The organism is Verrucosispora sp. TAA-831 (genome assembly GCF_050780145.1).
Classification (GTDB): domain Bacteria; phylum Actinomycetota; class Actinomycetes; order Mycobacteriales; family Micromonosporaceae; genus Micromonospora.
This window is the reverse complement of sequence record NZ_CP192240.1, coordinates 564,325-679,667: the sequence shown is the minus strand read 5'-3', so window position 1 is coordinate 679,667 and position 115,343 is coordinate 564,325. Positions and strand designations below refer to the sequence as shown.

The following is a 115,343-nucleotide window of genomic DNA, read 5'->3' as shown; positions in this document are numbered from 1 at the left end:
GCGCGGCATGGAACGTCTCCCGGGTGGACCACAGCAGCAGGTTCTTCGACATTTTCGTGACCTGATAGAACCTCGATGCGACGGCACCGACCCGCGTGTACTCGTGGGCCAGGTAACCCGCGAGGGTCGTGGCCAGGGAGGGCAGGTCCAGATCGGGGCGCAGGCCGCCGTTGAACTCCGTGGCGATCAGCCCGCCGAAATCCAGACCTTCGTCGATCAGGGCCAGCATGCTGACGGGCGTTTCGGGATGGTGCCGTCGTTGATAGTCGACGAGGTCCTGCAGGAAGCGGAACATGTCCTCGACCGGCAGACCGTAATTGTGCTGCGCATCCACGGCGTAGTGCCGGCCGGGAACGATCGACAGTTGCCGGAAGTAGGAGTCGACCGACCAGTCCGAGAATGCCTCGCCGAGCGTGGCGCGCCGCGATGCTCGCCGAATCGCGTCGGCAGTCGTCCGGGCCACGGAGTGCGGGTCTGCACCCACCTCCTCGTCGTCCAGCACGAGTGTCGCCGGTTCGACGATCTCCAGCAGCGTGCCCCACCGTCCGTCCGCGTCGAGACGGAAACCGTCCCTCGACGTCGCGATCCGTCGGGCGTTGCCAGGCGACGTGTCACCGGGCCACCTGAGCTCGGCCACCTCAAGTTCCTTGCCGCCCCGCCCGCCACGCAGCCGACCGAGGGCCTCCCACCGGCCGTTGCCCGACCACCGGTAGTCCCGGTCCGGCAGCCCGGTCTCAGGATCGAGGCCGTGCAGATCGCTCCCGTCGACCACCACCGGCACCGGCCGGAAGGTCGTGCCGCCCGGTCCCGTGTCGGCGACGAAGATGACGGCGGAGGTGTCCGGCGACTCCTCCGCTTGCGCCGCCATCCTGCGCCGGAGCCGGTCGGCCTCTCGGCGAGCTGCGGCGGCCAGCACGTTCGCGCCCGACGCGAGACGCGTCAGCTCGACCAGTGCGCGGTGCCGCGCGAGGGCCGGTGTCGCTGCCGTACCGGTCGCCGACGCCGCCGGGTCGTTCTTCTCGCTGCTGCCGACGGCACTCACCGCCCGGGGCGGCTGTACCTCGAAACCCAGGCGGAGTCGGTGGTCGAGTTCGTGGGCCCCGGCCCGCAGCACCGGGAACCAGATGGTGCCGAGGCCGACCGGCCGGAACACCACCGGCCCGTCGAACGCGTCCGGGTCGGCGGCCCGGAGTCGGTCGAGCAACACGGTCAACCAGGCCGCCCCACCGGGCACGCCCACCGCCGGCTCCTGCGGCCGGGGCCTGCCGTCCTCGTCCGCCGGGTAGCCGACCACCACCCCGTCCGGCGACGGCTCCTCGGCACCGACACCGCCGAGCGCCCACACCCGTCCCTCGGAAAAGGATCGCGCCGAGCCGATCCAGTCGTCGACGGTGCGGTAGATGTGCGCCACCCGCCGCGCCACCTCGTCTGCGTCGGCCGCGCCGGGGACCAGCTCCAGAGCCGTCACCAGCCAGTCCAGCGCCAACGGCTCGTCCGGTGCCGGTGCGGGCAGGCCCCACAGCCGGTGCACGAGGGCGGTGAGGCGGGCCGGCTCCACACCGCCGGTCGGCCCGTCCAACGCGAGTAGCCGCCCCGCTGCGGCCAACCGGGGCCAGCTCAACCCACCGATGCCGTACGCGAGCGCGGCGACGAACCCGGCGTCGAGCAGCGCCGAGGGACGGTCCGGGTCGACACCGACCGCTTCGGCCAGGTGCGACCAGGCCAGGCGGACCGCAGGTGGCTCGCTCGACGTGGTGCCCGCCTGGTCACCGATGGCGCGTACCAGGTCGGGCAGACCGAAGGCGATGCCACCGTCGTCACCGGGCCACTGGTAACGGCCCGGGTCGACCGCTCCGAACAGGGCCTCGACCAGGTCCGAGGTGTCCGCCGTCGGTGCGAGTCGATCGGGGAAGGCCGGTCGACCGGCCACTGCGTTCGCCACGCGCAGCGGGTGCGGGTGGACACTGTCGCCCCCGGTCAGGGCACGGCTGACCCGGCGGGCGAGCACCACCGCAGCCCAGGGTGCGGGCTCGTCCGTCGGTCCCGTCTCCAGGGTCAGCTCGTCGTCGAGCGTCAGCCACCAGTCGTTGTGGTCGGTGAGCAGGTGGTCGCCACTCCGGCTGGACGACAGGGTCAGGCCCGGACCGGGCCGCAACTCCGAGTACGCCGCCGCGCGGGACGGCCGGAACTCGAACTCGGTGGCCGTCGCACCGAGGCTGTCCCACCCGCCGGCACGCAGCGGACGGATCCACCCCGATCGCACCGGCACCTCGGCCAACGCATCGCGGCCCAACAGCAACGACCGGCTCCCGCCGAGTTGGTCGGCCAGTTCCACGGCCTGATCGGTCGCCAGCGGTGCCGCCGGCAGCACCTCCACCATCGCGTGTGCCCTGAAGTGATCGGGCAGCACGTCCAGCGCCGCGTGCACCGCCGATGCGGTGGCAGCCGCCCGGGCGTCCACCACCACCCGCAGGCGGCTCGGGTGCGCCGGGCGTTCCGGCAGGTCACCGAGGGCCTGGCGGTCGGGGCCGACGTAGAGGCCGTCGGGGCGGGCCAGCAGGCGCTGTCCGGGCGGTGCGGTGAGGTCCACGTCGGCCAGGTCCACCCGCCAGTCCCGGGCCGAGCCGAAGGCCGACGAGGTCAGCTCCAGCTCGTCCGCCTGCGTCTGGGCCAGTGACGCGAGGTGCAGGGCGGAGGCGGTCGTCGCGCGCTCCCAGATCTCCTCGCGGGCAGCACCGAGCCAGGCCAGCGTCCGGGGGCTGAAGCCGGGCGTCTCCGTCGCGTCGGCGAGCCGCCGGTCGGCGTCGCGGCCGTCGTGGAGGAGCTGCTCCCGGGCCGGCCGACGAACCGCGTCGCCCTGGTCGGGGTCGTACAGGTCCTGCCGGAGCGCCGTGGCCAGCCCGTGCCGAACGTCGTCGACGGGCAGCGGGTCGGTGCGGGCCGCGTCCAGCACCGCATCGTCGGTCACCCCCCGCGTGACCTGCTGCCAGTGGTCGTCGCCGGTGCCCGCGACCAGTCGGTACACGAGGAAGTGCTGCGCGGCGGCCAGCATCTCCCGCCGCAGCCCGACGAGCATCCGGTCCGGCTCGTCCAGGACCACCCGCACGGTCCAGGTGGGGCGGTCGAAGACCGCGCCGGGGACGCCGTCGGTGTCCGGTGGCAGCAGTTCGACCGAGGGCGGCGGCATCTGCTCGGTGGTCGCGAGGTGGTCGGCCAGTTCCCGCAGGACGTCCTCGGCGGCGGCGACCGTGATGTCGGTCGGATAGCCGTTGACCTGCGGGCCAGCCGCCAACCCGGCGCGGAGCAGCGTGTCGAAGTGGGTCCGGGCCAGGTCGTGGGAGGCCCGCTGCACCTCGGGAGCGGCCATCGGGAACCCGCTCGCCGGGTGCGGGTCGACCGAGGTTGGCGGTGCCGACGGCTGCCCGGCGGTCGGCACCTCGGTCAGCTCGGGGCCGATCCGCGTCGGATCGCCGCCGTCGGCCGGGTACCGCCAGAACGCCGCCAGATCATGCCGCAGCGTGTACTCGCCGGTCGGGTCGAACCCGACGTGCAGCGCCCGCAGCCGCCCCGGCTCGCTCTGCACCCAGCCGTCGCTGGCGTACACGTCCACGCCCAGGATGCGGCGGAGCGTGTCGGCGAGGCGGGTCGACCAGGAGTCCGTCGCGCAGTCGCAGATCGCCAGCGCCAGCGGCTGTCCCCGCCACCCCGGCGTCATCCGGACGATCTCGGCGAACCGGGCCACCGAGACGTGCCGGCCGTTGACGCGTACGCCTCGGGCGTCGCCGTGCACCGCGGCCACGAAGGCGCCGGGGATGGCCGACAGCGACTGCGGCACGGCCGCTTCCGGGCCGCTCGCCTCGGGTGACCAGTACCGCCCGCCGGGGAAGCCGACGCCCGCATCGGCGAACTCTGCACCGACGCCGTCGTGCCGCGCGGGCGTGGACGGGGCCGGCAGGTCGCCGTCGTCCGAGGCGCGCGACGTCTCGTCGACCGCCCACACGTCGCCGGACACCTGGTCACCGACCCGGTCCTTGCGGCTGCCGCGCGATGTCGCCGCGGAGTCCCCGGCCGTGCCCGGCGTGCTGCCCACCGCCGCCCAGGCCGCCGGGAGATCCGCCGCCCGCACCGGCCGGTCGCCTCGCGTGGTCTTGGCGTGCTCCACGGCTGCCAGCAGCCGCCTCAGCTCGTCGGGGGTGACCGTTGCCGAGTCGCCGGCGCGCAGCGCCCACACCGCAAGGTCGAAGCGGTTGCCCCACCGGACCGGAGACCGGTCCTCCTCCGACAGCGCGGCCGACAGCCGGCGCACCGACGCGACATGGGTGACGGTGGTCCGCGCGCCGAACAGTGCCCGCGCCCACACGCCCATCATGAGCAACGACTCCTGCTCGTCGCCGTCCGCCGGCAGGCCCTCGTTGAGTAGCCGGCCGAACCGCTTCCGCAGGCTGGTCCCGTGTCGCAGACCGGTCTGTTGCGCCAGCCAGCCCGGTTCGGCGTCCAACGGGGCGAGACCCGTCAGCCAGTCACGCAGTGTCTGCCGCCAGTTCTGCGCCAGTTCCAAGGCCGCCGGGTTGCCGGCCGGGTCGAACGCCCACACCTGGCGCCGGAGCCACCGCGCGTCCGCGTCGGTCCCGCCATGCGCGAGGATGGCCCGCGCCACCGCCCTGATCTCGGCGACGCTGCCCGTCCAGAGCGGGTCGTCGGCGAAGATCTCCCGCCGTACGGCGACGACGAGTTCATCCCGGTCAACCGGCGGTCGACCGATCTCCAGTGCCTGGACCAGGTGCACCAGTCCGGCCAGGTCCCCCTCCATCGGCTGCGGATCGTCCGACGAGCCGAACACGGACCAGACGGACCGGAGGGTGTCGCGCACGGCGACGACGCCGTCGTCGGCAGCCTGCGGGACCAACCGGGTCAACGCCTGAAGGTCGACGTCGGCCAGTCGGAGCGGCCCGTGGCCGGCCGGTGCCTCCAGGTAACGCACCAGATCGACGACGTCGTCCAGCCTGAGGTTCCATCGGCGGGGGCCGGCCAGGAGGCCGATCAGGCGTCCCAGTCCGACCATGTCGTCGGCGGTGGCCGTCCGGCCGAACAGGACGCTGGTGTCCCGGGCCAGCATGTGGAGCATCTCCACCGCTTCGTCGCGGAAGTGATGCAGGGTCCGGGCCAGCCAGCGCAGGTGTCGCGGCTGCACCTCGGAGATCCGCAGATGCTCGAAGACCAGCCGTCGCAACGGTGGGATCAGGGCGGCCGGATCGTCGAGTCTCGGCCGGTCCGGCAGCACGGAGACCAGCCGGGCCGTACCGACGAGGTCCGCCGCCTTGGCCTCGTCGTCGAAGAGCCGCGCGGAAAGTGCCCGCACCTCGCGCAGCAGGTCGACCGTCACCGGTTCGCGCTTGTCCAGGTCGGTGATGAGCGTGGCCGTCAGGGCGACGTCGGTTCCGCGAAGCTTTGCCGGGTCACCGCCGGTGACGGCGGCGACGGCCTGCCGCAGGTCGGTCTCCCCGACGAAGGTCCGCCCGGTGAAGACCTCGATGGTCCGCCCCAACCGGGCCAGGATGCCCTCGCGCGGCTCGGCGCCGTACACCCAGCGGGCCAGCGCCACCGCCGTACGGAGAAGTGCGTCCGCCGCCCGCCGGTCGCCGTCCGCTAGGACCTTCAGCAACCAGCGGACGTCCGGCACCGACAGGGTCACGGTCCATGGCTGGTCGGCGGAGAGCCGGCCGACCGCCGCTTCGAGGTCATCCCAGGTCACCACGCGACGCTCCGGGCGCAGCGCCGTCAGCAGCTCGGCGAGGCGCTCCAGGTCGGCCCGGTCGAACGTGGACCCGGACACCGCCGCGGTCAGGTACGCCAGATCGTGCAGCGCCTCCCGGGCGTCGGCGCCGGTGGTCGGGTCGTCGGTCAGTCCCAGACCGCGCGCGAACCCGGCCACCCGGTGTCGGTCCCCGGCCAGCTCGTCCAGGCGCCGGGCAACCTCGCGCACCGGCACCCGGACCGGCGCGCTGTTGGCACCAGCGAACCGGTCGCTGACCTGCGTCCAGGTGGGTGGGAACTGGACCGGCTCGTCGACGACGCGCAGTTCCGCCTTCGGGAACCACTGGTGGATCTTGGGCCACGACCGCTCGGGCAGTTCCAACGCGAGCAGGTCGACGATCCGGATCCCGCGACGCAGTGCGGGGTCGAGCCGCAGGTGCACGCTCTCCAGCACTGCCGTCGCCAGGTCGACGCGCCGCTGCGGCGGCACCCGGTCCAGCACGTCGCCGGCCGCCGAGAGGTCGAGCCGGTCCGGGTGTTCCAGCAACCCGGTCAGCAACCAGAGCGCGCCCTGCCAGACAGGGCCGGGCCCGGTGGGGCCGCTCGGGGCCGGTTCACCGGACGCCACCTGGCGTCGCAGGTCCGCCACCAGGTCGGCCAGGTCGACGGTGGGCGGAGCGGCCGACGCCGTACGCGCGAAGGCGACCTTCTGATATCCCCGGCGTACCCGCCGCCACAGCCATCGGCCGTCACGTTCGAGGATCGAGGAGAACATCGAGTGCGCCAGCCCGAAGTTACGCCCCTCGCCGACGCGCAGCCCGACATGGCGCAGGTGGCCCTCGTTGGAGTCGATCTCGTCGGTGTAGGTCCGGATGTTCAGCGCCTCGGCCGGGGTGATCACGCGGTCGGGGTTGGGGCGCACCACGTTGTCGAGCACCTGGCGCAGGGTGAACGACTTGCCCGGCACCGCGACGTCCAGCAGGTCTGCGCCGCGTCCGGCCTTCGCCAACTGGTCGGCGTGGTGGATCCGGTATCGCGCGACGAACTGCTCCTGCACCCACTCGGCGTGGGTGTGCAGGTAGCGCCGCAACTCGGCCGGGAGCGCGGCGAGCGCGGCCCGCCAGGTCTCCCGGGTGGCCCAGAGCAGCAGGTTCTTCGGCCGGTGTTCCTCGGTGTGGTACGCCGACGCGACCGCGCCCACCCGGGTGTACTCCTGCGCCAGGTAACCGGCCAGGGTGGTGGCGGGCGACGGCCGGGTCAGGTCCGGCTTCACGCCGCCGTTGAACGCGGTGGCGACCTGCTCACCGAAGACGAGGCCCTGCGTGGTCAGCGCGGCTGCCTTCGCGAACGCCTCGTTCCTGGCCTGGTCGCGGTAGTCGACCAGGTCCCCGAGGAACTCGTGCATGTCCTCGACCGGGAAGCCGTAGTTGTGTTGCACGTACGGCCGCCCGTTCAGCGGGCTGAGCTCTGTCTCCCGCATGTCCGGTTCGACGGCGTAGTCGGCGAAGACGGAACCGAGCCGGCCCGGCCAGTTGACCCGCCGGATGGCCTCGGCCGTGGCGGGCAGCACCCGGGCGGGATCGGCGCCGACCACCTCGTCGTCGAGCACGAGCAGTGGCGGCTCGACGACCTCCAGGATGCCTCCGGCGTCACCGTCGGCGTCCAGCCGGAGTCCGTGTGGTGAGCGGGCGATGTCCCGGCGGCCTCGCCCTCGGCCCGGGTCGGTGCGTTTGAGGAGAACCGGCAGCTCCAGCTCCCGGCCCCCCCGTCCGCCCCGCAGTCGCAGGATCGGCTCGGTGTGCGCGCGGGGTGGCTGCACCAGGAGGCCCTGCGACAGCCGGTGGTCGAGTGCGGCGGCCTGCCGACGCAGTTCCGGAAGCCACCGGGCGTCGATGCCGACCGGCCGGACCACCACCGGGCCGCCGAACAGGTCGGGATCGGCGGCGCGTGCCCGGTCGAGCAGGACCGCCAGCCAGCCCGCCGCAGCAGGCACACCGATCGCCGGGTCCAGGGGTCGTGGCCGACCGTCGTCGTGGGACGGGTAGGCGATCACCACCGCGTCCGACCACGGGTCCTCGGGGCCGGCATCGCCGACCGACCACACCCGACCGCCGAACAGGGGACGGGCCGAGTCGATCCAGGCGTCGACCGTCGCGTAGAGCTGCCGCCGGCGGTGGCCCAGCTCGGCGAGATCGGCGGCGCCCGGAGCCAGTTCGACGGCGACCACCAGCCAGTCCCGGGCCAGGGGTGCGGCCGGGTCCGGGTCGGAGAGCCCCCACAGCTCGTGCAACAGGGCGTTGAGCTGAGCCGGGCTGCGATACCAGGCGTCCGCCGGACCGGCGGAGAGCCCTCGGTCGAGGGCGACGAGCTGCCGGGCAGCGGTCAGCCGGGCCGAGGTCAGGCCGCCGATGCCGTACGTGAGCGCGGCCACGAAACCGACGTCGAGCAGCGCCAGCGGGTCGCCGGAGCCGATGCCGACGGATTCGGCCAGCCGCGCCCACGCCTCGCGGGCGGTGTCCGGCGGCGCATCCGGCGCGACACCGGCCAGGTCACCGAGCGCGTACACCAGGTCCGGCAGCGCGAACCCGAGATCGCCGGCAGCGCCGGACCAGGCGTAGCGTGCCGGGTCGACCGGGCCGAGCAGGTCCGGGCCGACGGCGTCCGGCGCGGACGACGTGGGCATCGGCGGCGGTGCGGCCACCTCGTCCGGCGTGCGCAGCGGCACCGGGTGGAGGTCGTCTCCCCCGGCCAGTGCCCACGCGACGCGGCGGGCCTGCGCCAGCGCCGCCCACGGGACCGGGCCGGGCACGGCGCCGTCCAGCGACAGCTCCTCGTCCAGGATCAGCCAGCGGTCGCGCTCACCGGCGAGCCGGTAGGTCCCGTCCGACCGACGGGGCAGGTGCAGGGACGGGCTGAGGCGCAGCGTCGACGGCGGTGCGGCGTCCCTCGGGCGGAACTCGAACTCGGTGGCCGTCGCGACGAGGCTGTCCCAACCTCCGGCGCGTAGCGGCCGGACCCGCTCCGACCGGGCCGGTACGCCGGTCACCGCGTCCCGGCCGAGCAGCAGGGACCGGCCGGAGCCGCCGAGCCGGTTCGCCAGCTTGATCGTCCTGGCGGTGTCCAGCGGTGCGGGCGGTAGCAGTTCCACCATCACCCGGTCCGCGAGGTGACCGGGCAGTGCCTGCACCGCCGCCCACACCTGCCGCCGTGCCCTGCGGAGCGACCCGGCGTCCCGGGCGTCCACCACCAGGCGCAGCCGCGACGGATGTGCCGGGCGGTCCGGTAGCTCACCCAGCCGCTGCATGTCAGGGCCGACGTACAGACCGCCGGGCCGGGGCAGCAGTAACTGGCCGGGCGGTGCGTCGAGGTCGGCGCCGAGCAGGTCCGTGCGCCAGTCCCGGGCCGAGCCGAGCTGCGACGCGACGAGTTCGAGCGCGTCGGCCCGGGTCTGCGTCAGGGAGCTGCGGTACGTCTCCACGGCGGACGTGTACCGCTGCCACGCCTCGTCTCGTGCCGCCGCCAGCCGCTGGCGTACCTGCGGACTGAACCCGGGAATGCGCTGGGCACGGTGGAGTCGCCGGTCGGCGTCGCGGGCGGCCCGGTGCAGTCGCTCCCGGACCGGTCGACGGACGGCGTCGCCGTACTCGGGGTGGTACAGATCCCGCCGGAGTGCGACGGCCAGGTTCCACCGGGTGTCCTCGGTGGACAACGGGTGTCGGCGGGCCGCGTCCAGAGCCTGCCGACCGACAGCGTCCCAGCCGGTCTGCTCGTCACCGATGCCCGCCGCAAGGCGGTGCGCCAGGAAGTGTTGTGCTGCCGCCAGGACCGCCCGCCGCAACTCCGTCAGCATGCGGTCCGGCTCGTCCACCACCACCCGCGCCGCCCAGGCGACCGGGTCGAGGCCGCCGGCCGTGCCGGGGTGCGGCACCAGCTCGACCGAGGGCGGCGGCATCTGCTCGGCAGCCGCGAGGTGGTCGGCAATTTCCTGGAGCGCCTCCTCGGCGGCGGACCTGGCCGCATCGGTGCCGCCCGGGTCGGACCGGTCGGGGATCGACACCGACCCGGCAGGTGCATCGGCCGCCCCCGCGACGGCCGTGCTCTGCCAGGCGCGGGTCAGCGCCTCGAAGTGGGTGCGGGCCAACTCGTGCGAGGCCCGCTGCGTCTCCGGGCTCTCCACGGCGAGCACACCCACCGGGTCCGGGTCGAGCGACCACGACAGCGCTGGGGAGGACTCGCCCGCTCCAACGGCGACCAGGTCCGACCCGACCCGCACCGGATCACCACCGTCGGCCGGGTACCGCCAGAACACCGCCAGGTCACGCCGCACCACGATCTCGTCGTCGACGACCGGGGCCGCTGCACCGGAGGGCGGCCCGTCGGTCGGCGCGAAGCCCACCCGGAACGCCCGCAGCCGCTCGTCGTCGGTCTCCACCCAGCCGTCGCTGGAGTACACGTCCACCCGCAGAATCCGCCGCAACCTGTCGGCGAACCGGGTGGACCAGGTGTCGGTGGCGCAGTCGCAGATCGCCAGCACCAGCGGCTGCCCCGACCATCCCGGCGTCCGACGCACCAACTCGGCGAACCCGGCCACCGAGACGTGCCGACCGTTGATCCGGACACCCCTGCGGTCGCCGTGCAGCGCGGCCACGAACGCACCCGCGATGACCGGCAACGACTCCGGCACCGCCGACTCCGGCCCACCCGCCTCCGGCGGCCAGTACCGACCGCCGGGGAAACGGACACCCGCGTCCGCGAACTCTCCACCGGCCGGTGCGTCCAGATCGACGACGGTCGGCGCGGACGGCAGGCCGCTGTCGTCGATCGATCGAGGTCCCGACTCGGCCGGCCAGACGTTGCCCGGCACCAGGCGCTCGACCTGGTGCTTGAGCGACAGCCGCAGGTTCCGCAGTTGCTTCGCGGACTCGTCGGTCTTCTTACGCAATCTCGGGTACTCATCGAGACGGTCATCCGCCTCGCCGGCCGCCACGCGTACCCGATCGATCGCCGTGAGCCAGGCCGTGGCGAGCGGCCCCAGCCCGGCAGCGTCGTCCGCCAGCCGCCCTGGCAGCTCCGGGAGGTCGACCCGCTCGGACAGCGACGTCAAGGCGGTGCCGAGACTCTCCCGCCGGAACATCTCGTCGTCGTCGGCCGCCTCCACCGCCGCCTGCCCGGGCGGCAGCTCGCCCGCGGCAATCGGCTCGGCAGTGAAATGGTCGAACATGTTGGCGGCCTGCTCCTCGCGGAACCACCGGTTGGCCGCGGATGCCTCTCGGAGGGCTTCGACGTACTCCTGGCGGGCCTCCTGGAACTTCTCGATCTGCGGCCGGTACCCCTTGTCGCGATGCTTCTTCCATTGCTCGATCACGCTCTCGACACCGCTGGGCAGTGGAGACTCTTCGTTCGTGCGGGCTGCCTCGACCGCATCGGAAAGCCGTTGCCATGCCTGCTGCTCGGTCTCGATCCGCTGCGTCAGCTCCTGCCCGGCGACGACCATCCGGTGCCAGGCGTCCTCTGCCTCCTGGGAGGCCCTGCGGTAGGTGGTGGCGGCCGTGTCGACCATCTCGATGGGCGGCGTCAACTTCGCGGCTACGGGCACCGTGATCAGGTGGGTGGTGAACGCCTCCCGCTCGCGCAGCCGGAACCAGAAGCCGTCGGGGACGACCACCTCGACGCCTTCGGCTCGCCCGTCGAGCGTCGCGACGAACCGGTACACGACGTCGGCCCGGTACTCGTAGGTGCGCCCGATGTCGCGGATGCTGCGGTAGCCGCCCGGTTCACCCTCGTCACCGACGGCGTCGTCCTCGGTGTTGGACGTCTCGTTCACCCCGGTGAGCGCGAACAGGTCCGTTTCGTTGATCTCGCCGTCGCGCTGGTTCCGATGGTCGAACGAGGTCTGGAAGAGCAGGTCCTGGATCCCGCTGTCCGCGTGCTGGTGATCGACGCCCGAGGGGGTGAGCGTCACCTTGCGCCGCTCGATCCGGACGACCTCGCCGGTGGACCCGGAAACCGAGTGCAGGCGCACGTTGCGCAGGTTGGCGAGAAGCCGCGCGTCCACGTCCCGCCACGTACCCTCCGTCGCGCTCCGGACCGAGAGCACCGACACCGTCGGCAGGGCCAACCCGGCCTGTTCGCCGTCCACGTCCGGCAGGCGGCCGGCAGAGTCCCGGTCGCTCGCGTCGTTGATCTGGAAGAAGGTGCTGCTCAGGACGGTTCGCGTGAAGAGGGATTTCAGGGTGGCGCTCGCGTCCGATCCGGCCACCTGGTAGGACGAGCCGATCCGGTCCATCGCCGTGAGGTCGCTGCCCGGCAGACCGGTGCTGCCGTTGACCATCATGGCGAGCAGGCGCTGCGCCGCGAGCCGCAGTGACACGGTGCCCCGGACCTGGCCGGGCCCGAAGAACGCGGGCAGGCGGACCGCGAGCGGGTCGTTCTTCCACCGCACCAGCCGGGCCGGCTCCACCTCCCAGGACGCCAACAAGCGGATCGTCGTCGGCCCCGGCGAGACGTCCGGCACCTCGCTGCCGCCCGGATGCGCCGGAGTGCTCATCGTCTCGGGTACCCGGACCAGCGGCCGTGTCGGCACACCGGAGATGATCTCGACGGTGCCGTCCCCGTACTCGACAACGGCCTCCGGTAGGAGGTTCACCGCGAATCGCACCGTCGGCCCGGTGGACGTCACCGTGGTGTGCACGCGCAGCAGGCGCGCCTGGTGACGGTACGTGGATCGGCCCCGAGCACCGCCCACCGCCGCCCCCGGCATCAGCGCGAAGACCGGGCCGTGCGAGGTGCCGTCGCCGGCCAGTCCCTGCACCATGCCCAGGTGGCGGCGGGAGACCGTGTCGTTCTCCTCCTGCCGGATGTGGGCGATGTGATGGTGCTCGATGCTGACGTCGTGTCGCAGGTCCCGGAAGACGGGTTCGCCCTTCTGACGCAGCCGCACGGACACCTCGACGACCCGCCGCCCGAGATAGGTCCGTCGGCGCAGCGCCAACGGGATCCCGTCTTCGAGCAGGTCGTCGAGGAAGGCGTTGACCCCGTCGGCGCGGACCCCGGCCAGCAGGTGCCGCAGACCACCGAGTACGTCGTCGGCGAGATCGTCGGGCAGCGCTCCGCTGATCTGCTCGGCGAGCCGATCGTGGAGCAACGCCCTCAGCTCGTCCAGGTCGATCTTGTCCTCAAGGACGTTGACCGTCATACCCTGCCCGATCCGCATCGGCTCGGGCGCCCGCCAGGCCCGCTCCCGCCCGAGTGGCGGCGGCAACAGCCCCGCCAGCAGCCGTGCCGTCGCCGGATCCTGGGGATCGATCAGCAGAGCCAGATCCTGGAGGTCCGACTCGGCGATGTAGACGTAGAGCGAGTCGGGGACCGTCGCCTGCCAGGCCGACGACCGCAGCAGCGGACCTCGCCGGTTGGGCAGCAACGCCAGCAGGTCCCGGGTGCCGGGCAGTTCGGTGAGCAGGTTGCCCCACCGCGCGGTGGCCAGGGCGAGGTACTGCAGATCGGCCTTCAGCACCAGGTAGCGACCGGTGTGCGACCGGTTGCGCTCCTGGGCGCCGGTGACCTCCTGGCGCATGGCCCGGATCCGCTCCCGGTCGTAGTAGTAGCTCCCGAACAGACGGCCGGCGAAGCGTCCGGCGGGATGGTCGGGAGTCCAGCCGGGTCCGGTCACCACGCCGCCGGTCCACTTGGTTCCCCTGCCTCGTGAGACGAACGCGCCGCTGGTGCCCCGGTAGTAGTCCTCCACGGACAGCGCGTCGATGTACTGCTCCAGCCGCCAGTTGACCGGTACGACCCGCGTCGCCACCCCGGCGTGCCAGTCGGCGTAGCTGCCGTCCCCGAGCAGACCGCCCAGTTGGAATCCGCCCGGCGCGGTGAGTGTGCTGAAGTGCCCCTTCTGCACCGACTCCTCAAGCGCGTCGTTGAGCGCCTCGTTGACCGGGGTTCCCGAGGTGGTCATGATCGGCGAACCGTTGCTGACGTCGCGTATCGCCAGTTCGGCGAGGGTCGTCAACACCCCCGGCTGCACGTCCATCGCGTCGATGTGGGTGGCGCGGGTCAGCAGTTGCGGGCGGGCGGTGTCCAACACCTCTCGGGCGTCCGCAGGGGCGATCTCGACCGGTGGGGTGTGCGTCGCCGCCGCGATCGTGACCGGCGTGACGCCGGGCTCGACACGCCAGGACAGGTCCGACGGTGTCCACAGACTCACCGTCCCCTGCGGTGGCTCGCCCCCGGTCAGCAGCCGTTCCGGCGGGCTCACCTGCATCCGCCAGCCGCTGTTGGCCCACGCCACGAGCGCCGAACGCCGCCACCGTGCCGGCCGTCGGTGGTGCAGCCAGAGCGCGTCGAAGTCGAGGTCGAAGTCGAACACCTCCACCCCGGTCGCCCGATTGGCCCAGCGGTACGTCAGCACCGGTGCGCCGAAACCGCCGGATCTGACCCGTGGCCAGCTCACCTTGCCGACCACACCGAACCGGCCACCGATCTCGGTGGCCAACGACTTCACCGCCACCGCGAGTTCGGGCCCGGTGGAGTACGCCTGCTCACGGGCGTGGGTGGAGCTCACCAGGTCGGTCAGGACCGCGACGTCCACCGGCTTGATCAGGCCGGTGCTCCCGGCGTGCCGCCGGTTGCTCAACGTCCCCTTCACCACGAGTTCGTAGTAGTCGGAGTGCAGCACGCCGAACTGCCGGAAGTTCATCCGCGTACCGCTGCCGATCAGCGGGGACAGGCCGCCGCTGATCGACGCAGTCCGCGCCAGGCCGGCTGCCAGCGTGCGGTAGTTCTGCACGATGTCGTAGACGTCCCTCAGGCGCCGGTCGGACGGCTGCACCGTCCGCCAACCGGGGAACAGTTCCTGTTTGCTCGATTCGAGTTCGCCGAGCAACCGGTCGTGCAGGTCACGCAGGCCGGTGAGGTCGGCCACCACCGAACTGCCGATCGTGGTCGGATGCTCCCGCGACAGGTACCTCGGCGGCTGGATCCGATCGCCGTTGGTGGGCGTACGGCCCACTCCCCTTCGTGCGCTGGACTTGCCCGGATAGCGGAACGTCAGATCGGTCACCCGCTGTGGGTTGACCACCCGGTCGGCGTCGGCCAACCGCCGGACCTCTTCCACCTGCATCCGGACGAGCAGGGTCACCACGGCGTGCTGGGCCGGCTGGTCACCCATCGGTTCGATGTCGAAGGTGACGTCGACCGCGTACAGCGCGGTCTGGCCGACGGTCTCGGCGAACTTCTGGCTCACCGCACCACTGCCGGCGGCACCGCCGCGAGTCCGTCGGAACGACTTGCCGAACAGCCACCGCAGACCGCCGGACACGGTGATTCCGAACCCCCGGTAACGCGATCCGGGTCCGGCGCCCACCGTTCCGCTGAGGCCGTCGATGACGCCGGTCTCGGCGGCCACCTCGATCGACCTGGCGAAGATGTGCCGCATCGCCACGTCGTCGTCCATCTCGGTGACGGAGAGCAACTGGGCGGCACCGAACTCCGCGCGTACCCGCTCCGCCGCGATGGGCTTGGCGTTCCGGTCGTCGGTCAGGACCGGGGCGTACTGGTAGGTGTCCACCATCTCGTGGATCGTGTTACCGACCTCGCCCCGGTCGGAGAAGTCGTACAGGGTGGCTCGGGCCGACCCGCCCACCCCGAGGGGCCGGCCCGCCGCCGCGGCCATCGCGTCGACCAACGTCGTCGTGTCGCCGACATCGTCGACGACGAACGCCCGCGGCAGTTCGCCCTGGAAGTCGATCGTCGGCGGAAGATCGCCGGCGGTCACCGGTTCCCGGGCGACCGGACGCTCGCTCGGCTGCGGGACCAGCCGACCCGAGGGCGTACGCCGCAGTTGCTTCAGGTCGATGCCCGACTGCTCATGGCTCTTCTTCCGGAACCGCATCCACCGGACCAGGCGCCTCGGCCGCGACTCGATCCTGCTCGAGCTGCTGGGCTGGCGGATGACCGACGACGCGGACGAGTCGGTGGAGCTGCGCCGGGAGATGGTCGGTGGTGACCTGTCACCGCTCGGTTCGCTGCCCCAGATGTCCTGTCGGAACTGTGGCGACGGGTGGCTCGACTCGGAGATGACGGAGTCGGCGAGCACCGATTCGGCGTCGTTCGACGACCTGACCGAATCGGACGCCGAGAAGGTGGTGGCTCGGGCCTTGCCCTTCACGTTCGCCGACGGACGCGTCATGTAGACCGGCACGTCGAGCAGCACCGACCCCGACAGCAGCCGGCTGTGCGGTTCACCGCGTACCGCCTGTCCCGCTTCGGCACCGGGGGCGATGCTGGTCACCGTCCATCTGCTGTCGGCGCGGAAGGCGGTGGCGGTGGTGCCGCTGCGCAGCATCCGGGTGTGCAGGACCCCTGCGGACCTGCTCATGGTGCTCGCCGGCTCGTTACGCGTGATCGCGACGTGCACGGCGACGAAACCAGCCGTCAGAGCACCGAACAGCGCCGAGAACGGTAGGTGGACGGTACGCGGACGGAGGAACTTCTTGAGGTACTTCTGCTTGCGCGCGGACAGGGTGGCGCTGTCCAGCCGCCGGGAGCTCGGTATTCCCGGGAACTTCTCCTCGACCAGGGCGTTGACCAGTTTCGAGCCGACGTGCAACTCGATCGGGATGCCGTCGCGGCGCATGAAGTACCGGTTGCCGTTGACGAGGAAGCCGCGGTACCGGTGTTCGAGGTCGTACCGCAGCCGCACCATGCCGGGGTCGTGGTCGGGGACGCCGTGCCCGACCGCTTCCTGGACCAGCGCCAACACCTGGGCGGCCTCGGCCGGGAGCAGGGTCGCGTCGGCCGGGCCGAGGAGCTGGCCCTCGACCAGGTGCCTCGGCAACTCCCAGCGGTCCGCGGCCCGGTCGACGGGCAGGGCGAGCGCCTCGTCGGCGGAGGGTGGCACCGCTTGTGCCGGAGCGGACCGGTACCGCTCCTGCCAGGCGCTCAGCACACGGTGCAGCCGCACCTTGTGCCCCGGCTGTTTGATCTCGTCGACCAGGTCCACGAGCGCGCGGAGGTCGTCGTTGGTGATCGGCCGGTCGGCGGACGCGCCCCGCCATCCACGCAGCAGGTCGGTCAGCAGCTCCGGACGCATCCGATCCTGCGCACCCGGGGTACGCCGCCACAACGGGTCACGTCGGACCGCGTCCACCAGGCGCCGTACCCGCCGCAACAACGTGGCCCGCCGCGCCTCGTCGCTCTCGACGAGTTCTCCCGGGTACAACGCCTCGGTGAGACCGACGATGTGGAACAGCCGTCGTCGGGCCCAGATCGGGATGTCCGGACGCCGGGCCCAGGGGCGCAACCGGGACATCTCCTGTCCCCACTGCGCGGTGCTCGATTGGTGGTACAGCCCGACCGCCTGCGCGGTCTCCCGCAACCAGGACCCGAAACCTCCGTCGACACCGGCCAACCGACTGAGCAGCTCCCACATCTGCCGGTGCCAGTCGGACAGTTCCGTCCCGAACCCGAACCATGAGGTCAGCTCCGCGTCGGCCACCGCCCGGTCCAGGTCGACGTCGAACCGGCCCAGGTCCGCGCGGAGCAGGGCCATCGCCTGCCCGGCGAGGGGCGCCCATTCGTCCTGGCCACCGAAGGCCAAATCCTGGCGTGCGCCCAGGCTCCGCCGTGCCCGCTCGATCCGGTCGCTGAGCTGCGACCATCGGCGACCGAACCGGCCGCTGTCCGCGCCGCCCAGGCGGGCCAGCCGGGCCCGTACCTCGTCCGTCGCCACCGGACGGTTCCGGAGTATGAGAGCGTCGAGCGATACAGCGAGTTGCGCCGGTCGGTCGCTCCAAAGCGCGTGGTACCGGTTGTCGTCGGTGCGCAGCAGGTACAGCATCGGACCGGACTCGCCCCACGCCGGATAGGACCGGAAGTGTCCGGGCTCGACCTCGTCGAAGGCCTGGAACCGGAACGCCCCGGTGCCGCCGAGGCCACGGACGGCGCCGTGCAGCCACTCGAAGATCTCCTGGTCCCAGTCCAGTCCGGCCGGGACCGCTTCGGTGAACCGCAGCAGTTGCGCGGACGTCGGTACCCGCCGTATGCCGGTGGCCACCACCAGCTCCCGCACTGCCCGCAACACGGCCGGCACGGACGACCCGCCCATGCCCGGTGACAGCGCCTCCGGCAGTCGGGGTGCGGCCCCCTCCCGCTGGTACTCGCCGTCGGCGGTCACCTCCCAGCCGTCTTCCGAGGGTGGCCCTGCCGTCGCCGGCAGCAGATCCTCGGCCGGTCCGGTCCAGGCCGGGGCGTAGCTGCCGTCGCGGGAGTCGTGGACCAGGTGGAACAGTGGACCGAGGTCGCCCCGGACCGGCTCACCGACGACGGTCTCGCCGTCGGTCACGAAGACCTGCGCGCGGAAGCCGAGTTCCTGCCCCATCACGGTGAGCAGAGCCGCGTCGGCGGGGTGCTCCGGCACCGTCCCGGCGGGCAGGACCTCCGCCTCGCTCAGGTGCTGCCACAGTCCCTCGGCGGTCGCCGGGTGTCCGTGCACGGTCATCAGTCGGGCCACCGCGTCGGCCAGTCCGATCGCGTCGGCGCGGTCGGCGGGGCTGACGTTCAGCCCGTCGGGCAGGCGAACGGCCCGCACGCCGGGCACCGGAGCGAATCCGCCGTCTCCGGATCTCGCCCACTCCCGCCTGCGCAGCGGGGCGATGCCGTTGTACGCCGACTCGTAGACGAAGATCAGCGGCCCGGAGTCGCCCTCGATCGGGTACGCCCGGTATCTGCCCTGGCCGACGTCCTCGAACGCCTGCAACCGGAACGGGACCGGTTCCGCGGACTGTGCCGCGCCCGCAGATCGTTTCGCCGCCCAGTGCAGAAGCCGGAAGATCCGCCGGGGCCAGGCGAGGTCCGCATAGAACGTCGACTTCTCCTCCAGTGCCGAGCGCGGTGGCAACCGCCGGGTGCCCATCACCTCCGTCAGCAACATCTCCACCGTGAACACGATCTGGTCGGCCCGACCGCTCACCCGGGTATCGAATGTCGACAGGCCCGGCGGGAGTTCGGCGGTGGTCGTCTCCTGGTAGCCGCCGGTCGACGTCACCGGCCATCCGCGCAGCCGGTGCAGCGTCTGCCCCGCCAGGTACGCGAACACCACCTCGCCGGAGTCGCCCTGCACCGGGTACGCCCGAACGTCGCCCGAATCCAGCCGTTCGAAGCCCTGAAGTCGGAACGGGACGCCGCCCGCATCGGCCGCCGCCGCCCGGAGCCAGGTGTACAACTGCTCGTCCCACCGCTCCGCTTCGGTGGGCGCCGACGAGGTCGCCGGGGGCATGTCCCGCAACTGGCGCAACGTGGGCAGCCGTGCCGGTCGGGCCCCGGCAGCCAGCAGTTCCTGCACCACCCGGAGGAGGTCTTCGTCCTCCTGCTCGGCGACACCGGAGTCGTCGAACCACAACCCCGTGGGCAGCCCGGCGACCTCCCCTTCCTGGTATGCGCCGTCGGGGCGAAGGTCCCAGCCGCCGGTGCCGCGAACCGGTGTCACCAGAGCCGACGACATGTCGATCGACGGCTGCTGCGCCAACACGCTGATCACCGACTCACGACGATCACTCGGATGGCTCTGCGAGACCTCCTGCGCGGCCGCCTCGACCGCCTCGGCCAGCTCGGCCCGGAAGGTCGCCAGGTCCGCGTGCAGGCCGCCGGCCAACCGGCTGGCGCGCTCCCGCTGGCCCGAGCCGGGGTCCTGCCGCTCGACATCCGGGCGGGTAGCCCACTGCCACGCCTGGCCGATGCGCCGCCGCAGCACGGACCAACCGGCTTCCATGACGGTTCGCGATTCGCCGTGCAGTTCGTCGATCCGGTCGATGATCTCCCGCTCGACCAGGGGTGTCCCGTCCACGGCGAGCGACCGCAGCCAGAGCACGCTCCGACGCCACTGCCGGGCCGTCGCGACGACCGGGGTCTCGACGACGCCGGTGGCGGAGTCGGACGCGTACCGACCACCCGGCGTCACCGTGTCGGGGATACCGAGTCGCGTCTGCCGGATCCGGCGCACGAGTCCGGGCACCGATTCGGGACGCCCGGTGTCTCCGGCCAGTCGTGCAGCGTCCTGGCCCAGGAAATGGCGGTGCACGACCGCCTCGCTCCGCACGTCGACGAACGTGTCGATGAGCTCGTCGCCGTCGCCTGACACCGGCAGGACATGGACGAGATCGCTCTCCGGCGTTCGCATGAATGCCTGCATCCGGAACCCCGGCTCGCGGTCCATCAGGTTCCGCGACGCCTCGCCAACGCCGTCCATGAGGGAGACGAGAGGCCCCTCGCTGTTCCGGGATGTCCACCGCAGCAGGTAGTCGACCCACTCGTCCTGCGTCGGGACCCGCTCCGGCGCGGTCCGGGCGATCACCAGGCGCAACAGAGACGTGAAGAACTCCACGTTACTGAGCGGCCGTGACCGGGTCTCGCGCAGCGCTTCGGGGAGATCGTCGGCGGCGTCGTCGTCGGGATGCGTGTACGTGCCGTCGGCGGCACGCTGCCACCCGAGGTCGTCACCGACGGCGGCGACCGCCACCGGAGCCTCCGCCGGGTCAGGAGGACTGGCGTCCAGCTCCGTGGTCCCGTCGAGGTGCTCACGGTCGCCTGTGGTGGTGGTCGGCTCCGGCTCGTCGACCGTCACCGCGTCGCCGAGCCGCACCCCCCAGGCCAACCACTCGTGCATCGCGTGCAGCTCGGCTCGCAGCGCGGCCAGGTTCGGCCCGGCGGCCTGGTCGCCGACCAACGGGATCAACCAGACCGACAGTTCGTCCCTGGGCACCTGCGGCGCGACCCCCGCGCGGACCCGGTCGCCGAGCTGCGCCAGCAGCGCAGCGCCGCCGGTCACCCCCTGCTCGGCCGCCGACCGGCCGTCGACCATCGGCAGTCCGTCCGGCCCGGACAGATACCCGACCACGATCCCGCCCGCAGCGAAGGGCAGCGGATGCTCCGGCCGTACCCCGTCCCAGCCGAAGATCTGTTCCTGCCAATCCACCGTCGTGGTGGTGGCGAACACCTGGTCGAGCCAGTCGTTGGCGGTCAGGTAGCGGTCTGATGCCGCCGCTGTGTCCACCTCTGGGGACTGCAACGGCTCCAGCACGCGCCGCAGGCGTAGCGGGAAGTCGGGATCCCGTGCGTCGGCATCCTCGTAGAACGACCCGTAGCGGCTGAGCAGGCTCTCCGCGAAGTCGACCACGGATCCACCCCGATCGGGCCCGGCCGGCCACAGCCGGTACGCCGCGCTCAGTCTCGGCAGATTGAGACCGTGCACGCCGTAGGCGATCGCCGCCAGCTCGGCCACGTGCACCAGGTCCCGGCGGGAGCGGAGAGCGTCCTCGTCGGACGTCGGCATGCCGAGCCGTCCCGCCAGCGCGGTCAGGGCGCGTACCGCGACCGCCGGGTCGACCGGCACACCGGTGGGCTCGGTGAGCCCGGCCTCCTCGGCCTGCTCCAGCAGAGCATGGAGCAGGAGACGAAGGGAGTCGGCGTCCTGGCTCGGGTTGGCGTACGCACTCAACCTGGCTCGGAAGTCGCCCGACGAGTAGCCGGTCCCGAGCGCGCGGCGGACCAGATCCCAGTCGGCCGCCGCGACGTCGTCGGTCGTGGTGTAGCCGTCCTCGTCGATCACCGGCGGTGTGCGGGACGGCCGGTGCACGTGCACGAAACCGTCGTCGAAGCCGACGCCGATGTGACTGGCCAGGACTCGGGCCACCCAGATCCCGGCGCCCACGACCGTCCAGGGCGTCTCCCGCTCCGGGGTGCCGATGACCACGCGGGCGGCACCGGCATCCGTCAGGTCCGGCGATGCGTCGACCGGGCCGACCCACACCCGGTCGTCCACGGTCGTCACCTGCCAGCCCGGATAGAGCTCGAAGGCACCGTCTCCGAGGTTGCGCAGGAGGTAGGGCTTGGCGAGGGTCAGCGTCTGGCGCTGTGGATCCAGGTGGACCGTGTAGTAGCCGGCGAAGGGCGGCAGGGTGACGGCGTGGTTCCGAGCGTGGGGTACCAGATGGGCGGTGTGCGGTCCGGACACGTCCAGCAGGTCCGGAGCGAGTGCCAGCAGGTGCCAGCCGCCGAGTATCTCGGCCAGACCCAGCGCCTCCGGCACGGTGAGCCGTCGGGCCGGCGCGCCCACCAGCTCCACCAGCGACGGCCTCCGCAGACCGGCGGCCAGTGCCGCCAGCACCGGCCCGGCATCATCCAGATCATCGAGCCGCACCAGCACCAGCGGCCGGTCCGCGCTCGCCAGGCGGGCCGGTGGCACCGCTTCCACTGACGACGACGGAGACACGAAGCTGCCGGCCGGGATGGCCAGCGCGGTGTATCCCTCCGGCGGCACGACCTGGGCGTTCGGGTCCGTCAGCCAGTCCTGTACCGAGCCGCCGGCCTCGAAGTCGACCTGGATGAGGTGCGCCTGCGTCTCGAGCGGCAGAGCCATGTAGAGGATGGCCGCGTCGGCCATCTCCCGCATCGCCACGGCCTGCCGCTGGCCCAACCAGCGGCGGAGCCGAGGGCTGAATCCGTCGATGCGATCCACCACGTCGAGCAGGCCGGTCGCCTCACGGTAGGGCGCCCCGGCGGCGGTGATCGCATCGATGACCCGGCGGCTCTGCTCGCTGTCGACCGTGATCTCCGTCCACAACCGCTCACCCGAGCCGATGCGCAGGTCGCCGGCCACCTGACTGGCGGCCAGTTCGTTGCGCACCCGGGCATCGTTGGTCAGCGGCGTGATGGCGAAGGCACCGACCAGTCCGGCCACCGCCTGGCCGGCCACCACCGCCTGCTCGTAGTGCACCATCTCGTGCACCAGGGTGGAGACCATGCTGTCGAAGGCACTCGGGTCGACGTTGACCCGCCACGCCTGGCGGGAGAAGAGACCGGCGGCGCCGGCCCTCTGGTTTCCACCGACGGTGAGGTTCTGCGGCAGCAGCAGTGGGCCACCGATGTGGGCCGCGATCACATTCGCCAGGCTCCGCCACGCCTCCCTGTCCTCATTCGCAAGAAGGGCGCGATGCTCCTGTACATGCGCTCGCACGGCGTCGTGCAGTGCCGGATCCGAGGTCGCCAGCAGCCGGTGGTCCAGCAGCGGATCGGACGGCCCGACGACCGTGACGGGCAGCGGTCGGGCCTGCCGCAACGTACGCCAGGCCTCCTGCTCCTGGAAGGCGTCCACCTGGATCTGGCGCGTCGCCGGATCGGCGGTGTTGGTGTGGCCCGGCCGCACCGTCCACCCGTCGTCGACCAACTCGGTCAGGACCTGCTGGTCGTGATAGCGCTCCAGGAGCGCGTCGAGTGGAGTGGGACGGTGTGCATTCGTCACCGTGCCGGCCTCGTCCACCCGCGCGTAGACGAGGGCGCTACGTCGTCCGGTGACGAGCCGGTACAGACCGACCCCGGGCAGCGTCAGATGATCACGGATCCGCGTACCGGCGTCGACGACGTGCCGGACGTGGTCGATCGCCGAGTCCAGCCCGGCGGCCTCGGCGTACCGGGCGAAATACCTCTCGTCGGACGGGGACATGAGGGGTGCCCGCCACCGCCGGCCGCCGTCCGCGTCGGCCACCGCACGGAGGCGGTAGATGTCGCGTCCCGTCTCCGGACTGACGATCTGGAAGGTCTCCGGATCGATCCTGCGGCCCGACACCGGACGGGTTCCGCCGTCCGCCAGCGTCTCCGTGACCACGTCGAGCGGGGTGCCGTCCGGACCGGTCGGCTCCCATCCGCCCGCCTCACCCACCCACGACGTGCGGAGTACGCGGGCCGACGGGGCACCGCCCGTCGGCGGCAGCGTCCATCCCAACTGCTCCAGCCGGTCGCGGGCCACCCGGTTGGCGATCACCCTGGACACGCGGTAGTCCTCCGCGGCGAATCCGGGCGAGGCGACCGACAACCCGGCGAAGGACCCTACCCCCGGCGCGGGTCGCATGCCGTACTCGTCGACGAGTACCCGCCGGATCCGGTCGTTCGTGACGAACCTCGACTGGTAGTACTCCTTGCCGCTGTTCTCGGTGACCAGGTATGCGGCCAGGTGCACGAGGCCGGGCACGTCGGAGTTGTTGTACAGCGCCATCGTCGTCACGTGGTCGGCGTCGGCCCGCATGGTGTTGACGGTGTGACTGCCGCGAGCGTCTCCCCGCGGGCCGAAGACGTCGAGGATGATCCAGCCACCCTCCTCCACGGTGCCCGCCAGCGGCTCCCGCAGCCGCACGGACGAGCCGTCCGGGGCCAGCGCCACCGGCCGGACCAGCGCTGCGGTCTCCTGGAGGACCGGCCAGGCGGTACCGTCGAAGGCGTTCAGGTCGACGCGCCGCTCGGCCGGGTCGACGGCACTGGTGTGACCGGCGCTCAGGGTCCATCCGGCGTCGCGCAGCGTCGTCACGACATCGTGCGCGGCGAAGCGGTCCAGGACCCAATCCAGCGGCGATGGTCGATATGCCGACCACACCTCGTCGTTTACGACCCTGGCCCGGACCAGCACGGTCTGTCCGCCCACCCGATGCCGGTAGAGCTGGTGGCCGGCGGCTCCGACCTCCACGGCCCCGGTGACGGGCTCACCATGGGTCACGATGTGCGTGACGAAGTCGCGTGCCTTGTCCTCGGCCGTACGCGAGCCCAGCACCCGCTCCATCCGGTGCCGGACCCGCTCGGCGGTGCCCTGGGCAGCCGTCCAGCCGACGTCCCTGGCGAGTGCGTGGAAGTGGCGCGCGTCCTGCGCCGACAGCACGCCTGCCGTCCAGGCGCGAGCGCCGTCCGGACCGGTCCTGGCGGTCAGGCGATAGGCGGCACGTCCGGTCGTCGGGTCGACGATCTGGAAGTCACCGGCAGCGTCGTGCCGGCCCGCCACCCGACGGGATCCGCCGTCCGCCAGCGTCTCGGTGACCACCGCCAACGGGGTACCGTCCGGAGCCGTCGGTGCCCATGCCGCATCATCGCTGGTCCACGGGTGGGTGAACGTCGGCGTCGTCGCGGCCCCACCATCCGGGGCCAGTGTCCACCCGGCCTGCTCCAGCCGCTCCTGCGCGATCCGGTTGACCGTCTCACGCGAGCCCCGATAGTCGGGTGCCCCCTCGACGGAGGAGGGCAGCGTCTCCATCCGGTACTCGTCGCGAAGGCGTTGCTGCACCTTCTGGTTGATCACCTTGAGTAGCCGGAAGTCGGGTCGGGTGCTGTGCCGGGTCGCGTGCCAGGCGACCAGGTCCAGGGCTCCGGGAACGTCGGAGTGGTTCACCAGCGACGAGGTACCGACGAAGTCGTCACTCTCGACCGTGCGCGTGTCGAAGCTGCCCCGCGCGGTGCCGTCGGGCCGGTACACGTCGAAACCGGTGAAGCCGTACCGGCCGTCGGTGCCCTGCGACGGCGGACGCGCCAGCACGTACGAGCCGTCCGGGGCCACCGCGACCAGGTACGGCATCACCTCGGGGGCCGCCGCACCTCCGGCACCGGCGACCGACACCGGAGCCTCCGCCGGGTCAGGAGGACTGGCGTCCCACGAGCCGAGATCCGAGTCCGTCTCGGCGTCCGGCAGGCGGTCCTCTTCGACCGCGGCCCGGAGTCGGTCCTCCGTCACGCCCAGCAGGCCGTGACGATCGTATACATTGATGGAGGTAATCAGCAGCTCAGATCGGGCGCTCTCGTCGACGACGTCTCCCTGACCACCGGTGTGCAGGCCGACCCGACGCGCCAACCCGGTCAACAGATCGACGACGCGGTCCGGATCGGCCTCCGCGTCCCCACCGGCGAGACCGACCAGTTGGTCGAGCAGCATGAACGGCAGGTAGCCGTCCGTGTTAGCCATCCGCAAACCCGTGACGAGGAGATCACCCTCAGCACCGAAGGCGTGGCTCCACAACAACCCGTCCCGCGGATCGACGGCGATCACGTCGGTGATCTTTCGGAGCGCTGGTGGCGAACCGACGCCTCCGTACACCTTCCACAGATCGTCGCCCAGGGGCCTGCCGGCCTGCGACGCCAACCATTCGGTGAGCCAGATCCCGAGCCGGACCACCGACCACGGTGTCGCCACCCCCGGTGCACTGATGGCGACCGACTCGACCCCGAAGGAGGGCACGATGTTGACGGTTTCGTCGGGTCGGATCCAGATCCGGTGCGGCGTGACCTGCACCGCCCAGCCCGGCACGAGTGCGAATCGGCCGCCACCCAGGTTGGCCAACTGCGTCACGTGCGACACCGGCAACGGCTCGCTCTGCGGCTCGGCATGGACCGTGTAGTAGGAGACGAAGGGTCCGACCGCCCGAGTGTGTGCGCGGGAGTATCCGACGAGATGGTCGGCCCGTTCACCCCGGGTGATCAGATCCGCCCGCAGTGCCAGGTTCTGACGGTCCTGCAACAGAGCGGCAAGGGCCATCACCCGTGCCCCGGCGACCCGGGGCACGACCAGATCGACGAGGGCGTTCGCCGGTAGGTCGGTGGCCACCCGGCGGAGGATCTGTCCGGCCTCCTCCGCAGAGGCCGCGTGCACCACCACGATCGGGCGCTCGGGGTGCACGAGATGGCTCGGCGGTGGGACGGCGGCACCGTTCGTCGCTCGGAGTTGGACGCCAGGGGGCCCCGACCATGCCACCTCGACGCCCGAGTCCGGGTCGATCCGGATGTCGATCTCCGCACGCCAGTCGCGGACCGATCCGTCGGCGAGCAGACGATCGTGGATGCCCCGCACATGCGTCTCGACCGACGGGTTGTGCATCAGGGCAAGCATGTCGGCGCGGAACCGCAAGACCTTGCTCTTGTCACGCGTGAGGCGTCGGTCCAGTCGCGTCGAAAGCTCGCCGTCCTCGGCGGAGCGCACGTCCGTTTCGAGGCCGAGCCATGTGTCAGCAGCCTGTAGGGCGCGCTGCAACGGTTCCCGCATGCCTTCGGCTTCCGGATCCCGCAAACTCCTGGCCGAGGCGATCCGACGATCGCCGGCGGGAACGGACATCCGCGGGAGGTGACGTCGGGCGTGAGGGGCGGCGACGGGACGGTCGACCGACTCCCGGAGAGCCCTCCCGTCATGCCCCGCCTGTTCCACGAGCATCCGCTGCTCGGCGCGCAGAATCTCCGCGAACAGCGTGCCGAGGGTGCGGTCGACCGGCTCCGTGCTGATGCTCAACGACCACTCTGCGTAGCTCAGGGCGGTGGGCCTTCCCGGCACCACCTCGACGCGGAGTTGCGGCAGGCCGACCCAGTCGGTCAGCAGGTTCGTCAGCTCCGTCCATGCCTGATCCCGTGCGCCGCCGCCTGCGGTGAGCGTCGCGTGGTGCTCACGAGCCCAGGTACGCACGACTGCGGTCAACTCGGGGTCGAGAACGTCGAGAGGCGGCAGGACCGGGCTCTCGGGGTCGATGGTCGCGACCGGCGACAGCGGTCGGTACGCCATGTCGGTGGATCGGTCGAGATACAGGACCGGACGCTCGCCCGGATTGGTGTGCTCTGCGAGCACACCACTGCGGACCACGATGTCGACGTCGAGTGCCCGAGCCAGCACCACGGCCAGGTCACGGCTCACCGTCGGGTCGCGGGGTTGCTGCTGCCCCAGGTGCTCCACCAGAGCGTCCAACCGGCCCTCCGGGGCGCTGCCGAGCGCGGCGGCGGACTCCTGCGGCGGGAGCGTACGCGCCAGCTCCGCGCGCAGAAGACGCCGCCGACTCTCCCGTGCCCAGCCGTCGAGCGCTGCCTGGACCAGACGCGAGAACTCCTGATCGCTGGCCCCTGGATGCTCGCGCCGGATGTTGTCCTCGGCGATGGCCCGTCGGTGCTCGGTCGGTTCGGGCGCTGCGGCCAGCGCCGGGAGCCGCGACCCCAGTTCGAGCAGCGCACCGGGCGGCATCGATTCGACACGCCGTACCGGTTCCGCGCTGGCAAGGTCGCGATCGAGGTCACCGAGCTGCTCGATCTGCGCCACCACGTGGCGGCGCAGTCCTGCCGGGGCGCTGACCCCGGAGGGAAGGCGAACACCCTGCCACCCGGCGGCGTCGATGACGGCGCCCAGCAGACCGTGTTGCGCCCACCGTCCCGGCCGCGGATGCAACTCCGGCGTCGACACGGAGAACCGGCCCGGCTCCCGTTGCGCCAGCCACGTGCCGATCCGGTGCAACAGGCTCGTGGCGGGTGCGGACCGCACGCCGTCCAGCCATCCCGCTGCGGTCCGCAGGATCGCGACGTCCTCTTCGGTGGCGCTCTCCGGCCGGGCAGGGGTGGCCAACCAGACCGACTGGGCCGTCTCGTACGGGTCGGCGACGCTCGGGACGGAGGTGGGCAAGGTCCACTCGGGCAGGGGCATCTGCGCCTGGAATCGCTCGTGCCAGACGCTCACCGACTCGTCGCTGTCGTCCAGTAGGTTCCACAGGTTCGCGGCGGCTCGGCGCCGGTCGGCGCGTGCGGAGTCGAGGTCCGTGCCGGGTGGTAGTGCGCTGACGAAGGCGTGGAACCGGGCGTAGAGCCCATGCCAGTACCGCAACGAGAGGTGGCGCGTGTAGGTCCGCTGCACCGCCTCCCTGGCGGGGAGATCCGAGTCTCCCTCGACGATCTCGGCCAGGAACGCGGCGGGGTGCTCGTCGTCGGGAGCGAGCAACGGCATGTCCGGCCCCCACCGGACGCCTCGCGGCAGACTGGTCAGTCGCTCGCCCGACGGATGTGACGACGTCAACACGAAAAGTGAGGCGATCTGCGTGGCTCCTGGTGGGTCCAGGTCCAGCACGTCCAGCAACGCGTGAAAGTCCGTCCAGCCGGACAGATCGAGCAGCCAGTCGTCGAGCCAGCGCAGCTCGGGATCGAGCCGGTCGTACCCGCCACCACGCGACGGGACGGGCCTGGTGCTACCGACACCGCCTTCCACCGCCCGGATCAGCGCGAGGATGAGTCGCAGCCGCGCCTGTAGCCCCCCCAGCCCGAACGCGAGAGACAACGGCATCCACCCGGTACGCACGTACTGCAACATGCTCGTGATCTTGGCCCGACGACCGGACTGCCCGCTGACGGCGGCGCGGTCCGGACTGGACGACAAACGGAGCAGGAGGTCCGCGTACGTCTCCGCGACGTGTCTGAACGGACGGGACAAGGAGCCCGATTCCAGGCCGGGAGAGCGGGCAGTAATGAGGACAGATGCCTCACCGGCCCACGGTCGCAGTGTCTCCATCAGCAGACCGAGCGCCCGCCACACCGGCGGACTGTCCACCAGCCCGGTCAGAACGACGTCATATTCCTCAGAGCCGGAGTCCTGATCAACCGGTCTACGTCGGATCTCCTGGTTCCCGAGCCCCTCCCACACCGCGTACATGATCTCCGGAATCTGGCCGAGCCAGCGCTGGTCATCGCGCGAGTCGGACCAGAACCGGCGGTCGGAGCGTTCGGGAAAACCCTTGAGCCGGAGCGTGATGCGCATGCCGAAGGTGGTGCCCGTCTCCGGCCCAGCCAGGCCGCCCAACGCGTTCTCGACGAGGTAGGGCAGCGGTTCCATACCGGCCGAGACACGCTCCTCCAGCCACCGCACCAGATCCTGCGCGGGCGCGCCGGTAGCACCGAGGTCCGGCCACTCGCCCTGCCCATCCGCGGAGCCCCGGTCCACCCGGTTCGGCACCTTCAGGTTCCACGGCAGCAGTGGCATCGGAGCGGAGAGCAGATTCGCCAAGTCCGCGTCCGAGATCCCGGCGACGAAGCGGTACGCGGCCCGGATCACCTCGTCGGGCAGTGCCACCCGTCCGGTGATCATCTGGCGGGTGAGGGTCGGCCAGGGTTGCTCGGCCAGCATGCCGGAGAAGTCCACGCCTTGCTGGACCGCCGCCCGGAGCACCGCCTCCTGCCAGCTCACGCGCTCGCCCCGGACGTCGACGGAATTGCTCAGCCGGGCAGTGAGGGTTTCGGCGTCGAGGCCGGACGTCGACAGGTCGACGGCCAGGATCTCACGTACGCGGTCCGCACTCGGTGTCTGTGGCTCCTCGACCGCCGTGTGCGCGACGGTGGGATCGTCGAGCACCCGCCCCAGTCCCGGCACCTGCGGCCCGGCCCGGTGGTCGACCTGCTTCCCACCGAGCACGAGTCCGGCCGTCTGGGCCCGAAGGGCTGGATCGTCGAGCAGCCCGATCAGTCGGTGTGCCCGGTCTCCCAGCCGGTGTGGGCCGCCCGCCCGTGACGGGTCGCGGAAGGCCGGGCCGGTGAAGCGCCATTCCCACATCTCCTGCGGAAGCGGTTGCCGGGCGACACGCACGAGTTCCGCCGCGATCCGGACGCGGGCCTGTAGGGCGCCGGGCCAGACCTGGCCGGGAGTCACGGAGAACGAGACGTGGTCGCCCGAACGCCAGTTCGCGTGAAAGACGAGTGGACCGGTGCGGTGGTGCCGCAGAAATGCTTCGAAGGAGTCGAACTCCCGAATCAGGTCTGCGTGTATGTATTTATACCCCCCGTCGAAGGGAGTGAGCCCGGCGACCGTCAACACGTCGGCCTGCGTGTAGTAGAGGTGAGCCAATCGAAGGTAGGCGGCCGCGTCCATGCCGAACCCGGTCCGGACGGAGATCGCCACATGCAGGGCGGCGGCACTGCGCGGGATGCTCTCCGTCAGGTGGGCCAGTCCAGCCCAGTCACCACGTTCGGGCCCGAACTCGTAGCGCAGATCGCCGTCCACCAGGCTGGCCCCGCGCAGTTCCGCGACCGTCTCCGGCAGAAGACCGGGCTCGGTCAGGGTCAACTGGATCGTCACACCGGTCAGCTCGGGGGCCTCCGGCAGGAACGGCACCAGCCATGCGCCGGGCTGACGTGCCCGTGCCAGTGCCTCGACCACTGCGAGCGGGTCAGCGCCACCGATGAACCGATGGAACAGCTCGGCGGCCTCGCTGGACTCTGCGGAGGCCAGCGCGGCGGCCTGGACGGCGCGATCGCTGTAGCGGCTGAGCGCGGCCGAGCCCTCACGGTTCCACACCCGCCAGAGCTGCTTCGGGCCGAGGGCGTACCTCTGGTACATGGACTCGGCCCATGCCTGGTAGTCCGTGACCACCTGCTCGATCGTGGGCCGCACACCGCCCGACACGGTCGGTTGCCGCCGGGTGTTCGCGTACACCGCCACCGTCTCCGGCGCACTGTGCAGTAGCTCCGCGATCTCCAACAACAGGTCGATACCGAGCCAACTACCGTCGTCGAGCAGCGTCGGAAGATTCGACGGGACGGTCCCCGACCGCTGTACGAGCCGGAACAGTCGATCGGTGATCGTGTCGCCCGACGATAGCCCCGCCCAGCCGGGCCGGGCCCGGATCGACTGGGCGACGTCGTACGCGACGCTGAAGCGGTCGCCGTCGGGCGTCTGGTTGAGCCGGTCGAGGTCGTCGTCGGGTCCGAGCACCGCCGGGTCGACACCGAGGACGGATGCGAGCGCGAACAACCGCGCCGGATCCTGCACCCCGAGGCGGCGGGCCTGATCGACGACCCGGTCGGGAACCTTCCCGATCCGGAGACTGAACGCGGTCACCCAGGCGCGGCTGACACCCAACTGGCTGGCCAGGGCCGCCTGTGCCGGCGTCGACAGGTTCATCCGCTTGGCCAGCGCGTACAGCAGTTCGAGGTAGCCGCGCTGCTCCGGGAAGTGGTCGTCGGTGAGGAGCCCGACGACCCGCGTCTGCGCGGTGGAGTCCAGTCCCCACTGCCAGGTGAGCCACCGGCCGATCAGTCGGCTCCGGTCGGTCGTCGACTGCCAGTCGCTCGCGCCGAGTCCCAGATCGGTCAGGAGCGTCAGCGGTAGCGTGGCCGCCTGATAGACATCGGCGGGAACATGGTCCGGATCGCCCCAGATCCGGGCCGCCAGACCGGTGGCGATCGAGTCCAGATCCTGTTCCCAGAATTCCGTTTCCAGCGGCAGGAGGTCGGCGACCGGAGCGAACTGGTGCAGGTGCACCTCCCACTGGATGGCCAACTCGATCAGCCCGACCTGCGGCGTCCCGGACGGCACCCGATAGGTTCGCGTCGCCGCCAGATCCCGGCCGCCCGACAATCGCGCGTAGTCGAGGACGTCCGCCGGAGGTGCCTCCATCCTGCGTGCCTCGTCGAGCACCGCGAGGTGGTCCACCCACGGGCGCGTCATGATGTCGCGCTGGATGTCCCACTCCTCGGACTCGAACCGCTCGCTGAACCACGTGGCGAACCACAGGTCAGCGGCGCGCTCGACCGGCAGCGGGCTGATCGACGCTGCGCCTCTGGGCGGCCGGTCCGGGTCCCTGACGCGGTCGAGGAGCCCAGCGGCGCTCAGCGCTCCCGGGTGGGCGAGGACATCCTGCATGTCGGCACCCATCAGGTCGAACAGCTCGACCGGCGTCAGGCCGTGGGGGCTCAAGTCCGACGGGGTGTGCGTGCCGACCCACAACGCCCACCACGGCGCGCCGGTCACGTCGTCGAGGCTGTTCCGAAGGTGCGTCACCAGCTCCGCGACGGAGAGCCGGTCCGGTTCCGGCACCGGCACCCGCGGAGATGCCGACAGCAGGCGCGCCGCCGACCGGAATGGCATGAGGTCCGCCGGGGCGGCGTTCATCCGCCAACCCCACTCGAGCAGGACCGGTGGCCGCACCTCCGCCCGATATGCCAGCCTCGGCAGGTAGCTGGGCACCTGACCGGTCTTTCGGGTCAGGTCGAACAGCCAGTGCGCCTCGCCGTCGTCCAGTTCCATCCGCTCGGCCAGACCGACCAGGCGGGGCAGGTCGGCCCAGGCGTTTGCGGCCAGTGCCCGCACCTCGTCGGCGGACACCCCGAACCGGGTCGCCCACCTGATCGCCTGCGCCTCGGTGACCGGAGGCACCTGCCGGTACAGGCCGGACGGCGTCAACGCGCCGAAGGAGCCTGCGACGTCGTACGGCGTCAACGCGCGGAGGAAGCCGGCGATGTCGTCCAGCGGCCGGTCGCCGAGCATCCGATAGAGCTGTAGCCGTAGGTGCCGGGACGACAGCTCCGCGAGCAGCGCGGTGGCCGGGAAGCCGAGTCGGCCACTCAGTGATGCGTACCGGAGGAGTTGCTTCGGCGTACGGAACCCGTGCTCCCGGGCGACGTCGAGGACCGCCTCCCCCAGCGAGCGAAGCGGACCGCCCTGCGTGGACGCGGTCGCACGCCGCACGCCCTCCCGCACCACGTCACCGATCATCAGCAGCGCGGACCAACTGTCCGCTGCCGAATCCGTCCACTGTGCTTTTCCAGGCGTGCTGGAGTCGGTGGGCACTACGGGCGCCGGGGACTGCGGCTCGGCACTGTACGGCGGTGGTTCGGCCTCGGTGGCCTTCGCCGCCGACCGGAGCTCGTCGACCAGTCGATTCAGATCGTCGGCCACTCGCTCCGGCTTGTCGGCCTTGGGAAGACCGAGTTCCGCCACCACGGACGTCGGATCGTCACCCCGATGGTGCTGCTCCCAGGCCCAGTCGAACGACCGCGACATCAGGTGCGCCGGCAGCGCGTCCAACAACTCCAACGACACGCCCCGGGCGTTGAGCCACCGCAGTACCGGCAGGTCGGCCGGGTCCAGAATCAGCCGGCGGCCGATGTCGGCCAGCAGGCCCAGATCGTGGTCGGTGTACACCCCGTACGGCCGCAGCCGCCACCGCAGTTCGGCCAGCAGTTCGTCGGGCGCGATGTCGTCGCGTCCGGCCGCCGTCGCGGCCAGCTCGCCACCGAACACCTCCAGCGCGTACGGATCCACCCCGAGTTCCACGGCGAGCAGGTACCAGGCCCGCAGGAGTCCCGGAACCGCACCGGTCGGGTTCGCGCCGAGCGACGACAGTTCCCGGCGACGGCCTTCGATCTCGACATGCTGCGAGGCGATCTCCCGCGCGGCATGACGTACGCGGGCGGCGGCGGCAGTCCGCGCGTCGCGGATCCTGTCGACGTCTGCCGCCGCCCTGGCCAGTTCCTCCTGCGTATCGGCGAGTTCCGTGACCAGGGCCGCATGGTCGGCCAGCCGCTCCCGGTCGTGTTCCATCCGACGCCGGAGGTCGTCCGCGCGGGTCTGGAGGCGTTCCGCCGCACCGTCGAGGGCGGTCTCCTTGGTCTGCCAGTAGCCGTGGTGGTACTCGGCCGACCAGTGCGCCTGCTTCGCCCGGTTCAGCTCGACTTCCGCGTGTGCCAACCCGCCGCGCTTGTGGGTTAGCACCGCCGCCACCACCAACGGCTCGATCCGGCCCGGCTCCGGCACCCGCTCGATGAGCTGCACCCACCGCAGCAACCGGGTCAGCCGGGCATCCTCGACCACCAGGTCGTCTTCACCGATGACCTCCAGCAGCTTCGCCAGCCGCCAGAACCCCGCACCGTCGAACCCGTTCGGCTGACTCCTCAGCAACCGGTCCCAGCCGTCGGGGCCACCCAACGCGTCGGTGAGCGTCCGGTGCTGGTCGGCGCTCAGCCCCGAGGCCGACGGTGCTCTCCGCTGCTCGGCGCTCAGCGTCGACGCCGCCCGCTCGTAGGTGGGCAACTCGTCGCGCAGCGGAACGGCGTCGCGCATGATCCGGTCGGCGTCGCCAGGCGACACCGACAGCTCCACCGCACCGTCCAGCCGGACCGCCAGTGGCGGCGCTGCCGCCGAACCCGTCGGAGTCACCTGCGCGAGCAGCCCCACCCGGATCCGCTCGCGGCTGGTGCCGTCCCGATCCGACCGGCCGAGGCGTACGCCGCCGAACATGGCCAGCTCGATCCGGATCGGACCCGCCGCCACACCCGATCCACGCAGCGCGTCGGGCAGCAGCGCGGTCAGCCCCGGCGCGGAGAGTGCGTGATGGATCTCGTCCACCATGACCGGGTCGGCCACCGCCCGGTGGGGCCGGACGCCGCCCCGGGCACTCGCCGACCGGCGGCCGGTCCAGCGGCCCGAGTGGAGTTCCGCCATCACCGCGTCGTTGAGCGCACGCACCGACGTCGGGACGACCGCGCTGACCTGGATCTGTCCGTTCCTTACGGCGTCCGTGGTCACCGCCAGCGACCGCAGGCCGAGCGCCCCGAGCGTCTCCTGCGGACCGCCGGGCAGTGCCGGCACCGGCGCGACGCCGTCGCGATCGATCCGCAGCTTCGGCTGCGTCAGGATCTGGTCCGGCACCGTCACCTGCTGATCGAGCAGCACCGCACGGGTCTGTGGCAGATCAGTGACCGGTTCGAGGCTCGGAAGTCCCGGCGGTACCGGCCCGGTGTGCTCCAACCGCACCGTCACCAGCAGAGATGCGTCGTAGCGATGCGCACCGTCAGCCGAATCGACGTGCCGGTAGGGGCCGGCCGACTCGGCCCGCACGACCAACCGGAACCGGTCGTCCCCGGACCTTCCGGACCGGGCCGGGCGGATGATCACACCGGCCTGAAATTGTGCGGCCGGGACGGCCCTGAGGCGCTCGGTGGAGAGCAGCTCGGTCAACCGCCCCGTCGACCGGCCCGACGCACCGATCACGCTCCAGCGGCTCTGCACGAGTCTCGGCGCGTACGCGCCGACCACGTCTCTGGCGGCCTCCGACACGGGATCCGGAACGGCCGGGTCCGGTGCCGAGAGGGAACGCTGCTCGTGCTGGAGGGGAAGCGCTGCGGCGGGCAGGAGTTCGGGTGGCCACGTCCCGACCGCCACCGGCGTCTCGGCCGGATCGGGCGGGCTGGCGGTGATCTCGGCGGGCTCGTCCGGTGCCGATCCGGCCCCCGCGACGAGGGCGGGGTCGTCCCTGCGGCCGGGCCGGGGCGGGGTGGCGACGGTGACCGGCGCCTCATCCGGCATGGTGTCCCAGGCGAACAGCCGGTCCAGTTGCCGTTCCCGCTCGATCGCCGGGCCCTCCAGCGGCAGCGCGGCGTAGTCGACGCGTGCGGAGGCGTACGCGGCGTTGGCACGGATCGTCTGGAGCGCCAGTTCGGCCCCACCGCGCAGGGTCCGGGCCGGGTCTGCGTCGTTGGCCCGCTTGCGCTGCACGGCGTCCTTGTACACCCGGTACAGCTCGCTCCGACGCGCCTCCACCGCCTCGGTCGCCCCCCGATCGGCACCGAGCCGACCCCGGTACAACTGCTCGCCGTACTCGTGGTCGTCGGTGCCCGGCACGGCCGGGTCGTCCAGCGCGGCCTGGAGCACCCGGTCGTCCTCGACGGCGAGGTGCCGCCGCAGGTCCGCCACCGTGCGGTGGGTGGCCGCCAGGTAGCGGGCCATCAGGAAGTACTGCTCGACGTGCTCCCACTCGTGGCGCATCGTGGTGACCACGGCCTGCCAGGTGTCCAGCTTGTCGGAGAGCAGCAGACGCCAACGACGATGTTCGAAGCCACCGTGCAGATCATGGCCCTTACCATCGCCAGGACGGCCGGGGGCGTTGAGTGTCGGGTCGAACGCCGGCACCGGCACGTGTCCCGGCCCGGCCGGATTGAGCGTGTCCGACAGGTACGCCCAGAGCTCCTCCTTGGCCTCCAGGCTGGGCTTACCGGTGAGACCGTGCCCGATCCGGCGCGCCGCCTCGTGGTACTCGACCAACCGGCGGTCCTCCGGCAGGTGGCGGTCGGGTCGCTCGGCGACCAGATCCTTCATCTCCAGCCGGCTCAACCGCTGCTCCGGCAGGCCGCGCAGATACGTGCTCAGCTCGTCCCACACCTCGCCGGGTGGGTTGCCCCCGGGCGCACCGACCAGCACCAGCGTCTTCGCGTTGTCGGGGCGGGCCAGGAACCCGGTGATCACCGACTCCGGGGCGCCGGGCGGGCGAATCCAGATCAGGTTCGGGTACTCCACCAGGGTGTGCCCGGCGGCCATCGGCCGGGTCCGGACCCTGTCGCTCAGGGTGGTGTCCTCGTCGACCAGATACCAGCCGTCGTCCGCCGACGCGCCGCCGGGCAGCCGGGGGAACGGCACCGGCGTTCCGGCGGTCACCTGACCGACCGGTACGGCCATGACCGCCCCCGCCGGCAGGTGCCGGTCCACGAGCGACCGCAGTTTCTCCGGCGTCACCCGCCGCCCGGTGCGCGGCATCTCCACCTGCTGCCGACGGGTGACCGCCGGGTCCAGGGCACGGAGGTACCGGCCCACCACCCTCATGTCGGTCACCGACCGGTCGACCCGCAACGCCTCCCGACCCGCCACCAGCGGTGCGCCCGCGTCCTCCGCCGACGTCGGGGCCGCGCCCCGATAGAGCCGGTAGGTGTCGGCCTGCTCGTGCCGGATCTGGTATCCCTCGGGGACGGCAGCCGCGCGTACGGCCAGTTGCGCCTCACGGGCTCGCCGTTCCTGCTCGGCCTGCCGCGTCCGCAACGCCTCGTCGAGCTCGCGCCGCCGCCGGACCTCCTCGGCCTGCCGGACCTCCTCGGCCTGCCGCGCCGCCTCCCGCTCGTGGATGACGAGCGTGACGCGCTGCTCGTACGTCAGGCCACGGCCCTCGCCCCGGCCCCGCAGCACCGTCCACTCGGCCTCGGTCAGCGGGCCGGGCAGCTCACGCGGGGGCAGCAGCACCGGTTGCCGGTCCCGGTCCAGCACGATCCGGACCCCACGGTCACCGTACGGGCTGCGCCCCTGCTCGGCCGCCTCCACCTGCTGCCGGAGCTGTCCGGTCCGGGCATCGTCCGCGCCGACCGCGACCAGTTCGTCCAGCTCCGCCCGGCCGCGCTGCGCGAACGACCGCAGTGCCTCCACCACGTCCCGCCGCCGCAGCGGCGACAGACCCGCGCCGAGCCCTTCGCCGTCGAGGATCCGCTGCTCGCCTGCGGACGGGGCGACCACCGGCGGCACCGGCGGGGGTCCGTCCGACGCCGGGACCGGTGGCGCGGGCTGCTCGTCGTGGGAGTGCGTGACCTCGCCGGTCAACACGGCTTCGAGATGGGCGATCCGGTCCGCGCGCCACAACCGTTGCGAGACCGAGCCGCCCGGCAGGGCGTCCCAGGCGCGCAGCTCCGCCAACTCCGCCTGCACCTGCGCGGTCTGCCAGGCCCAGTTGCGCTCGCCGACGACCAGGTCGATGCGTTGGTCGAACGGCAGCCCCCGGCCCTCGCCCCGACCGGCCAGCACCTCCCGCTCGGCCTCGGTCAGCGGCTCGTCGCGGACGTCCGACGGTGGCGGCTGTCGCACCGGGGCGACCGGCCGCACCAACGGGGCCGGCCGGTCACCGGCCGAGGCGTCGCCCACCAGGGCTTCCAGGTCGGCGATGTGCTGCGCCCGCCACTCCTGATCCGACGGCGGCTCGTCCGGCAGCGGCTCCCGGTCCCGCAGCTCCGCCAACTCGACCCGCAACTGCTCGGTCTGCCAGGCCGCGTTGCGCTCGGCGACCACCCGGCCGACCCGCTGGTCGTACGACAGGCCCTCGCCCGCCCCCTGTCCGGCCAGCACCCTCCGTTCGGCCCCGGTCAGCGGCAGGCCGCGTACGTCACGCGGTGGCAGCAGTTCCGGTCGGCCGTCCCGGCCGGGCACCACCCGCACGCCCCGCTCCCCGTACGGGCTGAGGCCCTGCTCGGCCGCCTCCACCTGCTGCCGTAGCCGGGTGGCCTGCCGCAGGTCTGCTGGACCGCCTGCCGCCGTGAGGTCGTCGATGCGGGTCCGCGTCTGCTGCACGAACGATCGCAGCGCCTCCACGGTCTGCACCCGCCGCGCCGGTGACAGCCCTTCGCCGAGACGCTGACCCGCCAGGATCCGCCGCTCCGGCACCGACGGACGCTCCACCGTCGGAGGCGGCGGACGCTCCACCGTCCGCACCGGGGGTGCCGACTCCCCGCCTGCCGGGCGCTCGCGGATCACCGACGGACTCTCGACCGGCCGCACCGGCGGGACCGGTTCCTCGGTCACCGGCGGCAACGCGTCGTGCTCGGTGACCACCACGGTCTCCGGTCGCGGCGGCGCCGGCTCGCGGCCGTGTTCCAGGACCTCCCACTCCACCCGGGTGGCGGAGGTACCAGGCGTGGCGCTGTCGCGTGGCTGGACACTCGGGCGTCCGCGCTGGTCCAGGACGACCCGGAACCCGCCGTCGCCGTACGGGCTGAGGCCCTGCCTCGCCAGCTCGACCTGCTGCCGTAGCTCGGTGATGCGGGCGGCGCCGGCCGCAGCAGCCGTCGGGCCCTCCATCCAGGTCTCGGCGCCCCGCGCGAACGACCGCAGCGCCTCGACCGTGAGCACCCGGTGTCCCGGCGACAGGCCCGCGCCCAGACCTTCGCCGTCGAGGATCCGCTGCTCCCCTTCGGACGGGTCGGTGATCCGTCGGGAACGCGCCTGGAGGTGGGCCAGCTCCGGCGGCAGCATCGTCGGCGTCTCGACCCCGGTCGCCCCGGACTGCCGCGCCCAGGCCCGCTCGTTGAGCACCAGGTCCACCCGTTGGTCCGGCCGCAACCCGAAGCCGGCACCCCCGCCCTGCAAGACCTCCAGCTCCGCAGGTGTCGCGTTCTCCCACGCCCGCGCACTCCGGTCGGCGGTCGACGTTCCCGCAGGCGGCCTCGGCACCGGTACGACGATCGGCTCCGGCGTACGCCCGGCCAGCGTCGACTGGATCTCGGCGATCCGCTGCGACCGCTGCACCCACTCCGAGATCGGCTCACCGGGCGTGCGCACCTGCCGCCGCAGGTCCGCCAACTCCGCCCGCAACCGCTGCTCGGACTGCCGCGCCCAGGCCCGCTCGTTGAGCACCAGGTTCACCCGCTGGTCGGGCCGCAACCCGAAGCCGGCACCCCGACCGGCCAACACCTCCTGCTCGGCGGGCGTCGGGTTCTCCACTCGACGCGGTCCGGCACCGGACGGCCTCGACACTGATGCGGGCTCCGGCGTACGGTCGCCCAGCGCGACCTGGATGTCGTACATCCGCTGGGAGCGCCACACCCACTCCGAGATCGGCTCACCGGGCGTGCGCACCTGCCGCCGCAGGTCCGCCAACTCCGCCCGCAACCGCTGCTCGGACTGCCGCGCCCAGGCCCGCTCGTTGAGCACCAGGTTCACCCGCTGGTCCGGGCGTAACCCGAAACCAGCTCCCCCGCCGTGCAGGATCTCAGTCTCGGCGGGAGTCGCGTTCTCCCACGCCCGGGCGGTCCGCTCCGCAGCCGACTCGCCCGCAGGCGGCCTGGGCACCGACGCCTCGACCGGTTGCTCGCCAAGCGCCGACCTGATCTCCGCGATCCGCTGGGACCGCCGCACCCACTCCGAGATGGGTTCGCCCGGCGTCCGCACCCGACCGCGCAGATCCGCCAACTCCGCCCGCAGACCCGCCTCGACCTCAGCCGCCCGCCGCGCCCAGTTCCGCTCGTTGAGCACCAGGTTGACGCGCTGATCCGGCCGCAACCCGAACCCCGCACCACCACCCTGCAAGATCTCCCGCTCCGCAGGCGACGCGTCCTTCCAGGCCCGCGTACTGCGCTGCGCAGCCGACTCACCCGCGGGCAGCCTCGGCAACGACACCTCGGCACGCACACCCAACGCCGACTCGAGTTCCGCGATGCGCTGATCCCGCCACAACCACTCCAGCCTGTCCGGCTCCACCCGTGTGGTGGCGGGGGCACCGGGCGTGTCGATCTCAGGTGCCCGCAGTTCGGGGTTGCCACGCCGGTGCAGCACGACCCGGACTCCACCATCCCCGTACGGGTTGAGGCCCTGCCGCGCCAACTCCACCTGCCGCCGCAACTCGGCCTGCCGCGCCGTCCCGGCCGCAGCCGCCTTCGGCCCCGCCAGCCAGGTCTCGGCGCCCTGCGCGAACGACCGCAGCGCCTCCACCACCAGCACCCGCTGATCCGGCCGCACGCCCGCGCCCAGCCCCGCACCATCGAGGATTCGCTGCTCCGCCTCGGACGGGTTCTGCCCCCACTGCTCCCGTGCCCGCAGATCCGCCAGCTCCGCCCGCAGACCCGCCTCGATCTCAGCCGCCTGCCGCGCCCAGTTCCGCTCGTTGAGCACCTGGTTGACCCGCTGGTCGGGGCGCAGCCCGGCACCCGCGCCCCCGCCCTGCAACACCGTCAACTCGGCAGGTGACGCGTTCGCCCACGCCCGCGCCCGCCGGTCAGCAGGCGACTCACCCGCAGACGCCTTCGGCACCGGCACGTCCACCGGCTCCGGAGCGCGTCCGCCCAGCCTCGACTCGATCTCCGCGATCCGCTGTTCCCGCCACACCCACTCCGAGATCGGCTCACCCGGAGTCCGCACCCGACCCCGCAGATCCGCCAGCTCGGTCCGCAACGCGTCCTCGGCCGCTTTCGCGTACTCGGCCGAGATCCGGTCGTTGAGCACCACGTTCACCCGCTGGTCGGGGCGTAGCCCGGCGCCCGCACCCCCGCCCCGCAGCACCTCGATCTCCGCAGGCGACGCGTTCGCCCATGCCTGCGCCCGCCGGTCAGCAGCCGATCCGGGCGCTGGCGCGTCGCCTCTGGCCGGTGCGGGTTCCTGCCCGGTCGACGGCTCGGGTCTAATGCCCGGCTCGGGCTTGGGACCCGACTCCGGCTGCACCGTCGCGGCAGGCCCGCCCTCGGCCGGCGCGACCTGGGATGGCGTCGGTCTGGCCGGTTGTTCGGTCGTCGACGCGGGCCGACCATCCCGGATCGGCGTCGTCGGCTCGGGCGTTCCGGTAGGCGGCGTCGACGACCCGGCCGGCGGTTCCGTCCGTCCCGTGCCGGGCCCCGGCGCGGACTCCAGACGCTTCGTGCCCGACTCCGGGCGCTGCCCGAACGGCTCACCAGGTCGCGGTGCCGGGTCGGCGGCCGGCGGGTCCTTGCGCAACGTGCCGGGCTTGACCGGCCCGGACTCCGGCGGCGACTCCAATCGCCGGTTCGCCGACTCCGGACGTTGCCCGAACGCCTCGCCCGGCCGCCCCGCGTCGCCCGCCGGCCGGTCCTTGCGCACCTTCCCGAGCCCGGCCGATCCCGACTCCGGCGACGACTCCAACCGCCGGGTGCCCGACTCGGGACGCTGCCCGAAGGTCTCGCCCGGCCGTCCCTGGTCACCGACGGGCCGGTCCTTACGCAACTTCCCAGGCGTGACCTGCTCCGGCTCCGGGGACGACTCCAACCGTCGAGTCCCCGACTCCGGACGCTGCCCGAACGCCTCGCCCGGCCGCGACTGCCCCGGCGGCTTGGTGGCGTCTCCAGGCGTACGGGAACTCTCGCCCGCCCGCGTCCCCGTGCCCAGGTTGACGTCATCACCCGGCTTGGGTCCGCCGCCGGGCTTGACCTCTGCGCGCTTGGCCGCGCCCTCCACCAGGTCCGCCATCTGTCCGTGCAGACTGTCGCGGGCCGCAACGGGCTGTCCGGCCGACCTCGGGCCCGGTGCGGTGGCCGGACCGGACCGCGCCCCGAAGACCTCGCCCGGCTGCGACCCGGCCGGCGTCCGGGTGTCGGTGGTCGTGACGCGGTCCGGGACACGCTTGGCACCGCTCGGCGGTGCCCCCTCGGTCCCGGAGGGCGAGCGTTGGCCGCCCTGCCCGGCTGGTGCCCGGGTCTCGCCCCCGACGCCCCGGGGCGCGTCACCGACATCGCGGACGCCACGGGTGGCCCAGGCCGGGTTGTCCACCGTCGGCTCGATGTACCGGTCCGGGGTCACCGTCTCGGTACGGCTGCCGGTGCGCGGCTCCCGCATCCCCAGCGGGCCCTGCGATCCACCGGTACGCGACGAGCCGCCGCCCTCCGCCCCGGCCGAGCGGCCCGGTTGCGGGCTGCCGGTGTCGGTCCTCGGCGTCGGCGTGTCGGTCGACCGGGGCGGAGTGACGACCTCCCCGGTTCGGCCCGGTCCCGTTCCGCCGCCGTCCAGGCCCCGCCGTCCCGGCGGGACCGGGCTGCCGTCGGCGTCCGGCCGGGGTGCCCGGCCACCGAGCTGCTGGCCCTCGCCGTACCCCTTCCAGCTTCCGCCGGAGGCCGGCGCGTCCGGGGTGGTGCCCCTGCCCCCCGGTGCGATCCCGCCGCCGGTGTTGCCGCCCGGTCCCGCCGACTTGATGACGACGGAGGGCGGTTGTGGGGCCGGTGCGTCACCGCCCCGACGGAACATTCCCCCGAAGTCCTTCAGCGAGTTGATCAGGCGGTCTGTCGTCCCGCCGCCGAGCCGGTTTCCGGGACCGGGCATGTCCGGGGTCGGCCGGGAGGTCACCGCGAGCGGCGCGGGCTCCGGTGGGTTGAGTTGCCACCCGGGGCGGCCCTTGACGTCGACCATCTGCCCCCGGCCCCGGTCCAGGGCGGAGACGGCGGACTTGCCGGGGGTGTGCTCCTGCCAGGAGTAGAAGCTGCCCTCCGGGGCGCGCCCGCCGGAGTCCGGCAGGACGCGGTTGTCCCGGTCGGGCATCCGCATCCAGCGGTCCGACGACTGCTGGTTGCCGGCACCGGGCCGGCCCTGCACCGCCTCGTCCGGCAGACGGACCCACTTCTCCCCGTTGATCTCCCGGACCTGGGCGGGATATTCGCTGACCTGGTTGTTCCCGGCCGGTCTCGACGAGACACCGAACTGGTCGTCCCGGACCGCCTTGCCGTCGCCCAGGCGACGCCCGGCGCCGGGGTCGGGTGGATCCACCGGATCGGTCCGGGGCGGTCGGCCGAGCCCTCCCGGGCCGTGCGGCTCGCCGCTGGATCCGCCGAGCCGCACACCCGGCGGTTGCTCCGGTCCACGTTGCAACAACAGGAACTCGGTGCCGAACTTGTCCCGTCGGATGTGCCAGTCCCACTCGCCGGTGTACTGGTCGCGGCCCGAGGTCTTGGGGGGTGGCGCCTCGGCAGGTGGCGGGACCGGGGCTTTCGCCTCCAGGTCGGGTCGCGGACCGCCGGGTCCCTTCGGCCCCACCACGGGTACGGGCGTCTGGTCCGGATAGGGCGCCCGAGCGTCGATGCCGTCGGGCCCGGTGTGCCGCGGACCACCGGGCATGGGCTTCGTCGGCAGCGGGACCTGCTTGAGCGGAGTATCGACCCCCGGCTGACCACTGAACTGCCGACCCGCGCCCCCCTGCGCGTCGCCGCCGACGGGCCGCCGTGGGGTCAGGGCGGTGATGTGATCGTCCAGGCGCTGCACGACGAGGGCGTTGCCACCGGTGGGCTGCCCGCCGGGGCTGTCGGCGAGGATCCTTTCGCGCAGCGCGCGCATCTCGGTCAGCGTGCCCGGCCGACTGGACTGCGACACCCCGGGTTGACCCTTGCCGCCGCCTCCCTCGGCGATGAGGTCGCGGATCCGCGCGTCGAGGTTGGCCTGCACCGGGTTCGTCTTGCCCGGCTCCGGCGCGCCCTTCGAGGACGCGCCCACCGGGGCGGTGTCCGTGGTCGGCTTGCCCTGTCCGACGACCGGCGGCTGGTCGCCGTTGGTGCCGCCCGGACGGGAGCCGGGCGGGACGTCGCCCGGGACCTGTTCGGGTGCGTCCGGCCGGGTCGTCGCGTGCGAGGTGGGTCGGGGTGACGTGACCGGAGTGTCCGGCCGGACGGCCGGCGGCTCGCCGGAGACGGTTGCCCGGTCCAGCGGTGGTCGCGTGGTGACCGGGGTCCTGACGTCTGCCGGCAGGTCGTTGGCGGCGAGGTTGCCCCGTGGGCCGGGCTGCCCGGCAGGTGGCACCGGTGTGGACGGCTCGGGGGTGGCCGGTCTCGGGGTGGGCGTGGGGACGTCGACCACCTGGTTGGCCGGGATTCCCTCGACGGGGCGCCCTGGACGCGGGGCCCCGCCGATGGTGCCGCCGCCGGGCGTGTTCACCGGGTTCCCCTCGACACCCGGCTGGACCGGGCGGGCGGGCGGCGGAACGGACACGGTGGGGTCGGGAGTACCTCCGGCAGGTCTGCCGCCCGGCAGCGGAACGTCCGCCACCGAGCCGCCGCCCGGCCGGACCACGGGCGGGTCGACGGTCACGCCCGGACCGGGCGGCGGCGTGCCGGACCGGGTCGGTGTGGGAGCGTTCGGGGACACGTCCCGGACAGGGCCGTTGCCGGGTAGGTCCCGCGCTCCGCCCGGGGTGGCGGGCAGGTCGGGGCTGGCGGCCGGCGGCCGTCCTCCGCCCGGCGTGGCGGGCAAGTCGGGGCTGACAGCGGGCGACCGTCCTCCGCCCGGCGTGGCGGGCAAGTCGGGGCTGGCGGCAGGCGACCGTCCTCCGCCCGGCGTGGCGGGCACCGGCTCGGGCGTCAACTGTGACGGCGGCCGAGGGTCGGCGGTGACGGCACGCGGAGGCGGCGCGGGCGCGTCCACTCCGGCCATCGCCGGTCCACCGGGTGTCCGCGTGCCGACGGGTGGCGCACCCGCGTCGGCCTTCGGCGGTGGGGTGGTGCGGGCGGGCGGTGGCAGGCTGCTGGCCGCGTTGCCGTTGCCGACCGCCGGTGGCCGGGTATCGGGCTGCGACAACCCGGCTCGGGGTTGCGGTCGGGCTGGTGGTGGCGTGGTCACCGGGCCGTCGAGGCGGGCCGGCGGCGGTGTGGTCCGCGCCGGTGCGCCGCCGGGCGCCGAGGGCGGGGGTTGGTCGACTGTGGTGGGGCGGGTGGTCCGGGTCGGCGCGGCACCACCACCGGCGGTCGCCCGCCCACCGGCTGGGCGAACCGGTGGCGGCGTCGAACTGGCACTGACCGGACCCGGTGTCGGGGGCCGGCCACCGAGGGCACTGTACGGGGGTGGTGCGCCGAGCGGTGGGCCGTCCGGCGAGCCGACGCCCGGTATGTCGCCGCGACCGGTCCGCACGTCCGGGGTGGGGGTGTCGCCGGGTCGGCCACCGGTGTTCGTGCCGTCCAGGCCCTTGACCGTCGGCACGTCGGTCGACTTCGGCCCACCGCCGCCGACCTTGCCGAGGCCCCGGGTGGAGAGTCCGAACAGACCGCCCAGACCGGCGGCGGCACCGACGCTGATCCAACTCTCGTTGGTGATCTCGAACTTGCCATCGACGTGCGACGCGATCGCCTGGGCGAAGACCTCGGCGGCAAGTTGGGTGGAACCGAACACGGCCGCGCCGATACCGAACTGGAACGACAGGTTGACGATGGCCCGCAGCGCCGTGGCGAGACCGGCGACCGCCCGCGCCATCGCCGCGACGAGCGCGGCAAGCGCCGGGCCGATCGCGAAACCGACGATGAAACCGAAGAGCAGTCCGAAGATGACGCTCAGGATCGTGACGAGGGACTGTTTGCGGAGCTCTTCGAGCTTCTTGCGGATCTCGTCCGCCATCTTGCGCAACCGTCGGGCCCAGCGGCGACACAACTCGGCGGTGTTGCGGAGGTTCTTCTCGAGATTGGGCAGCGTGCGGGTGGCCGCCGCCCGCCCGCTTCCCTGCCAGTTGCCGACCTGGTTCAGGGCCTTCGACGGGACGAGGCGCAACCGATCGAGGTCCTCGGCCTTGGCCTCCCACTGCGCGGCGAGCGCATCGAGTTTGTCAGGATCCGGATGGGTGTCGCTCGCCATCCGTCACTCTTTATCCGGCGGCGGCTGCTTGTTCGCGTCGGGATTGTTGGGGTAGAGGGTGTGCACCGGCGACTCGGTCGTGTTGTACGCGTCTCCGAGATCGATGGGTGGAGGGGTGCCACCGTCGCCTTCGCCGTCCTCTTCCGGCGGCAGGTCCTCGGCGGGGATGGCGGCGGTAAACTCGTCGAACATCTTGATGACCGTCTTCTCGGCCTCGCCGTAGTTCGACGCCGCGACCGCCGCGATCCCGCACACCTGCGAGATCAGCCCGTAGGTCTCCTGTTCCTGCGATCCGAACAGATCCCACTGCAACTTCTGCAGCCGATAGTTGAACTGCTGGACCTCCTCGGCGGTCTCGCCGGCCCAACTGAGTTCGAGGTTCTTCCAGGTGTTACCGATCCGTTCCCACGAATCGACGACATCGCCCATGAGCTTGACGACTCGCTCCGACCCGATCGTCCACATGCCCTGCGGGTCGACGTTGATGCTCTGGCCGTCGTCGTAGTGTGCGGGCGCACCACTCCCCATGTTCAGCCCCCCGCCCGCGCGCCGATCGGTTCCGTGCCGGAGACGCTAGCATCGGCCCAGCTCAACCGGACCATCTCAATGTTGGTGACGGTGGGCGTCCCCCGAAGAGGGACATCCGTCCGCGAGGACCCGCGTGGTACATGTCTAAGATGGCCGACCCTGAGCTGGACACCTACGTACAGGCGTCGATTAAACACGTACCCGAACTGCACATGGAAGAGCGCACGGCGCGATCGGTCACCGGCGACAATCTGTTCAACCCGCCCAAGGACGCGGGCGACGAGACGAAGGAACTCGTCGAGCCGACCGTCCGCGCGTTCGGGGTCACGCCCGCCGACCTTCGCGGGGCGCAGAACCACATGCTGAATGAACTCAACACCCAGGTCGACGAGTTCGAGGCGTTCAAGGCGGACGTGCTCAGCAAGGGTGGCTGGATCTTCTACGCCGAGAACGAGGGCGGCGTGCAGAACGACCGCGTGATCAGAAGCCACGACGGCGGTAGCCACATCTCGCGGCACACGGTGAAGGGCGAGGACCTCCCGCCGGTCGAGGATCCCAATCCGGATCAGACGCAGATGCTCGTGGACACCCAACTCTCGCTGCTCAAGGCGGTCGGCGGTTCGATCCAGGCGGTGGCGCAGTACGTCGTCCGGGTCAACAACGCCGCCCAGTTCTACGCCGAGGCCGACAAGCAGTCGTTCGGCGAGACGGTGCCGACCGCACCCGAGTCCCTCCCCCGGGTCGGCGGCCCCGAGGAATCCGCCTGATGGCCGGGCCGGAGCAGCCGCCGACCAAGGGGCACACGTTCGAGCGGCAGAGCGACGGCTCCGTGGTGACGTACGACGCCGACGGTCAGCCGGTCCAACAGGTGATGCCGGACGGGCGGGTCTACAGCTCGTTCGACGACGCGGGACGCGCCCGGTACGTGGAGATCCCCCCGTCGGACGGGCAGGCGGCGACGTACGCGCACATCGGCTACCAGGACAACCTGACGATCTTCCGGTACGCCGACAAGTCGGTGCTCACCTTCGACAGCCACAGCCAGGACCTGGTCAGCCAGCGGCTACCCGACGGCACCCTCTACACCGACTTCAACGCGAACGACCAGCCGCAGTACGTCGAGATCCCGGCCCGCAGCGGCCAACCGGCGACCAGTGCCGAGATCAGTTACCAGGGCGGCAACACCGTCTACACGTACGCCGACGACACCGTCATCACGTACAATGCCGACGGCAAGATCCTCAAGGAGCAACGCCCCGACGGCACGACGTACAGCGACTTCGACGCCGACAACCGCCCCGGCCACATCGACGTCCCCGCCACCGAGGGCCGCCCCGCCACCAGCGCCGAGATCGACTATCAGGGCGGCAACACCGTCTACACGTACGCCGACGACAGCGTCGTCACGTACAACGCCGACGGCAAGATCCTCAGCGAACAACGCCCCGACGGCACCACCTACAGCCAGTTCGACGCCGACAACCGCCCCGGCCACATCGACATCCCCGCCACCGCAGAACGACCCGCCACCAGCGCCGACATCAGCTACGACGGCGGCAACACCCGCTACACCTACGCCGACGACACCGTCGTCACCTACAACGCCCAAGGCAAGATCCTCAGCGAACAACGCCCCGACGGCACCACCTACAGCCAGTTCGACGCCGACAACCGCCCCGGCCACATCGACATCCCCGCCACCGCAGAACGACCCGCCACCAGCGCCGACATCAGCTACGACGGCGGCAACACCCGCTACACCTACGCCGACGACACCGTCATCACGTACAACTCCGGCGGCAAGATCCTGACCGAGGAACGTGCCGACGGCACCACCTACAGCCAGTTCGACGCCGACAACCGCCCGCACTACGTCGACATCCCCGCCACCGAGGAACGCCCCGGCGTCACCGCCACCATCAGCTACCGGGACGGCAACACCGTCTACACGTACGACGACGAGAGCGTCGTGACGTACGACTCGGAGGGCCAGATCCTCACCGAGGACCGTGGCGACGGGTGGGTCATCACGTACAAGGACGGGGTGCCGACGTCCGGCGTCAACTCGGAGACCCGGGAGACGGTGACCATCACGCCGACGGCCGGCGGCGGTTTCCAGTGGACCTACTCCGGTGGCACGACCATCTTCCGGAACTCGGACGGCGCGGTCACCAGCATGGAGCAGAACGGCTGGACGTTCACCACCTTCGACTCCGAGGGCCGACCGACGTTCGGCACCCAGGGCACCAAGACGGTCACCATCGAGTACGGCAGCAGCGGCAGCGACATCAAGTGGGCCTACACCGACAACGGCAAGCCCTCGATCACCGTGATCACCAACGCGGACGGTACGCCGATCACCCAGATCAACCCGGACGGCTCCCAGTTCACCTTCGCCGTCGAGCTCGACAAGCTGGCCGATGCCGCCAAGAAGATCGCCACCGAACGGGACGCGCTGGAAGGCAAGCTGAACGAGATCAACAAGGAGTTCCGCACGCTGCGCGACTACTGGATGAGCCCCGCCGGCAAGAACTTCGCGCTGTTGCTCGATCAGGTCGACGGTCTGAGCGGGCAGGTGCGCGACGTCCTCAACGAGGCGATCCGGCGGATGAAGCACACCCACACGATGTACACCGACGTGGAAGAGCAGAACACCAAGAACCTCACCAGCAACAACCGGTGAGCCGCCGTCCTCACCGCACCTCGAACTCGTGGATCGAGTACCCGTACCCGGGCATCGCCTTGGCCGTGCCGACCATGCGTACGTACCGGACCGGAGTGCGGGTGACGGCGATGTCGACGGTCCCGCCCGCACCGCTCCCGGTCTGGTAGACCGTCCGCCACGTCCCACCGTCGGCGGACACCTCGACCCGGTACGCGGTCGCGTAAGCCCGCTCCCACCGCAGGCGAACCTCGGTGACCTGCCAGAGTTCGCCCAGGTCGACGGCGAGCCACTGGGTGTCCGGGGTGAACGCGCTGCCCCACCGGGATTCCCGGTCCCCGTCGATCGCACTCGACGGCCGGTAGATCGTCTCGAAGCTCGACGCGCTGGCGGTCCCGGAGAGCGCCAGGTTCCGTCCCGAGCTGTTCACCTGACCCGGCATCGCCGAGGACGCCGCGGGCCGGGGGGTGGCACTCGGTGCGGACGACGGAGACCCGGTGGGCCGGGGCGGGGCCACCGGTGCGGGCACCCGGTCGGGGCCACGCGACGCCTCCGGGCTCCGCCCGGGAGCGCTCGGGCCGGGCGTCGCCGCGCTGCTCTGACCACTGGTCCCCGACGCGGGACTGACCGAGGTGGACGGATCGTCGGCCGGGGTGTCGGAGGGCTGTACACCGGCCGGTAGCCGCGCGGGGAACTCCGGCAGACCCGACGGCGGCGGTACGGCGTACCCCGGTGTGTCGGCACCGGACGGTCGCCCGTTCGGGTTCAGCACGTACCCGCTGGCGACCGCCACCGTCAGGACCGCCACCGCGGTGAGGATCTGGGCCGACAGCCGACGCCGCCGCCGGGTGTCCGGCCCGGCGGGGTGCCGCCGCTGGTCGTCCGGACCGGTCGGCGGCGCTGGCGCTGCCGCCTCGGCGCGCGGCGGGCGCTCGGCCTGCGCCCGCTGCTTCGGCCCCGACTCGTCGCGGCGGACCGGACGGACGGCCTCGTGCCGTGCCACCGGACGGATCGGATACTGCACCGTCGGCTCGGCCACCGGGTCCGGCCCGGTCGCGGCGTTTCCGTCGGCCCGCTCGCCCGCGAGCGCGGCGGTCGTCTCGTCCGACGCAGATCGCGCCTCGGTCGTCCGCCCGCCCCCAGGCGTCCGCCCGCTTCCAGGCGTCCGCCGACCGGCCGTCGTGACCTGCTCGGGCCGCGACGTGATCGGGCCGGCGACCGGCGTGACCAGGGCGACGGCTGGCGCGACCGGGGCGACGGCTGGCGCGACCGGGCTGGTGGCTGGCGTGACCGGGGCGACGGCTGGCGCGACCAGGGCGGCGAGCGCAGCGGCCGGGACGGAGGTCGGCACGGCCGGTGGCGCGGCCGACGCCCTCGGTGCGACCGGACTCGTGCCGCCTGCGCCGGGGGCGCGCAGCACGACGGCGTGTTGCACCATCGGGGCCGTCGGCACACCCGACTCCAGGTCCGACGTCGGCAGCGCGTCGTCGCCGGCCGCCACCGCGAACCGCGCCGGTGACAGTTCCACCCGCTGCCGGGTCTCGACGGGCATTCGGGCCAGCAGCGCGCCGAGCACCGGCAACACGTGGTATCGCGGCGGCTTGCCGGGTACGCCGACGAAGATCCGCACCTTGCCGGAGGTCCACGGGTGCGCCCGCACCAGGCGCGCGCCGTGTTCCTGCTCGGGTGGCCGCACCCACAGGCCGGACTGCGTCACCTCGGCCACCCACCGTTCGGCGAGCCGGAAGACGTTCTCGCCCAGCTCCGGGTAGCCGTCGAGTCCGCGTACCGGTCCGACGGGCCGGGCCGGGCCCTCGGGCGGGAAGCCGAGGACGGTCGCGACCGGTTCCCAGGTGGCTCCCGAGTGGTCGACGGCGAGGCTGGTCGGTCGACCGTCGGGCGTGAGCGACGGCAGGCCGGTGTGCACCCGGACCGGGGCACCCGACTCGCGGGCCAGACTCGTCGCCGCCGTGGCCGTCGTGGTCACCGCCCCGTAGGAGGCCAGCACGAGGTGCTGCCGCAGCGGCGACGGGAGCCGGTCGAGGAACTCCACGACGGCGTCGGCCTCCGGCTCCGGTTGTCCGGGCCGTCCGACCAGCAGCACCGGCCGGTCAGCGTCCATCGGTACCCCGTACGCCGGATCGTCGTAGTCCGGCATCGGCGTGCCCGGCAGCCGACGGAACAGCCACATGCCAGCCGGTACGGGCAGCAGCACCAGCTCGCCCGGGTACGTCGCGGCGCACAGTTCGTCGACGTCGTCCTCCCAGGACGGCTGCGGACTGCGATGACCGGCCGGGGAGGTGACGCCGTCCGGGGTGTGTCGTACCCATCCGTCCACTGCGAACAGCGATCCGCCGGGCACCAGCAGCACCTCGGCCCGGGGCACGTCGAGCGTCGCGGTCAGCTCACGGGCCAACCGACCGACCGGTCCACGACCGGCCGCCCCCGCCACCGCGATGCGACCCCGGCCACCGGGCGGCACCGCGATCGGCAGCACCGTCTCGACGAACGACCAGTCCTCGGCACTGTCGAGCGGTCCGATGACCGTCACGACATCGGGCTCCGCCACCAGCCCGGTCGCCGCCGCCGTGAGCACGCCCGCCGGATCGGCACCGACCACGGCCACCCGGTCACCGACCCAGTTCAGGGCCGAGCCGAGCTTGCGGAACCGGCTGCTGTCCGTGAGCGACTCCGGGTTCGGCTCGACACCCGGCCCGGCCGGTTCCGGCGGCGACTGCACGTCGGCGGTACGGCCTCGCTGATCACGGATCATGCCGAATACTACGAGCCGGAGGTCCTGGTTGTTCAAGACCCCCGGCCTGCGTTGATCGTCAGCCGCGCCAGGTACGCAGGTTCGAGAACTCCGCTTCCGAGTAGTTGTTCCAGGCGAGGTTGGCGGCGTTCGCGATGTCGCCGAGCGCGCCGTCGACGCCGAACAGGCCGTTCGCCCCGGCGTTCCACTGCCCCTGGAGGCCGACGTACTCCTCGCGTGCCTCGCCGACCCAGCTCTCCTCCAACGGAACGAGCTTGGCCTTCAGGGTGGCGAGCATGTCGACCAGCTCGTCGGCGGTGCTCTTGAGCCTGGCACCGGCGAACTCCAGCTCCGGGGGGACCCGGATGCGACTACCCATACTGTCGGTCACGCGAACTCCTCTACTCGGGCGGGCTGACGATTCCGGTCAGGCGCCGGGCTCAGGCCCGAGACGGGCCGCCGGAATACCGTTGATCTCGGGCATGGTGCGCACCGTCGCCTCGTCGGCCGTGGCGTAGTTGCCGGCATTGCGCTGCAGGCCCCGGGAGATGCCGTTCAGGGCGTCGTTGAGCATCCGGCCGCAGGTGTCGTACTCCTCCATCGTCTGCTTGTAGGCCTTGGAACCCGGCCCCAACCAGTACGACGCCAGGTCGTCCACGTCCCGCCGCAGTGTCGCGAGGCGCGCCTGTAGCTGCGCAGCCGTGTCGGTGCAGGACTGTGACCCGTCCAGCAGCATCTGCGGAGTGATGTCGACTAGCTTCATAGGCCCTCCCGGTCGATGCCGATCGGCCTCCTGGCCGTCCGGACGGCGGTCCCGTGTCAGCCTGCCCGCTCGACGCGGGACCGGCACAGTCACCAGTTCCAGGGACACCCCCCGCACCGGACGGTGAGGACGCCCGGCCAGGACATAAAGGGACTACCGGGAATCCGGCGAGTCGTGCCACCGTGCGGCGGGGATGTCTTGGGCACGGCGGCCGACTCAGAGCACTGAACGGCGGAAACCGTCCGAAGCTGTTGGTGCCGGAGAAACGACCGGGGGGTGATGGAGTGCCGGTCGCTCATGGGTGCCGAGAGATCCTCGTGGTGGCGGGCCGGCTGATACTCACCGGTGAGCTGACCCAGACCGGGCATTCGGCGGCGATGGCGGCCTCGCTCGCCGCGGTGCGACCGGTCGACGCGGCCCTGGTCTTCCTGGCGGAGGAGAAGCCCCGTTCGGCGGTCGGCGCGGCCTTCCTCCACGGGCAGCCGTTCTCCGACCAGATGGTGCTGGTGCCGTGGGAGGTCGAGCGCTGGGGGGTCGACGGGCGTCGCCTGGTGAACGACGCGGAAGCGGTGGAGAAGCTCGCGGACCTGTACCGGGTGCAGGTGCAGGTGCCGGTCGGGTCGGCGCGCTCCGAACGCTTGGTGCCGGTGGACCAGCAGGGTCGAGAAACGTCGTGGGACGACGCCGCGGCGGTGCGGAGCCTGCCGTGGTCGCACGTCGCCGCGAGAGAGGCGATGAGCGCGGCGATAGAGGTCACGTCGGACCTGACCGGGCCGCCCTGGGCCCGGATCGAGACGTTGGCCGGCCGGTTGGCGGAATCCCAGCAGCGGTTGCGGGTCCCGGTGCCCCCGGCGGCCGTCGCGATGGCGTTCCGCCTGGTACGGCACGGCCTCCCGCCCGGACTGGACGCGGCCGAGCTGATGCGGAAGGTGATGCCGGTCTCGATGGCCGACGTGCTGTCGGTGGCGGGTGGCGAACCGACGACGGCGGACGCCGACGCGTTGCTCGACGGCCTCCTGCGGGTCCCCGACACGTCGGCGCTGGTGCGGTTGCGGCCCGGTCTGGGCGCGGGTGAGCTGGGCTGGCTGGTCACGCACGACGATGTGGTGTGGTGGTTCGGGGCATCGCCGGCCCCGGGTGGTGGTCCGGGGCCGGTCATCGTGCCGGTGAGCGAGGGCTGGGTGTCGGCGGCGCTGCGGGATCCCGCGACCCACGTGGTGGTGTTCGGCCCGGACGGACGGGCGGCCACCCCGCACGATCAGGTCCTCCCGGCAGCCGGCACCGATGCGGCAGCATCGGGGTTCCTGTCACCGTCGGAGGTGGCGTACTTCTACGGGTTGGCCAGGAGCGTCGGCTGGAAGTCCGCCGTCGACCCGCTCGGGCAGGCCTGGCACCGGTTCCAGCGGGCGGCCGGTCTGCGGACCGAGGCGGACAAGGCAGAGGAGTTCGTCCAGTACGTGGTCGACACCGGCGGGGAGGTCCGACCCGACCTGCTGATGGACGGCTACCGCGAGTACCGCGCGACGGCGAACGGCCAGAGGGTCACGGTACGCGCCAGTGTGCAGCCGGACGGGACGGTCCGGCCACGGGTGGTGGCAGCGCGGCAGCCGACCGCACTGGACTGGGCGCTGGAGCGGTATCGCGGCGAGGAACTGGTGGCCGACCTGCGCCGCTTCGGCTGGTCGATACGTGTCGGCCGGGAGAACAGGTTCGTGGCCGCACCCGACGGTGGCGGGGTGCCGGAGGTGCACGTCGACCCGTACGACGACCGGTCCTGGCCGGTGGTGCAGCAGGCGCACCGGACGCTGCTCGGCACCACCGACGTGGAGGACTTCCGGTTGTTCCGTTCGGCGGATCCCGGGGTGCGCGAGGCGGTGCGTGCTCGGGTCCGACAGGTGTATCCACGGTTGATCGGGCGGTTCGGTGACGAGAGCCAGTGGCAGGCATGGAAGGGCGTGGCCCGGGTCATCGGCCGGCAGACCGGCTCGCCCGCTCTGGTCGGACGGGAGCAGTTGGGCCAGCCGTCGGCGTTGAGCCACGGATCGTTCTCCTCCGACGTGTGGAACGTCCATCTCGACCTCGGTCTGCCACTCGACCGGGCCCTGCTGACCCTCGCCCACGAGATGCTCCACGTCGAGCACGCGGCCATGATCGCCTGGTGGCGGGCCGGTCGGGACGGGCCGGGGGTGTACGCCCAGGCCACCACCAGCCCCGACGTCCAGGCGATCCTCGCCGGCGGGCGGCCCGCCGACGACGACCCGAGGTATCCGGCGGCCGATCGGATGTGGCGGGCCGGCCCCAGCCGGGACCACCGGCAGTGGGTGGGAGCCGCCCATCCCGCCGTGGTGGATCTGGTGGATCGGACGCAGATGCGGCTCGACTCAGCCCGCAGGCTCGGCCGGTTCGGTCCACGGGTGCTGCGGCGGCTGGCGACCGGCCACGATCGGGCTCTGCTGGCCAGGGCCGACGTACGCGTCGTCTACCAGGCCAACCCGACCGAGGGACAGGCTTTTCGCCTGGAGTTGTCCCTCGCCGCCGACGGTTCGGTGCGGGACTGGCACGTGGAGATCGACGGGTTGGTGGCCGTACTCGCGGAGCTGGGGGCTTCGAGTCTGGGCCCGGCGGGCGTCTTCCTGCCGATGGCACCGACGGCGTCACCGCCGCAGCGACTGCCTCATCCGGACCGGCCGCTGGTGGTCGTCGAGGTCGGGGACATGGCGGACGCGCGTCGACGGCTCACCGACCTGCGGACGGTGCTTCCGACCGACGCGCTCGTGGAGTTGCTGCCCGCCGCTCGACTCTCGACAGCCCACGTCGTGGCGTTGGCCGAGGTGCTGGGCGACGAGCACGTCCTGGCGGTCGGTCGGGACCTGGTGGATCCCAGCGGTGCCGGTGCCGACCGTCTCGTCGCGCGCAGCGGGGCACATCAACGGACGATGACACCGTTCGCCACCTACTACACCGTGCATCCCGCCTCGCAGCGGGATGTTCCTGTCGGTGGCATGTTCACGCTGAGCGCGCGCGACGACGGCAGGTACGAAATGCTGCCGGGCTGGCATGTCGTCACGGTCGGTGATCGGGTGTGGATCGGTCCGGCAGACGTGTCACCACGGGTCGACGAGGGCGACCCGCGCGTGGTGATCGGCACCCCTGACCGCCCGATTCCCTGGACGGTCTGGCAGTACGGCATGTGGGTCGCCCGGGTGCTGGCCAGCCACACCGGGGCCGTCGCCGACGCGGACTTCGTCCGGGTGCACCGGCCCGAGCCTCCGGTGTCGCCGCGCCCGTGGCCGTCGACCGCGTCGCTGCACGCGGAGACCGCGCACGATCGGCGGCTACTCGACCTGGCGTTCGGTGCGCAGTGGCAGGAGGCCCTGTTCACGTCCGGGAGCGTCCCGGCGCGGGTCGGTCACTATCTGCTGGACGCGTTGCTGGACGAGGCCGGTGCCGATCCGGCCGAGCGGGACCCGGCAGCGCTGGTGGCCCATCTCGACCGGTACGCCGAGCGGTTGCGCCTGCCACATGCGACGGCGAGCCCGGTGGCGGCCCGGCGTGAGTTGCTCCGGCGACTGTGGCGCGACTCGGGCATGTACTACCGGATCCTCACCGAGTTCGACCCGCAGACTCCGCCGGGCAGCACCGCTGCACATCCCGACGAACATCTGGAACTCGACGCCAGTCCACCCGACCCCGCCGAGGAACCCGTCGCGGTCGATTCCGGGCCGCCGGCCGTGCTGATGCCGGGCGAGTTTCCGCTTCTGGTCGACAGGGTGGCCATCGAGGCGCCGCCTGCCGTCGAGGAGGAGACCGACACCGCCGGAACGGCCGCACCGGACGCCTCGGAACGGCTCGCCGGGCCGCCGGACCGCCTCGCGGCGTCGGCTGCGGATCTGGTCGACGTGCACGCCCCGAACCTACGGAACACCGACTGGGAGGTAGTGGCTCCGGCCGGGCGGGCCATGGCTCAGCGTGGCAGTCTGCGTGCCCTGTTGGACGTAGGGGCACTGTCGAGGTGGGCTCGGTCGGGCTTGCTCGACAGCGGAGTGTCACTGCGCCCGGCCGGAGCGACCGAGCTGCCGGAGAGCGGGGTCCGGTTGGTGGTGCGGGCGGAGCCTGCCGACGTGTACCGGCACGAGAAGGCGCAGGGATCCGCGCAGTGGTACCAGGCCCCGCTGCTGGTGACCGTCTCGTGGAGGCACGCTGGGCAGGAGGCGACGGCTGCACGGCCGGCAGTCCGCGCCGCGCTGATGCGACTGCGTACGTTGGTGTCCGACGACGTGTTGTCGGGGCCAGGGTTGCGGGTGGCCCGGGGCAGAGCCGAACTCGTCGCGGCGAGCCAGGGATTGGCCAAGACTGCGGCCCGGCTGGGTCTGACCGTGTTGGCGCTTCCCGCCGCGGCGATACGTGGCAGACAGGCACGAGTGCGTGCCATCGATCCCGTGTCGGTGCGAACGCTGCACGACGCGGTCGTCGCCCAGGTCGCGGCGGGTCGCTGGCACTCCGCCGGCCCCGACCCGACGGGGAACCGTGCCGATGCGCTGCACCAGGTCCTGTCCGGGCCGGGAATGATCGGTCTGCTCCCCGACGCCCTGGACAGCCAGGGCGCAACGGTGGGCCCCGTGCGGGTCCGGATGGCGATGTTCCACGCGGTGCCCCTGGGCGACATCGGCGGCGACGACACCACCAACCGGCGGGTACGGGTCGGACTGCTGGTGCAGGTGAAGCTGATGCAACAGCGCTACCTGCCGCACCTGGTCTTCCGACTCGACGGTGCCCTGGAACTGGTACTGGACGAGGCCACCGCGAACCAGCTCCTGCGCGCGGTGTCGCCACCGCAGGGCGAGCCGCCCGACTATCAGCCGCCGCCGGACTACGAGCCGATGGCGCAGGCGGTGGCGTCCCCACCGGCCAGCGGCGAGCCGACTGACGGAGCACGGTGGCTGCGCCTACTCGACGACATGGGCACGGCCGGAGTCGACGAGGCCCGGATACGCCAGTGGATCCGGCTGATCGACGGCGTGCCGGACCTGGACGAGGTCCCCGCGCTTGCGACCGAGGCACTCACGGCGCACATGGAAGCGGATCTGACGGCGGCGCGCACGGCGTTGACGCAGACGGATGCCGTGCTGACATCGGTGCGGGCGACACACGCCGGTCTGAAGCAGGCGGAGATCGAGGCCCACCGCGCGCCGGAGAACGTTCAGGAGTCTGCGGCGGAGGTGACGGCCCGGTCCACGCGGGTTGCCGAGCTGCGCCGAGCGGCTGAGGCCGCCAAGGCACGGGAGCACGCCACCCAGGAGCGGATCGAATCACTCAAGATCGAGGTCGCCCGGCTGGACGGCGAACTACGCAGGGTGTCCGAAGATCCGGCCGGAGTCGCGCAGCGCGGTCTCGTCAGCCAGGTGCGGCGGGCGTGGTACGCGGTCGCGGTGGACCTCGGTGTGCCGCCTCGTTCCCTGCGGATCGTCGGTCCGGAGTTGGCGGCGGTGGTGCGTACGCGTGGCGCCGACGCCGGGGTAGACGGGGTGCTGACCGGGTTGCGCCCCCGGTTGAGACCGTTCGGGGCCTTCACCGACACCGACGTGGTGTACCTGGCCGAACTCGGCGCCCGCCTCCGACTCGGGCCGCAGGACCTCCCGTCGTTCCGCTGGCTCAACGAACGGGCAGTGGCCCTGGAACTGATCCACACCCTGCCTGACAGCCTGGCGACACGGACCGTCACCTGGGCCGCCGACCAGGTCCGACGCGGCCACGACCTCGCCGCCGTGGCTGCGGAACTCGGCCTCCTGCCGGGCCTGGGCGGATCACGAACGACCGTGCAGGAGCTGCGCGTATCGACACTGAGAACGTTGGCCGATCGCCTCGATCTCGGACCGGCCACCGACAGCGACAGCGAGGACGAACCACCCGCCGCCCCGCCCAGCGACGAACCTGAACGACCATCGCTCCTGACGCCGGATCGCCTACCGGCGAAGGGCCAGGTCGATCTGGCCGGGCTGCTGGCCGTCCGTGAGTTGATCCGGACCGCCATCCGCGCCGTGGCCGAGACGTGGCGGGGCGCCATCGGACCAGCCGAGGCGACGACCTTCGGCGATCGCGTCGCCGATGAAATCGAACGGATCGCCGCACCACACGGATTCAAGGACCTGCAACACCTCACCCGCTACGCAGAACTCAGCGGACGGCTCGGCTTCCCCATCACCGAACTCAGCATCCGCATGCCGTCCCGGCACCTCGCATCTCTCGCCTACCAGTTCGTCGGCAACGTGCCCTACCTCCTGATCAACCGCTTTCTGGCAGAGGCGGCACCCGGACAACCGATGGACGACCCGACCGACATCCGAGCCGACCACGCACCCCGGACGATCGACACCAGCACCCGGAGATCCACCGACTGGGCCCACCGCTGGGGAGTGCCCGAAGCACAGGTGCGCCGGATCGCCGACCTCCCCCTGGTCGACCTCCCCCGCACCGCCGCGACGATCGACAAACTACGACTGCCCGCAGAACAGATCACCCGACTTCTCCACCTCACCCACCGGACCGGCCGCACCCAGGACCGCCTCGAATGGGTCGCCTACCGAGCCGGAGTCACACCACACACCGCTCTCGAATGGGCCTGGCGACTCGACACCGACCCGTCAGACCTCCTTCCCCTACGCGCGACACTGCACCGCCTGGGAGAGCTCGCACCACCCGCACGCGCCGCCAACCGGCTCACCGTCGAACGCCTGGTCGACCTGATGAGGAAGCCGGGCGACAAGGATCTGCCGAAGCCGGCGTGGTTCTTCTTCTGGGTGGGGGCACATCTACCGGGTGGGTCGGGCTCCGACGGGCTGACACCGAACGAGCTCTACAGCCTGCTGTACGGCCCGCCCCACGCCGGCCACGCCAACCTGAGGCAGCATCACGGGAGACTCCAGCTTCAGGACTGGATCGGGTTGACGGAGCTGGCAGACGACTCGGCCCGCCCGCTCGACGGCAACGGAGGCTCGTCGGACCGCCCTGTGCTGCCGGCCGGACGGGAGGCGGACCTGTGGCTGGCCTCGTGGCTTGCCGACATGGTGGGCAGTTCGCGCGAAGGGGTCGTCAGCGACCTGCTCAAACGCCCGTGGCTGGACCACGTCGCCGTGCGCGACGCCGCCGGGGACCTGGCGGTGCCGGTGCCGACAGCCATGGAGTACGCCCGCCGGTGGGGTGGACTGCGCGTGTCGGACGCTCCGAGGCTCCCGCCGAACACGCACCCCGCCGTCCTGCCGTGGCTGCTCAGCACGGCGGTGCGGTGGAAGGTGCCACTGTTCCAGCTTGGGCCGGTCGTGGCAGCGCTACCGGGTCAGCAGGCCCCGGGCGCGTACGCCCAGACGCTCGCGGACAATGCCCTGAGACAGCTCTGGGGGGGCCGCACCAGAGACGTCGGCGCACACAGCACGGTGTTCGGGGATGCCCGGCTGTCGCTGGCATTCCTGACCGACCGGGGGCTGACTCCAACCGACCGCCAGGCCGACGAGGACGAGTACGAATTCGGGCTCTGGTTGACCAGTGTGCTCGGTCTGCCGCAGCCCCACGGCATCGAACTCGGTTCGACCGTGGGCAGGCTCAGTAGCTCGGGAGTCGACCAGGGGGCCGCAGTCCACCACCTGTGGCAGAGCCTGAAGGGCCCCGGGCGCGAGACCTACCTTCGAATGCTGTCGAAAGTAGCGGATCAGCTCGGTCTCGACCTGCACCGGCGACGCGCCCTGTCCACCCGGCTGCGCATCAGCCTCTGGTGGATCACCGCGTTCAGCGTCCGCATCGAACGCATACCCGACGACATCGACGACCACGCCGTACGCCTGGGCGTCCCACCCGACGAACTGTTCGCACTCGCCTCCGACCTCGGCATCGACCCCGCCACGATCCACCCACCGGACGACCTCGACCGCCTCCGCACCGACACCACCCCGCGATTCGCCGCCGTACGCGAGGTCGCGAACGCGATCAGGAACCGCCCTGACTGGCCGACACGGCGGCTGACCGGCACGCCCACCGACCATCTGTTCGACATCGTCCGACGCCTCGGCCACCTCCCACCCCGGCTCACCCGACAACTCAACGACGACGGCAGGTGGCTCGGCCTCCGCAGCCAACTGGAGATCGCCGCATCCGAACGCGTCCCTCCGCAGTCGGTAGCACTCTGGGCCAACCTGAGTCGACCGCCAGGGAGAACCGAGACCGGCCAGGCCGATGCGCGCCAGTTGGTCGACGCGTACCAGCAGTGGCGGCGGGCCACCGAGGAGACGTACGGACTCGACGCGTCGGACTTGTGGACGGTGTGGAACCACGTGGGCTCGGCACCGCTGACCCGGGGCGACGTCGACCAGGTCAGGGCCATGGCCCTGCGGCACGCTGAGCCGGCTCGGCGTGCCGAGGTGTTCCGCCGGATCAGCGCCCACGCCGGCCGACAGGACACCCCGCAGAATGTCGCCGGTGTGATCCGGGCGATGAGCACGACTGCGGGACCTCATTCCTCGCTGCGCGAATGGCTGAACCCGTTCCTGGCGGACGCACCCCCGATCGACGGCATATCGCTGCGGCTCCAGTGGCGTCCGCGCGCCGGCTCGGCGCTGTCCGACGCCACCTTTGCGCGACTCGGCGCAATCCCCGGTGTACAGGTCGCACCTCGGAGGAACGCAGCGAGGCTCACCTTCGGGCCCCGGCGAGGCACCTGGACCGGCCTTACCCGGCTACTCACGGTGCTGAGGGAACCGAACCTCGATCTCGTTCTGGCGACGGTCGATGTCACCCCTGGGTACGGCAGCGACGCCGGTGCGTACCTCCGCCTGGCCCACCTCTACTACGCCCATCTCAATGCGTTGAGCCAGATCGGCGTCGCGGGCGGGATTGGCCGGGAAGCGCGTCACGGCTTCGCGAGCTTCGCCGGGTTCCTCCGGGCCCACAGCCGGGGCAGCGACCTGCGCATCCGGGTGACCTGGAAGTCCGACGACGTCGTGCAGCTCCGCATGGCCAACGACGCGGATCTCCTGCGGCCGGGTACCGCGCAGGCCAGACTGCGGATCATCGCGGAGTTGGTGGAGATCGCCCGCCGACCGTTCCCGCATCCGCAGTGGTGGGACTGGCGGTTCCGGCTGCCCGGCGATCACGCGGATGACGCCTTCGAGCTGGGCCTCGACGGATGGCGGCTGGTGGGGCTCCTCGCCGACGACACGACCCGCGCGCAGGCCGCCGCGATGCTGACCATCTTCCCTGCAAAGCGGATCGATGCCGACGAAGTGATAGCGCGGGGACTCGGTCCCGTTCTGGACGATCCCACGATCCCCGACGTACTGCCGCCGGTGCGAGAGGTGCCGGAGACTTCCCTGCTCGTCGAGATCCTGGCCGCCGGTGACTCGACGAGAGAGCTGGACCCGACAGCGGTCACCGCCCGCCTGACCGACCCGATTCTCGGGATGAACTACCGGGCCGCGGTACTGCGGGCAGCCGGTGTCCACGAAGTGTTCGCCGCCGGCCGGGTGCCAGGAGACCAACGCGTCTCCGACGTGATCCGCCAATTGATCGCCGGACAACTGAGACTGCCGGACGACGTCATCCGAGCGGCCTACCACACGGTGTCACAGGCACCCGACGGCACAGACGACCTCCGCAAGCTACTCCAGCGGGACAGATGGGACGACCTGGCGTTGAACTGGACCACGGTCGACGCCTTCATGAATCGGCCCCGGGTGTGGCGCGACACCCTCGCAGTGACATCCGAGACGAACGCCTCCGACGCGCACGACGACTGGCCGGAACCCTCGGAGGTCGTGGACTGGCTACGCCGACGGATCGACGCAGGCGTACCGCCCGTCCCCGACCTCAGTTCGAATGTCCTGGGTGGCCTGGCGGCGCCCGGGTCGGCACGCACCTTCGCCCTCACCATCGACGCCGCCTGGGATGACGACCTGCCGGGTGAGCCATGGACCTGGGTCTCCTTCGATGAGCGTCGAGACGCGTTCGACGATGCGCTGGCCGCAGCAGAGTCCGTGCTGCCTGCGGACGGCCCCCGGACCCACCTGCGGACCGAGATCGATCCGGACTATCCCGAGTGGCTCACGATCCGGGCGACAGATCTCGTGGACAGCCCGGCGGTGTGGCGCGCACTCGGGGCGGTGGTGGAGGCCATGCGACGCTACGGCGTCCACGTCGGTGGCGCGGCGATCGTGGTCGACTACTCACCACCGGCGACCTCAGGGATCTCCACGTCCGTCGAGGACCGTACAGCAGTGCTGGATCGCCTCGTCCGGGCCCACGAAGACGTTCTGGTCCGGCTGCTCGGTGAGCCGGATTCACCGACCCTGACTCCCACCGGACCGCCCGAGGTCACGGCGGTCGAAGCGGAACGCCCCGCAGCCGAGGTCCGCTTCGACCGCCCGGGCGTCCTCTCGGCCGGCCTGGGCGGACTGCAGGCCGGGGTGCGCGTCGTGTGGGCGTTGGTCGCCGCCGCGGAACGTGCCGTTCCGACGCGCGCTGCCGCGCCGGTCGGCACGAGCTTCGCCACCACGTCGGAGCTGTATCCGATGGGCAGTTGGTACCTTGACCCGTCGGGCGGGCCGCAACTGGCGTCGCTACTGGTGGATCTGGAGTTGGACCGAGCCGGACGCGCACAGGTCGCCGCGCTGTTCCACCTCAACTCGTGGCCCCCGCCGCCCGATCACAGCCTGCATCCCCCGCGAGGCACAGCGCATCTCGCCGACCGGCCAAACAGCATTCGAGGGGAACATCCGGCTGCGTTCGTGGCGGCCGTCGCCCGAATCGACCCGCAGATGGCCGCCCGCGATGCCGTCAGCGACCGGCGTGCGCTCGACCTTCCACTGGACTACCTGCACGGAATACGGCGACGGGCCGATGAGTACCTCCGCTTGGCGCCGCCGACCTCCGACGTCACCGACAAATTGGAGTTGCGCTACAACAGCGTCGTGGTGCTCTGGGCCGATCTGGAGCGTAGCGGTGCGACGATCGGCGCCTGGCACGAGCGATACCAGCGCGAGCAGCACGGATCTGGCGACCTGAGTGTGGACGAGTCGCAGAGCGGTCCGGTACCGGGCCTGCTGGAGGAGATACGCGGGTTACTCGACACCATCCCCACCGCCGGGAGTGCCGTCGCCGAGGACGTGGCCACGCTCCGGGTCGCGACGTCCTGGCTGACGTCACCGGAATACCTGCCGGTCGAGCCGGCGAGCAGACGGCAGCTCGACCTGCTCCGGCAGGAGGTCTCGGACCGACTGGTCGCCGTCGCTCCCGACCTGTTCCGCGCGGCCCCGGTGTCGATGGCCGCGTGGGAGGGGCAGTGGGCACATCGAGGGCTGCTGGGAGCGGTCCTGGAGGCGGCCACCTGGCAGGGGGTCCCTTTCCCGCCCGAGATCCACACACCCGGTCATCTGCGTGACTTCGTTGTCGGCCAGGTCACGACCTATCCGGAGCGGTTCACCGACGTGGCGGGAGGACGTGGCGCCCTGCTGGCCGACGAGATGCCGTTCAACATTCTGACCGCTCTACTGGCCGGCTTCCGGGCTGCGGAACCGACGCCGGAGCAACTCGATCGGTGGCACGCCGCAGCCGTGGTCGCGGCACGGCGTCGGCTGCCCGACGCCGACGAGCACACGATCCAGGCGGCGGCGCTGGCCGCGAGCGGTGCCCGCAGGCGCGAACACCTGCGGAGCCGCTGGCGGGAGGAGCTCGCCCGGCGGGCGGAACAGCCGACCACCGCGTTCAAGAGCCTCCTCTTGCGTACCACCCAGGTCCGCGGCGGGTCGGGCGTCCACCAGCTGACCCAATTGATCATGGACGGTTCGACGACCGGCGTACGCCACCTGATCCAGGGCGTGGAGCAGGACGACCTTCAGATGACGGCACTGGCCCGACACGTTCCCACAGTTGTCGCGCGAGCGCTGAACATCAACATCGTCATCCACAGCGACCAGATACCGGTGGAGCACACACACCCTGGGGACCGTCCGGTGCTACACCTGTCCCGAATCGACAGAAAATGGAGCAGCCAGCTCGACAAGTACCGGCCCTATGGACCCCTTGTCAGCGCGGAGGCCGCCTCGTCGACACAGGCGCGTACCGCCGACACGATGGACCCCAACCTGTGGGCGTTCGCGCATGCCTGGGCGCATGAACGTCATCTGTCTCTCGCCGGTGGCCACGGCCCGGCCGAACAGGAAGCGACGTGGGTCCAGTTGGTGGAGGTGCTCGCCAGGTGGATCGACATGCCACCGCTGAAGACCAAGGTCGTCATCTCACCAGACGGCGACCGGGCGGTTTTCGGACCAGCGCCCTGGGCGATGCAGTTGACGGTCACAACCGTCGACGGCGCCCTGAGCGAACTGATGCAACAACTGCTTCTCGCCGAAGTAGTCACGATGCAGGCACAGTCGAAGCCGACTTCGCGCCTGGCCGATTACACGTCGAACGCCGCGGCCCGGGCCCACATCTCACACAGGCGCAGCATGCAGGACAGTCGACGTGGCTCCTGGCCGGATGACTACCACAGCGCACGGGCGGAGTGGGCCAGGGTCGAGCCCGCCGCCCGGGAGTTGCTGCTGAAGGCGAGTCGCCGGTCCGCGATCCTCGGACCTCTCGAGCAGTCGCCTCGACTTCGTCGTCGGCTGGTGCAGGGCCTGAATGCCGCGCGATGGCAGTACGCCAGTGCCATGACCTACACCGATCACCGCGATCCGGTGGTGTGGACGCAGTTCCTTCTCCGGCAGCAGCTCGCCAAGGCCGGATCGACGCGAGACTGGCGGAACGTGCCGTACACGCGAGGATCGGAGACTCCGGGATTCGAGCTCGTCGAGCTGGGTTCGGCGGGGCACTTCAGGCGGCCGACGGGATCCCGGACGACCCCACCGACACGATTGACCCATCAGCTCCGGCGACTCGAAGTGGTGGAGGCGGGTGATCCGGTCTCCGCCCCGCACGTGCTGACGCAGATCCGTGACGGGTTGCCGGACCAGGCGCTTGTCGAACTGATCACGAGCGGTCCGGTGACTGCTCGGCAAGCCGTGGACCTCGCTCGACTGGTGGGCGGCGGCCGGACACTCGCGCTGGCCGCGGATCTGGTCGATCCCGCCGATCTGTCCGAGCACTTCGTCGCGTTCTCCCGCTCGCACCGGCCGACGCTCCGGCCGTTCGCGGCGTACTACACCGTGCATCCCGCTCCACGACGTGACACCGTACGGATCGCCGATGTGGATCTGCATGATCTCGGGGCCGGGACGTACGAGCTGCTGCCCGGGTGGCACGTCGCGGTGGGGGCGAACCGACTCTGGATCCGGCCCTCCGCCCACCGGGAGGCACTGCCCCACTCCGGCGACGCCCGGATGATCGTCGGTGTACCAGGACGGGCGACACCGTGGACGGTGGAGCGGCTGGCTCGACGAATCGGCACGGCGATCGCCCTCGACACCGGCACCGATCCCGAGGAATTCGTCCACCTGCTTGGACGAGTCGGCCCGATGCCGCGCGAGCCACACCCCACCGAACACGTGCTCAATCCCATCAGCGCCCACGACCGGCAACTGCTCTGGGAGGCCTTCGGAGTTCCCGATCCGAACATCAGAATCGACCTGACGACACCGCACGGCTCGGCGCCCCCCGAGAAGGCCCTGACCTTCGCGCACCTGGTCGACGTGCTGCTGGACCTTGCCGGGGCCGATCCCACAGTGAACGACCCATCGGTCCTCGTCGGCAAGCTGGACCAGTTGGCCGCGCGCCGGGGGATGCTGAGGGACGGCGCGGTCCCCGACGCGGTCCTGGCCGCCCGGCAACGGTTGCTGAGCTGGGCACACCTCAGGGCCAGCGAGGCGGGTATCGCCGGACTGCTGGCCGGAACCACGCCGCCGGGAGCCACCACCGCCCCGGGTCCGGACGAACATGTGGAACTGGACGCCAGCCCGCCCTCACCCGCCGAGGATCCGGTCGCGGTCGGTTCGTGGCCGCCGGCCGTGCTGACACCGGACGAGTTCCCCCTGGTCGTCGAGAAGGTGGTGATCGTCTCCGAACCCGATGCCGAGGACGCCGCCGACGAAGCGCCGTCGGACCCGATGGACATCGACACGTCGCCCGAAGCCGACGAGACCGCGTCGGACCCCATGGCCGTCGACGCGCTGTCCGAACCCGACGAGGCGCCGACGGAGCGGGTCGAGGGGCTGGCGGCGAGTCTGGTGAAGGATCACGCGAAGCATCTGCAGGACGCCGACTGGCGGGCGGTCACGTATGACACCGCAGTCACCAGCCAGCGCGTCGTGCTGCGTGACCTGTTGAGTGCCGAGCAACTGACGGCCTGGTGGAAGTCCGGTCTGTTCGACAGCGGTGTGGCGCTGCACCCGGCGCGCGGCAACAGACCGGAGGACAGGGGGATCCGGCTGGTGGTGCGCGCGGAGCCGGTCGGCGCGTACCAGCATGTGGGTGCGGCGGAGTCCGCACAGTGGTATGTCGCCCCGTTGCTGGTGACGGTGCGGTGGGAGCACCCGGGGCATCCGCCGACGGTCGATCTGCCGGTGGTCCGCGCGGCGCTGGTGCGGTTGCGGGCGTTGGTGTCGGACGAGGTGTTGTCCGGGCCACGGTCGCGGGTGGCGCGGCGCGGGGCCGAACTGGTCGGTGCGGATGAGAAGTTGGCCGCGACGGTGGACCGGCTCAAGCCCGCAGTGCTGGATCTTCCACCGGAGACGCTGCGGCGGGGCCTGGCGCGAGTGGTCGCCATCGATCCGTTGTCGGTACGGACACTGCACGACGCAGTCGTCGCGGAGGTCGAGGTGGCTCGCTGGCGAGCGGCTGGACGGCAGTTGATGCGGGCCGACACGCTGCACCAGGTGATTTCCGGGCCAGGGCTGTCCGGAATGCTCGGCGTTGCCCTGCGGCCCCAGGGCGCAACGGCGGGTCCGCTGAGGTTCCGGATGGCGTTGGTCGACGCGCTGCCCCTGGGCACGCTCAGCAGCGACGACGTGGTCTACCAACGGGTCCGGGTCGGGCTGCTGGTGCAGGTGGAGCCGGCAGAAGTGCGTGGCCTGCCGCAGCTCGTCTTCCGGCTCGACGGCGCACTGGAGCTGGCGCTGGACACCCCCACCGCGGATCGGTTCAGGCAGGAGACGCCACCACCGGCGTACCAGCGGGTGTGGGAACCGAACGAGCCGGTGTCGGAGGCGTCCCCGCCAGTGCCGGCGGTCACCCCGAGGGTGGGTCAACAGCCGCAGACCGACGACCTCTTCCACGGCGACGAGTGGACCCGGCTGGTCACCGACCTGGGTGTGACGGGCCCGGACGAGGCCAGGACCCGGCAGTGGGTACGTCTGATCGAGAGCGTGCCGGACCCGGACGAGGTCACCGATCTGACGGTCGAGGCGATCTCGGCGGTGCAGGGGCCGCTCCCGACCGACGCGCAGGTGCACGCCTCGGCGGATCTCGTGGAGCCGGTCCGACGGGCGTGGTACGCGGTCGCCCAGGATCTCGGTCTGCCGCCGGGCGCCCTGCGGATCGTCGGCGCGGAACTGGTCACCGTGGTGCGGACGCGTACCACCGGCACCAGGGCCAGGGCTGACGAGCTGCTGACCGGGTTGCGCGAGCGGTTGGGGCCGTTCGGGGTGTCGACCGATGTCGAGGTGGTGTACCTGGCCGAGCTCAGCGCCCGACTCGGACTGGGCCCGGATGATCTTCCGTCGTTCCGCTGGCTGAGCGAGCGGGGGGTGCCGCTGGAACTGGTGCACACCCTTCCGGACAGGTTGGCCGGACGGTCGGTGGCCTGGGCCGCCGAGCAGGTCCACCGAAGCGACGACCTCGCCGGTGTGGCGGCGGACCTGGGCCTGTTCCTCGACTCGGTCGGGCCGGACGAGTCGGCGCGGAAAGTCCGGCGCACGCTGCGATTGCTGGCGCTCACCGCGCTGGCCGGGCAGCTCGGCCTCGGGCCGAGCGCCGTGTCTGGCACGGAGAGCGAGCGCCCGGCGGCGGCGCCGGACGTCCCTCCCGTCGCCGGAGCGGGGGATCCGCCGGGCGGGCGGCCGTCCGAACGACTACAGACGGCAGGCAAGATCGATCTCGCCGGCCTGCTGGCCATCCGAGAGATGATCCGGACCGCGGCGCGGATGATCGACATGAGGGCGGACCGTGTGCGGCCCACTGAGGTCGGGACGCTGGTCGAGCGGGTGGTGGATCAGGTCCGACTCGTCGCTGAGGAACTCGGGTTCAAGTCGCTGCAGCACGTCACGCGGTATGCGGAGGTGAGCGGCGGGCTCGGATTCCCGGTCACCGAGTTGAGCGACCTTCTGCCGTCCGGCCACCTGCCCTCGCTCGTATTCCAACTGGTCGGCAACGTGCCGGCGCCTGAGGTCACGCGGTTCCTGGACGAAGTGGCTCCCGCCCGGCCGATTGGGCGATCGGCCGATCTGGAACCTGAGCCGGTGCCGACGTCGACGAGGTGGAGCGTGCGGGAGGCCGCCGGCTGGGCCGACCGGTGGGAGGTGCCCGAGGAGCAGGTCCGGGCCGTGGTCAAGCTCCCCTTGGTCGACCTGCCGCGCGTGGCCCGGATGATCGACAAAATGCACCTGCCGAAGGAGCAGATCGCACAACTGCTCGACGTGATCGCGACGACCGGCCGAGTGCCGGACCGCCTGGACTGGTTCGCCTATCGGGCCGGGGTCGAGCCGGAGGTCGCGCTGGAGCTGTCCTGGCGGTTGCAGACGAACATCCTGGATCTCCTGCCGATGCGGTCAGTCCTGAACCGGCTGGCGGTCCACGCGCCCGAGCGGTCGGACGACCGACTGACCGTCGAACACCTGGCTCGCCTGCTCACGCAGGGGCCGAACGGTGACCAGGTGCCATTTCCGTCGTGGACCTTCTGGCTCGGGGCACGCCTGCCCACCGGGTCAGGGGCCGACGGGCTGACCCCGAACGAGTTGCACGACCTGATGTACAGCACGTTCCGGGTGGGCCACGCCAGCGTCGCGGAGTATCACCGGCGTCTCGCGGGCCTGGACTGGATCGGGCTGCTGGAGCAGGCGATGGACGACTCGGCGCGCCGGTTCGACGAGGACGAGCCTCCGCCGGTCCGCCCGCAGCTACCGGCAACACGCGACGCGGACCTGTGGCTGGCCCAGTGGCTCGCCGAGGAGGTGGGCATTCCGCGCCACGAGGTCGAGAGCGACCTGATCGACCGTCCGTGGCTGGACCATGTCGCCGTACTCGACGCCGCCCGTGATCTGGCGGTGCCGGTGCCGACGGCCCTGACCTACGCCCGCCGGTGGGGCGGACTGACGGCCTCCGACGTCCCGCCGCTGCCGCCGGACGCACATCCCGAGACCGTGACGTGGCTGTTCGGCATGGCCGCACGATGGGACGTGCCGCTGGTCCAGCTCGGGCCGATCGCGGCGGCGTTGCCGCGTCGACACGAGCCGCCCACGGAGATCCCGGCGCTCGCCGACGACGTGCTGCGACGGCTGTGGCCCGACACCGTCAACTTCGGTGAGACGGACACGTTCTGGGCCGCGCAGGTGCCGCTGGCGTTCCTCACCGACTGGAGGCTGGCTCCGACCGACTGGACGGGTGACCAGGTCGATCTCGGGTGGTGGCTGACCAGCGTGCTGGGTCTGCCGTCCGCGACGAACACCGGCGCCCCTGGCTCGGCGATGGACGTCGACTCGGACGCCGGCACGGCCAGTGAGTCGGATGTCGAGATGGCGGACGAGTCGGATGACGAGACGTCCAGCGTGTCGCATGTCGATCCGATCGAGAGTCTCGTCGAGCACCTGTGGGACGAGTTGACCGATCACCACCGTGCGCGGTACCTGACGACGCTGTCGGAGATGGCCGAGCAGCTCGGCCTCGACCTGCACCGGCGCTACGAGTTGTCCACAGCGCTACGGGTCAGCGTCTGGTGGGTAACCGGTTTCAGCGTCCGAATCGGGCAGGTGCCCGACATCGAACACCACGCGTCACGGCTGGGCGTCCCCTCGGACAAACTGTTCGCGCTGGCCTCCGTCCTGGGTGTCGATCCGGCAGTCCTCGGCCCACAGGACGACCTCACCCGGCTCAACGACGCCGACGAAGCCGGAGCGGCGAGGTTCGCCGCGGTGGGCGCGGTCGCCGACTCGATCCGAAGCCGCCCGGACTGGCGATCACGGCAGGTGACGGACACGCTCACCGACCACCTGTACGCCATCGTGTTCAATCAGAACAGCGTGCCACCGAAACTCGTCCACCAGCTCAACGACGACGGCAGTTGGCTCGGTCTCCGCGGTCTGTTGGAAGGCGCCGCGAGGGCGGACGTCCCGGCGGAGTCGCTGGCGGTGTACGCCAACCTGAGTCGGCCGCCGAAGGGTGCCGGTGGCGGCACAGCCGGGCCAAGCCGGGTGATCGAGGCGTATCAGAGACGGCAGCGGTCCGACGAGGAGACGTACGGACTCGACACGTCGGACCTGTGGCCGGTGTGGAACCACGACGGTTCGGCGACCCTCACCCGAGGCGACGTCGCCGAGGTCAGCGCCGCAGCCCTGCGATACGCCGAGCCGTATCAGCGCGCCGAGGTGTTCGGCCGGATCACCGCCCATGCCAGTCGGCAGGACGCCCCGCAGAATGTCGCCGGGCTGATCCGGGCGATGGGCGCGGCTGCGGGACCCGACTCCGCACCGCACGAATGGTTGAGCCCGCTGCTCCGCGACGCACCCGTGCCGGACGGCATGTCGATCAGCCTCCTGTCGTCTCTCCACGGCGCTTCGGACCAGGCGAAAAGCGCGTTCGCCAACCTCTCGGACATAGCCGGTGTGCGTGTCGGGCGTCCCACGGACGGCCGGTACTCGTTGCAGTTCACGTTCGGCTCGGGGTGGGGCGGTTGGGCCGGTCTTGCGGACGTGCTCGACACGCTCAAAGACCTGAAGTTCACGATCAACGAGGCAACGGTCGAGGTCAGGACGGGGTACGGCGCGGACGCCGCCGCCTACCTCCGGTTGGCCCACCTCTACTACGCACATCTCAACGCGTTGAGCCAGATCGGCCTCGCGAACAGGAAGGACCCGCCGCCGCGGTACGGCTATTCGAGCTTCGCCGGGTTCCTCCGAGCCCACCGCGAGGCCGGTGGCCTCTCCGTCCGGGTGGCCTGGAGCTCCGACGACGTCGTCAGACTTCGCCTGGACGCTCGGAAGGAACTCCTGTGGCCCGGCATACCCCAGGCCGGCCTCCGGATCATCGCGGAGATGGTGGAACTGGCCCGCCGACCGTTCCCCGATCCGCAATGGTGGGACTGGACGTTCCGGCCACCCGGCGATCACGCGGACGACGCCTTCGAACTCGGCCTCGACGGGTGGCGGCTGGTGGGGTTGCTCACCGACCAGTCGACCCGCGCCCAGGCCGCCGCGATGTTGACGATCTTCCGCCCGCAATGGAAGGCCCCGAATCACCCGATGGCGCGGGGACTGGGTCCGGTCCGGGACGATCCGACGATCTCGGAGACGCTGCCGCAGACGCACGAGGTGCCCGACGCCGGCCTGCTGGCCGAGATCCTGCCGGCCGGCCGGTCGACGGCGGGATTGGCCGCCGCTGCCGCGGTTACGGCCCGGTTGACCGATCCGGAACTGGGGATGTCCTATCGGGCTGCGGTGGTGCGGGCAGCCGGTGGCCGTCCGCTGTTCGCACCCGGTCGGGTGCCGGGAGATCAGCCCGTCTCGGATGTGCTCCGACAGTTGATCAGCGGGCAGCTCAGGTTGCCGGACGAGGCGGTACGGGCGGCGTACCATGCGGTGTCGCAGGCGCCCGACACCGAAGCTCTGCGTGATCTCCTGCACCGGGACGGTTGGGACGTACTGATCCTCGACCCGACCACCGTTGATGCGCGCCTGAATCGGCCCCGGGTGTGGCGCGACACGCTGCCGGCGACGTTCGAGGCGAACGCCTCGGACAGACGCGGGAGATGGCCCGATCCGTCGCAGACCGTGGACTGGCTCCGGCATCGGATCGGCGCCGGCCGGCCACCGGTGCCGTACTTCCTGGCGAACGCGTGGGGCCGCCTGGGCGATCCCGGGTCCGGCCGGACGTTCACTCTCACCATCGACGGCACGTGGAGTGACGACGTACCAGGTGAGCCGTGGACGTGGGTGGCCGCCGAGGACCGTCGGGACCCGTTCGCCGACGCGCTGGCCGCCGCACAGTCCGTGCTGGCCATGGCGCAGTTCGCGACCTCTCCGGACAGCCCCAGGTCCCGGCTGTGGATCGAGTCGGACCCGGAAGAAGTCGACCAGTTCGTCATCCACGCCACGGAACTCGTGGACAGCCCACCGGTGTGGCGCGCACTCGGCGCCGTAATCGAGGCCATGCGACGGTACGGCGTGATCGTCCAGCGGATGGCGATCACGGCAGACCACGCGCCGCTGCCGACCGCGAGGACCGGGCAGTCGGTCGACCGTACGGCGGCGCTGGACCGTCTCGTTCGTGCCCACGAGGACGCGCTGACCCGGCTGTTCGGTTCACCGGAACTGCCGTGGCTGAATCCCGTCGACCCGCCGGCGGTGGGCGCGGCCGGATCGGGACCCCACGCGGTCGAGGTCGGCGTCACCTATCCCGGCATCCTCGCGACCGGCCTGGGCGGATTGCAGGGCGGGGTACTCGTGGTGTTGGCGCTCCTGGCCGCCACGGCCCGCGCCGCCGTGGCCGCCTCGGACCTGCCCGACTCCGATGCTGATCCGGTCGGCACGAACTTCGCCACGACCAGGTCTGAGCCGCAGCAGGTGGACGGGTGGTTCCTCGACCCATCGGGGGGACCGCAGATAACGGCATTGCTGGCCGCCCTGGGGTTGGACCAGGCCGGACGCGCACAGGTCGCCGCCCTGTTCCACCTCAACTCGTGGTATCCGCCGCCGGACTCTCCGCCCGCAAGGGTGCGGGGCATGGGCGACCGCGCCGTGTGGCCGGTATCCACCAGATCGGAGCATCCCGCCGCGTTCGTCGCCGCAGTCGCCGGGACGACCCCGGCGATGGCAGCTCGAGACGCCGTCACCAGCCTCGAGACGCTCCGCCTTCCGCTGGACTATCTGCGGGGTGTCCAGCGGCGGACCGAGGCGTACCTGCGCTCGGCCCCACCGGTCACCGATGCGGCCACCGCGTTGACGCTGCGAGAGGCCAGCGTGGCGGGACTCTGGGAGGAGCTGGGGCGCAGCGGCGCGACGATCGGCGCCTGGCACGAACGGTTCCAGCGTGAGCAGGTCGGGCTGGGCGATCTGGCCGGAGACGGCGAGTCGCCGCCCGGCCCGATCCCGAGCCTCACGGCAGAGGCCCGGAGCGTTGTGGACACCGTTCCCACCAGTGGCGCCACCGTCGAGGACGCGGCCGTGCTGGGCGCGGTGGCCTCCTGGCTGACGTCGCCGACAAGGCCCAGGATGGATGTGGCGGGCGAGAGCGAGGCGGATCTGCTGCGTCGCGAGATCGCGGACCGGCTGCACGCGGGTACGCCCGCACCTCTCCTTGCCTCCCCGACCTCGGCCAACGAAAGGCAGTGGGCCCACCGGGGGTTGCTGGGGGCGGTCCTCGACGCTGCGGCGTGGCAGGGTGTCCCGCTCCCCCCCGAGATCCACACCCCCCGCCATCTGCGGGACTTCGTGACATCGCTGGTGGCGGCCGAGCCGGCACGGTTCGCCGACGTGGGCGGTGGGCGGGGCGCTCTGCTGGCCGAGGAGTTGCCGTTCAGCACGGTGGCCGCTCTCCTGGCCGGTTTCCGCGCTCCCGAGCCGACGCCCGAGCAACTCGGTCGGTGGCAGGCCGAGGCATCAGCCGCGGTACGACGTCGGCTGCCCGGCGCGGACGGCCACACGATCCGCGAGGCAGTACGGGCCGCGACCGGAGCACGGGTACGAGAACACCGGCGTAGCCAGTGGCGGGCGGAGTTCGCCCGACGGGTGGAACGGCCGACTCCCCGGTTCAAAGCACAGCTCACGCGGGCCCTGACCGGCATCGATCAGCACCGCGTACGGCTGGTGCAACTGGTCATCGAAGCCACCGCGACCAGCACGCGTCATCTGGAGGAGGGCTTGGCACAGGTCGACCTGCACGCGACGGCGCTGGGCCGACACCTTCCCGAGGCCATCGCCAGGGCGCTGGACGTCAACATCGTCGTACACAGCGACCAGAGCCCGACAGTGCAGACGCACCCCGGCCCCCGTCCGGTGCTGCACCTGTCCCGCGTCGATCGCGGCTCGGCCGAGGTGTTCGACAGGTACGAGCCATACACGTCCGCAGTCAGCGCGGGGCCGGCCCCCTCGTCGACGGGGCGGCTCGCCGACACCCTGGACCCGCGACTGTGGCGCTTCGCCCAGGACTGGGTGCGCGAACGCTACCCGCTCCTCGACGGTAGTGAAGGCTGGAACGAGCAGCAGATGGCGTGGTTCCGGCTGGTGGAACTGCTCGCCCAGTGGATCGACGTGCCGATGATGGCGACGTTCATCGCCACCGACGGCGTCCAGTCCGAGGTCACCTTCGACCCGATGCCGTGGAGGATGGACCTCACCGTCAGATCGGTCGACGAGGCCCTCGTCGAACTGTTGGCGCAACTGCTCGTGGCAGAGGTGGTCACGATGCAGGCTCAGGCAGAGACCCACAAGTCGCAGGCGTTGCGCCACACGGCGGATGAGAACGCCGTGGAGCACATGTGGAACACCCGCGATCCGGGCGACGAACGGCATGAGGAGTGGCCCCGACACTACACCCAGGCGCGGTTGCGGCGGCACGACGTCAAGCGCGCGGGAGATCTGCTCTGGGAGGCAAGAAGACGCTATTCGATCACTGCCCCCTTCAGCGGGCTGACCCGGCTGCGACGTCGAATCGAGCGGGGCCGGGAGGCTGCGCGATGGGAGTACGCCAACGCGCTGACCAGAACCGAGTACCAGGAATCGGTAGCCGAGACGCAGTTCGATCTTCGGCAGCAACTCCGGAAGATCGGTTCGACGCGAGACTGGCGGATGACACCGCACACGCAGATGCGGGAGATCGGCGGCTACGAGTCGGTTGACCTGGGGCCGGCAGGGACGTTCCTACGCCCGGCAGGTTCGCACACCGCACCGCCCGCGCGGATGTCGAGCGAGATCGGCCGACTCGTCGTGGTGGAGATTGGTGAGGCGGCCGCAGCACCTCACGTGTTGACGCAGATCCTTGACTACCTGCCCGACACGGCATTCATAGAACTGATGATGTCCGGCCCGGTGAGCGCACCGCAGGCCATAGAGCTCGCCCGGCTGATCGGCGACAACCGAACACTGGTGCTGCCCTCGAATCTGGTCGTTCCCGGTGACCTCTCCGAGCACTTCGACGCTTACTCACACTCGCTCATACCGACCTTCGGCCCGTTCGCGGCGTACTACGCCGTCAATCCCACACAACGCGCTCATGTAGTCAAGATCGCAGGTCTAGGTCTGCCATACATCGGCGCCGGCAGGTACCAATTCCTGGCCGGGTGGGACATCGTCACCGTTGGGGATCGCCTCTGGATCCGACCGACCGACTACCGGGAGGAACTGCCCTACTCCGGTGCCGCCCGGATCGTCATCGGTGCACCAGGCCAACCGACACCATGGATCGTGGAGCAGTTCAGCCAGAAGATCGCATCGGCCGTCACCATCGCGGCCGATCTCGCACTCCAGGGTTTCGTCCATACACTCGGACGGACCGATCCGATGCCGCGGCAGCCACCACGCCTCAACCGGAGTGTCATCAACCCCGTCGACGACCAGGACCGGCGGCTTCACCAGCAGGCCTTCGGCCGCCACCACCCGAGTAACGAATTCGTCGTGCCGGTGGGCGCCGGTCCCGAAGCCCCCCAGGAGACCCTGACCCTCGGCCATGTGGCCGACATCCTGTTGGACCTCGCCGGGGCCGATCCCGCCGAAAGCGACATCCAGGTTCTGCTCGGCCGGTTGGACCAGTTGGCAGAGCAGCAGAACATCCCGCGGGACGACACGACGCCGAACGGCGCGCAACGCGCACGGTATGCGTTGCTGAAGCGGGCCCGGGACAGGCTCACCGAGGCCGGCGTCGCCGGGTTGCTGGCCGAGATCCCCCCACCACCTGACGTCGTGGAGCACACCGCCAGCCCTCCCGAACCGGCCGAGGCACCGGTCGTGGTGCGAGCACCCGACCCAGACCCGGCAGACACCGGACGCCCAGCGGCCCACGACGACGGCCGACCAGGTCGTACCGGAACTGCGCAGACCCGGCAGCCGGCGCTGTTGCCGGTCCGGGCCGGGGTGTACCTGCCACCTGCCGACCACGACATCGCCCACCCGCCCGTGATCGACAACGTGCCCCGTTACCAGAGCTACGTCTCGGCCTTCGCGACCCTGGACCCCGCCACGACAGAACTTGTCGCCGGCACCCGCCGATACGGACCGGAAAGGTTCCACCAGGAACTCACCGCCGCAGGCGTACCGGTCGACGCGAAACTGTCGTTGGCCCTCTCCCCGCCAGCGGTCACGGATCATCCCGAAACCGATCGGCGCGCGGCACAGCGATTCGCAGACGAGCTGTGGTCGATTCGCGGCACACCGGGCATCTTCAGCATGGCCGAGACGCCGGGGCCGACCACCGCCCCGCCCACCCTGCCGGAGGTACTGACCGGTTGGCTCAGGCAGGCAGACTGGTCGGATGCCCAGCACTACCTGCACCAGCACATCACCGAGTTGTCGCAGCGGGACAGCATCGAGGCGATGCGCGCCCTCACCAAACTCGATCCGGACAACCGGGTAGCGGCTCCCTACCGCGCCGTCCTCGACCTGGTGGACCTAGCCGGAGGCGTCGCCGGACCGGTGGCGGCTGCTGACGTTGCGCAACCATGGATCGTCCCGCCGGGCCCGGTGCCGACGGCATTCGCCTTCGACTACCTGCAGGCGAAACCCGACCGGAAGGCCCGGAAACCGTGGAACGACCAACTCCTCCAGATGATGTACGAACGAGCGTCGTTCCGGGAACTGGCAGTGATGCTGGCGTGGGGCGTCGTCGAACGCGAGGAAAGCCCCACGCAGGGCCGGCGCGTCGGTCTCGACTACGGACAGGGCAACGCGATGGCCTTCGCCGCCGTCCACCACGTGCTCAGGATGTCGGTGACGAGGGCACGCACTCCCGGGCCGACCGGAAGCTGGCCGGAGATCGATGCGGTGGACGCATGCGTGCTCGATCCGCTCGACAAGTCGTTCTGGATTCCGCGGATGGACGAGCTACGTCGTCAGGTGCGCAGCTTCGGCATTCCCGGCCACCCTGAGCGCAGCGGGACCCCGGCACCCGAGCACGAAAGACTGCTGAACCTGCTGATCGAAAGGCTGGTGAGCTGCGCGCCGCCAGCGACGCCCTAACCCACGGACAGTAAAGCGTATCCGCAGGCCAGATGGCGTTTAGGCTGATCTTCGAGGTGCCCCCGGCAGGATTCGAACCTGCGACACACGGTTTAGGAATCGGTTCCCGATATAGCCTCTGACCTGCGCCTGAACGCTCCGCCGCAGGTCAGAGGGGGTGCCGCAGCGACACCGAAGAACACGCAGCGACACGGAAGGTTCACTCTGTGACCCCATGGGGTCACCGATTTCGGCTACCGTCCGGGCCGTGGCAACGATTGAGACACGCGGCACGTCGGTCCGCGTGTGCTGGCGGCTCGGCGGCACCCGAGACGGGGCGCGCATGTCCGCGCCGTTCAAGGGCGCCGACCCGGACGCCGTCCACAAGCTCGCCGCACAGGCGAAGAAGCTAGTGGAGGCGTACCAGCACCGCATCACCCGCGACGAGGTGCTGCGCATCGTCCTGGGCGTCGACGAGGCCCCGAAGACCGGCCTCACTCTGGCCGAGTGGGTGAAGATCTGGTACGCCGACCGCAAGCCCGCCAACCCCGAGGCTCTCGGCCTGGGCGAGATCCAGCAGGACACCCTCGACGACTACCTGCGGGTACTGCGTCTGCGGGTGCTGCCGTACCTCGGCCACAAGCTGCTGACCGAGATCGCCGACGAGAAGGACGGCGAACGGCTGCTCAGGGAGTGGATGAAGTCGCTGCGGAAGTCCCGGGTCAGGCGCACCAAGCACAACCCGGCGGGTAATCCGATCTCGGCGAACACCATCCGCACGGCACATGCCGTGTTCCACATGGTCCTCGCCGCCGCGGTGCCGAAGTACATCACGTTCAATCCGCTGGCCCGGCAGGGTGGATCGAAGAAGAGTCGCCTCGGTCTGCCGAAGCCGTCCGCGTTCGAGGGCATGTTCCTGACGCCGCAGGAGACGGAGCGGATCCTTGCTCACTGCGACCCGCACATCAAGGACATCTGGTTCGTGCTGGTCCGGACCGGTTTGAGGCTCGGGGAGCTGCTGGCGTTGCGGGTGCAGGACGCGACGGTGGAGGGCGACGAGCCGGAGATCCGCGTCCGGCGGGCGTTGAAGCACGGGGACCGTATCGGGTTGCCGAAGTCGGCGAAGTCGATCCGGGCGGTGACGACGGACTCCGACGTGACGAAGGTGATCGCCCGCCGGTGCAAGGGCAAGGGCCCCCGTGACCTGATCTTCCCCTGCCCGGGAAAGAAGCGCGACCGCCATGCTGAGCCGACGTGGCGGGAGAACAACCTGAACCGTAGGCATTGGGCGCCGGCTGTGGCGGCAGCGATGCGCTGTGGGCTCCATCCGCCGCCGGAGCCGCCCAAGCCGAAGCGGGGGCCGCGTCGGGCATTGCGTCCGGATGAGGTGTCGACGTGCGGCTGCCCGGGGGTGCTGCGTCGGCGGCCCCGGCTGCACGACGGCCGGCACACCCATGCGACGGACCTGATCCGGGACGGTTGGGAGCTGCACGATGTGCAGAAGCGGTTGGGGCACGCCAGCCCGTTGACGACCCTCACGATCTACGGCCATGCCTGGGATGGGCCGAAGCGCGACCGGCTTGACGAGTTGGCGGAGCGGCGGCGTAAGAAGCTCATGGCGGAGGACGAGGCGGCTTAGGCGCCGCGTTCGCGGGCTTCCCGTTGTTCGGCTTCGCGGAGGCTGCGGATCAGTTCGAGGAGGCTGTCGGCGCGGCCTCGGACCCGTTCGGAGCGGTTGGGGTTCGCGCTGTAGGCACGGACCATGCGCTCGATCTCGTCCAGGTCGGTGGTGGTTCTGGCGTTCGCCGGTGTGGGTGATCCGCCGCGCTGGATGGCTCTGATGCTTCCGGGAGCCCAGGCGAGGGCTTGTTCGATGCCGACGTAGTTGTGTGGCAGCGTTTTCCGGGCGCCGGCTTCGAGGTTGATCCATGTGCCTCGGCTGATGCCTGCTGCGGCGGCGGCGTCGATGACGGTGAGCCCGAGGTCTTCTCGTCGTTGTCGGACGAGTTCACCCAGGCTCGGCTGCTGATCATGGTCATGGTTGGCCACGCATCGAATGGTGGCAGTACAACCCAGTACAACGCCAGCCAGCCGCGCGGACTTGGATCTCATTGATCTCGATTGGACAGCCAGACGCCCCGTATGCCCACTTTCCTGGCGCAATGTTGAACAGAGTTGTACTGTGTTGAACTATGAGGTACGCGCACGCCAACGTGGAGATCAACGGGGCCAAACTCCGCGAAATCCGCAAAGAAGCCGGACTCAACATCGTTCAACTCTCCGCCCGGGTTGGCGTCTCGTTCAGCTACCTGGCCGCGATCGAACGCGGCGAACGCCCCACCGTCGCCCCCGCCCGCTTCATCACCATCTGCGACGCCCTCGGCCTCGAAGACCGCACCGTCCTCCACGCCTCCAAGGCAGGGGCGGCGGCATGATCATCGACATTCCCGACCGGGCACTCACCCTGCCCGAGGTTGCCAAGGTCACCGGTCTGTCGCTGAACATGCTTCAACGCGGATGCCGGAAGGGCTCTATCAAGCACACGCCGAAGGGCGAGGGCACCGAGCGGGTGCACCGAATCATGTACCCCGAGCAGGTGCGGGAACTCCTGGAGTCCCTCCAGATCGGCACCACTCGGCCCGCCCAGCCCACGCCCCTCGACCCGATCGAAGAGGCCATCGCGGCAACCCGGGCCATGGTCGGCCGCCAGAAGCGGCGCAGCGCATGACCGCCCGTACCTCCACAAGCCACCCACCCGCCGTGGGTGAGGCCGACGCCCGGCTAGCACCGACCGCACCGACGCCAGCGGCGGAGCGAAGCCCCGACCACCCTCCTGCGGTCGGGGCAGGCGCACACGTAGAGCGGGCCGCCCCCGCAAGGGGAGCGGCCCGCTAACAGCCCTCGACGCCGGACGCGACCCGGCCGAGGTGCCTACCAGGAACCAATCGACGAAAGGACGTGGTCCCCGATGCAGCTCAACGTACAGCAGACCGACGCCACACCCACAGAGGGTGAGTACGACGGTGAGGTCATCACCGTGTCCGCATGGCCGTGCGGCCACATCCTTGGCGACGTCCACGACGGGTCCTGCCTCCCGTACTTGGTGGGCGTCGTGGAGTTCGACGAGCAGGCCGCTCCCCTGGCTGGTGTCGCGTGAGCCGCCGCAGGCTCGGCGTGATCCGGGCGTTCACCGCGTTCCGGACCCAGCAGTTCGCGTCGTGGCTCGGCCTCGTAACTCGGGACCACGACGAGGAGGACCGGGCCGCCGTCCGGGAAGACCTCATTGCCGGTGCCGTCTTCGTGGTCGTCGTGGTCGGCCTGCTGCTGTGGTCGGGCTTGTCGCTGCACGTCGCCGGGTGGCTGGACGCATGATGCCCACCCCTCTGCCCGCAGGCGTCGGCGTCCTGGACACGGTGCTGCTCGCCCTGCCCGCCACCGCCGGCAACACCTACCACCGGGTCTTGGGCCCGATGGCTGCCGGGCTGGACCTCGGCGATGAGCCGCAGCAGGTACCGGCCTCACCGATGGGCCTGACGGCCTGCGGGCTGGACCTGGTGGAGTTGCGGCCGGAGCGGGCGTGTCTCGCCTCGGGGTGCGGGTGCCGTCCGTGTGTCGACTGCTGGCCGGTCGCCGTGCCCGCGCCTCGACTGCGGGCCGCATCGCCGTGGCCGACCCTCAACCCGGCGGGGTACACGTCGCGGTTGGGTGCGGCCGGTGATCGGGTGCCCCGTCCGCCCGTCCAGCTCCGCCCGCCGGTGCCCGCCTTGGCGGTGACCCGGTGATCGGCTGGTTCACCAACCACGCCCCCGGTGCCTACGTGATCGGCTCCGTCGGTATCGCTGTCGGCAGCGGCATCCTGCTGCACCTCGGTATCGAGTGGGGCCGGATCCTGCGGGAGCGCCGCGAGAAGCGGGAGGCGGAGGTGGCCCGCTACAGGGCCGCGCTCGACGCCGCGAAGGCCCGGCACCCGTCACGCCGCCGTCAGGGTCGACTGCTGCGCGCAGTCAAGGCCCTGCCGCTGACGCCCGCGCCGCGCCGCCCCGCCGACCACACGCCGTGGACGGTCGCCTCCGCCGCTTCGTGGCCGATCCCGCACGCCTACGGCCTGACGGTGCCCGAGCAGAGGGGCAACTGATGCACGACGGCCTGCTGCTGGCACTCGGTCAGCGTGTTCGCCTCCTGCGTGCCGAGCGCGGGTTGACGCAGCGCGAGCTTGCCGAGGCGATCGGCCTCGCCCGAACCTCGGTGACGAACCTCGAAGCAGGCCGTCAGGAGATCGGCTTGCCGGTCCTGCTGCGGCTCGCCGCCGCCCTCGGCGTCACGCCCGGCGTCCTGGTCGACGGGCTCGGCGGGTCGACGCCGGCCGTGATGCCGTGGCTGGAACTGGCCCACGCCGTCACCGCCGCCGAACGGCAGCACCGGGCCGCCGCCGACCGGGCGTGGGATGAGCACCGGTACAACGACGCCATCCGTGAACGGGCCACCGCCGACGGGCTGCACGAGGCACGGGAACTGCACGCCCGGGTGGTCGCCGCCGCCAACGGTGGAGGCGGCCGTGGCTGACCGCATCGTCAACCTGACCCCACACGACATGCACGTCTATCCGCCCGACTGCCCGGACCGCATCGAGCCCGGCAGTGTGCAGCCGATTGCGGTCATTCCGCCTGCGCCTGCGGAGATGCGGGCACCGCTCGACAAGACCCGCATCCGGGCGATGCCGCCGCTGTCGTTCGGCGGTGCCGCAATCCCGATCAACGTGGTCCGCCATCACGGGTCGTCCAACTTGCCGCCGCCTGAGCCCGGGGTGTGGCTCCTGGTCGCCCTGGTGGTGGGGCTGGCCAACCCGGGCCGCCGGGATCTGCTGGTGCCGGACGAGGCGGTCCGCAGCCTGGGCGGTTCGATGATCGGCTGCCGGTCGTTCGGGCTGCCGTACGGCGGTGCGCGCCCGGCTGGCCATACGCGCAAGGTCGAGACGGCCCGCCGCGAGGCACAGCGGTGGTTCGCTGCCGCTCTTCTGCTGTTCGCGGCGACTGTGGCGGCGGCACTCTGGGCCGACCTGTTCGCGGTTCCGCTGGCCATCGCCGCGTGGAGCTGCTTCGCGGTCGCCAGCCATGCTGACGGCTGGCGTCTGGGATGGCTCGCCCGCGACCGGCAGGGCGGTGGTCGCCGTGGCTGAGCTGGGGCACCGCTGCGAGGCAGTGACCGACGCCGACGGCACCGTGATCGCCCGTGCCCGCGTCTCCCCCGACATTGGCGACGAGGGCCGCCGCGCCCTGCGAGACGTGATCGCGGCTGCGGTCCGGCTGCACGAGTCGCTACCCCCGCCGAGCCCGGAAGAGGCGGCGCGGGTGGAGGCGGTGCGGGCACGCAACCGGGAACGGAACCGGCGTCTTCGTGGTGAACCACCCCCGAAAACACCGGACTTCCTTAGCTAGTTCTGTAGAAATTCCTGAGGAATGCCGCTAGGGTTTGACCTGTAACCACCTCCACAAACCCGCTCCCACCAGGAGGATCGCGTGACCTTCAAGCCCGGCGAACTGGTCGACATCACCATCCGGCAGGCCAAAGTCATCGCCGACGGCGGCGTCCTGACCGTCACCTACGACGAACAGCACAACGAGCGCATCGACGTCATGCGCGGCAACCGGGTAACCGTCGAACGCGTCGCCCCCGCCGACTGGCCGCCGGAGGTCGGTGACGTGTGGCGCGATCGGGAAAACGTCCTGTGGTTCATCTCCCTCCGCGAGGTCGGCGACGACTTCCGCACGGAGAAGGTGTTCACGCCGTCGAGCACCCGCGCCGTCAACCGCTACACCAGCTACCAGGCGGACCGGCTGCTGGCCGACCGTGGCCCCCTGACCCTCGTGCACCGCGAGCACCGCGACCAGGACGGCGCGGACCTGTGACCGCGACGACGACCCGGTCTGCCGCCGAGCTGGTCGACCAGATGACCCCGGACCAGATGCGCGCCGCCCTCCACCGGCTGGTCGACCTCTGCGCCGCCGCATCGCCATACGGCATCGACAGCATCCCCGCCGACGGCACCCTGCTCGTCCGAACCGTGGCCGGTGGACACCAAAACCTGCCCGAAACCGAAGACGTCTGGACGCGCACCGACCTGCCCGAGGACACCACCGACCCGGCGTTGAACGAGCGCCGGTTCTGGCCGGTCGGTGGCCGCACCGACGACCCGCGCCGCCGCCTGTCCTTCGGTGAGCTGTTGTGGCTGGACGACCCCGAGTGCGACCGGGGCGACGTGACCCTGACGCCGTACCTCGACGTGGTCGACATCCTGGCCACCCTCCACGGCGGGGACGACGCCCGATGACCGCGACGACGCTCCGGCCCGCCGGTATGACACCCGCCGGCCCCACACCGGCACCGACTGTCTCCGCCGGGCCGGGCGTCGTCGCCCACAAGCCGACCTGCCCGTACTGCCGCATCCAGCCAGCGGGCCTGCTCGCCGGTAGCTGCACCGACCCCGACTGCCGCACCGCCTACCTGCACGACGACGCCCGCTACGTGCGGGCCGACGACATCTGACCCACCGGCCTTCGGGCCGAGCACATCGTAAGGAGCACCACCATGGCGCTGATCACCCGCGACCCGACCGGCGAGGTCCCACCGCCCGTCATCCTCCTCGAAGGCGAAACCGGATCGGGCCGGTCCTGGACCGCCGCCGAGCTGTCCGCATCGGACAAGGTCGGCCAGATGTACTGGATGGAACTCGGCGACGAGTCCACGGCCGACCAGTACGGCGCGATCCCTGGCGTCAGTTACAAGATCTTGGTCCCCGACAACCGCGCCAAGGTGTGGGACTACGCGGCCATCTACCGCGCCGCCTGCGACTTCCGCGACGAGGCGAACCGCACCGCCGAGGCTGGCGAGAAGCCGCCGGTGCTGGTGGTCGACCAGCAGGGCGCGGTGTGGGACGTGCTCAGTGAGTGGGCCGACAACCGGGCGCGTAGCACCAAAGCCAACCGCGAGAAGTTGGCCGCGAACCCCAATGCGGAGATCGACATCACGTCGAACTTCTGGAACGACGCGACCGCCCGCTGGCGCAAGCTCATGACGGTCCTGCTCACCACCAAGGGCATCGTGATCCTGCTCTCCCGAGGGGAAGAGGTCGCGGCCTTCAAGGACGGGAAACCGGTCAGCGGCAAGACCACCTGGAAGGTCGCTGGGCAGAAGTCGTTCGCCTCGTCCATGCCGATCTGGGTGCGGATGACTCGCGACGGCAACCCGAAGCTGATCAAACTGCGGTCGGTGGTCAACGGGGTCCGGCCCGGTGTCGACCCGGAGCGCGGTCTGCCGGGGTTCAGCCTGGAACGGCTGATCTTCGAACGGTACGGCTGGAACCCGACGACCGCGACCGCCCGCGAGATGGTGCCGATGGTCGCCGGGAGCGACGCCCCGCTGTCCGACGCCGCCGCCGTGATCGAGCTGGCCGTCGAGGCGTCCGAGAGCATGGCGCAGCTCAAGCAGGCGTACGACAAGATCGGGCCCGCGCTCGAACGGGGCGAGATCACCGAGGCCGAGCAGAACTACCTGTTCGCCGCCATCAACCGGCGCAAGCCGGAGATGCCCGACTACCAGCCGCCAGCCCAAAGTCGCCCGGCGCAGGCCGCGCAGGCAGCCAGCCAGTCTCGGCAGGAGCGGACGCCGTCGCCGGTGGATCTGGCTACCGATCACGGACGGCAGACGACCGGTGAGCTTTCGGGCGTGGCGGCATGAGCCGGGCAGCCCTGATCCTGAGCGTCCTCCGCTACGAGGCCCTGGCGAAGGCGTGCAAGGCACGTCTCGCCCGGCTCGCCGAGTCGGAGTACCGGCAGGAGGGCATCAAGCCCACCTGGAAGGCAGACGGTGCCACGGTTTCCAGCTCCACCAGCAACCCGCACGTCGCGGTCACCGACCCGGCAGCATTCCTCGCCTACGTCGAGACGCGCTTCCCGACCGAAGTAGAGACGGTTCGTCAGCCCCGGCCCGCTTGGTCGCAGCGGTTCCTGGAGCAGGTTGCCGAGCGGGGTCACCCGGCGTGCGACGCGCAGGGCGAGGAGATTCCCGGCCTGGAGTGGCGGGCCGGGGGCGAGTGGAAGGGCATCTCCATCCGCGCCACCCCGGAAATGAAGGCACTGCTCGCCGAGGAGGCCGCCGACGAAGCCGCCGCCGTCGGCGACACACAGCCGCAGGCCGTCGCGCCGGTGGGGGTGCCGCAGCCGTGAGGTCGTCCCGCCTGCCCTCCCGGTCCGCGAAGCGTGCCGCCGCCGACGCCGCCGCTGGTGTCGTCCGCACGTCGACGCTGAACCGTGGCACCGGCCTGAGGCAGGCGGGGCGACTGAACCGGTCCGGGCAGCTCTCGCGAACCTCGGTGACGGTGTCCCGTCCGGTCGACACCGGCCCGGACGCGGCAACGGTCGCCGTGGTGGTGGACCGCGACCAGGGCTGCTGTGTCCGCTGCGGCCGGTACGTCGTTCATGGTGTCCGGGGGCGGGCGTGGTCGGTGCAGCATCGGCGTGCCCGTCAGTGCCGCGACCGGCGGCCGGACACGAACACCCCACCGAACCTGATCGTGTTGTGCGGGTCGGCCACCACGGGCTGCCACGGCTGGGTCGAGAGCCGCCGGGCGGCGGCATGAGCGACTTCCGGCTGATCGTGACTGGCTCCCGCTCGTGGGACGACATCGCCGTCTTCGACCGCGAGCTGTGCACCGTCGCCGAGGCGGCCCGGTACGCGGGTGCTTCCCGCCTGGTGGTGGTGCAGGGGGCCTGCTACCCGATGCCGGACCGGCAGACCCACGTCCGGCCGCTGCGGTCGGCCGACTGGCTCGCCCACCTGTGGGTGCAGCACCGGGGCCCGCACCAGCCGCTGCCGGAGGTGGTGGAGGAGCCGCACCCGGCTAACTGGGCGGCGTCGTGCCGTCCCGAGTGCCGCCACGGTGGGCGCCGCATCCACGGTGATCGGTCCTCGTGCCGGGCCGCTGGCGACTACCGCAACCAGGCGATGGTCGACCTCGGCGCGGACGCCGGACTCGCCTTCTGGGACGGCCGGTCCAACGGCACCCGCCACTGCATTCGCGCGCTCGAAGCCGCCGCCATCCCCACCCGCGTCATCCGCCCCGCCACTGTCCACAGCTTTGTCCACAGCTCCTGAGGAGAACCCGCCAATGACCCACTTCACTGTTCTGGTCTGCCTGCCCGCCAACACCGACCCCGATGACATCGAAACGGCGATCAGCGACAAACTCGCACGCTGGGACGAGAACCGCGACGTCGAGCCCTACCGCGACTACGAGGACGGCAGCCCCGAAGAGTTCTGGTGGGTGAGCGCCATCCTTCGTGGCGCCGATCACCACCGCAACGGAACCGGCATCCTGCCTCACCACCCCGACGATCCACACGGGGTCCGGCAGCCCGGCCGAACATCGCAGTACCCCGAGGCGGTGCAGCGCGCCGAGTACGCCGATGACGCGGCGTGGGCCGAGAAGCTGGGCGAGCAGCCGACCTGGGAAGCCGTCGTGCAGCTCTACAACGAGAAGTACCACCCGACCAACGCTGTCGCGATCGTCGGCGACAGCACCGACACCGAGGACACCGACCGGCTGCACTACGACCCCGAGACAGGCCGGGCGTACACCATCAGCACCCGCAACCCGGAAGGGCTGTGGGACTGGTGGGCAATCGGGGGCCGGTGGCACCGCACGATGATCGGCGTCCAGGGCGCGGACCGCAGCGTCCTCGTCTTCGGCCATGCCGCCGCGTTCAGTCGGGACGACAGCCCCGCGCGGGCCGACAACGGTGGCCTCTTCTGCGACGGTGGGCCCCGGTTCGTTCTCGACTTCAAGGCGATGCGGGACAAGGCCGCCGCTGAGGCCAATGCCCGCTACGACCGCTGGGACGTCATCTGCGAGAAGACCGACCCGGCCAAGCCGTGGTCCCACTTCCTCGACCTCGCCAAGGTCGAGGAGATCGCGTGGGATGAGGCCCGCCGCCTGTACCGGGAGCAGCCGCGCATCGAACTCACCAGCCAGGACGAGGAACTGCGTTGGATGGACTGCCCGGTGGAGCACTTCATGTCCGGCCGGGACGAGTACGTGGAAGAGGCCCGCCGTGCGGCTGTTCCCGGGTACGCGCTGGTGACGTTGGATGGCGAGTGGCTGGCACCGGGCCGCATGGGCTGGTTCGGCATGTCCAGCGACAGCTCCGGGGAACGTTCGGCGTACCGGGTCGGTGTGAACCGGTACCTCGAAGACCTCGACCCGCAGGCGTACATCGTCCTGGTCGACTGCCATGTCTGAGCGCGCCTACTCCACCAGCGACCCGGCCACCGTCGCCGCGTACCGTGCCGCCGCCGACGGCTTCCAGAACACCGCCCGTCGGGCACAGGAGGACTCCGAGGCGCTGGGCAAGAACAAGGGTGCCCTAATTCGCCGTCATCCCTTGTTCGGTGCAGAGGTCATCGGCTTGGCGGCGGACGACCCGACCGACCCGCCACAGGGCTGGCGGTACCTCAAGAGCGTGGAGCACCTGGTGCCCCGACGCGGGAAGGCAGGCGACCCGGCCCGGGAGTGGTTGGAGGAGCACCAGCCGCCGAAACTGCGAGCGGTCATGGAGCAGCACGGGCTTCCCCGCACCTCCAGGAGCGATCCGAACTCCACCCGCTACCGGATCATGTCGCCCGCGCTGTTCGACCACGACGGCACGGTGTGGGCGCTGTACCGGGGCGTCATCGACGGCGAGTGCACGTGGACACCCCGGAAGTTGTCGGAGTACCACGCCGCCCGCGAGGCCAGCGAGGACGCCGCCGCCGCGCTGGCAGCGCAGGTGCCGGCATGAGCGAACAGCAGAAGCCGGAGAGCAAGCCGATGGGCTGGCCCGACGCCGCCATCGCCCTGACCATCTGCCTGACCATCGTCGCGATCGTTGGGATCTGCATGTGGGGGGCGGTGAGCCTCCGTGGCTGACCCCCGCGCGCTGCTCGACGCCGTAGAGCAGTTCAACCTCGCCCACCCGGTAGGCACGTGGGTTCGTTACTGGCTCGATGGCCGCGCCCGCCCGGCCGCGTACGGCCGCACCGGCGGCAAGGCCGTGGCGATGCGGGCCGCCGCCTCCGTGTGGGTCGCCCACGCCGGAAGCGTCCCCCTCGCCGACGTCGAGCCGCTGCCCGAGCAGCCCGACGGCATCGCCGCCGACGAGCCGGAACTGCCCGAACCGGCCGCCGCCGCCCGCCGGGTCCGCGAGTACGTGACCGCGTTCGGTGACGGCATCTACGACGTCACCACCGAGGGCTATCCGCTGTACGGCCGTGACCTGGACGCCCTGTCCCAGCAGGCCATCGAGCTGGCCGGGCTGGTCGACGGACTGTTCCTGGTGTGGTCGCACACCGGGCACGCCTGGTGGGGGCCGGGCGGACGCGCATACCGGCACGACATCACCCGGGCAGGCCGGTTCGCCGCCGAGGTGGCCCGCTCCCACGCCAACGCCCGCACCTGGCCCGCCGACCAGAAGACCCCGCCGGAGGTCGTCATCCCCGCCCCGCCGCTGGCGGTACTCGCCGACCCGACGCGGATCGAAGCGTGGACCGACGAGCAGATCCGGCAGGCCACGACGGCGCGGATCGCCGAGCGGAAGGCCGCGATCGTGGAGGTTCCGCTGTGACGGCCATCGACGCGCGCACCATCGCCGCCGACATCATGACCATGAACGCCCGCGACGTCACCGAGGCCGAGGTGTGGGCGCACATCGGTCAGGCGTACGACGCCCGCGACGTCGACCCGGCCGTGGTCGCCGAGGCACTGACGCTGATCGCTGAGGCCGGTATCGACCTGACCTGGCCCGACGGCACGGCCAGCTCAGAGCTGGACGCGCAGCGGCTGGAGAACGCGCGGCTGACCGCCGAGCTGGTCAAGGCGCAGGAAGAGATCGCGCGAATGCGCGGCGAGGCACAGACGCGCCCGGATGCGCCAGCCAGGCCGCCGGTGGACATCCCCCGGCACCCAACATTCGCGGCAGTCCCGCCGGCACTGCGGGCCGCCGTCGATCAGCGGGTGGCCGAGATCCGCCAGGAACTGGACGTGATCACCTCCACCGCAGCACGGACCCTGCGGCGCGGCGTGGAGCCGGGCGAGATCATCGCGCTGCTCGCGCCCGCTATGGGTGACCTTCCGCCGGTGGTGCTGCGGGAGATCGCCGCTGCTGCGGTAGTGGAGTGCGCGGTCAGCCGCATGGGCGTCCGCGCCGGGGCGGTGAACGGCTGATGGGCCGGGCCGACGCCAGCAGCATCTTCGACCGGGTCGCTGACGCGCTCATCGCCGAGAACGCCGCCGACACCCTCAAGCGCAACGTTCTCGGCCCGCTCATCGACGCGCTCCGCGACGCCGACTGGGACACCTGGGGCGAGAGCCGCGAGCGGTACGCCAACGATCTGGTGATCGCCGAACTGTTCGCCAAGCTGGGCCACGAGATCGATGGCAACGGCGTGTACGGGGAGATCGACTTCGCGGACTCCGCGTGGTCGCTGCGGTGCAGCCGCCACGGCCTCGTCGGCGGCGGCACCGACACTCCCGGCGAGCATGACCGGCTGGTGCGGCTGTGGGCGCAGCACGATCACGAACTGCACGGCGGCGACGGTGCCGTGGACACCGACGTCCTGATCGACCCGCAGGCGGTGATCGACTGATGGATGCCACAACCGATAACCGCATCTGGACCGTGCCGATCCCCGCCCCGCATCCGATGAAGACCGTCAACCGCAACGAGCACTGGTCGGCCGGGGCGCGGCGGCGGCGCGACTGGCGGGAAACCGCCTACGCGCGCTTCGTCCTCGCTGGCCTGCCGAAGGGACTCACCCGCATCCGGGTAGACGTAGAGCTGCGGTTCACCACGAACCGCCGCCGCGACGCACCCAACTACTACGGGGACGTCATCAAGCCGTGCATCGACGCCCTGTCGCCCGAGAAGCGGGTGAAGGTGCGAGGCGGCAACGGCTACAGGGTGGAACGCGGCTGGGGTGTCATCCCCGACGACACCGCCCAGTTCCTGGACCTGGCCGCGCCGAAGATCGGCCCCGTGGTGCCGAAGGGCCTGCACCCGCACGGGCTGGTCGTGCTCACGATCACCGACTTGTCGGAGCCGGACCTGCTCCAGCTTGCCTCGAAGGAGGCCAGCCGTGGGTGACCCCCACTACGACATCCGTCCGCTCGGTGTGTGGGACCGCCCGGTCACCGCCAACCGGGCAGGGTCGCACCGCTTCAAGGCCAACTGGTCCAGCACCCTCGACCTACTCACCCGCGAAGTCGACATGCTCGGCGCCGCCCTGGTCGTGGTGCAGATCGACGTCACCGACGGGGAAATCCGCCGCGACGGAATGCTCCGCGCCAACGCGCGAGTCGGCTTCCCCGGCGTCAAGGTGTCGTTCGACTCCCGGTACGGGCCGCTGACGTACGCCACCGATACCTACGAGCAGCAGTACGGGTATGGGCTGCCCGGCTGGCAGGCCAACGTCCGCGCCATCGCCCTCGGCCTCGAAGCGCTGCGGGCCGTCGACCGGTACGGGGTGACCCGCAGCGGCGAACAGTACCGAGGCTGGACGGCCATCGCCGCCACGTCAGGCGAGTTCGACATGACCCGTGAGCAGGCGGCGGCGCTGCTGGCTGCCGAAACCTCGTGGACAGCCGGTGACTTGCTCGCCGATCCGGACAAGGTGGCGGCGGCGTTCCGCATCGCGGCCCGCAAGCACCACCCGGACGTCGGCGGCGACACCGAACTGTTCCGGCGGCTGACGGTCGCCCGCGACGTGCTGGGAGGCGGCCGTGGCTGAGCTGGGTCTGTTCGACGCCGCCGCCTACCAGGTGCTACCCGCCCCCGCCGAGAAGCTGTCGGCGGACCGGCGCCGCACCCAGCGGCAGGCCGCGATCCTCGCCGCAGGTCAACACCCGCTCGGCCTGGCCATCGGCCGCCACCTGCCCCTGCACCCCGACGCCCCGCCCGCCGACGACCGGCAGGCCACCGGACCGCGATGCGGCTCGTGCTGGTACCGCGAAGTCCTCGGCCACCACAACCAGTCCTACGGGAAGTGCACCGCCGACGACGGCAGCCGGATCAGCCACGGTGCGGGCACCGACGTGCGCCGGTGGTGGCCGGCATGCCGGGACTACTCCCCCGGCGACACACGGCTAAGCCCCGACGCGGCCCGGTTCATCCCCGAGGTGGCGCAGGCATGATCCCCTACGCTCCCGATGCCTGGAACGAGATTGTCCCGGGCCTGTTCATGGGCGGACACGACCGGCTCGCGGTCCCCGGTAAGCACACCAGCGTTGTGGACGTGGTCGTCACCGACGAGTTCGACTTGGTGATCTCCCTCTACCGGCGATCGGGCTCCGGTCCCGCCGAAGGGGTCGAGCACCACTACCTGAATATCCCCGACGGGATGCTGTTGCCCGCCGACGCCGTCCGTTGCGCCGAGCTGGCCAGCATCGCCGCTGCGGCGGTCGGTGCAGGACGCCGGACGCTGATCCGCTGCCAGGCCGGCTACAACCGGTCCGGCCTCGTCGCCGCCTTGACGCTGATCCGCCTCGGTCACACCGCGGGCGAGGCCATCGCCCTGATCCAGGCGAAGCGGTCCCCATACGCCTTGTTCAACGGCCACTTCGTGAACCACCTGCTCAACGAGGGTGACCCTGCTCCGGCCGCCGACCTGACCCGCACACCAAAGGAGTGATCGAAATGGATTGGCGACACCACGCCGTCTGCCGGGACGAGGACCCGGAGCTGTTCTTCCCGATCGGCAACATGGGCCCGGCCCTGCTCCAGGCCGAGCAGGCCAAGGCGGTCTGCCGCCGCTGCTCGGTCACCGACCAGTGCCTCCAGTGGGCGCTGGAGTCCGGTCAGGACTCCGGGGTCTGGGGCGGCATGACCGAGGAGGAGCGCCGCGCCGTGAATCGCCGGGGCGGTCTCCGAGTCCTCCGCGCCCACAGCGCCTGACCCAGCACAGCAACGAAGGGAGACATAACGATCATGGCAGGAGATACCACCATCACGGTCATCGGGAACCTGACCGATGACCCCGAGCTGCGGTTCACCCCGCAGGGGGCGGCCGTCGCCAAGTTCCGGGTCGCCTCGACGCCCCGGTACATGGACCGGCAGACCAACGAGTGGAAAGACGGCGAGCCCCTGTTCCTCGCCTGCACCATCTGGCGTCAGGCCGCCGAGCACGTCGCGGAGTCGTTGCAGCGCGGCGCCCGCGTCATCGTCACGGGCCGACTGCGCCAGCGGTCGTACGAGACGCGTGAGGGCGAGAAGCGCACCGTCATCGAGCTGGAAGTCGACGAGATCGGGCCGAGCCTGCGCTACGCCACGGCGAAGGTGCAGAAGATGTCCCGCTCCGGCGGCAACAACGGCGGCACCGGCGGTGGCCAGGGCGGCGGCAACTTCGACGACCCGTGGGCGACCGGCAGCCCCGCGCACGGCCGCTCCGCCGCAGGCTCCGGATTCGACGAGGAGCCCCCGTTCTAATGCCCCGTCCTGAGAAGACCCGTCCCTACCCGACCCGGCCCCGAAGGAGCCCCATCCAGTGAGCAGCAGTTCCAGCAGCAGCAGCGCCGGCATCGGCGCCATCGGCCTGCTGACCATCGCCTTCATCGTCCTCAAGCTGGCCGACGTCATCGACTGGTCGTGGTGGTGGGTCCTGGCCCCGGCGTGGATCTCCGCCGGGATCACCCTGGTCATCACCGCAGTCCTGATCGGCGTTGTCGTCTTCCGCGCTTGCCGAAGGAGCTAATCCATGGACATCGACACCGTGTATGTACCTACCGCCGACCTCCTCGGCCTGATCACCGACGTCTCCGTCCTGGCCGGGCAGGAGAAGGAGATCCCCGAGACGTACGCCGTGTGCATCGAGTGGGACGGCCAGCAGTTGCACGCTATGGCTGGCGATGACACCCGCATGGGCGTGTCGTCCTGGCACCCGGACGACTTGCCCGAGGAAGCCACCCAGGAAGGGGTCTTCTCCCGCCGGGGCGGCCACTGCGACCCGTGGAAGATCGTCCTTTCGCTGCACGATGCCGCTGACATCGTCAAGACCTTCAAGGTCAGCGAGAAGAACCGGTGGGTTCCGCTCGGCCTGGACTTCGTGCCCGGTGTCACCGCCTGCCACAAGCTCCGCGTGTCGCGCGACACCAGTAGCGGACTCACCGGCAAGTCCATCGTGGCCCTCGACCGCAACGTCAAGTTCGCCGACGTCCGCGACATGCTCGCAGCCGAGCCAACTCCGCAGAAGGTCACCGACGTGATCGTCAACGGCGAGTCGTTCGCGGCGTTCGGGCTCGTCCGCCAGCGCGGCGGCGGCATGAAGCTCACCTTCGCCGACGGGCGCGTCCGGGTGACCGTCGGCGAACGGTTCGTCGGCCAGATCCTCGCCGCCCGTGCCGCCCGACGCCTCAACCCCGTCGCCGCCTGAACCACCACCCCCACCCGCAACCCATCCAGGAAACGAGGTACCCGCATGTCTAAGCCGATCACTTTCGTCCTGCTCGTCACCGATATGTCCGGCAGCATGGGCCGGCTCGCCGACGACGTACGCGGCGGTTTCAACTCCTACGTCGCCGGCCTCCGGGAGGACACCGACCGGGAGTACCGCCTGTCCGTGACCCTCTTCGACGACGAGTTCATGCCGCTGTGCACAGCGGCACCGCTCGCCGAGGTGCCGACGCTCGACGCCGCCAACTACCGGCCGCGCGGGATGACCGCCCTGCTGGACGCGGTCGGGAAGACCATCCTCGGCTTCGACACCTCGACCCTCGGCGGACAAGACCGCGTCCTGGTCGTGGTCCAGACCGACGGGGCAGAGAACTCGTCGAAGGAGTTCCGCAGCGCCGACATCGCCGACCTGATCCGGCAGCGCGAGGCCACCGGCCAGTGGTCGTTCGTGTTCCTGGGTGCCGGTCCCGAAACCTGGCAGCAGGCACACGCGATGGGCTTCGATCGCGCGTCCACCGTGGCCATGGACTCGTCCGCCCACACCACCCGGGGCAGCTACTCCGGGCTGACCACGGCGACCCGGTCCTACTCGCGGGGCGGCTCGGCCGCCGACACCGTGGCGACGCTCGCCGCCGCCACCGGCGGCCACACCGTCGCCGCCGACAGCAGCTCGCCGTCGGACTGCTCGCCATCGACCACTTCCTACGACACCGGCTCCGCCTCGTCCGGCTGCGACGCCGGCTCCTACTGACCGTCCCCCCAACTCGCCCACCAACGAAGGAGAACCATGGGCAGCTTCGAACGCACCCGCGCAACCCGGCGCGACGTCGCCGACGCCTCCGCCGTCGGCATGTCCGCCGGCTGGCGCATCACCCTCGCCGCCCTGGCCGTGGCCGCCGTCCTCGGCCTGACCAGCATCGGCGTCTGGTACTTCCAGGTCGCGACCTCGGGCGTCAAGGGCGCCGGTGACGCCACCCGCATCACCAACGACGGCCGCAACCGGGTCAACGCCCAGGAATGGTTCGTCGGCCAGTTCGAGCAGATCCGCTCCACGGACCGGCGCATCGACACGGCCGCCGCCGAACTGGCCGCGAAGCCCGACGACGAGTTCGCCGCCACCAACCACCGCGGCCTGGTGAACCGCTGCATGGAGATGGTCGGGGCCTACAACGCCGAGGCGCAGAAGGTGTCCCGCGCCGGGTGGCGCGACGCCGGCCTGCCGGACCGCATCGACGACACCGACCCCGCCACCGACTGCCGGGCCACCGACGCCCCGGCGACCCGCCGCTGAACCCCGCAGCACGTCCGAACCTGAGAAGGAGAACCCGCATGATCCGCAAGACTCGCGCCCTGGCCGTCGCCACCATCGCTGTCCTCGCCCTGGCCCTCGCCGGCTGCGGCGACAGCGGCGACATCCCTCAGTACGACAAGCAGTCCGACGCCAATTTCCAGGCGCAGAAGAAGAACGACCCGCTGCCGAACCTCACGGACTCGTTGGAGCGGGCCAACATCATCGAGCACCTCAAGCGCAACAACCAGCCGGACCGGGTGCGCTACATCTACCTGCTGGCCGACACGGGCGGCATCTACGCCTACTTCGTGATCAAGGGCAAGGTCACGTCGACCGGTGCCCAGCTCACTCCCACGGACAGCATCGTGGACGCCTGCTCAACCAGCTACTGCCCGCACGTGGTACAGGGCCCGACGGACGACGGCTCGTTCGGCGGTGACGAGGGCGGCATCTACTTCTTCACGGACACCGGTGTGGAGATCCAGTGGAACGGCCGGTGGCTGCTCACGGACGAGCCCATGCAGATCAAGACACCGACGCTGACGCTCGAACAGAAGTGACCTTCCCGGTGGTGGCGTCGCCTGGGGAGGAGTGACGCCACCACCGCACCACCAGTGAGAGGGGGTGCGATGGATGCAAGGACTGGCCGCCGGTTGGGCGGGTGTGGGAAGCGTTCAGCCCGGCGCCGTTACGGCGTCGGGCTCAAGTGGTGTGCGGTGATGGGTCTACAGGTCGGTGGGGTCGCCGAGGGCTTCGCGGGCGCGCCGGTAGAAGTCGAGATCGACCACGAGCAGCCCCACCTTGCCATGCCGGGTGGTGGGGATGTGCTCGTCGAGCTGCCCCTCGACGCCCTTCTTCGCGAGGCTGCCGAGTTCCTTCCGCAGCTCTTCGACGCTGAGGTACCTGAGGTTCGCCACGCCGTGATCGTAGCTGTCTTCCTCCGGAAATCCTGTGTCCTGCTGGCCGATCGGACGATTCACCCTGAACTCCTCAGTAGTTCCAATAGAAATTCCTAAGGAATCAGGTTAGGGTCGGGACGAGGCCACGTCAAACGGCCCACCCAAAACAGCAGCTCACATCCCCCATACGACACATCCGCGCCACCCGAACGGAGCACCACGTGACCCACGCGCCTACCCGGCCCGGCAACTCGCCGGCCCCGCACACCGCGGCGATGCGCTGATGTCACGCCACCGCGCCCGCCGCCGTGCCCGCCAGCCCGCCGTCTCGCGACTCACCCACCACGGCTACCAGCCCGACCCGGCCACCCCGGACTCGACCGACCCGGATCACCCGCTGTGCCGATGCGGCCTCGCCCGCACCCATCCCCGACACGAACCGCCTGACACCAGCGACGCCCAGGCAGAGCACCTCCGCAGGATCGGGGACGACCAGTGACCCCCGGCACATGGATCGGCGCGAGCTTGCTCCTGGGCCGTGACGTGACCGCCGACGAGCCGTACCCGCACATCTGCGGGTCGATGCTCGTCGGCGTGATGACGGGCCGCCCGGTCCACGTCAACCACCGCTCCTGTGCCGCCTGCGCCCAGATCGCGGCAGCCGCCGACGCCAAAACCAGGAGGCGCCGGTGAGCACCTTCACCTACCGGGCCATCTGGCAGATCCTCGACTGCGAACGGACCCGCTCGGCGCTCATCGCCGAGGCGTGCGCCGCGCTCGACACGATGGCCGCGACCGATGGTGCTCGCATCGTCGGTGACCCGGTGTGGACGATCGCCGACGAACGGCTGGTCTGTGAGGCACCCGCCGAACGCCTACCTGAGCCCGACCCCAAGCCGCAGCCCGTCTCGGCGGAGGACCGCGACGCGGCCCGCGCGAAGCGGGATGCCGACCTGCTGCGCCTCGCTGGGCTGGGCTGGTCGTCGGCGCAGATCGGGGCGGTGACGGGGAACGCGCCGTCGACCGTGCGCAAGGTGCTGCGCCGCCTTGGTGTGCGGACCGCGTACGCGCCCGGAGGTAACCGCCGCACCGACTTCGGGCAGGCCGCATGAGCAGCCCGACAGGCCCCCCGCCGCCCGACCGCGAGCTGCGCCCCGTGGGCCGCTTCGAGTGGGAGCAGATCATCAACCGGGCTCGCCTCGGTGGCCTGATCGCGGGCAACGCCAACGGCACGCGCGGCGGGGTGTCCGGGCCGACGTTCAAGGCGGTCGCCCTGGTGTGGGCCAGCCACGGTAACCCGGACGGGTCGGAGGTCTGGCCGGGTGACGCGACCCTCGCCGTGGAGGCGGAGGTCGGGTTGAAGGTCGCCCAGCAGGTGAAACGCAAGCTGGTCGAGCTGGGCTTGACGGAGAAGGTGCGGTCCCGGTCGCGCAAGCAGCGCAAGGGCGACGAGTACCGGCTGACGTTGCCGTCGGACCTGCTCGATCACGTCGAGGTGTTGTCTCCGGCGCAGCTCAAATTGCGGGCGGTCGAGGAGTACGAGAAGCGGCGCGGCAAGCGGCCGACGTCGGCCGGGTCGGAGCCACCCACCCCGCCTGTGGGGGGCCCGGTGGACTCCCCACAGGACACCGAGTGTGGGGAGTCCGATGGAACCCCCACGGATTCGGATGGCCACGGCGTGGGGGCACCGGTGGACCCCCCACAAGCTCAGCGACCCGAAACGTGTGGGGGGTCCGACGGAGCCACCGAAACGGCTTGTGGGGGATCCGACGGCACCGCTGTGGGGGGTCCACCGGACCGCGATACCAACCCAGACCGACCCCCTTACCGACCAACCCCAACTGATGACGAGGTCCGTACGGCCGTGACAGGTCCGCGCGCACCCGAGCCCGAAGATCACGATTTTGATTCGAGGCAGACGAACGACGAAACCCGGCCGACCGGCTGCCCCGACCACGGACCGGCGATGACCGCCGGCACCCGGCCCGACGGCACCCCCCACTGCCCCCTCTGCCGCGTCGGCGCACCCCCCACCCCCAAGCGCCGCCAAGCCGACGGCCCCGGCGAGGACCCCGAGGCCGACCACGCCCGCCAGCGCATCAGCGACCAGTGGGCCGACCAAGGCAGCCGCTTCCGCGCCGTCGCCCCCGACCGCCCCGACAGCGACGGCAACGTCATCCCGTTTGACCGCCGCCGCGCCTCGTGAACCCGCACCCGCCTGAGGAGGCACACACCATGACCGATCACCGTGACACCCTGCGACCCGCTACGACCTGGCTGGACGAGGTGAACGCCCAGCTCGGCGACCCGTACCTGGCCGCTCCCGAGGGCATCGACCTGGGCGACCGTACCCGCCGCCACTGGCTGTGGTTCCCGGCCGGTGTCAACCACAACATCGCCATCGACCGGTATGGCCCGAGCCAGTACGAGGTCATCGCTGGAGGCCGTCTCGGCGCGGTCCGCTGGTACGGCCACACCGAGCCCACCGACGACCAGCTCCGCGCCCTGTGCACGCTGGTCGGACTGCTGCCCGGCCCGACCGCCGCCGGTGAGCGGCCCGAGACACCAGACCAGGCCGAGGGCTGACCGGTGGCCGCCACAACAGCACGCCGGGCGAAGACGAAGTCCCGCACCGCCACACACCGGCCCGCCACCCGCAACCGCCGCTTCAAGCACGACGACCTGGTGGCCGTCGACCTGTTCAGCGGGTTCGGTGGCTTGACGCGCGGTATCGAGATGGCCGGATTCACGACGATCATGGCCGCGAACCACAACAGCTACAAGGTGGAGGTCCACGAGGCCAACCACCCGCACGCCGAACACTGGATCGCTGACCTCGTCGACCCCGACGCCGCCGACTACCACTCGGCCCGGGACCTGCCCGCAGCCGACATCCTCGTAGCAGGCGTGTCGTGCACCAACCACACCGTCGCGAACTCGCAGAAGGCGTACGCGCAGCGGGCGAGCCTGTTCGACCTGGACGACCCGGAGTTCGAGGCGCGGGTGACGCGCAGCGAACGGGACCGGGCCACCGCCAACTGCGTGCTCGCCTACGCAGGCGAGCACCACCCACGCGTGATCCTGGTCGAGTGCACGACGGAGCTCACGTCGTGGGGACCGGCCATCCCCGGCAAGCCGAAGGTTGGCGACGGGACGACGTACCGGTGGTGGCTCAAGCAGTTCAAGAAGCTGAACTACCGACACAAGGTGCTGTACCTGAACTCGATGTTCTTCGGCGTGCCGCAGTCGCGGAACCGCATCTACATCGTGTTCTGGGACGCGAGCCTGCCCACCCCCGACCTGGAACACCGGCCGCCGTCCTGGTGCGGCCGATGCTCCGAGATCCTGCCCGCCGTCTGGACCTGGAAGACCGGCATCCCCCCGACCGGCTCGGTCAGCTACGGCAAGCAGTACTGCTACCGCTGCCCCCGCTGCCGCAACGAGGTCGTACCGCCGATGAGCCCGTCCCTGCACGCGCTCGACCTCACCAACCTCGGCACCCGCATCGGAGACAAGCCGATCAAGCGACACCGGGACGGCTCGATAGGCCCGTACGCCGCAACGACCATGGCCCGCGCCGAGCGGTGCCGGCGACGGTTCGCCGAGTTCCCCGCAGTCCTCATGCCCGCCAAGGCGACACGCGGCAGCGAACGGCACCTCGGGCGGCCCATGGCCACCCAGACCAGCCAGCAAGAGACCGCACTCCTGACGGCCGGCGCTCCCACAGGCACGCTGCTCGCGGGCCAGGTGATGGCCGCCCACCGACACAACGGCGACGGCCAGCCCATCACCCGACCGATGGACACCGTCACCACCACCCACGAGAAGGCGCTGCTGCTCGCCGTCAACAACTTCCAGGGTGCCCCTCGCGGTGCCGACGAGCCCCTGCCGACCCAGCCCGGGTCGGAAACCCTCGGTCTGCTGTCCGCCGGCGTCGTGCCGCTACGCAAGCAGGGTGCCCCGCGCAGCCTGAACGAGCCTCTGGCTACCCAAGCCGGCTCGGAAACCCTCAGCCTGTTCTCCGCCGGAGTGGTGCCGTTCCGCCGGAACACCGTCCCGACCGTGCACCCCGAGGCGATGCCGACGGTCACCTCAGACCAGATTCCCGGCCTGCTCACCGCAGTGGGCCTGGTGCAGAAGAACGAGGGCGTCGATCGCCGCGTCTTCCCGGTCAGCGAGCCACTACGCACTCTCGTCGCATCGTCCGCCAACCAGGGACTCCTGTTCTCCGGCTGGCACGGGCACGACGGCACCGCCAAGGACGCCACCGACTGGCACCACGCGCTCGCTGACGTGCCGCTGGAGGACTGCTACTTCCGGATGCTCGCCCCCCACGAGATCGGCCGAGGCTGCGGCTTCGACGTCGATTTCCCTGACGGCCACCGCGGCGACTTCGTGGTGTGGGGTTCCGCCAGGGACCAGGTAGACGGGTTCGGTAACGCCGTGTCCCCGCAGGTCGGCTGGTGGATCAGTCTCCGGCTGCGGGCCATCCTGCACGGCGAGGCGACGGCATGACGGAGACGGAGGACGTCGCCACTCTATGGCGCTGCGCTCAGTGCGGGAAGTGGTCCCACGCGAAACGCCGCCCGACCCGGCACAAGCGGTACGTCGTCACCGGCACGAAGACGGTCACGGAGATGGAGAGCTGGGACACCGGCGCATACATCGACATCGGAATACCTGACGGGGAGTTCCAGCCCTGCGGCCCATTCGTCCGGTGGGAGGCACGCCGCATGGAGTGCCCGCCTCGGGTCGTCACCGTCGAGGTACCGGGAGTGTCGTCATGACGCCGAACCGGCCAACCCACGAACGCGCCAACATCCCCGCCGCAACGGCCACCTGGATTCGCGACACCGTCCTGCCCGCCACGTTCCGCAAGGCTGGCCTCGACCCGGCCCTGTGCCCCTGCCTGTGGGGTTCGTGCGGGCACTGCACGGCGGGCCGCCACCGCCAGTGCGCCCTCCTCACGTACGGGGGTGCGCCGCGTCCCGAACCTGACACGTACGTCACCAACGCCCACGGGCTCGTCCCCGATGTTCGTGCGGGGGTGTGGCGGGCCGGGAAGGGCTGCCGGTGGGTGTGCTCGTGCGGGTGCACACCGATCGGCGCGGACCGGCCCCCGGCCGACCTCGGGGTGCCCGTGCAGCTTGACCTGTTCGCGGGACTGCGGCCCGTGGGGCACGGATGACTGCCGGATGTCCACTTCCACCCGCCCCTGCCCGTTCCCGCCTCACCGAAGGAGTGATCCACAATGCGTAAACCTGACCTGCCCGACGACCCGCTGATGACGCCCGCCGAGGTCGCCGCACAGTTCCGCGTCGACACGAAAACCGTCGCGCGGTGGGCCAAAGCCGGACTGATCCGCGCGGTCCGCACACCAGGCGGCCACCGCCGCTACCGGGTCAGTGACGTGACGCGGCTGCTCAACGCCGGCACGGAGACAGCCGCGTGAACGGGCACCAGTTCGACGCGATGACCCGCGACCTGCTCGCGAGCCTGCGCGACCAACTCGGGGATGCCCCCAGCCCCACCGTGCACCGCACGCTGCTGCGGGACGTGGAGGCGGTAGTTGTGGAGCGGGACCAGTTCCGGCGGCTCCTGATCGCTGTCGGCAGGAACCTCCGCGTCTTCGGCCCCGAGGGAGAGGGCACTGTCGAGGCCATCCCCGACGCTGCCGCTGAGGCGCGCGCAGCGTGGGACACCTTGGCCGAGCAGCTTGAACAGGCAGAGGCGGAGCGGGACGAGCGGCTGACGCTCGCCGAGTCGTCCCATCTCGCCAGGCGGTGCGACGACGTGGTGGCGGAACTGGAACGCGTTCGCCAGATCCGCGACGACATGCAGCGGGAGCTGAACGGGCAGCAGGCCGACATCGACAGCCTCCGGCGCGGCAACGTCGCCTACGCCGCTGAGAATGGCGACCTGCGGCGGCGGCATGACGAACTCTTCGCGGCCCACAACGCTACGGTCGCCCACCGCCGTGCTGTGCAGCGCGCCAACGCCGACCTCCGCGATGAGGTGACCCAGCTCCGCGCGGCTGGCCGGGCGGAGGCCCACCGCCGGCACGACCTCGTGTTCAACGGCATCTCCCGGGCGCTCGGAGAGCAGCAGGTGTTCGTGCCGCTGTCGGTGCGGGAGCGGTGCGCGGAGGCCGCTCTGGCAGCGCTCGACGGCACCCCGGGCCGCCGCGCTCCCGAGCCGGGTGAGGACGCCGACCGGCTGCACCAGCGGATCGCCGCGGTGGCGCAACGCGAGTACGACAACAGCGTCACCACGGACGGCAAGGTCGCGCACTCGGAGTTCCTGGGGTCGCGTATCGCCGCTGAGCTGATCAAGCGGTTTGGGCTGCTGCGGATGGAGCAGGCCGCAGCGATGGTTCTCGCCGCCCGCGAGAACGGGCGGGCCGACGACCCGGACGAGTTCGCCGCTGGCTACGCCGCCGCTGTCACGATGCTGCGGGATGGCGACCGGTACCGGGCGTGGTGGTCGCCGTCGCGGTCGTACCCGTCCGGGGCGGTCCGCCAGCAGCTCGCCGACTACCTCGAAGCGGCCGGTCCGCAGGGCGCCGACGTCCAGACCGCCCACGACGAGATCAACTGGTCTCACGAGATCGAGCTTGCCGCCGACGGCACCTGGGCTATCTGGCACCACGACGGATGCCCCGCCCGGCAGTTCGGGGTCTGCCTCGTCTGGGAGCGCGCCGCCAACTGGGTCGACGGTGGCGCTTTCACCGCCGTACGAGGCCACCGCTACCGATGCGGGGTCGACGACGCAGAGCGGTTCATGCTCGGCCCCCGGGTGGAGAGCTGACGTGGACGTCCAGCAGCCCGCTCCGGAACCCACCCCGCCGCTGCGCTGCCAGGGCCGCAGTGTCAGCGGCTCCGGCCACGCCGAAGGACGGCGGCGAACGTCGGACGGCGGTACGTGCAACGTCGCCGCTCCGCCATCGTGGAGCGGCGACAGGCGGAACGGCAGCGACTCGCCCGCGACATCGTGGATCGGGCCGCCCAGGTGGCCGCGACTGCCGGTTACTCGCTTGCTTGCGCGGGCGAAGGCCCAACGGGTCGGCCCCGGCACGCCGAGGACCCGATCGGCTGCCGCAACAACGGTTCCGGCTGCCTGTGCCCATGCCACGACGAGACGGCCCCAGCGTGACCTCCCGCTCCCTCCCCCGCTGCCCGGTGTGCGCCACACCGGTCCAGGTGCTCCGCGTCAGCGTCGGCGTCGTCGCCGCGTACCCATGCCTGCACTGGCTCACCCCTGGGCAGGCCGACGACGCCCAGGTGTGGGCCCCGCTCACCGCCACGCGTCGTCGGTGCGGCTGCTGGCCGGGCCGGGACTGCTCCGCACTGCACCCCGCCGCCTTCCTTCCCACCGCCGAACAGGAGAAATGACCATGCCGAAGAATCCGAAGAAGCCACAGTTCGGCACGCCGGTGGCGCGCTGCCGCCTCAACATCGTGTGCGACGGCGCGACCACCGGCCTGGAGTTGCGTCCCGTGAAGGTCGGCGAGGCGACGACGTTCGCCCGCGCGTGCGAGGCGTGCGCGGACCACAGCGCCAACACGCCCGCACCGGTCGAGGTGACGTCGTGACGGTCCGCGCAGTCGTCACCCGGGACGTACTCGGGATCGCCGTCCAGATCGGCCGGCAGACCAGCGGCGGCACGCTCATGCTCCGCTACACCGAGGATGCCGCGCACCTCGCCGAAGGTTCGGCATGGCCGGAACCGTCGCTGCGCCTCGAAGAGGACGTAGCCCGCGCCTTGTTCGACGCCCTCGCCGAGCACTTCGGTCAGGCCGCCGGAGGCCGTCAACAGCGCGCCGACTTCGTGCACGAGCGGGGCCGGGTGGACCTGCTGATCGGCATGGTCGGCGGTGCCCTGACGGCTGCTCAGGCTGGGCAGCTACGTGAGGAGCGGCAGTGATCCGCCGTCTCGTCTGGTGGGCCGTCGCGCTACGCCGGCTGCTCGGCCGCTGCGACGTGTGCGGGGCGCGGCTGTGCTCGGTGTGGGCTGCGGGCCTGGAAGACAGTCCGAGCCCGGCCGTGGGCATCCTTCACCGGGGCGTGTCGTGATCCCGGCCCTGCCCGAGCCGGACTGCCGGTACGGCTACACCGCTGCCCAACTCGAAGCGGTCCTCGGCGACCAGGTCGACGCCTTCGGCCGGTGGATCGACGGCCAGACGATGAGCATCTGCGACGGAGCCGTCTACGACCCCGAGTCGAGGGTCAACGTGCCGACGGGCTGCGGTCCGCACGGTGTGGTGGCGTACGGCCACGACCTGCGGCGGTTCCTCGCTGGCCGCCGCCCACTGGACTGAGCCATGACCTTGCCGGGCCTTCCGGGCGTACTCGCCGTTCCGCTCCGCTGCCGCTGCTGCCACCGGCCTGTGCCGACGGGCGTGCTTCATGACGGCTACGGGGAGAAGTGCGCCCGGAAGCGCGGCCTGATCCCGCCCAAGCCGCGAGCGGTCCGGCCGAGGTCAACGGCGGGTGCCGAGGGGCCGGGGCTATTGGCGTTCCTGTCGGCCCTGCCGCCGGTCACTGAGGGTGAGGCCGAAGAGAACGCGGACGTGAACGCGGACGTTACTGGCGAGTTCGAGGCAGGCGAATCCCCGGCCCGACACCCCCCGACCACGGCAGGGCCGCCGCAGAACACGAAACCCCGACCTGCACACTTACACACAGAGTCACGAAACGAGCACCCATGAACATCCTCGACACCATCAACCGGGCCATCGACGGCCGCTGCCCGTGCGGCGAGCAGCCCCGGCTCGGCTCCGCGTACTGCGGCGACGACTGCAAACCCACGCACGTCGGCGACGACACCGACACCCGCTCGTCCGGTCGGCTCGCCACACCGGCCCGCTGGCGACCCGGACTGACCATCACCGACGACGCCGAGTTCGGCTACGAACCGATCGCCGCCGACACCCACTACGAAGGCCGGTACTTCGCGCGCCTCCTCCGCCCCCGCGACACCGACGCCCTGCACCTGCGCCTGGACGACGGGCATCGGTGGGTGGGCCACACCATCGACGGTTTCGACGGATCGTTCCCGCCGCCCATGGTCGCCCGGATCAAGCGGGGGTGGCGGCGTCTGGAACGGCAGTTCGGCGACTCCGAACAGGCCGTGATCGAGGCCCCACCGCCGGACCTGCGGCCCGACCTCCTGCGCGAGGTACCCGCCGAGGTGCAGTTGGAGTGGCAGTGGTGGTGCGACACCTGCCGCCAGCCGCTCCCGACCGCCCGCTGGCACGGCGACATCCCGTACCACCTGCTCGACGACTACATGGACTTCCACCGCATTATCCGCCGCGACGCCGACGGCGTGGTCCGTGGCCTTGACGACGTGATCCGCCGCGCGCTCGGCATGATCTCGCAGCGCACCGACGCCGCCCGAGCCGCCCTCGGCATCCCCGCCTGGCAGCGTCGTTGCCGGACCTGCGGCGAGTACGGCGAGCCCAGGTACGGTGCTCGGCCGGTAGGCGGACCGCAGCCCATCGGCGGCGGCGCGATGGTGATGGCGCTGGAACCCTGCCAGGAGTGCCGGCACTGCGGCAGCCGCTACCCCGGCCCGTTGCTGGCGGTGTCCACCGAGTACCGGCCCGACCGCGCCGAGTGGCACTACGCGATGCGCGCCCGCGTGGGCGGCAGTCAGCACGGCTATCGCGCCGTCGTGCGCGATGAGGAGTTGGAGGAGCACCCCAACCCGGTCGCCTACCTGCGCCGCCAGTGGGACCGCATGGAGGCCCGGCTGCTGCGCGCGATCGCCGACCACGAGGACGGCCCGTCGAGCGACGAACTGGACCGCCAGCAGGCCGCCGTGGACGCGGGAGGCGCAGTCCTGCACGTCGGGCCGCCCGCAGCCGACCCGAACGATCAGGCCGCATGGCGGGAGGTCGGCACGGTCGACAGCGACGGCCTCACCTACGACGTGTCCGCGTCGCAGTGGACTCCGGACACGCCGAACGTTGACCGCGAGCAGGCGCAGCACACCGTGAACGCCGCAATCCGCGCCGGGGACCGAATCATGAACTCGATCGCGGCCCGCCTCGCCCCCGTCATGGCGGCAATGCGGGACGTCGCCCGCCGCTTGCCGCCGGTCCATGCCCGCGAGCAGCCGCCCGCCGACCCGATGCAACGGGCGCTGTGGCTGCGCCGGCACCGGAACACCGGTCCCGCGCCGGACCGGCTCGACGGGCGCAGGAACCGCCGGAACGGGGGCCACTGATGGGCGAACTCGTCCGCACCCTCTCCGAGACCGACAAGCCGCTCTGCCCCAACACCGGCCCCGTAGCCAACGAGGCACACCAGACGTACACCCGGACCCTGAACGCCTTCTACGACGCGGCCGACAAGAACGACGACAGCGAGATGCCCGAGGCGGTCGAGAAGGCGTACCAGGGGGCCGCGTACGGGCGGATGACGGACCGCATGGACCTGTTCCGGTATGGCGTCGGCTTCGCCCAGGGCAGCCAGTACGTGAGGGTTGAGTCCTGGTGGTGGCAGTGCCGGATCTGCGGATTCGTCCTGCCCGCGCAGCGCACCCCGGAGAACACGCGGTGAGCGGCGACCTGTCGACGTGGCTCACCGCCCAGATCGACGCCGCCGAGGCACGTACCCGGGAGCGGCTCTACTGGGCACAGCAGACGATCCTGACCTTGAAAGATCCGAGGCTACTCGGCAAGTACATCCCTGGCTGGCACGACTGGCCCGACGTCGAGCGCGTCTGCACGGAACGACTCGCGGAACTCGCCGCGGCCCGCCGCATCCTCGACGCGCACGCCGACGCACTCCGGATGCATCGCCTCATGAGTGAAGCCGACGACGACGCCAAGTGGGATTGGCTGTTCAAGAGCGAGGCGCTCGAAGGCGCCGTGCGTCTGCTCGCTGTGCCGTACGCCGGACAGCCCGGCTACCGCGACGAGTGGAGGACCGATGCCTGACGCCCGCTGTTCCGCAGGTAGCCCACCCGACCGATGCTGCGTCGGAAAACCACCGTGGGACGTCTTCACCGTCATGACCTACGGCGAACCCCTACGTCAGGTGGTCATCAACACGGCCGCCGAAACCGGCATCGAGCCCCACCAACTCGACAGCCACGTTGAAGGCGTCCACGGCTGGGAGCCACACGATGTCGGCTACGCCCATGCTGTCCGCCAGGCCGCCGACTGTCTCCTGCGGGGAGGATGCTCGTGACCGGCTTCCGTCCGCCGTGGGCGCCCTCGCTGAACGCCGTCTTCGGCATCCCCGTCTGCTACGACGCCGACCAACCCGACGGCACGGTACGCCTCGACCTGGACCCGGGCGAGCCCCGCCACATCGCCCGCATCTGGTCGGCAGCCTGCACACCGGACCAGGTGCGGTTCACCGCCGAGCAGACGGCGCGGATCCGCGACCACTACTCGGCGATGAACGAGCGCGCCGCCCGCGCCCTGATCGACTATCAGCGGCTCCTGGCGCAACTCGGCCCGCGCTCGCCGTCCGCGTACGAGCTGGCCGACCCGTCGTGCTCGTGCTCCCACGTTGACGCAGTCACCGGCCATCACCCACTCAGCCAGCACCCGGACGGGGGCCGCTGTACCGGCGTCGACTCGTACGGGTTGCCCTGCCAATGCCCGAGCTTCGAGCTGCACGAAGAGACCGAATCCGTGATCAACGAAAGGACATGACCATGCCCGACTCGACCACCAACCTGAGCCCTGTCCCCCGCTGCCCGATCCACGGCGAGATGGCTGCCCGCCCCGGCGACCAGTACACGGCGGAGCAGCGCGTGTCCGGCACCTGGTACGACTGCCGCGACATCGAGTGCGACGCCACAGCGGTGCAGGGCGAGGGCGGCGCCTGGATCGACAGCCCTGCGCAGACTCCGGCCGCCGGCACCCGCGAGCACGCCCACATTCCCGGGGCGGAGGGTTCCGTCGACCCGTTCCCCGGCCAGTACGGCGGGTGGCACGTCTACGCCCGTGACGTCCACTCCGGCGCGGGGAACTGCGTGTGCGGGCAGCCGGTCGGCGACCGCCGCCACGTCGAGGCTGCGCCTGGCGTGCCTGTCCCCGCAGCCCTCCGGTGGTGACAGATCACAAGGGGCAGGACGTGGTCCCGTCGGCTGTGAGGCCGCCCCGCGCCACGGCTCGACCGTTGCCGTGGGCGGAGTGGCAACAGCTCGCTGGCGCCCACCCCACCCTGCTCACCACTTCGTCCGAGCCGCCCCACCGCCAGCCGGCCGACGCCGAAGAAGAAGACGGCAGCGAGGAAGAGCAGGACTACTTGATCCCCACGGGTGCCGTGTGGCTGGCCAGCATGGTCTGGCTCGGCCTCGGCCTCGCCTACAACAACGTCGTGCTGCTCGCCGTCGGCTGCGTCCTGGCCGCGGTGATGGCCCGCCGCTGAACACAGCGGTGGCGGCCAGCCCCCCAGCCGACCGCCACCAACGATCCCCCCGGACGCCTCGAACGTCCCCCGGACCTGCGCCAACAGTAGCCGCGCACGCCGGAGGACCACCATGCCCCACACCCGCGCCTGCCCCGTCGACTGCGCCTGCCACACAGGCCCCTACACCCCCTGCGACGTCACCGGCGGCTGCGGCAGCCACGGATGCCAACCCGCACCCACCGGCACCTGCCCCGCCTGCCAGAAACGCGACCCCGAATACGGGTCCGTCTGCGAACCCTGCCGACGCTGGCTACCCGTCGCCCTCGCCAGCATCCCCGAACTCGCCGCCCGCCTCGCCGACGAACTCATCCCCGCCGACGACAGCCACGACACGCACGTGCTCGTCTGCCGAACCTGCGGCCTCAGCGTCCCGCCCGACGCCGCCCGCCACCCCGGCCGCCCCGAGTTCGACCACTCACCCAGCGGACAGTGGCACGGCGGCTGGCTGCCCCGCCGCATCATCCGCCGCGCCGCCGGCCCAGCACCCGCCATCGCCCCCGACGCCATCGTCACCGGCGGTGGAGCCGAACCAGGCACCCCCATCAACCTGCACCTGCACGACCTGCTCGGCGACGTGGTCCGCGACGGCGGACGCGCCATCGACATCACCGGCGACAACTGGATCCCCGCCAGCAACCTCACCCCCGTCGCCGTCAACCACGACCGCTTCGAGGTGACGTACCACCGGGAGGAACACGCCGACGGGACCGTCACCGCGCACCGCGAACACCGGCACATCCGCCAGCGGGTCACCGTCACCGACCGCCGACAGCGACGCGACACCAACGGGCACAAGGTGATGGTGCCCGCCGGTGACCAGATCGGCGCACTACCCATCGCCGTCGTACTCGACCAAGAAGTCCGCGCCTGGATCGACGCCGACGCCCCCGGCTCCCGCTACCGGCCCAACCCCACGATCCCCGACCTCGTGCAGTGGCTCGCCCGACGTCTCGACTGGGCGTGCGACCACTACCCCGGCATGGACGCCTTCGTCGTCATGCTGCGGCAGGTGCGCGGACAGGCGATGGCCGCGCTCGGCGAATTCGACCCGGAAGCCGAGCTGTGTGACGGCGTCGAGTGCGACCGCTGCCACCTGCGCATGTTGTACCGCCGCCAGGACGGCACCGGCGACGTCGAATGCCACAACCCCGACTGCCGGCGCGTCATGCGTGCCGCCGAGTACCGGGACCACCTGCGCGAGATCGCCCCCCAAGCGCGCCAGAAGCGCCCCCGCAACCGGGTGTGATCGGCGTGTCACCCACCCTCTATCGCCAGCCCGTTCAGCAGGCTTTATGGTTGGCGGTGGCAGAGTCTGCCCTTCACCCGTCCAGGAAGCCCCGCAGCCGTCCACGGCGCGGGGCTTCCTCGCGTACGCGGCAGGGGGTGACCGTGCCCCCTGCCGCCAACCCGGACGCGAAACTCACCGCCCGGCAGCTCGCGCTCGCGCTCGGCGTGACGCCCCAGCTCGTAAACACCTGGCACACCGACGGCTACCTGACCCCCGGTGGCGACCGCGTCTATCTGCCGGAGGCGGGACGCAACTGGAAAGGCCACCGCCAGTTCAGGTACCTCGACGCCGCGAAGGCCGAGGCCGCTACCCGCCGGTCGGCGCGGTCCCACCGCAAGCCCCGTACCGCCGAGGAGTGGGCGGAGACGGACCGCAACGCGTCCCAGGTCGCTGGTCGCCAGCAGTGCGCGTAGTTGCGCAAACGAGCCTCGACGGCCGCGAGCACGCAGAGGCGTCCTCCTAGTTTTCTCCCAGTTGCTCCTAGGGCTGGGAGCAACCGGCGTGCGCTTCGGAGGTCAGCGTTGCCGTCTCGCTGTAGCCACTGCCTCCGCACCGACCATGGATTCGCCTGCTGCGGCAACCTCTTCGACCCATGCCCCATCGATCACGGCCCAGCCCCGCAGCCGGCGCGCACCGCCCGCCAACACGGGCCGGTGCAGCGCCCCCGGCCGCCGCGCCGCCTAGACGCACCCGCCGCCCGTAGGTGACCCGCGAGCCGACTACTTCACCTGCTTCAACATCGCGTCGGCACCGGTCAGGTACAGCACGTCGCGGATGCCCTCGACCGCCGGCAACCGCACCGCCACCACCAACGCGTCGAGCTGGTCGACGGGCACCACCGCAGACTCCACGATCGTCGCCGTCCGGCCCACCGGTAGCTGCGTCCCCGGCTCCCGCCTCAGGCCCTTCCGCTCCGCCTCGTCCGGGTCGTCGTAGCTGTAGCCGACCTCCTGCTGCGCCTCAGCGCGCAGGTCCCCGTACAGCACCGTCGTGTAGCGGATCGGGCCGAGCGGCAGCAGCGCGTCGGTGTTGTTGGTGACGTCGAGCGTCACCCTGACGACCGCCTGCCCCTTCGGGATGTCGACGCCCCACGCGCTCGGCACGTGCTCGACGGCGGTCGCCCTGGCGACCAGCCCGTCCGGCCAGGTGCCGCCCTCACCCGCCGGCCGCTCGAAGATCGGCAACAGGTCCCCGGTGCCGGTCGGGTCGACGGCATCACCCGGCCTGCTCGCCCGGGGCGCGTCGGCCGACTCCGCCGTGCACCCCCCAGTCAGCGCCAGCAGGACCACCACAGCAGCAACAGATCGGTGTCTACGCATCCGGCCAGGATCGTCCCTGACCTGCCCGGCGGCGCGACAGCGCCACACACCCCCACACGGACCGTGACCGGACTGCAACAGGGGGTGTCACCCGCAGTGGAGTACATCGAAACCCGCGACGTCGGCCTGGACGAGCTGACCCCGTTCCCCGGCAACGCCCGCCGAGGTGACGTCGAAGCCATCCGGATGTCGATCCGCAAGACCGGCCAGTACCGGTCCATCGTCGTCCGCGACACCGGCGGCACGTTCGTCATCCTCGCCGGAAACCACACCTTCCAGGCCGTCGGCGCTGAGGGCCACGACACGATCCGCTGCGAGATCATCCGCTGCGACGACACCGAGGCCCGCCGCATCAACCTCGCCGACAACCGGTACTCGGAGCTCGGCACCACCGACCGGGACGCCCTCGCTGAGCTGCTGTCGTACCTCGACGAGGACTACGAGGGCACCGGCTACAGCACTGCCGACGTGGAACGCCTCCTCACGCCTCCCGCTCTCGACGCAGACGATGCGGCACCACCCAGCGAGTTCCCGTCCTACGACGACGAGACGATCTCCACCGAACACCAGTGCCCGAAGTGCGGCTACCAGTGGTCGGGCAAGTCCGGCCCGGCCGACGCCGGCAGCGACTCCTGATGTGCGGCCTCATCGGCGGCTACCGGGCGGCGCTCGACCAGCAGGCCGCGCTCGCGGCGATCGCCCATCGCGGACCGGACGGCTCAGGGTGGCAAGTCATCGGCGCCACGACGCTCGGCCACACCCGCCTCGCGATCCAGGACCCTCGCGACGTCGCCGCCCAACCGTTCCCGTCCGGTGCCGTGACGCTCACCTACAACGGGGAGGCGTACAACGCCCCCGCCCTGCGCGAAAAACTCGAGTCCGAAGGGGTCGGCGGGTGGCGCACGACCGGTGACACCGAACTGGTCGCTGCGCTCCTCGACCGCCACGGGCACGCCGGCCTGGACCGGATCGAGGGCATGTTCGCTGCCGCCTGGCACGACACCCGCACCGGCACGTGGCTGGCCAGGGACCGGCACGGCAAGATGCCGCTCTACGCCGTGCGGGCCGGGCAACGCTGGCTGTGGGCGTCGGAGTTGAAGGCCCTCCCGGTGGGTGTGCCCGCTGTCGCCGTCGCGCCCGGCACGGCCGTGCACGTTGACACCGGCAAGGTGCACCGGTGGGCGCGGACACGCCCGCCGCTGCCTCCCGAACCGCAGGCGCTGCGCCGTGCCCTGCGGGACGGTGTCGCAGCCCGCCTACTGTCCGACCGGCCCGTCTGCTTCCTCCTGTCCGGCGGCCTGGACTCGACGTTCGTTCTTGCGCTCGCCCGCGAGATCCACCCCAACCCGGTCGCCTACACCGCCGTCTACGACCCGGGCAGCGCCGACCTCGCGGCGGCCCGCCGCGTCGCCGCTCACCTCGACGTGCCGCTGGTAGAGATACCCGTCCCGCACCCGACCACTGCCGCGATCACCGCCGCCGTCCGCACCATCGAGATCCCGATGAAAGCCCAGGTGGAGATCACCCTCGCGAACCTGCCGCTGGCACGAGCGATCGCCTGCGACGGCTTCCGAGTCGTCCTGTCCGGCGAGGCAGCCGACGAGCTGTTCGGCGGGTACGGCAACCTCATCCGCGCCGCCCACGGCGCCGACGACGCCACCTGGCGGTCGCTGCGCCACGCCCAGGTCGACAAGATGGGCCGAGGCAACTTCATGCGCGTCAACAAGGTGTTCATGGCCGCCGGGGTCGAGGCCCGACTGCCGTTCATGCACCGCGAGGTGGTCGACCTGGCGTTGGCGGCCGGGCTGCGGGACTGCCCACCGGGCAAGGGCCTGTTGAAGCGGGCCGCCGCCGGTCTCGTCCCAGACTGGGTGATCAAACGGCCGAAGGACACGTTCCAGGGCGGCACGCGCATCGCTGACGCCGCCGCCCGGGTGGTGTCGAACCCGGTGCGGTTCTACAACGCGGAGGCCCGCCGACTGTTCGGCTACCTGCCGAAGGGGTGACGAATGCCCCGGTCGAAGGATCTCCGTACGCCGGCTCCTGACGGTCCCGGACTGGTACTGCGCGATCCCGGCTGCGGCCAGTTCTTTCACCGGACACTCAACCGACCCGCGCCGACGATCATGGCGCAGGGATTCGGAGGGTGCGGCCACGAGCAGTTCGGTCTCGTCAACACCGACGTCGGGCCCGTCGACCCCGAAACGGGTCAGGAGCTCGACATCACCCGCTGCCAGGTCGGCCAGTTCGCCGGCACACGGGTCCGCAGGTTCACGCTCGGGGAGCTGCGGCGGCTCGGCGGGTTCCCCGACGACTACGTCATGTCCGGCAGCTACAAGCAGCGCTGGGAACGCATCGGACGGGCTGTCCCGCCGGTGATGATGGCGCACCTCGCCGCGGCGATCCGCGACCGCATCCTCACCCCGACGGCAGGAAAGGCGGCAGACGTGGCGAAGCCTCCCTACCGGGTGCCGAGCATGACCGAGATCCGTGACCTGCCGTGGAACGGCCTGAACGTCGTGTCGACGTTCTCCGGCGGCGGCGGCTCATCGCTGGGCTACCGGATGGCCGGCTACCGCGTCCTCTGGGCCTCCGAGTTCATCCCCGCAGCCCGGGAAACCTACCTGGCCAACGCCGCCCCCTACACGAAGGTGGACGGCCGGGACGTCCGGCAGGTCACCGCCGCCGACCTGCTGGCCGCCACGGGCCTCCAGGTCGGAGAACTCGACCTGTTCGACGGCTCTCCTCCGTGCGCGTCGTTCTCGACGGCAGGCAAACGCGAAGCCGGATGGGGCAAGGTCAAGAAGTACAGCGACTCGGCGCAACGCACCGATGACCTGTTCTTCGAGTTCGTACGTCTCATCACCGGCGTGCAGCCCAAGGTGTTCGTCGCCGAGAACGTGTCCGGTCTGGTGAAGGGCTCCGCGAAGGGCTACTTCATGGAGATCATGCGCGCGTTGAAGGGCGCCGGCTACCGGGTCCGGGCGCAACTCCTCGACGCGCAGTGGCTGGGCGTGCCGCAGGCCCGGCAGCGCCTCATCTTCGTCGGCGTCCGCAACGACCTCGGCAAGGACCCGGTGTTCCCGGCACCACTGCCGTACCGGTACACCGTCCAGGACGCGCTACCGCACATCCTCGCGCAAGGCGACAACGGCGGCTTCGGCGGCGGCTCGATGCGGGCCAGCGACCACCCGTCACCGACGATCGGCGCGACCCCGCAGACCGGCAACGGCCGCTTCCCGCCCTCACGCGTCGAGGTGCGGATGATCCACGACACATCCGGCCAGTTCTCCAACGGCGACTTCACCCACAAGGCCTGCCCCACGATCGTCACGACCCCCGGGCACTACCACGTGCGCGGCAACAATGGCGTGGGACGTCAGGACCGCGACCCGGAGACAGGCAAGCCGCTCACGCTCAACCTGGGCCCGAAGGCCGTACCCGACGGCTTGGGGCAGGGACGGTGGGCACGGAAACTCGCCCTCGGTGAGGTCCGCCGCATCTGCGGTTTCCCCGACGACTTCAAGCTCACCGGCACCTACGAGCAGCGGTGGGAACGCATGGGCCGCGCCGTGCCGCCGGTCATGATGTCCCACATCGCTGCCACGGTCCGGGACCGCATCCTCGGCCC

69 protein-coding genes (2 of these 69 only partly in view) are annotated in these 115,343 nt (G+C 71.2%); 61 read left to right on the top strand and 8 right to left on the bottom strand.

The window, feature by feature from the left end:
• Both ACQVFL_RS03280 and ACQVFL_RS03275 read right to left on the bottom strand, forming a co-directional pair.
• On the bottom strand, window positions 1–45,973 hold the 5' portion of the coding sequence (locus ACQVFL_RS03280; RefSeq protein ID WP_431728661.1) for a hypothetical protein. It extends 2,498 nt beyond the left edge of the window; only the first 45,973 of its 48,471 coding nucleotides appear in the window; its start codon is at window positions 45,971–45,973; its stop codon lies off the left edge, out of view.
• Window positions 45,974–45,976: 3 nt separating this feature from the next.
• Window positions 45,977–46,501 carry a hypothetical protein gene (locus tag ACQVFL_RS03275; RefSeq protein WP_396692266.1) on the bottom strand — a complete coding sequence of 175 codons (525 nt, stop codon included), beginning with the start codon at window positions 46,499–46,501 and terminating at the stop codon, window positions 45,977–45,979.
• A gap of 149 nt (window positions 46,502–46,650) precedes the next feature.
• Here ACQVFL_RS03275 and ACQVFL_RS03270 point away from each other — a divergent pair, with 149 nt between their 5' ends.
• Together ACQVFL_RS03270 and ACQVFL_RS03265 are read left to right on the top strand one after the other, a co-directional pair.
• Window positions 46,651–47,268, top strand: a complete 618-nt coding sequence (locus ACQVFL_RS03270) for a hypothetical protein (RefSeq protein WP_431728660.1) — start codon at window positions 46,651–46,653, stop codon at window positions 47,266–47,268.
• Complete coding sequence (locus tag ACQVFL_RS03265; protein WP_431728659.1) at window positions 47,268–49,184, top strand: WXG100 family type VII secretion target; 1,917 nt, start codon at window positions 47,268–47,270, stop codon at window positions 49,182–49,184. Before ACQVFL_RS03270 ends, ACQVFL_RS03265 begins: the two co-directional genes overlap by 1 nt.
• 10 nt (window positions 49,185–49,194) lie before the next feature.
• Here ACQVFL_RS03265 and ACQVFL_RS03260 read toward each other — a convergent pair whose 3' ends face one another.
• From ACQVFL_RS03260 to ACQVFL_RS03250, 3 genes are read right to left on the bottom strand one after another with little or no spacing between them, the layout of a single operon-like run.
• Window positions 49,195–51,936: a discoidin domain-containing protein gene (locus tag ACQVFL_RS03260; RefSeq protein ID WP_431728658.1), complete on the bottom strand. Its 2,742-nt coding sequence runs from the start codon at window positions 51,934–51,936 to the stop codon at window positions 49,195–49,197.
• A gap of 58 nt (window positions 51,937–51,994) precedes the next feature.
• Window positions 51,995–52,306, bottom strand: coding sequence for a WXG100 family type VII secretion target (locus ACQVFL_RS03255; RefSeq protein ID WP_131051369.1), 312 nt, complete (start codon window positions 52,304–52,306; stop codon window positions 51,995–51,997).
• A gap of 36 nt (window positions 52,307–52,342) precedes the next feature.
• Entirely contained in the window at window positions 52,343–52,678 is a 336-nt protein-coding gene (locus ACQVFL_RS03250) for a WXG100 family type VII secretion target (protein WP_131051368.1), read from the bottom strand.
• A 320-nt stretch (window positions 52,679–52,998) separates the two neighbouring features.
• On the opposite strand from ACQVFL_RS03250, the gene ACQVFL_RS03245 reads away from it, so the two are divergent.
• Both ACQVFL_RS03245 and ACQVFL_RS03240 read left to right on the top strand, forming a co-directional pair.
• Window positions 52,999–78,030 carry a hypothetical protein gene (locus ACQVFL_RS03245; protein ID WP_431728657.1) on the top strand — a complete coding sequence of 8,344 codons (25,032 nt, stop codon included), beginning with the start codon at window positions 52,999–53,001 and terminating at the stop codon, window positions 78,028–78,030.
• A gap of 247 nt (window positions 78,031–78,277) precedes the next feature.
• Window positions 78,278–79,648 (top strand): tyrosine-type recombinase/integrase, encoded by a 1,371-nt coding sequence (locus ACQVFL_RS03240; protein ID WP_431728656.1) that lies wholly within the window; start codon window positions 78,278–78,280, stop codon window positions 79,646–79,648.
• On the opposite strand, the gene ACQVFL_RS03235 is transcribed toward ACQVFL_RS03240, so the two are convergent.
• On the bottom strand, window positions 79,645–80,058 hold the full coding sequence (locus tag ACQVFL_RS03235) for a helix-turn-helix domain-containing protein (RefSeq protein WP_431728655.1): 414 nt from the start codon (window positions 80,056–80,058) through the stop codon (window positions 79,645–79,647). The genes ACQVFL_RS03240 and ACQVFL_RS03235 overlap by 4 nt on opposite strands.
• A 143-nt stretch (window positions 80,059–80,201) precedes the next feature.
• Here ACQVFL_RS03235 and ACQVFL_RS03230 point away from each other — a divergent pair, with 143 nt between their 5' ends.
• The 33 genes from ACQVFL_RS03230 (at window position 80,202) to ACQVFL_RS03070 (ending at window position 96,332) form a co-directional block, all read left to right on the top strand.
• Window positions 80,202–80,444: a helix-turn-helix domain-containing protein gene (locus tag ACQVFL_RS03230; protein ID WP_431728654.1), complete on the top strand. Its 243-nt coding sequence runs from the start codon at window positions 80,202–80,204 to the stop codon at window positions 80,442–80,444.
• Window positions 80,441–80,737, top strand: coding sequence for a hypothetical protein (locus tag ACQVFL_RS03225; protein WP_431728653.1), 297 nt, complete (start codon window positions 80,441–80,443; stop codon window positions 80,735–80,737). Before ACQVFL_RS03230 ends, ACQVFL_RS03225 begins: the two co-directional genes overlap by 4 nt.
• 240 nt (window positions 80,738–80,977) lie before the next feature.
• Window positions 80,978–81,166 carry a hypothetical protein gene (locus ACQVFL_RS03220; RefSeq protein ID WP_431728652.1) on the top strand — a complete coding sequence of 63 codons (189 nt, stop codon included), beginning with the start codon at window positions 80,978–80,980 and terminating at the stop codon, window positions 81,164–81,166.
• Window positions 81,163–81,381, top strand: a complete 219-nt coding sequence (locus ACQVFL_RS03215; protein ID WP_431728651.1) for a hypothetical protein — start codon at window positions 81,163–81,165, stop codon at window positions 81,379–81,381. Before ACQVFL_RS03220 ends, ACQVFL_RS03215 begins: the two co-directional genes overlap by 4 nt.
• Window positions 81,378–81,791, top strand: a complete 414-nt coding sequence (locus ACQVFL_RS03210; protein WP_431728650.1) for a hypothetical protein — start codon at window positions 81,378–81,380, stop codon at window positions 81,789–81,791. The genes ACQVFL_RS03215 and ACQVFL_RS03210 overlap by 4 nt, the downstream gene beginning before the upstream one ends.
• The gene (locus ACQVFL_RS03205) at window positions 81,788–82,144 is read left to right on the top strand and encodes a hypothetical protein (protein WP_431728649.1); all 357 of its coding nucleotides are present in this window, start codon (window positions 81,788–81,790) and stop codon (window positions 82,142–82,144) included. Before ACQVFL_RS03210 ends, ACQVFL_RS03205 begins: the two co-directional genes overlap by 4 nt.
• Window positions 82,144–82,572, top strand: a complete 429-nt coding sequence (locus ACQVFL_RS03200) for a helix-turn-helix domain-containing protein (protein WP_431728648.1) — start codon at window positions 82,144–82,146, stop codon at window positions 82,570–82,572. The genes ACQVFL_RS03205 and ACQVFL_RS03200 overlap by 1 nt, the downstream gene beginning before the upstream one ends.
• Window positions 82,565–83,185 carry a hypothetical protein gene (locus tag ACQVFL_RS03195; RefSeq protein ID WP_431728647.1) on the top strand — a complete coding sequence of 207 codons (621 nt, stop codon included), beginning with the start codon at window positions 82,565–82,567 and terminating at the stop codon, window positions 83,183–83,185. Before ACQVFL_RS03200 ends, ACQVFL_RS03195 begins: the two co-directional genes overlap by 8 nt.
• Complete coding sequence (locus ACQVFL_RS03190; protein ID WP_431728646.1) at window positions 83,178–83,444, top strand: hypothetical protein; 267 nt, start codon at window positions 83,178–83,180, stop codon at window positions 83,442–83,444. The genes ACQVFL_RS03195 and ACQVFL_RS03190 overlap by 8 nt, the downstream gene beginning before the upstream one ends.
• An 81-nt stretch (window positions 83,445–83,525) precedes the next feature.
• Entirely contained in the window at window positions 83,526–83,915 is a 390-nt protein-coding gene (locus tag ACQVFL_RS03185; protein ID WP_431728645.1) for a hypothetical protein, read from the top strand.
• On the top strand, window positions 83,912–84,337 hold the full coding sequence (locus ACQVFL_RS03180; protein WP_431728644.1) for a hypothetical protein: 426 nt from the start codon (window positions 83,912–83,914) through the stop codon (window positions 84,335–84,337). Before ACQVFL_RS03185 ends, ACQVFL_RS03180 begins: the two co-directional genes overlap by 4 nt.
• The gene (locus ACQVFL_RS03175) at window positions 84,334–84,552 is read left to right on the top strand and encodes a hypothetical protein (RefSeq protein ID WP_431728643.1); all 219 of its coding nucleotides are present in this window, start codon (window positions 84,334–84,336) and stop codon (window positions 84,550–84,552) included. The genes ACQVFL_RS03180 and ACQVFL_RS03175 overlap by 4 nt, the downstream gene beginning before the upstream one ends.
• A gap of 42 nt (window positions 84,553–84,594) precedes the next feature.
• Window positions 84,595–85,743 carry a hypothetical protein gene (locus tag ACQVFL_RS03170; RefSeq protein ID WP_431728642.1) on the top strand — a complete coding sequence of 383 codons (1,149 nt, stop codon included), beginning with the start codon at window positions 84,595–84,597 and terminating at the stop codon, window positions 85,741–85,743.
• Complete coding sequence (locus ACQVFL_RS03165; RefSeq protein WP_431728641.1) at window positions 85,740–86,231, top strand: hypothetical protein; 492 nt, start codon at window positions 85,740–85,742, stop codon at window positions 86,229–86,231. The genes ACQVFL_RS03170 and ACQVFL_RS03165 overlap by 4 nt, the downstream gene beginning before the upstream one ends.
• Window positions 86,228–86,644: a hypothetical protein gene (locus tag ACQVFL_RS03160; protein ID WP_431728640.1), complete on the top strand. Its 417-nt coding sequence runs from the start codon at window positions 86,228–86,230 to the stop codon at window positions 86,642–86,644. The genes ACQVFL_RS03165 and ACQVFL_RS03160 overlap by 4 nt, the downstream gene beginning before the upstream one ends.
• Window positions 86,641–87,159 carry a hypothetical protein gene (locus ACQVFL_RS03155; protein ID WP_431728639.1) on the top strand — a complete coding sequence of 173 codons (519 nt, stop codon included), beginning with the start codon at window positions 86,641–86,643 and terminating at the stop codon, window positions 87,157–87,159. Before ACQVFL_RS03160 ends, ACQVFL_RS03155 begins: the two co-directional genes overlap by 4 nt.
• Before the next feature lie 13 nt (window positions 87,160–87,172).
• Complete coding sequence (locus ACQVFL_RS03150; RefSeq protein ID WP_431728638.1) at window positions 87,173–88,303, top strand: hypothetical protein; 1,131 nt, start codon at window positions 87,173–87,175, stop codon at window positions 88,301–88,303.
• Window positions 88,296–88,841, top strand: coding sequence for a hypothetical protein (locus ACQVFL_RS03145; RefSeq protein WP_431728637.1), 546 nt, complete (start codon window positions 88,296–88,298; stop codon window positions 88,839–88,841). The genes ACQVFL_RS03150 and ACQVFL_RS03145 overlap by 8 nt, the downstream gene beginning before the upstream one ends.
• A complete protein-coding gene (locus tag ACQVFL_RS03140) occupies window positions 88,838–88,969 on the top strand; it encodes a hypothetical protein (protein ID WP_431728636.1) in 132 nt (43 codons plus the stop codon). The genes ACQVFL_RS03145 and ACQVFL_RS03140 overlap by 4 nt, the downstream gene beginning before the upstream one ends.
• A complete protein-coding gene (locus ACQVFL_RS03135) occupies window positions 88,962–89,663 on the top strand; it encodes a hypothetical protein (RefSeq protein ID WP_431728635.1) in 702 nt (233 codons plus the stop codon). The genes ACQVFL_RS03140 and ACQVFL_RS03135 overlap by 8 nt, the downstream gene beginning before the upstream one ends.
• On the top strand, window positions 89,660–90,262 hold the full coding sequence (locus ACQVFL_RS03130) for a hypothetical protein (RefSeq protein WP_431728634.1): 603 nt from the start codon (window positions 89,660–89,662) through the stop codon (window positions 90,260–90,262). Before ACQVFL_RS03135 ends, ACQVFL_RS03130 begins: the two co-directional genes overlap by 4 nt.
• Window positions 90,262–90,684, top strand: coding sequence for a hypothetical protein (locus ACQVFL_RS03125; protein ID WP_431728633.1), 423 nt, complete (start codon window positions 90,262–90,264; stop codon window positions 90,682–90,684). Before ACQVFL_RS03130 ends, ACQVFL_RS03125 begins: the two co-directional genes overlap by 1 nt.
• Entirely contained in the window at window positions 90,684–91,181 is a 498-nt protein-coding gene (locus ACQVFL_RS03120; protein WP_431728632.1) for a hypothetical protein, read from the top strand. The genes ACQVFL_RS03125 and ACQVFL_RS03120 overlap by 1 nt, the downstream gene beginning before the upstream one ends.
• Window positions 91,174–91,824, top strand: coding sequence for a hypothetical protein (locus ACQVFL_RS03115; RefSeq protein WP_431728631.1), 651 nt, complete (start codon window positions 91,174–91,176; stop codon window positions 91,822–91,824). Before ACQVFL_RS03120 ends, ACQVFL_RS03115 begins: the two co-directional genes overlap by 8 nt.
• Window positions 91,817–92,227, top strand: a complete 411-nt coding sequence (locus ACQVFL_RS03110; protein ID WP_431728630.1) for a hypothetical protein — start codon at window positions 91,817–91,819, stop codon at window positions 92,225–92,227. The genes ACQVFL_RS03115 and ACQVFL_RS03110 overlap by 8 nt, the downstream gene beginning before the upstream one ends.
• 101 nt (window positions 92,228–92,328) lie before the next feature.
• Window positions 92,329–92,724 carry a protein-tyrosine phosphatase family protein gene (locus ACQVFL_RS03105; protein WP_431728629.1) on the top strand — a complete coding sequence of 132 codons (396 nt, stop codon included), beginning with the start codon at window positions 92,329–92,331 and terminating at the stop codon, window positions 92,722–92,724.
• A 5-nt stretch (window positions 92,725–92,729) separates the two neighbouring features.
• Window positions 92,730–92,987, top strand: a complete 258-nt coding sequence (locus tag ACQVFL_RS03100) for a WhiB family transcriptional regulator (protein ID WP_431728628.1) — start codon at window positions 92,730–92,732, stop codon at window positions 92,985–92,987.
• Window positions 92,988–93,020: 33 nt separating this feature from the next.
• Window positions 93,021–93,518 carry a single-stranded DNA-binding protein gene (locus ACQVFL_RS03095; protein WP_431728627.1) on the top strand — a complete coding sequence of 166 codons (498 nt, stop codon included), beginning with the start codon at window positions 93,021–93,023 and terminating at the stop codon, window positions 93,516–93,518.
• A gap of 58 nt (window positions 93,519–93,576) precedes the next feature.
• Window positions 93,577–93,783 carry a hypothetical protein gene (locus tag ACQVFL_RS03090; RefSeq protein ID WP_431728626.1) on the top strand — a complete coding sequence of 69 codons (207 nt, stop codon included), beginning with the start codon at window positions 93,577–93,579 and terminating at the stop codon, window positions 93,781–93,783.
• Between the two features lie 3 nt (window positions 93,784–93,786).
• Complete coding sequence (locus tag ACQVFL_RS03085; RefSeq protein WP_431728625.1) at window positions 93,787–94,461, top strand: hypothetical protein; 675 nt, start codon at window positions 93,787–93,789, stop codon at window positions 94,459–94,461.
• Window positions 94,462–94,506: 45 nt separating this feature from the next.
• Window positions 94,507–95,232 carry a vWA domain-containing protein gene (locus ACQVFL_RS03080; RefSeq protein WP_431728624.1) on the top strand — a complete coding sequence of 242 codons (726 nt, stop codon included), beginning with the start codon at window positions 94,507–94,509 and terminating at the stop codon, window positions 95,230–95,232.
• Window positions 95,233–95,268: 36 nt separating this feature from the next.
• The gene (locus ACQVFL_RS03075; protein ID WP_431728623.1) at window positions 95,269–95,772 is read left to right on the top strand and encodes a hypothetical protein; all 504 of its coding nucleotides are present in this window, start codon (window positions 95,269–95,271) and stop codon (window positions 95,770–95,772) included.
• Between the two features lie 38 nt (window positions 95,773–95,810).
• Entirely contained in the window at window positions 95,811–96,332 is a 522-nt protein-coding gene (locus tag ACQVFL_RS03070; protein ID WP_431728622.1) for a hypothetical protein, read from the top strand.
• A 165-nt stretch (window positions 96,333–96,497) separates the two neighbouring features.
• On the opposite strand, the gene ACQVFL_RS03065 is transcribed toward ACQVFL_RS03070, so the two are convergent.
• The gene (locus ACQVFL_RS03065; protein WP_431728621.1) at window positions 96,498–96,752 is read right to left on the bottom strand and encodes a hypothetical protein; all 255 of its coding nucleotides are present in this window, start codon (window positions 96,750–96,752) and stop codon (window positions 96,498–96,500) included.
• A 202-nt stretch (window positions 96,753–96,954) separates the two neighbouring features.
• On the opposite strand from ACQVFL_RS03065, the gene ACQVFL_RS03060 reads away from it, so the two are divergent.
• From ACQVFL_RS03060 to ACQVFL_RS02960, 21 genes are all read left to right on the top strand, one after another.
• Window positions 96,955–97,170, top strand: a complete 216-nt coding sequence (locus ACQVFL_RS03060; RefSeq protein WP_431728620.1) for a hypothetical protein — start codon at window positions 96,955–96,957, stop codon at window positions 97,168–97,170.
• Window positions 97,167–97,364, top strand: a complete 198-nt coding sequence (locus tag ACQVFL_RS03055; RefSeq protein ID WP_431728619.1) for a hypothetical protein — start codon at window positions 97,167–97,169, stop codon at window positions 97,362–97,364. Before ACQVFL_RS03060 ends, ACQVFL_RS03055 begins: the two co-directional genes overlap by 4 nt.
• Window positions 97,361–97,783 (top strand): hypothetical protein, encoded by a 423-nt coding sequence (locus ACQVFL_RS03050; RefSeq protein WP_431728618.1) that lies wholly within the window; start codon window positions 97,361–97,363, stop codon window positions 97,781–97,783. The genes ACQVFL_RS03055 and ACQVFL_RS03050 overlap by 4 nt, the downstream gene beginning before the upstream one ends.
• Before the next feature lie 44 nt (window positions 97,784–97,827).
• Window positions 97,828–98,877, top strand: a complete 1,050-nt coding sequence (locus ACQVFL_RS03045) for a hypothetical protein (RefSeq protein WP_431728617.1) — start codon at window positions 97,828–97,830, stop codon at window positions 98,875–98,877.
• 29 nt (window positions 98,878–98,906) lie between these two features.
• A complete protein-coding gene (locus ACQVFL_RS03040) occupies window positions 98,907–99,257 on the top strand; it encodes a hypothetical protein (RefSeq protein ID WP_431728616.1) in 351 nt (116 codons plus the stop codon).
• Between the two features lie 3 nt (window positions 99,258–99,260).
• The gene (locus ACQVFL_RS03035) at window positions 99,261–101,186 is read left to right on the top strand and encodes a DNA cytosine methyltransferase (protein WP_431728615.1); all 1,926 of its coding nucleotides are present in this window, start codon (window positions 99,261–99,263) and stop codon (window positions 101,184–101,186) included.
• Window positions 101,187–101,454: 268 nt separating this feature from the next.
• On the top strand, window positions 101,455–101,859 hold the full coding sequence (locus tag ACQVFL_RS03030) for a DUF6248 family natural product biosynthesis protein (protein WP_431728614.1): 405 nt from the start codon (window positions 101,455–101,457) through the stop codon (window positions 101,857–101,859).
• Between the two features lie 63 nt (window positions 101,860–101,922).
• A complete protein-coding gene (locus ACQVFL_RS03025; RefSeq protein WP_431728613.1) occupies window positions 101,923–102,123 on the top strand; it encodes a BldC family transcriptional regulator in 201 nt (66 codons plus the stop codon).
• Window positions 102,120–103,478, top strand: a complete 1,359-nt coding sequence (locus tag ACQVFL_RS03020) for a hypothetical protein (protein ID WP_431728612.1) — start codon at window positions 102,120–102,122, stop codon at window positions 103,476–103,478. Before ACQVFL_RS03025 ends, ACQVFL_RS03020 begins: the two co-directional genes overlap by 4 nt.
• Window positions 103,479–103,819: 341 nt before the next feature.
• Window positions 103,820–104,062, top strand: a complete 243-nt coding sequence (locus ACQVFL_RS03015) for a hypothetical protein (RefSeq protein ID WP_431728611.1) — start codon at window positions 103,820–103,822, stop codon at window positions 104,060–104,062.
• Window positions 104,063–104,064: 2 nt separating this feature from the next.
• Window positions 104,065–104,262 (top strand): hypothetical protein, encoded by a 198-nt coding sequence (locus tag ACQVFL_RS03010; protein WP_431728610.1) that lies wholly within the window; start codon window positions 104,065–104,067, stop codon window positions 104,260–104,262.
• Window positions 104,259–104,594: a hypothetical protein gene (locus ACQVFL_RS03005; RefSeq protein WP_431728609.1), complete on the top strand. Its 336-nt coding sequence runs from the start codon at window positions 104,259–104,261 to the stop codon at window positions 104,592–104,594. The genes ACQVFL_RS03010 and ACQVFL_RS03005 overlap by 4 nt, the downstream gene beginning before the upstream one ends.
• Window positions 104,595–104,739: 145 nt before the next feature.
• A complete protein-coding gene (locus ACQVFL_RS03000; protein WP_431728608.1) occupies window positions 104,740–104,988 on the top strand; it encodes a hypothetical protein in 249 nt (82 codons plus the stop codon).
• A 386-nt stretch (window positions 104,989–105,374) separates the two neighbouring features.
• Window positions 105,375–106,901, top strand: a complete 1,527-nt coding sequence (locus tag ACQVFL_RS02995) for a hypothetical protein (protein ID WP_431728607.1) — start codon at window positions 105,375–105,377, stop codon at window positions 106,899–106,901.
• Complete coding sequence (locus tag ACQVFL_RS02990; protein WP_431728606.1) at window positions 106,901–107,236, top strand: hypothetical protein; 336 nt, start codon at window positions 106,901–106,903, stop codon at window positions 107,234–107,236. Before ACQVFL_RS02995 ends, ACQVFL_RS02990 begins: the two co-directional genes overlap by 1 nt.
• The gene (locus tag ACQVFL_RS02985) at window positions 107,233–107,616 is read left to right on the top strand and encodes a DUF6221 family protein (protein ID WP_431728605.1); all 384 of its coding nucleotides are present in this window, start codon (window positions 107,233–107,235) and stop codon (window positions 107,614–107,616) included. The genes ACQVFL_RS02990 and ACQVFL_RS02985 overlap by 4 nt, the downstream gene beginning before the upstream one ends.
• A 249-nt stretch (window positions 107,617–107,865) precedes the next feature.
• A complete protein-coding gene (locus ACQVFL_RS02980; protein ID WP_431728604.1) occupies window positions 107,866–108,342 on the top strand; it encodes a hypothetical protein in 477 nt (158 codons plus the stop codon).
• Between the two features lie 2 nt (window positions 108,343–108,344).
• Entirely contained in the window at window positions 108,345–108,746 is a 402-nt protein-coding gene (locus tag ACQVFL_RS02975; RefSeq protein WP_431728603.1) for a hypothetical protein, read from the top strand.
• Window positions 108,747–108,766: 20 nt separating this feature from the next.
• Entirely contained in the window at window positions 108,767–109,063 is a 297-nt protein-coding gene (locus ACQVFL_RS02970; protein WP_431728602.1) for a hypothetical protein, read from the top strand.
• Window positions 109,064–109,175: 112 nt separating this feature from the next.
• Complete coding sequence (locus ACQVFL_RS02965; RefSeq protein WP_431728601.1) at window positions 109,176–110,351, top strand: hypothetical protein; 1,176 nt, start codon at window positions 109,176–109,178, stop codon at window positions 110,349–110,351.
• Between the two features lie 137 nt (window positions 110,352–110,488).
• Window positions 110,489–110,806: a hypothetical protein gene (locus ACQVFL_RS02960; protein WP_431728600.1), complete on the top strand. Its 318-nt coding sequence runs from the start codon at window positions 110,489–110,491 to the stop codon at window positions 110,804–110,806.
• Between the two features lie 306 nt (window positions 110,807–111,112).
• Here ACQVFL_RS02960 and ACQVFL_RS02955 read toward each other — a convergent pair whose 3' ends face one another.
• Window positions 111,113–111,712, bottom strand: a complete 600-nt coding sequence (locus tag ACQVFL_RS02955; protein ID WP_431728599.1) for a hypothetical protein — start codon at window positions 111,710–111,712, stop codon at window positions 111,113–111,115.
• A gap of 96 nt (window positions 111,713–111,808) precedes the next feature.
• On the opposite strand from ACQVFL_RS02955, the gene ACQVFL_RS02950 reads away from it, so the two are divergent.
• The 3 genes from ACQVFL_RS02950 to dcm form a co-directional block, all read left to right on the top strand.
• Complete coding sequence (locus ACQVFL_RS02950; protein ID WP_431728598.1) at window positions 111,809–112,348, top strand: ParB/RepB/Spo0J family partition protein; 540 nt, start codon at window positions 111,809–111,811, stop codon at window positions 112,346–112,348.
• Window positions 112,348–113,718, top strand: coding sequence for an asparagine synthetase B family protein (locus tag ACQVFL_RS02945; protein ID WP_431728597.1), 1,371 nt, complete (start codon window positions 112,348–112,350; stop codon window positions 113,716–113,718). Before ACQVFL_RS02950 ends, ACQVFL_RS02945 begins: the two co-directional genes overlap by 1 nt.
• A 120-nt stretch (window positions 113,719–113,838) precedes the next feature.
• A protein-coding gene (gene dcm / locus ACQVFL_RS02940; RefSeq protein ID WP_431728596.1) for a DNA (cytosine-5-)-methyltransferase crosses the window boundary here: on the top strand, window positions 113,839–115,343 show its 5' portion. Its footprint extends 28 nt past the window's final position; only the first 1,505 of its 1,533 coding nucleotides appear in the window; the start codon lies at window positions 113,839–113,841; the stop codon falls past the right edge of the window.

Bases quoted from the DNA above. Each gene is read 5' to 3' on its own strand.
- ACQVFL_RS03075 (WP_431728623.1), top strand. From the start codon at position 95,269: ATGGGCAGCTTCGAACGCACCCGCGCAACCCGGCGCGACGTCGCCGAC.
- ACQVFL_RS03265 (WP_431728659.1), top strand. From the start codon at position 47,268: ATGGCCGGGCCGGAGCAGCCGCCGACCAAGGGGCACACGTTCGAGCGG.
- ACQVFL_RS03025 (WP_431728613.1), top strand. From the start codon at position 101,923: ATGCGTAAACCTGACCTGCCCGACGACCCGCTGATGACGCCCGCCGAG.
- ACQVFL_RS03270 (WP_431728660.1), top strand. From the start codon at position 46,651: ATGGCCGACCCTGAGCTGGACACCTACGTACAGGCGTCGATTAAACAC.
- ACQVFL_RS03275 (WP_396692266.1), bottom strand. From the start codon at position 46,501: ATGGGGAGTGGTGCGCCCGCACACTACGACGACGGCCAGAGCATCAAC.
- ACQVFL_RS03040 (WP_431728616.1), top strand. From the start codon at position 98,907: ATGACCGATCACCGTGACACCCTGCGACCCGCTACGACCTGGCTGGAC.
- ACQVFL_RS03220 (WP_431728652.1), top strand. From the start codon at position 80,978: ATGCAGCTCAACGTACAGCAGACCGACGCCACACCCACAGAGGGTGAG.
- ACQVFL_RS03210 (WP_431728650.1), top strand. From the start codon at position 81,378: ATGATGCCCACCCCTCTGCCCGCAGGCGTCGGCGTCCTGGACACGGTG.
- ACQVFL_RS03260 (WP_431728658.1), bottom strand. From the start codon at position 51,936: ATGATCCGTGATCAGCGAGGCCGTACCGCCGACGTGCAGTCGCCGCCG.
- ACQVFL_RS03080 (WP_431728624.1), top strand. From the start codon at position 94,507: ATGTCTAAGCCGATCACTTTCGTCCTGCTCGTCACCGATATGTCCGGC.
- ACQVFL_RS03030 (WP_431728614.1), top strand. From the start codon at position 101,455: ATGACGCCGAACCGGCCAACCCACGAACGCGCCAACATCCCCGCCGCA.
- ACQVFL_RS03060 (WP_431728620.1), top strand. From the start codon at position 96,955: ATGTCACGCCACCGCGCCCGCCGCCGTGCCCGCCAGCCCGCCGTCTCG.
- ACQVFL_RS03120 (WP_431728632.1), top strand. From the start codon at position 90,684: ATGGATGCCACAACCGATAACCGCATCTGGACCGTGCCGATCCCCGCC.
- ACQVFL_RS03165 (WP_431728641.1), top strand. From the start codon at position 85,740: ATGAGCCGGGCAGCCCTGATCCTGAGCGTCCTCCGCTACGAGGCCCTG.
- ACQVFL_RS02975 (WP_431728603.1), top strand. From the start codon at position 108,345: ATGCCCGACTCGACCACCAACCTGAGCCCTGTCCCCCGCTGCCCGATC.
- ACQVFL_RS03155 (WP_431728639.1), top strand. From the start codon at position 86,641: ATGAGCGACTTCCGGCTGATCGTGACTGGCTCCCGCTCGTGGGACGAC.
- ACQVFL_RS02955 (WP_431728599.1), bottom strand. From the start codon at position 111,712: ATGCGTAGACACCGATCTGTTGCTGCTGTGGTGGTCCTGCTGGCGCTG.
- ACQVFL_RS02990 (WP_431728606.1), top strand. From the start codon at position 106,901: ATGGGCGAACTCGTCCGCACCCTCTCCGAGACCGACAAGCCGCTCTGC.
- ACQVFL_RS03150 (WP_431728638.1), top strand. From the start codon at position 87,173: ATGACCCACTTCACTGTTCTGGTCTGCCTGCCCGCCAACACCGACCCC.
- ACQVFL_RS03170 (WP_431728642.1), top strand. From the start codon at position 84,595: ATGGCGCTGATCACCCGCGACCCGACCGGCGAGGTCCCACCGCCCGTC.
- ACQVFL_RS03085 (WP_431728625.1), top strand. From the start codon at position 93,787: ATGGACATCGACACCGTGTATGTACCTACCGCCGACCTCCTCGGCCTG.
- ACQVFL_RS03250 (WP_131051368.1), bottom strand. From the start codon at position 52,678: ATGAAGCTAGTCGACATCACTCCGCAGATGCTGCTGGACGGGTCACAG.
- ACQVFL_RS03125 (WP_431728633.1), top strand. From the start codon at position 90,262: ATGGGCCGGGCCGACGCCAGCAGCATCTTCGACCGGGTCGCTGACGCG.
- ACQVFL_RS02965 (WP_431728601.1), top strand. From the start codon at position 109,176: ATGCCCCACACCCGCGCCTGCCCCGTCGACTGCGCCTGCCACACAGGC.
- ACQVFL_RS03225 (WP_431728653.1), top strand. From the start codon at position 80,441: ATGATCATCGACATTCCCGACCGGGCACTCACCCTGCCCGAGGTTGCC.
- ACQVFL_RS03230 (WP_431728654.1), top strand. From the start codon at position 80,202: ATGAGGTACGCGCACGCCAACGTGGAGATCAACGGGGCCAAACTCCGC.
- ACQVFL_RS03145 (WP_431728637.1), top strand. From the start codon at position 88,296: ATGTCTGAGCGCGCCTACTCCACCAGCGACCCGGCCACCGTCGCCGCG.
- ACQVFL_RS02995 (WP_431728607.1), top strand. From the start codon at position 105,375: ATGAACATCCTCGACACCATCAACCGGGCCATCGACGGCCGCTGCCCG.
- ACQVFL_RS03070 (WP_431728622.1), top strand. From the start codon at position 95,811: ATGATCCGCAAGACTCGCGCCCTGGCCGTCGCCACCATCGCTGTCCTC.
- ACQVFL_RS03095 (WP_431728627.1), top strand. From the start codon at position 93,021: ATGGCAGGAGATACCACCATCACGGTCATCGGGAACCTGACCGATGAC.
- ACQVFL_RS03010 (WP_431728610.1), top strand. From the start codon at position 104,065: ATGCCGAAGAATCCGAAGAAGCCACAGTTCGGCACGCCGGTGGCGCGC.
- ACQVFL_RS03100 (WP_431728628.1), top strand. From the start codon at position 92,730: ATGGATTGGCGACACCACGCCGTCTGCCGGGACGAGGACCCGGAGCTG.
- ACQVFL_RS03200 (WP_431728648.1), top strand. From the start codon at position 82,144: ATGCACGACGGCCTGCTGCTGGCACTCGGTCAGCGTGTTCGCCTCCTG.
- ACQVFL_RS03175 (WP_431728643.1), top strand. From the start codon at position 84,334: ATGACCGCGACGACGCTCCGGCCCGCCGGTATGACACCCGCCGGCCCC.
- ACQVFL_RS02945 (WP_431728597.1), top strand. From the start codon at position 112,348: ATGTGCGGCCTCATCGGCGGCTACCGGGCGGCGCTCGACCAGCAGGCC.
- ACQVFL_RS03140 (WP_431728636.1), top strand. From the start codon at position 88,838: ATGAGCGAACAGCAGAAGCCGGAGAGCAAGCCGATGGGCTGGCCCGAC.